Below are 115343 nucleotides of genomic sequence, written 5' to 3' on the forward strand. Positions count from 1 at the left end.
TTTGATTTGTGGGGTAGTTCCGCGCTACCAAATTTTATTTGAATAGATGTTGCTACCCCTTGAAAGTGGAAACTATTTCTTCAGTGATAGTGAAGCTCGGTTGCTTTGCCGCGAAATACCCGGTAAGAAAAAGCGGTATAGGCAAGAATGACTGGTATGACAATCAGCGCACCAACCAAAATGAACTTGAGTGATGCAGTGGCGCTGGCCGCCTGCCAAATATTCAGCTGTCCCGGCACGATATCGGGAAAGAAACTGAAAGCTAAGCCGATAAAGCACATCAAGAAGATGATCACCACCATAGTGAAGGGAAGAGCGCTATGTCTGTCATTACTCTTCGGCATTCTTGCCAGCAGGACATCATTAAAGATAAAGGCCAGGAAGCAAAGGGTGGGGATCAGCAGCACAAACATTACCAGCGGATAGGTAAACCAGCGATCAAAGACGGTTGGATTGACCAAGGGGTTGATTACCGATACCGAGAGAACACCGAGCAGGGTTGCGCGACCGGCCCTGCGTGCCCAACGCACCGAGCGCGCCTGTAGCTCATTTTCGGTTTTTAACACCAGCCAGGCCGAGCCCATATAGCTGTATGCGGCGGTAACACCCAATGCACTGACGGCAGAGAACAGTTGTGCCTGCCAGCCGGGTGTAAAACCCATGACATACTGCCCCAGCATGTAGCCCTGGGAGAGACTGGTGGTGAGGGAGCCCGCTTTGAAAGTTCGGTCCCAGGCGAGTTTGTGTCCTACGGCGGCCTTGGCACGGAAGTCGAATGCCACACCTCGCATGATTAGCCCGACCAACATAATTGCCGCGGGAATATAAAGGTGCATCAATACCAGGTTATGGGCGATTGGAAAGGCGATCAGCAGCAGGCCGACAGCCAGTACCAGCCAGGTTTCATTGGCATCCCAGAAGGGGCCAATTGAGGCGATCATAGTGTCTCGCTGAGGCTCATCCTCTTCGCCCATAGGAAGTAGGATACCGACTCCCAGGTCGTAGCCGTCGAGAATAGCGTACACGAGTACTGCGAGCCCCATCAGGCCAATGAAAATTACGGGCAGCCAATAGGCAGCGGAAGTTGCCCCCTCACTCATTGTGAATCCCCCTTTGTCGACTTCTGGGTTGAATGAGGCAGGTTGGTCAGGCTGCCTCCTGCGAGCGGTTCTTGTGTCTCAAACTCCTCCACTTTGACTGACTTCAAGGCCATTACTTTCAGGGTGTGTATATAGGCGTATAAAAGGATCACGTAGACAATCAGGTAAAGAGTTAACGAGAAGCCGACATGAGAGGGAGGTAGCTGGGTGACTGCGTCAGCGGTTTTTAATACACCTGTAACAAGCCAGGGTTGGCGACCGATCTCTGTTACATACCAGCCGGCAAGTGTCGCTACCCAGCCGGCAAAGGTCATTCCCACCAGGGTTTTCAGTGCCCAACGAGGAAGTTCTTTTCGCCGCCATAACAGGTAGCAGCCGCCCCAGGCCACGGCGAGCATCAACAGGCCTACACCCACCATAATGCGAAAGGCGAAAAATACCGGCGCTACTGGGGGGTGGTCTCCTGGGAATTCATTAATACCTCGTACTTCGCCATCCAGCTCGTGGGTTAGGATCAGGCTGGCCATTTTGGGGATGGCAATCTCGAAGTGATTGGTTTTCTCCTCGCCATCAGGAATTGCGAATAGCAGTAAGGGCGCACCTCTCTCCGTTTCCCATACACCTTCCATAGCTGCCACTTTTTGCGGCTGGTGCTCAAAGGTATTGAGACCATGTAAATCCCCCACAAAAATCTGGATAGGAATGAGAACTGCCGCCAGCACCAGACCGGTTTTCAATGCCAGGCGCGGGGCGCGTTTGGGGTCGCCTTTCAGAATGCGATAGGCAGAGATTCCAGCGACAAAGAAGGCTGCCGTTAATCCCGAAGCCAGCAGCATATGTGTCAGGCGGTAGGGAAAAGAGGCATTGAAAATAATTGCGAGCCAGCTTTCTGGGTAAGCGACACCGTCGCGCATTTCAAAGCCAGAAGGGGTCTGCATCCAGGAGTTAAGAGCGATAATCCAGAAGGCGGAGAGTGTTGTGCCTATGGCTACAACAAATGCCGAGAAGGTGTGAACTTTGCTGGGAACGCGGTTTATGCCAAACAGCATAATACCGAGGAATGTGGCCTCGAGGAAAAAAGCAGTGAGTACTTCATAACCCAGTAATGGCCCTGCGATATTACCGACTTGAGCCATAAAGCCTGGCCAGTTGGTGCCAAACTGGAATGACATGGTAATACCGCTGACAACCCCAAGGGCAAATGTCAGGGCAAAGATCTTCACCCAAAATCGATATGCGCGCATCCAAACAGGATTATTCGTCTGGTCATAGCGGAGCTTGAAAAAGACGATAATCCAGGCGAGAGCGATAGTGATAGTGGGAAATAAAATATGAAAACTGATGTTGGCGGCAAACTGTATTCTGGAGAGGATCAGAGTATCTAGCATGGGTGCCTCTGCTGGTCGGAACTATTTTTAACCAGATAACCGGGTACTCTTCCTGAGTAACCCGGGGGTGCCCGAAAAAACACCAATGCAGAAGTATGGACCTGCCAGTAATTTTTTGAGCGGTTACCGACGCTGGGTCGGCGGCGGTATATCCTTATACCGCTTTTTCTGTAGCCCGCTGGATTTCTCAATCCCCGGGCTGACTACTTCTATGTATTTCTTTTATTGCCGTGGCGTACTTTTAGTCGGAGCTTGACGTTCCCCCTGTAAGTCTGCTTTTGAGTTCCAGCAGCTTGACGATGCCTGAGCCAAGCTTCATCAATTTAAGCAGGTCATCATGCTCCAGTTTGCTCAGTGTATTGGCAAACTCCTCCAGTAACTCCAATAGGCTGTAGACCTCCTGGATCTTTTCCTGGGCCTGGGCTTCCTGCTCATCCTGGGGCTCATTGAGCAACAGCTGGCGCAGTAGGCTCAGGGTTGGGTCTAGTTCCCGTTTTCGGCGCTCTTCAAAGACTGTGCGTGCCAGGTCCCAGATTGAACCGGCTGCGGTGAAGTAATCCTTGCGATCTCCCGGCTGGTGGTGCAGTTCGATCAATCGCCAGGCCTGTAACTCCTTAAGCCCCATACTCACATTGCCACGGCTGATTTTGAGAGCCTGGGCAAGTTGCTCTGCATTGAGGGGCGATGGGTGGATAGTGAGCAACGCAAACATCTGACCGACAGTACGATTAAAGCCCCACCGGCTGCCCATCTCGCCGAAATGCAGTACGAACGCCTGGGCTTGACTGGAAAGTTTCATGGAATTCTTAAGTTTCAGAAATTTCTGAAAATTGTAAATATAAATTGATCTATGTCAATAAGTAATCGGAAATTGTTTGCCTTAGGCGAGCTACAGGGAAGGAAAGGAGACAACTTTAGGAGGGATATTTCGGATAGAGGCTGTTTGGGCTGCTCGCTGAGTACACCACACTCACCTCTGTTTTCAGTGGCCAGTCAGGCTTGCCAGTGCCTCTGGATACCAGTGTTTTGGAACAATGAATCCGCGGCAGACTTCCCCGCTTTTATCCTTTGCCGCAACACATAGAGGACGGTCAACAGGGGCTTTGTCCAAAGCCTTCGGAAGCTCATCAGAGTGACTTTCGCTAGTGAGGTCCGGTTGCAATGGAGCCAGCCAGGTAGGTTTAGGTAAATAAAACCAGCGTAAAGATTGATATTGAGGGAAAGTGCTTAAGTAGAGGTTGAAGCTATCCGGGTCGGCCCACCAGAATTGCATTTGTCGTTTTGATAGCTTCCCTCTGGCTTTAGCAGGGCCCTCCAATGCGTAAAACAAACGTCCGGGTATCAAGGCCCACTGCTGTTCAATTTTTAAATTTAGATCTTGCAGAAGGTGCACTACCTCAGGGCACCGGATTAATGGCAGCTGGTGCTCCGCCATACGCCTCAGCTTGATGTCCAGACGATCCCTGAGCCCAGGGCCAATCCAAAAATGGCCAGGTAGCTGCAGGTAAAATTTCACTGCAACCTCCCAGTGTTCGCAAGTATCACTGGGGAGGTGCCGTACCACAAAGTCCAGTTCACCCAATGTTTTACCAGCGATACGCAGAGGTAAGTTGTGGTGCAGCAGTTGGTAGTCGGGGTGATGTTCAAAGACAAAGGCCCACAGCCTCTCAAAGTACACACCCAATCGGGATGTGGGTTTGCGCTCGCTATAGTGCTGCAGGAATGCCTCGAGTTGCGGTGAAAGTTTCTTGTTGACTTGTGACTGAGCGAAATACTCCAGTAGCCTTTTTCGTCTTTTCTCCGGCAACCATGGCAATGTTGTGGGTAAAAAACTTGATTCAAGTGAGCCAGTAATACCCGGACTCCCCACAGCCCATAGTAAATTGGACCAGTGATCCACTGGTGCACTAGGGAAAATCTGTGACATAAAAAGTGTGACTGCCCTGAAATCAATGCTGGGCAGTGTACCAGAGGCGGCACTCTTCGGTGGACTGTGCTAGGGTTCAATATCGCACAGCGAAACAATAAAAATACGAAATAAAATCTGGTAACTCGAAATAGTGGTTTTACATAGGTGTTTCATGCGTGTCGCTCTATCAAGTGGCCACCTACTAACCGGGTTACCAAAATAATAATAATCTCAGGAGGCTAGTGTGGAATCAGGACCCATGATCTCAATCGGTCTGCCGATTGCGCTGTTTATTATTATGGTCGGAATAGGGATGACCCTGACGGCCAAGGATTTCCATCAGGTAACTGTGAAACCCGCTGGTTTGGTGGTGGGTACTATCACCCAGATTCTCCTGATGCCGATTGTTGCTTTCGCATTGTGCTGGCTTCTTAGCCTGCCCCCTGCGATTGCCGTAGGTCTCGTTATTATCGCGGCATGTCCGGGAGGCACTACCTCAAATCTTTTCACCCTGCTCGCCCGTGGCAATGTAGCCCTGTCTATTGTTCTTACTGTGTCTGCAAGCCTGATCACTATCCTCAGCCTGCCATTTTTCACCAACTATGCACTGCGAACCTACTTCGGTGCTGAACAGGAAATAGTGCTGCCGTTTGCGAAAACTGTCGTGATGTTATCAGTCATCGTATTGCTGCCGGTAGTTATCGGGATGTTGGTGCGAGCCTGGAATCCTCACTTGGCCAGCCGTGCAGAGGGTATTGTCAGCATCTTTGGCGCGTTGGTGTTGCTGATTCTTGTGGTAGGGCTTGTGTGGGGCATGCGCGATCGTATTGATGAGCTGGCGACCCAGGCCGGGCCTTCAGTAGTCCTGTTAAATATTCTGGGTGTTTTGTTGGGTTTAATGGCCAGCCGGCTTTGTGGCTTGCCTAGCCGTGAGGGCTTGGCGGTAGCTACTGAATTAGGTATTAAAAATGGCACTATTGGCCTGATGGTAACCTTGACTCTTCTACACTCCAGTGAAATGTCGGTGCCCTCTGCGGTCTATGGCGTCCTGATGTTCCCATCGGGCATGTTGCTGGCTCTTTATGGCCGCAAGAAAGCCCGGGAGATGGAAGGGGCAGGAGATAAACAGGCTGAAGAAATTGGAGAGGCTGGGTAGAAACTCTGTCAGTCATAGCCTGGCCAACCAATGTTTGCTCGGGCTGTGATTTAATCAAGTTCTTCAATATAGGCATGAAGACGGCTTAAGTCTGGTACTTTGATGTGACCGTAAGAGGACTCGATCAGCCCTTTAGACTCAATATTTTTTAGTACGCGATGAACTCCCTGCCGGGTCATGCCCATGGTGTTGGCAAGTAGTTCACGGGTGAGTCGAAAGCTCACTGCGCCACTAATATCCTTACCGTGATGCATCTGTGCCATAAAGAACAGGCGCCGTGCAACTCTTGCTTCGGTACCCCGCAGGACGTCGTCCTGGATAATCGACATTACTGCCCACAAGCGGAGGCTTACTTGTTCCAATACTATTGGATAAGCCTCTGGATGGCGGCGCATCAAGTTGCGTAATTGTTCGCCTTGAATATCCACAATAGTGCAGTCACTGTGAGCGTTGGCGCCAAATACTCGGGGAGTACCAGGGCAAAATACCGTATCGCCAAACCAGGCTCCGGAATCCAGTATGGCAAGTGTGGCTTCGCGCCCTGAAATATTACTCGAGCAAATACGTACCTGCCCCTCGGCAATAATTGACAGGCGTTCCAGTAAAGAGGCAGGTGGATAAATCATATCCCCAGTGCCGAAGCGCCGTACTTGTGCTCCTTGCGCAAGCTGCTCCATGGCCTCAATTGGCAATCCGGAGAGCAGAGGACAGGCATCTAAAATGGCCGCAATAGTATTCATTCGCCAAGTGTAAACAAATTGACAGTCTTTGCGGTAAGGCTCATCCAGAATCGAGGCTCGAATAAGAAAACAGGAGAGCATCATGCAACTGGAAATCATGCCTTCACTAAAGGGAAAGGTCAGTGAGGAAGAGTGGCAATTACGTGTCGACTTGGCTGCAGCCTACCGGCTAATCGCTCATTACGGCTGGGATGATACGATTTTCACTCATCTTTCCGTGCGTATTCCGGGCCCCGAATCTCACTTTCTGATTAACCCGTTTGGAGTATTTTTCGAGGAAATTACCGCTTCCAGTCTGGTCAAAATCGACTTGGGTGGGGAAAAGGTTGACGACAGCGGTGCGATGGTGAACCCCGCGGGATTCACTATCCACAGTGCCATTCACGAGGCTCGAGAGGATGCTCACTGTGTTATGCATACCCATACTACTGCGGGTGTGGCAGTTTCAGCACATGCCGAAGGGCTGTTGCCGATTTCCCAGCAATCCCTTTTTCCCCTATCGAGCATTGCCTACCATGATTATGAAGGCATTGCCGTGCGTGAAGATGAGAAAGCGCGGTTGGTCTCTGACCTGGGTATGGCGAACTACATGATCCTACGTAATCATGGCCTGTTAACCTGCGCCTCCACCATTGCAGATACCTTCCTCGCCATGTTTATCCTGCAGCGTGCCTGTGAAATACAAATTGCTGCGCTCGCCGGTAATCCTCCTTTGACCCCAGTTCCCCAGGAAATTGTGGATAAGATCGTTAGTGAGGGAGACATGGTTACAGGTAGCCAGGGAGGCTTGCTGGCGTGGCCGGGACTTCTGCGCAAACTGGACAGGGTAAATCCTGGCTATTGTGAATAAGTTGACTAAATATGGCCGCGAATCAGTGAGTTATTCTATTTAAGGTGCGTATCAACAGTTCTTTTATCTATGTTAATGGACCATAGTTCCAAATTTGATACTGTTGAGCATTTTTCATGTACACCTTGATGTATATTATTTTTTATAAGAGGTAACCAGAAGAGTGACATATTTTGGTTACCTTGATGGTCAAAAAAAATAGTTTTCGGTTACATGACATGCTTCAATACTTTTTGAAAAAAAGGCTCAGAAGCCACGATTTAAATAACAACTTAAAGTTGGAGTCTCTGGTTCGCAGTCATCTGTTGAGCCAGCAAACTCTAACCAGTGTTGAAGAAGGGGTAGGAAATAATAAGCCAGATAAAATCGTTGTTTCGTTGACATCCTTCGGTCGACGTATCCATGATGTTTATTTATGTGTGGAAAGTTTATTCCAACAATCCCTCAAGGCTGACGCTATAGCTCTGTGGTTGTCCAGAGAAAATTTTCCCGATGAAAAAGTGCCGGAGATGTTGCTGAAGCAGCAGCAGAGAGGTCTTCAGATTTTTTTTGTTGACGGTGATCTTGGCTCTTATAAAAAATACTTTTACGCATTTAATCAGTTCCCGGATAGTTTAATAATTACTGTAGATGACGATGTCTTATACCCACCGGACATGGTTGATATGCTGTACCAGGCTTATTTACGGGAACCCTCATATATCCATTGTCATCGTGCCCATCAAATCACCCTTGATAAGACTGGAAACCTACTTCCCTATGAGAAATGGAGATTAAAGAGGGAAAGCTGGTGTGGCTTCTCCAATACCAAACCTTCCCATATGGTATTCCCAACCGGGGTTGGAGGAGTGCTTTATCACCCTCATGCTTTGCATAAAGATGCGTTTGATAGTGAGAAATTCCTCAAAATTTGCCCTGATGCGGATGATATTTGGCTAAAGGCGATGAGTATCAGGCAGGGAACTAAGGCAGTCCGTGTGTCGGATCACCGTCACTGGCGGGATCGGTTTTTAACAATACCAGGTGCCCAAGGATCTGGCTTAAAAAATACAAACCTGAAAAGGAAATCTGGCAATGATTGCAAGTTAAAGAAGGTATTTTCTGAATATCAATTGCTAGATAAGCTGCAATAAAAAGCGCTAATAATGAGCCGCTATAATTGGTACTTGCTACCATTTATAGCGGAAACCTAGTTCCAGGCCACCAACAAAGCTATCCCCAAGATTTTCCAGGCTACTTGAATAAAATATTTCTGAGTATATTGAGCAATGATCTCCACACTCTTCATAACTGGCGCCCATACGAAGCTCACCAAACCAGTTGTCCGGTTCCTGATATAGGCGGGTTCCTGAAACAAGCAAGTCTGTTTCCTGGTCGAGATTAAAAATCAAGCTTGGTGTCATATAGAAGCTAAAGCGCTCCAAAGGTAGCGAACCATACATTTTCCGGCTTGATTTGCGCTGGCTTTTTCTTTTCTCGAATGCGGTACCCAGGCGCAATAAAAGACCATTGTTATTGATATCACTCACGAGAACTTCGTAAGTATCCTCGATATCCTCTGCTTCCTCAGAGGTATAAATTAGTTGGGCCAAAGGAGTAATGGAATAGTAATCGTATAATTTGAAGCTCCATCCGCCCTCTATGGATATGGCATAACCGTAGGCTTCGCCACTGTTATGCAGAGTACGTAGATCGTAGGCATCAAAATCGAAGTCAAACCAGTCCAGTTTTAATTGCGTATCCAGATATAAGCCCTGGTAGCTGTACCAGGTTAAGTATGCGCTGACACCATAATTTCTGACATCAATGTCACCATCGCCAAAGAATGAATCCACATCATTTTTAGCATCGCCATAATGCAAGGTCATACTTGCAACTGGCGAACTGCCCAGGACTGAAACATTCAGGGGTAGATCCGCTCCCAGTTGCAATTGAAAATAATTTTGATCCCAGCTGGCCCAGGTGGTGGATTGGCTTGGTGAGGCGCTAATATAACGTGCACTACTACGTATCCACAGGCCTTTGCTATCGATAGCAGTTTCTTCTGAACTACTGTAATCAGTATTAAGAAGATCTTTATAACTGCTACCCACCCAAAAGCGGTTTCCTACACGACTGCGTAAGGGGGTGGGAAGGTTCAGGGAGCGAAGTATCTGTGGTAGGGATTCATATAATACCGCAGTGGGTTGCCAGCGAGTCATTCCACCTTGTGGAAATTTGTTTGAGTCATTTACTACAGAGCGCAGGTACCAGTCACCATCATTGTTACCTGAAACTCCGTTGTGATGAAGGGTATAAGCATAAGCTCCGCCAATAGCTGCTTGCTGGTCATCCTTGGTGACATAATCACCATTTAACACAAAAGCATTGTCCGTAGATGATTCTGATACCGAAATTAGTTTAATGCCGTTACCTTCGGTGCGGGCTCCTTGTCCATCAAGGTTAAAAACTGTAACTGCTGTAGTGCCGCTGGCTTCGCCTTCAATAAACAGGTGGTCACTTCCCGCATTATCACCTTCAAGGATTACATCCATCCATAGGCGGCCATTGCCGCCAATATATTGGCCATAGCTACCATTACTATCTTTTTTTACTGTTAGTTTATTGAATTTTTGATTAACCAGATCGATAGTTCCATCATTGGCAACATTGCCAGTCACGGTATATTCGTCAGTATCAAAAAAAGCTTGCCCTCCCCACTTGACGTGCAATCCCAGAGGGTTGCCATTGCTATCCTGGCCTCCGCCGACGTTGAGGCTGCCGGAAAAAATCATTTTAGAACTACCCCAGATAACAACCCTCTCCCAATTATCTAACTGGGTTCCATCTACGCGATAATCCAGCTTGAAAATCAGAGTATCAATATCACCATCTTCAGCGCTGAGATCATCACCACCATTAAGTATGGCGTCGCCCTCGAAGGAGTAGGAATCTATAACCAGAGTGTCTGAGCCATTGCCACCTCGAATTTCATTACTGAGCCCCTCATCCCAGTGGATATAGTCGTCCCCTTCGCCGGCATCCAGGTAATTAAAAATAAAACCACCATCCAAGGTGATTTTGTCATTTCCATCGCCACCCCAAACATGGAAAGACAACCCGTCCAGAATTTGAATATCATCATCGCCGGCACCGCCGTGAATACCTCCACCGCCAAGATAAGTGCCAACATCACTACTGCGTTCGTTCAAGACAATAGTATCTTCGCCATCGCCACCATCAACCAGGTTGGTCACTATGGCCCCAAGAATATGGATTTCATCGTCACCGGATCCCCCATAGGCATTATTGAGGTTGCCGCCATTTAGATTTAGGGTGTCATTGCCTCCCAAGGCATTAACGTCTGCGTCTTCAGCATCGTTATCTTCATCACAGGTAATTTGATCTGGGCCATCTGAACCGGTATTTCCCGGAGTGCACTCCGCTACAGCAGGATGGATCGATAATAAAGGTAAGAATAATAAGAGGTATGAAATAAGGAATCGAGGTTTAAAGATAATGAGCAGCTGGTTTAATTTATGTTTGATGACCACAATGACTCCGATAAATAATATACGGGGAGCAGACAGCTATTGACTCATGTAGGCTGACTGCTGTGATCCACTGGTAAAATTCAACAGGTGAATCTAATAGCTGCAATTAATGAGGTGTTTTTAAAACTTGGTTCCCACGCCAATATTGATTACCCATGGATCGTAATCAAAGTGGGCGTAAAGTCGATCACTGCCCAGTTCGGTGGGGAAATCCACTGTGGGATCTGTATCAGACATGTAATAAAGCGCTGCAAGATTAATTATTAGTGGATACTGAAACTGGCGAAAATCCAAATTGAAGTCCACCCCGGCCTGTAGCGCCCAGTCCCAAGAGTGCCCCATATTAAATGATCCAGGTGCAACGGCCATGCCTGAATCTATCAGATATTCATTAAACTGGCGGCTGATTGATACTGTATGGTAATTGGTATAGTTAATCCCAGCTCCTACATAGGGACGGGTGAAATAGGAAGGGTCCAAGAAATACCAGTTTGCGAAAGCGAGTGTGCTAGAGGCCTTGAAATCTCCTAACTGGATTTGGTCACGGCCCGGATTGCCTGTGAAGTTATCCAGGGTTACGTCATATGAAGCGTTATTAATATGCATCAGTTCAAAGCCCCAACGATCTGTGGGGCGCCAAACTCCTGAGATCTGCCAGGTTTGCGCGGTGTCCATTTCCCAGGTTGTATTGTAAAGATCCCACTGTTGAAGAACTCGATATTTCAGTGATGTAGCTGCATCATTGGGAGTAACATAGCTGAGCCCGAACCTAACTATAAAGTCACCCCACTCTATGTCACGCCAGTCCTCTTGGGCATGAGAAAAGTTTGCACCAAAGGTCAAAAGAAACGTAATTGCGGTGCAACTTAGTCCCTTAAGTTTCATCACTATGTCCCTCTATAAAAATTCTGTACTTGCGCAGGAAATTTCTTTCTTTTCTGCCGTTGTGATTTTTCCGCCAGGATTTATTTGAGGTTGCCGGCGGGTATCCCAAAAGTAGCAGGATTCGGGCCGGCCGCAGGGGATTTGACGAACTTTAAGGCATGACTTTTAAAGGAAATAGAAAAGCAGGGATCGTACGAATAACAATCTCTTCTGTAGACACCAGTAAATATAAGATTGATTTATTCCTCTACCTCCCTGTTTTGGTTGGGGAAGGTTAATTACTTGGATTGAAGTATTTTGGGGCTTCCAATTTCTTCCGGCACAGTTTCCAGGTTACGGGCATAATCCAGAAACTCCATTGCAGCAGGAGAGAGGGGGCGGGATTTTCGCCGGGCGAGATACCAATGAGTGATAATGGGCAGTTCTTCTACATTCAGCATGGCAAGGCCGGCACGCCCGCCAAAGGCAAGTGTATGCTCGGAGAGAATCGATACGCCGAGACCAGACATCACTGCATGTTTTATGGCTTCATTACTTTCAATTGTCATACGAACATTGAGATCGACCCCCCTTTTTCTCAGGAAGCGCTCAATTGCATGACGTGTACCGGAACCTTCTTCCCGACGCAGGAAAGGACAACTGGCAAACTCCTTCAGGGAGATCTTTTTCCTGTTTGCAAGCGGGTGTTTTTCTGGGGCGATAGCCAACAAGCGGTTGGGTAAAAACTCCACCAGTTCCAAATCGGGATTTTGCGGGGGATGACTGAATACATAAAAATCATCAGCATCCTCCCCAGTATAATCAATGATTTGTTGGCGATTACCTACACGAAAGCGAATATCCAGCTGTGGGTGTTGTTCATAAAACTCCCCAATTAGGTGGGGGATAAAGTACTTGGCTGTGGTGACAACGGCCAGTTGGAGTTTACCGCTTTCCAGGCCCCGGAGTTTCGCCAGTTTCAGCTCCAGGTACTCATAGCTTTTTAGTATCTCTCTGGCACTTTCCACCAATGTCAGGCCTGCTTCGGTGAAGTGGATTTGTTTGCCGACAGAATAGTAGAGGGGTAGCCCCACTGCGGAGGAGAGCTTGGCCAGTTGCATAGACACACTGGGCTGGGTCAGGTGCAGGGTTTTGGCGGCGGTACTAATGCTGCGCTGCTCGAACACGGTGAGGAGGATTTCCAATTGTCGTGCGGTTCCGATGCGGGCGTGGGCTCTGCTGGATGACACAAGGCACCTGTATAGAGGATTGCTGATAGATAACATAATAATTATCTATTTTTATCTATCAATAGTCCTATCGATAATGCGCCCACTTAATAAACAGCGGGGGCCTCTTTGATGCATAAGTCACAACTATATTTTGGCGCGTCTGTTGGATTACTGGTCATGTTTGTTGGCTGGACCCTGACACTGGCCGGTATCGTAGCCGGAGCCCTCATGGCTGTTGGTCTCCTGGTGTTACTTGCCAACGTCGGTTACTGGTTTACCAGTCGAAGCCGCCGGCGAATCAGGGTGGATATCGCCAGACAGGAGCGACAGCCAGTACGATCCCAGCGCCGGAAGTACTGAAAATGCAACTCGATATTGTTGTAGGTTTCTTCCTGCTGGGTGCACTGGCACAGTTGGTTCGCAGTGACCTGCGCCTGCCAACTGGCCTCTACCAAAGCTGTGTGATCTTCCTGTTGCTGGCTATCGGCCTCAAGGGTGGTGCGGCACTCAGTACCTATTCTGCCGCTACCCTGGTACCACAATCACTGGCTGTTCTGGCTTTTGGTGCCTTGCTACCTCTGTTGGCTTTCCCGGTCCTTCACTGGATTGGCAAGTGGTCCCGCCTCGATGCCGCAGCCACAGCTGCCCATTATGGTTCCGTCAGTGTCGCGACTTACGCTGTGGCTGTTGCACTTCTCAATTCACGCGGTATTGAATACGAGGCTTACTTCCCTCTGTTTGTCGCTTTGTTGGAAGTTCCTGCAATTGTGGTGGGCATTCTGCTGGCGAGGCAGTCTGCTAAAGACGCTGGCACCGGCAAGCTGTTTCACGAGCTGACCTGTAACCAGGGCGTTCTCTTGCTTCTTGGCGGTATTGTTATTGGTGCCTGGGCTGGAGAGCGTACTGCATCTGTCATGCCTTTCTTTGGTCAATTATTTCACGGCGTTCTCGCCCTGTTCTTATTGGAGATGGGGCGGGTAGCCGCGGCGCGTCTCCGAGACGTAAAGGGGCAGGGCGCATTCCTGCTCAGCTTCGGCATCTTCATGCCTTTGATGGGTGGCGTTGCGGGGGGAGTTCTCGGCTCCCTGCTCGGTCTGTCTGCCGGAGGCGTCTTCCTGCTAGCGGTGTTGGGCAGCAGTGCTTCCTATATCGCAGTGCCTGCAGCGATGGCCGTAGCTCTGCCCCAGGCTAATGCCAGTGTTTCGATCACCTTGTCTCTGGCAATCACATTTCCTTTTAACGTGCTGGTGGCGATCCCCGTCTATCTGGCCTTCATCCAACACTGGAGTTAACTGCAAGTGAAGTCTCTGCCTTTTGAAAAAGTCACCATCGTAATGGGGTCGCGCTCGGATTGGGCCACCATGTCCAATGCGACCAAGCCTCTTACAGAGCTGGAGGTCCCCTTCGCTACCGCCGTAGTTTCTGCCCACAGAACCCCCCAGCGTTTAGTGGAATTTGCCAGTGAGGCACATAAAAAAGGTACCCAGGTGATTATCGCTGGTGCTGGTGGCTCTGCGCACTTACCGGGCATGATTGCTGCCATGAGCCCGCTGCCGGTGATTGCTGTCCCTGTTGAGAGCCGTTTTATGACTGGTATGGACAGCCTGCTTTCGATTGTACAGATGCCACGGGGTGTTGCCGTTGCCACTCAGGCAGTAGGTGCTTCCGGCGCTTTTAATGCGGGCCTGATGGCAGCACAGATGTTGTCATTGAGCGATGCAGGTCTGCAGCAGCGCCTGATTGCCTGGCGGGAGCAGCAAAGTGAGCAAGTTCCTCTGTCTGTGGAGTAAGGCACTGTGAGTGAGCGCACCAGACATATCGCTATAGTTGGCTGTGGGCAGTTGGCACAGATGATGGCGCAGGAGGGCCAGCCCCTCGGTATCACTTTCAGCTTCCTCGCCGAGGAAGGGGAAAACACCAGCTGTGTCGAAGGGCTTGGAGAGCTGGTCAAGCTTGAAGAGCATGAGAGCGGGGAGGTTTTGTATCAAGCCTTGGGCCGGCCAGAGGTAATTACTGCCGAGCGAGAGCAGGTGGATGTGGCCTTGTTGCGAAAGTTACAGCAGTTTTGCCCGGTTTATCCCGATCCCCATATCTTTGAAAAAGCCCAGCACCGCCTGCGGGAAAAGTTAGCACTGACCGAGAGCGGTCTTCCAGTGGCGTCCTTTGTACCGGCGCTGGGGGCTGATGAATTACGTCGCTCCCTTGGCACCCTGGGCTATCCAGTATTTATTAAAAGCTGTGAAAATGGCTACGATGGGAAAAACCAATGGCGGGTTAAAAACCAGGCGCAACTTGAAGATGCTATCGAAGAAGCTCAGAGCCAAGCTTGCGTGGTGGAAGCAGCGGTGGATTTTTCCTGTGAAGTTTCCCTGGTTGGAGTGCGCTCTGTATCCGGGGAAGTAAAAACCTATCCCCTGACTGAAAACCTTCATCGCCAGGGCACTCTTCTGGTTTCAAAGGCGCCGTTTCATGACTTCCAGCTAATGAGTCAGGCCCAATCCTACCTGGATAAACTGATGCGTGACTGGGACTATGTAGGCGCGCTGACCCTGGAATGTTTCGTGACAACTGAGGGATTGATCGTTAACGAAATAGCGCCGCGGGTCCATAACAGTGGCCACTGGACCCTGGTGGGAGCAGAGACCAGTCAATTTGCCAACCACCTGCGCGCCATTCTCGATATGCCGCTGGGGGATACACAGTGCTCCAGCCCAACTGCCATGATTAATATGCTCGGAGTGAATAAATCACCCTCGCAGAAAAATGAAGGCGTATGGCTTTATGGCAAAAGCCTGAGAGAGGGACGCAAGATGGGGCATGTCATCCTTGTCGATGACTGTTCCCGTCGACTTTCCCGGCGCAGTGATGCAGTTATCGCTGAACTGTATTCTAAGAGCCACTAATTTAGGGACACCTCGAAAGGACTTTCGGTTAACGGAGGTCCCTTTTCGGATTTTTGAAACGGGGGCGGGCTGATGTTCCCCGCCACATAGGGGTACCAACCCGGTAGGCTGCGCGTGCGATCATATGCACGCCCACCGGCACCGTGAGTAGCAGGAACAGGATTGCAGCCACCGCCCGTGCCGTAACCTGGGTATCATGGAACAGGGTGGCCACTCCGGCCAGTAAAAGACCACAGCACAGGGTAGCAGCCTTACCGGAAGTACTCATGCGAGTGTAAAAATCCGGCATGCGCAGTAATCCCAGGGCGGCACTGAACCCAAAAGTACTTCCTACCAGTATCAATGCTGCAATAAAAACCTCATCGAAAACTACCACCACCGCCCCCTTCGTGAATCACGGTTTTCTTGCCACTTTTTTCGATAAAACGCGCGAAGGCCACACTGACCAGAAATGCCACAAGTGCCAGTGCAATAGCCGCATCCAGGTATACAGGCTGTCCTGAAGCAATTGCCAATAGTGCACAGTATGCGACGGCGAGAATATTTAATACATCCAGGGCAACAACTCTATCGGCTAACGTAGGCCCAAAAAATATTCGCAAAAAGCACATTGCCAGGGCCAAAAGTAACATCAGTGAAGAGATGTTAATCGCCCCTACAATAATGGGGGAGTGTATGTCGGCAATAGTAATTGGCATCAGGAAAAGGCCTCCCGTACCCGCTTTTCGAAACCCTGGTGAATTTCCTCGCGAAAAGCTTCCGGATCATCCACAAACATGGTGTGAACCAAAAGTTCAGAGTGGTCTTTGGTAATTTCCAGCACCATGGTTCCCGGAGTTAGCGAGATTAAATTAGTGAGAATAAAAATTTGGTTGCGATCAGTGATTTTCAGGGGGATACGCACGACCATGGGGCGGCTCTTTAGTTTGGGTGAAAATACCTCATAGGCAGCACGCAGGCTGGACAGTATCAGCTCCTGAATGAAAAAAAAGGCCAAGTGGGCGAAGCGCGGCAGGCGATAAAAATACTTACTTCCCCCGGGTAAACTGGGGGATACCCTCAGTGCCAAGTAACCAATTAAAAAACCAAAACAGAAATTCGTCAGTGTCGCATTACCGGTAAGTGCGGACCAGCTGATGGCCAATAACAGATTGAGTAAAAATACGCGCATACTCAGTGGTTTCCTGTGTACTGGGCGGAACCCTCGCCCAAAACCGCATCCAGATATTCCCGGGGTTCCAGAAGCTCATTTGCGGCCCCTAGGGAGTAATCAATAAAAGGCTCTGGAACCAGCCCCAGCCCTAAGGTAATGAATGCTAATAGGGCAACAGGTAGCAGGCGCTGTAACCTCTCAGTACGTGGTATCTCATACAAATTGCTACAGTAGCTTTTGGGGTGGTCCTTCCAGAAAACCTCTGCCCAGATCTTACTCATGGAATATAAGGTTAGAGCGCCGGTAATTAGCGCAACAGCTGCCACAAGGTAAGCCGCCTGCTCCATGCTGGCTTTTAATAACAATAGTTTGGCCCAAAAACCCGACAGGGGAGGAAAGCCGGCAAGACTGAAAGCGGCAATAAAGAAAAAGGTAGAAAGCAGAGGGCTGGCTTGATAAACACCACCGATTTCGCTCAATTCATAGCTGCCTGTAAGGCGCTGGGCGGTACCGCTGATCAGGAACAGGTTAGTTTTGGCAACAATATTATGCACCATGTAAAACACTGATCCGGCCAGTGCCAAGGGGGAGTTGAGAGCCAGCCCAAGCACCAGGAAACCGATCTGGCTAATGATATGGAATGCAAGGATTTTGCGAAATTCATATTGGGCGGCAGCGCCCAGTACGCCGGTTAGCATGGTGAGTAATGCTGCCCCCAAAAGGATATTGTGGGTAAAGCCCAGATCTGTAGGGAAAATCAGGGTAAAGGTTCTTATCAGCGCGTAGACTCCAACTTTCGTAAGCAGCCCGGCAAATACAGCGGTTACTGCCACAGGGGGAGCATGATAAGAAGCTGGCAGCCAGAAAAATAATGGAAAGATAGCTGCTTTGATCCCAAAAGCACTGATAAACAATACCGCCAGGGCAGATACAGCCACCGGATTGTCGACCGTGGCCAGGGATATATGCAGCTGTGCCATATTTAGGGTGCCGGTCAACCCGTAAATCATACCAATGGATGTGAGCATCAGCAGGGTGGACACAAGATTCAGCGCGACATATTTAATACCGCCATCCAGCTGGATACGATCTCCCCCCAAAACCAGCAAGGCAAATGAGGCGATTAGCATCACCTCAAACCAGACATACAAATTAAACAGGTCTCCGGTAATAAAGCTTCCGCAAACGCCTGCCAATAAAAGCTGGAAGAAGCTGTGAAATCCCAGCTTTACCCGTTTTTCATCAATGTCTGAGAGTGAAAATAATGAAACGCAGAGCCCTACAATTGCACTGATTAGCAACATTACTGCACTCAGACGATCAGCTACCAGGGTAATCCCAAAGGGAGCCGCCCAATCCCCCATTTGGGCCGCGCGCGGACCGCCGGTTTCCACCAGTATCATAATGGCGATTGCTATTCCCAGCATCAGCACACAGCCGCAAATAGAAATTGAGCCGCAGAGCAAAGGGCGCCCGCGCGCTGGAAAAGCGGCAAGTGCGGTGAAGATGGGAATCAGGAAGGGCAGGGCGAGTAACCAGCTCAAGGGGATTTTTTCCTCTTGGGCTTCACCGGCTCCGCAATGCGCATGGAGTCCACATCAAGGGTACCCAGCACTTTATAGGCCTGGGCGATTAGTGCCAGGGCAAAGGCCAACAGACCAAAACCGATTACAATGGCAGTCAGGATAAGTGCCTGGGGCAGGGGATTCGCTACAGGCATAGGCGGTACTTCCAGCCCTTTGGGAACCAGGGCCGGAGCCGCGCGGGTTAATCTACCAGTAATAAATATGGCCAGATTGGCGGCGTTACTGATGAGTATTAACCCGAACAGGTAGTGCAGCAGATCCCTGGCCAGCATCAGATAGACTCCGGTGGCAATCAATATGCCAACCACAAGTGCGAGGGGACCCTCCATATTAACCAGCCTCTTCCAGGGCAAAAATCAGGGTGAGTACAGCGCCGAGTACCGCCAGGTAAACGCCAATATCAAAAATTAGTACATTGCTGATGGAGATACCGCCCGAGTTTTTATCGCCGATAAGTTGAAACCATTGTCCCGAGAAAGGCGCTTCTCCTTTAAAAGCTGCGAGCATACCGGACAGTGCCGAAATCAATACGCCACTCATTGCCAGGTTTCCGGGAGGAACCCGCAGTGCTCGCTGGGCCGCTTCCATACCCCAGGCTATGGCAAAGAGTGCAAATGCCGAAGCGGCAATTAACCCGGCAATAAAACCCCCTCCAGGATAATTGTGGCCGCGCAAAAGCATATATACCGAGAAAACCAGAATGAGCGCCACAAGCACTCGGGTTGCTGTTTGCAATATCAGAGAGTTCATTGTGGCCCCCGCCGTAATTGATGGCCCAGCAGCGTTACCGCCGCTACGGCAGCAGTAAATACCACGATGATTTCTCCGAAGGTATCCAGTGCGCGGAAGTCCACCAGGATGACATTGACAATATTACGACCATGGGCCTCGGGTACTGCGGCCTGCTCAAAGAAGTCGCTGGTGGGACTATCGAAGGGTGTTTGTAATACGGCAAGGATACTCAAAGTCACCAACAGGCCGACCATGCCACCCAAAAGGGCATCTCTAGGGCGAAAGCGGATTTTTCTACCGGGGCTGAATACTGGCAGGCGAGGCAGTATTGCGGCAACCAATACCAAATATAGGGTTTCAACCAGGAGCTGGGTAATAGCTACATCCGGAGCACCAAAGAACAGATAGATTAATGCAACTCCGACACCCAGGGCCCCGAGAGCGCATATTGCAATTAATGGTTTGCGTGCTGTACCCGCCATAAAAGCTCCACCCACGGTAAGTAGAAGGGCGGCCCATTCTTTCAGGTTCAGACGCGGCCAGTTGTATTCCAGTGGGAATTGCCCCGATCGTAACAAGGCATAGGAAAGGAATATCGAAACGGTCACAAAAATGACCGTTAAATAACGCCGCATAACCCCGTTTTGCAATATCCGGGTCTGGAAAGCCGCAAAGAACCTCAACAGCTCCAGGGACTTGTCCCACAGTAGATCGGCACTGGTAGGCGCATGTTTGAAATCCCATGCCAGCCAAGCCCGCAGGTGGCGTAAGCCCAGATACATAGTGACCCCAAGACCAAAGGTCAATATGCTCATTAACAGAGGAATATTAATCCCGTGCCAGAGGCGTAAATCGATACTCTCTGGAATACCCAGTACAGCAGTTAATGCAGGTTCAACAAGTCCCCCACCGACGAGATCCGGGGCAAGACCAAAGGTAAGTCCCAGAAAGCTGAGAATTAGTGGACTTATCCATAAGCCAGGCGATGCCTCGTGGACTTTGGGTAGGTTGTGTGGGTATTTTCCCAGAAAGGGTTTTAAAGCAACCATACCAGCCACGGTAACAGTGACGGCATTGGCGAATACTGCGGCAGTGGATACGAGAGCTGGTTCGGATGCCACAGCCAGCGCTCCCTCATATTTTAATTCTTTACCAATAAAGCCAAGAAATGGTGGGAATCCTGCCATAGAAAGTGCTGAGGCCAGTGCGGTAAAAAAAGTGATAGGCATGACACGTCCAAGCCCACCAAGTTTGATCATATTGCGGGTGCCAGTCTGCTTATCAATGATGCCTACCACCATGAACAGTGCAGCCTTATAAAAAGAGTGCACTATTAAAAAGGTGATAGCGGCTGCAACTGCAGCAGAGGCATCGGAACCAAGGAACATAGTCAAGGTACCGAGTGCGATCATGGTGGTGTAGGCCAGGGCAAGTTTCAGGTCGGTCTGGCGCAGAGCTGCCAATGCAGCCACTGCTGCGGTAGCCGCACCGGTACAGGTCAAAATCCACTCCCAGGTTTCTGTCTGTGCCAGAACTGGATGCAGGCGCGCCAATAGATAAATGCCTGCTTTTACCATAGTTGCAGAGTGTAGGTAGGCGCTGACAGGGGTCGGAGCTGCCATCGCATTGGGAAGCCAAAAATGGAAAGGCAGTTGTGCGGATTTGGCAAAAGATCCGATTAATATCAGTATCAGGATTGGCACATATAGTGAACTTGCGCGTACTGTCTCCCCGGAAGCGAGTACCTGCACCATATCGAAACTGCCTGTGAGTGAACCAAGCAGTATAAAGCCGGCCAGTAAACACAGGCCTCCAAGGGTGGTTACCAATAGGGCCTGTAGCGCTGAGCGGCGTGCAATGGCGCTGGTGTTATTAAAGCCAATCAGCAGGTAACTGGCGATAGTGGTGATTTCCCAAAATACAAATAAAGTCATCAGATCACCGGCAAGCACCAGACCCAGCATTCCGATCATAAATAGGTAGAGATACAGATAAAAACGGCGCAGTTGCATATGTCCGCGTAAATAAGATGCGGCATAAATTGTAATAAACACGCCGATGCCACTGATGAGTAGGGCGAAAAGAAAGCTCAGACCATCAATAAAAAATTGCAGTGATACACCGAGGTCAGATACCCAGGTCACGCCAAAACTAATTTCGCGACCGGCAGATATATCTGACATATAGAACAACAGGATCAGTGTCAAAATAGTGGGGGGCACGGGAGAGAGCAGGGAGATAAGTCTCCCCGGTTCGGCTTGCCTGCTATCGCGACTATCCGTGTCGCCAACTGCACCCATCAATTGATCCCCAATTGCCTCGATCTATTTTAGGAGGGAATCGGCCAGAGAGCAGGTAGGGCGATTACTGCGCCTGATTGAAAAAATATATATTGCCGCTGATGATTACTTCGAACTGCCTTATTTCAAGAGCTGACTTTATTTTACTAAATTTTCATTGATGTGGCAGGTCAAACCACAAGGCCGTTATACCATCTATACCGGCATGTAATTGTATATACTCTTTAAACAATCCAAGGCCATCTCCTGCCATCATTTTATGATTGCTATTAAAAGTGGCACTCCCCTCAATCACATGTAAATATCCAGGGCGAATTCGGGTATCCAGAACCACACTTTCTCCGCTCTTCAAGTGAAGTCGATACAAACTGGCATCTTGTTGCATGGTTAGTGAATCATCACGTCCATCTGGGGTAACCAGGGGAGTCAGCTTCTTCGTTTGAATAATTGATTTTTGTTCATACCCAGGCTTGATGCCCTGGCGGTTGGGTTGAATCCAAATTTGCAGGAACTTTAATCTCTGTGATGTTGAGTGATTATATTCTGAGTGGGTGATGCCTGTTCCGGCACTCATTCTTTGCACTTCTCCGGCGGGGACCACAAAACGATTCCCTTCGCTGTCGACATGTTCAATAGCGCCTTCCAAGATATAAGAGATAATCTCCATATCCCTGTGGCCGTGAGTATCAAAACCTGCACCGGGACGGACGGTATCATCATTGATTACCCTCAATGCAGAAAATCCCATATGCATGCGATCGTAGTAGTGTCCGAAGGAGAAAGAATGCTTGCTTTGAAGCCACCCAAAATTGGCAGTTCCTCGTTCCTGCGCCGGTCTAAAATAGTACATAACAAGATCCAAGTACTTGAATAATGGTTTTATTTATTTTATTCAAGTCTGCACCAGAGAAATATTGGATAGATAAGGATTCGCTGTTCTATTAAAGTGAATTTTCCGAAGTGGGCATATATAGTGTCAGCAACCGTAATTCCCCTATAAATTCACGCGCAGCGGGGCCCAGGCTGTCTTGATCTTTAAAATTCAAATAAAAACTGGCTGTGCGGGATGCGCCTTTTTCCAGTGAAAGACGTTTTAACATTCCGTTTTCCAGTAGCGGGGCGGCAATTGGCATGGGTAGCCAGGCATACCCCATTCCCTGACAAATCAGCTCTGTAGATGCACGCAAGCTACTTACTGTCCAGCGCTGTTCAGCGCCAAGCCACCCCGAGTCGACGCTGGTTTGTGTGGCTGAGTCCCGCACAATAATCTGTCGGTAAGATTTTAAATCATCATAGTTTAACTTTCGTTTGAATTGATGCAGAGGATGGTTGATATATGCCACTGCGATAAATTCAATCGTACAGATTTCTTCATTGAGATTGTCGGTCATTGTCATTGGTGATAAACCCAGGTCTACAGCACCTTCCTGTAACAACTCATTAGTGCCAGATAAAATGGTATCGACAATATCAATATTGGTTTGTGGGAATATTCCGGATACTTTTTCGAGAGCCTTAAATACCACTTGCTGGGGGAAGGCACCATCTACAGCGATACGCAGCTCAGATTCCACACCACTGCTAAGAGACTCCGCAATTGCCTCTATACGGGATACTTCATCCAGTAAGTACTTTCCACGGCGCAACATCAGCTGGCCAGCTTCAGTCAATGCAACTCTGCGCCCGGTTACTTCAAAAAGCTTTACACCCAGTGCCGTCTCCAGGTTCCCTACCGCATGGTGAATACTCGATTGGCTTTTATGCACCACTGAAGAGGCCTGGTTGAAACCTCCCGCATCCACCACAGCCTTAAACATACGCCATTGCTCCAGGGTGGTTTTCTGCATGGGTGCCTTCTCCCGTTGATCATTTAACTTGATGCCTATGGCAGGATAAGTTGTCGAAGGGCTACTCTAATGTTCGCCAGAATCGAATGATAGTCAGAATTATAGAAAGATTTGTTCGAAAATTTAGATGGGTGGCGACGACATTGCCCATGATTGAGTAAAAGTGGCCGCAGAGCGGCCGAGGTTGGGGTTAGTCCTGAGGTGGGGCCGGGCTTAAAGATTTATCTTACGGGGAACCTGTTGCGGTCGTGGGGGCTACTGTAATCAATAGCGGGCCCCACCGGTACAACCTGGGTGGGGTTAATCGAAGTATGGCTGAAGTAGTAATGGCGCTTGATATGGTGAAAATCTACAGTTTCGGCTACACCGGGCCATTGATACAGCTCGCGCACATAGTTACGGATATTAGGGAAGTCATCCAAGCGCTGACGGTTGCACTTAAAATGCCCATGATAGACTGCATCAAAGCGTATAAGTGTGGTAAACAAACGCCAGTCTGTTTCAGTGATTTGATCACCGGTAAGATAGCGCTGTTGACTCAGACGTGTTTCCACATGGTCCATTGATTTGAATAATTTGTCGTAGGCTTCCCCATAAGCGGCCTGGGTGGTAGCGAAGCCACAGCGATAAACTCCGTTGTTAATATTCTCGTAGATCTCATGATTAATAACCTCAATTTCATCGCGCTTTTGCCGTGGGAAAAAGTCTGTTTGATCGCCAGTAATCAGATTAAACGCGCTGTTAAACATACGTATGATTTCTGAAGATTCATTGCTGACAATACAGTTCTGCTGTTTGTCCCATAGCACCGGCACAGTTACGCGCCCACTGTAATTGGCTTTGTTGTGGGTGTAGATTTGATACAGGTAATCGAATCTGAATAGGGGGTCGCCACTACTGCCTTCTTCAATATTAAAACTCCAGCCAGAGTTCAGCATATCAGGGCTTACTACCGATACGCCGATATGCCCTTCCAGCTTTTTCAGCTTGCGAAAGATCAGTGTGCGGTGGGCCCAAGGGCAAGCAAGTGATACATAGAGGTGATAACGGCCGGGCTCGGCTTTAAAGCCACCAGTTCCACTGGGCCCTGCGCTACCATCAATGGTTATCCAGTTGCGCAGTTGGGCCGCCTCTCGCTCAAAGGCGCCACCAGACTCGCTGGTGTTATACCATTGGTCCTGCCATTTTCCGCTGATTAAAAGTCCCATTTTGTACCTCTTAAAAGCCTGTAAGAGTGAGTGCAGGCCCCGATTTTCTCGGGGTTTCTGCCGTCTATTTTATGAGGAATTACTGCTTGGCTCCCTGTCTGCGAGCGTCCAGGCTCCATCGTCCAGCACCATTAGCAGCCAGTAACAGGAAGCCCCCGGCCATGGCGATGTTTTTGAAGAACATAATAAATTGCATCTGGTCAGCCAGATTGTTGTGATACAAGGCGGCGGTAATCACACTAAATCCAGCTAGGGCTAATGCAACCAAGCGAACTTGAAAGCCTGCGATCAAGGCAAGGGCGGTACCTACTTCAAACAGTATCACCAGTGGCAGCAGGAATTCAGGCAGGCCGCCGTAGGCCAGGTACTGGGCGCTGCCCTCGTAGTTTTGAATTTTATTAACACCTGCCAGTAAGAAAATCGCAGCCAGGCCTATACGGCCAGCCAAGTCGGTAATAGCAGGAAACATGGAGTTGGTATCTTGAATTGTGCTCAGGGCGGAAGTGGTCATGGTATCGCTCCTCAATCTGTGAGTTCTAAAGTAGTGCCCCAGGGGATGGGCAACCTCTATCGATGGGGAGCAGTTTATCGAGCAGGGACAGGATGAAAATTGCTTAAAACGGGCCGTATGATTCGGGAAAATAGAATGAATGTTGAGTCTATCGGAACGCCGCAACGGGAAGTGCTTGCTCGATCAATTAAAATGAGAGTGGATTACTGAAGAGGCGAGCTACCGCCAGACTGAAAGGAAAGTCCATAACTTATTTCTTTAATGCCCAGACTGGCATAAAAAAGAAACCGTTAAAATCACTCTTTCGGATTCCCGGCACTCCAAATCAGAAGTGGTAACCGATACCGACCGAGAAAACAAACGGATCTATGTCCACATCGACATTGATACGGGAGTAAGTTTCCGCACCTGTATAGAAGCGGATATTTGCATCGGTATCAATATCCAGGTACCAAATAGCGGCATTAAACAGCCAACGGCTATCCTGGCCAAAGGCGATATCTATTCCAACTTCCCCAGCCAGGCCCCAAGAATCATCCAGCTTGAGTCTTGCTCGTGATTCTGCACCGAGTACAGCTTCAAAGTAATTCTGAGCCGCACGATTGATATGCTCACTTAAAAAGTGGGTGTAATTTACTCCGACACCAATGTAAGGCTGCACCCAGGATTCTGTGCATACCGGGTACCATTGCAAGGTGAGGGTAGGAGGCAGATGTTTAATGTCCCCGAGGCGCACCCGTCCGAGAGGTTCGCCAGTCACCGGGTCGGGCAGGCCGCGCACGTCGAGATCATGTTTAAATGGTAATGCTGCCAAAAGCCCCAATCCCCAGTGGTCTGCGAATAACCAAGTGCCCGTAACGCTCACGGAGTAACCGGTATCCACGTAAACCCGTGTATCAGGCAGTATGGTGCCATTTAGGCGCAGATTGTCGGAATCGTCATTGGGATCAACTGCGGCGGCGCCAACACGAACAATAAAGTCTCCTTTTTTATACTCTGCCAAAGCTTGGCTACTAATGAGTAAGGCGGCAAAAAGCGTTATTGCCAACTGAAGCCGTTTCATTTCTTGCTTCCCTGCGCATTTTATCGAAATGGAGTTACGCATTCAGTGTAGTTGGCCGGCAAATGGGCGGTTTGGGTAAGGCGTTCTTTGATGTGATAAGACGTCTTTAGCAGCAATATATAGAGGGTGATCTGTGCCAAACCTTTGTAAGTATTGCTTCAAAAGATAGAGCATATGGAGTTCTTGTATAATCCCACACAAATCATAACTAATTTAACAACTGTAAATAGTAATGGGCCTAAAAAGGCCCATTACATTTTTGAGATAAGCTGATCAGTATTTTTGGTGTTTTCATTTTCTGGGGGTCAGAAATTTCTGATACTGGAATGCAGCCCCCAGCATGCACAGTCCCACCAGCATACAGACCACAATCTTTTGTATCAGGGAAAAGTCCTGCATATCCCACAGCACAATTTTTAGTGCGGCAATGCCGAACAACATGAGTGAGAGCTTCAGTAACTTTTGGGTATCAGGTCTTAGAGTCTGGAACAGTAGCAGTGTTGCATGCACCACCAAGGCAAATGATATGGCTGGCAGCCACATGGTTTCCAGCACTTGCGCCAGCAGCGCAATATAAGCTGGGATGGCTGTAAGGTGCAGCACCCACAGGTTAAACAGCCTGCGGCCAGGCCATACGGCTCTATTGGCGAAAAAGCGTTGATAAACCAACAGTGAAGCGATTCCCAGGGCCACCAGGTTATACACTCCCAACATTGGCGCCTTAGCGGAATTGGCAATGACCGCTGCAACTTGCAACAAGGTAATAAACTCAAACAGGCGCAGACTCAGCATATAAAGGGGGGTCAACTGGTTGCGCAGCGGCGCTAGTTGGGGTTTAAAAATATACAGACCGGCGAAGTACAGCTGGCATAGTAAAAGTGCCAGTGCAAAGTCACGGCTTAGCGCGTAGCTAATAATAAGTAGCGTTGCCGCGAGATAGTAAAAGGCCAATGGAAAGAGTGGCTTAAGTGCCCGATGCAGGGCCAACCGCCAATCCTGGCCGGCTGGCTTCCGCCGCAATCCCTGGCCGATCCACAACAGTGCCGCCATTGATACCAGCCCCAACAGCAACCCACTCAAGGCAAACCCTTGCCAGTTGGCGAACTCCTGCAGAGCACAACTGATTATTGCTACAAAGCTTGCGCCTGCGATCAATATGCGCAGTTCCTGTTTTAATACCTCCAGTTTCAGGTGTGTATAAAGTGCCAGGGCGATAGCGCCAGACAGCCAAACGGCGATGGGGAAGTAGTCGTTGGCCTTATAAAGTACTGTTGGTAGGAAAAATATTGGCACCAGAGCGTAAAACAGCTTGCGCAAATTGAGTGCCAGAGAGAAGCCAGTGGATTGCATATCCAGGTGTTTATACAGAGCTGCAATCATCCACAAGCTAAGGAAGGCCTCTACACTAGCGATCTTTCCGTAAGGTATTTGATCGTAGAAATGCAAGTTACCCACAATCGATGCACTCGCGAGTAGTGGGATAAACAGCAGTAAGTAATGGCTGAGTCCAAACCATTCACTAAATGCTGAACCAGTACGCTTGCCGTGCCAGATTAAAAAGCCCATCGGTAGCAAGGCAAGCAGCCACATACCCTGGGGCCAGAGGATGCCAACAGATAGCAGAAAGCTTGCGGATAAAAACACCACAAAAGCGTTATCTGCGAAAGAGGTTAAATGGTGCTCTCTAGGAGTAATCCGATCTGCGCAGTGCTGCAACAGCCGGGTTAATGCGAAGGCAGCCGCACAGAGCGCCAACCAGTTACCCCAACCAGCATCTGCGCTTAATGACAGCAACATTGGTGCGGGAACAACTCCGCCAGCTACCCAGGTCAGAGCTTGCCACAGCATGGTAACGCCAGCTGCAGATAGGGCGATGTAACCCTCGCTTCTTACACTGATGAAACCAAAACGGGCACCGAGAAAAATCAGCAACAATCCCTCTAGACACCAGACAATCCCCAATAAAGCGGGACTGCACAACGCAAGGATTGCCAAGCCTGCCAGTAATCCACCGTGTAGTAGAGCCATATTCTGTACAACACGGGCGGAAATACTGATGGCGTTGTAGCCAAACAGCCAGCGTGAATAAATGGCCAGAGCCATCCAGGGTAGAAGGTTCAGCAGCCACACAATGCCCAGTGCGTTACTGTTGGGTGCCAGCGACCAGCTGATGTGGATAAACAGCACCAGGTTTGCGGCAATAATAATCAGGCGCCTTCGCTCCAGTCCTTTGGACTCTATCAATTCAGCGCTTAGTCCCCGCAAGGCGTAATGGGCAAAGCCATAAAAGAAGCCGTGCAATATCAACAATGGCCCCCAGTTTGGGACGGCCCCATCCAGGTTTGAGATCGAAAACTCAAACATGCCTGCGCTCAGTACCATAGTGACGATCGCAAGCTGTGGCCAGCGTATCTGCCTGGATAAATGCAGCATCGCCAGGGCGAGTGCCAATAAATAGCTGAGGTAAACAAGTGCGGAAGGATCAAAATGATTCGCCACCAAAGGCATGGTGGCACCGCCCAGCAGGGTCACCATAGACACCACTCGTGTCTCAAATAATAGGGCCAGTAAGTAAGAGAGCCCTGTTGTCGCCACCAACAGGCCGACTCCAACAGGAACAGGCAGCAACTGATAGTAAGGCCCGGCAAAGTACCCACACAGGTAGAGAAGAATCACTCCGAGCGCTATTAATCCAGAGCCGTAGTCCGCCATATGGGGCATACGCCGGCTAAAAGTCACACCGCCAAAAGTGGTTGCCGCCGCAACCAGAAAGCCCAAGATCACCTTACCGGCCGGGCCCAAATAGTTGTTGAAAGAGAACTGCAGCAAGTATGCGAAGCCAAATACCAGTGCCAGTATGCCGGCAGCGGTCATAAAGAATACCGGGGCTTTACCCTGGCGCTGGTAATGGCGATAAAAGTTTGCAAGGGGCTCCCACACGCGATTGAGCGGTTCCAGGGCTGGTGCCAATAGGCTGGCCAGGCCTTCTTGTAACCATGGAGTGGCTACTGATGGTTTACCGGCTCTCTCAGGCGTTGATTTGGATTCAGAAGATTTCGGGGTAGGAGTTGCCGTTGCTGAAGGTATGGTTGATGAATGAGCTTGCTGAATGGTTTGGCGGGGCTTGGAGGGTGTGCCCATAAGCAGGGCCAGTTCGTCTTCTAACTCAGCAGTACTTTCTACCAAGGCTTCTTTGGTTTCTGTATCGTCCCGCCTGAGCTGTGCCTCAAGGGCAGAGAGCCGTCGTTCGAAGGTCTCCAGCCGGCGTTGATTGTCCCGCTCCAGCAGGGCGAGTTCGGCTCGAAGTGAAAGTAATTCACCTTCCATAATTACCCCATTTTTATATGGTTGCTGGGTATTATTGACTTATTATTCAAAGCAATGCTTAGGTTGGGCTGTCCAAGACAAATGGATAAGGAGCACTGTCACTCCTCTTGCTATTTTTTCTGACGATTGAGTGTTTTCAGCCTCTAATCTGACTGCTTCAGGATACCGTGCCAATTCTTTCAAAAGCCAGCTCTGAGATTTTTACTTAGGCTGGTTTTCATACTGGATACGGTAAGGTTTGCAGCTGAAGGTATTTTTACCGGCATTGAGTTCAATAAACTTTTTTGCATCATCAATTTTTCTAGAAAAATAATTATACTTTTTTCTGCTGGCTGTAAAAATTGTATTCGTTTAACCACTGGAAAAGTGGGGATCTTGTCAGGAGGTCTACTGACCAAACCCAGCGACCGGATAGCTATGCAAATGGTTGTTAAATCTTTATCCGGGTTAATTTCGTAGGATCTTATGTAGATTCTGTTTGAAGTCAATCGATTAATAGTATTGCCTTGTTTGAATTGTGCTCGATCTGTCTGCTTATCAACCAAAATTGGCCGGCTATCAGCTTTTAGCGTAATAATGATGGCAGTAGTACCAGTTAGATCATTAATCGAACTATCTTCTTCAGGCGAAAAGTTATCTAAGAGCAAATAACAGGCCGGCCCTTTTCTCTGTCTCTTTTTACTGGGAGGCGTAAAAATTACTGGCTTTCAGTCTATTTTTTGCACCTATACAGCATCCGGTGTCTGCTATAACGAGACTCACTGTGGCTAAAAAGTCTGGTCTCCCTGATGCGCCATATAGATACTGGAACTATTGCAATAAGGCATTGCCGCCTGCGGCGACTTGAAAATTTCATTGATGTCGCTTACGCGCTCTTATTTGTCAACTTCGTTTTATATCTTCCTTCGGGAGAAGATATGGCTTGGATAAAGCTTGAATTTGGCCTTCTGAGTCTTTTAGTGGAGAATTCCCAAGAGATTTTCCGCCTATTTATTGCCGTAGGACTAACGCTCGTACAGTGGAATCTGACGCATAAATTACTTGGGCCCGTTGAGCAGTCCAATAATATCCATACTTCGCTGGTGTTATTGCAGCAGGTGGTCGTATGTTTTTATCTCTATTTTGCGATCAATGACCCTAAATTAGTTAGCATCTCGTCCACCGTTGGCCAGAGTGTATGCCTTGCGCTATCGGGATTTATTGGGCTCGCAGGCTGGCAGTATGCCCGCAAGATGGGCTTCGCTAACACATCCCTTACCAGCAATGAAAAAGATAACGTCTTCAAAAGCGCAACGACTGAACCCTTCGTCGCAGTACTTACTATTGGACTTGCATTCATCAGCCCTGTGGTCTGGTCTTTGGGTTGGCTGGTGATTCCGCTGGTATTAATGGTGATACATAAAAAGATTGGCCGGAAATAAAAATCCGTTAATTTAGTATTCTATGTTCATCCCTCAATAAATTAGGTTAACTTTTGAGACCTACAGATTCCCCATTCCCAACGATTAATTGGCCAGAATCCTCAGAGTTCCAATGTGCATGCTTTCCTAGAGAGTAGGAGGATCTGCTTAGCCTGGTTTTGAGGCCTTTGAAATGTACTTGGCATTCCTGGCTTAGCATGACGAAATCTTTGCGTTTTTCTACTTTATAGCCAGGGGCAGATAATCAGCTTTTAAGACGAATCTGGGGCTTTGAGTCATTTCTTGAGCGATTGGATTAGCTGCACATTTTCACGTCTTACCCCCTGGATTTCTCTTTTATCCGGGGTTCAGGCTTTCTTTTGAATCCTGAGCTGGCTTGGCTTTTGGAGTGTGTTGTATCCAAACCATGGTAAATGTGGACGGCTCTACAGTAAGTATTTGTTAAGAAATTCCTCATTATGGACTGTAATAATTTGCGGCCTACGCCGACTAAGGTTGCAATGCACCCAATTTTACCTTTCCGCTGGGGTGTGCATTTTTATACCGAGGATATGATTAGCATGAAAGTTCTTCACTTATTTCTACGCTCTTTGCTTGTAACTTCCTTCCTTCTTAGCGTGCCCTTCGCATCAGCCGGAGAGCCCTTCTCTGAAGAGCGCTTCAAAGAGCTGCAAGCTGCGAAGCAACCCGTATTGATTGATGTGCGGGCAGACTGGTGCCCTACCTGCAAGAAGCAGGGCATAATTCTTGCGCAGTTCCAGAAAGATAACCCCCAGTGTGGCCTCACAATCCTTAATGTGAATTTCGACAAGCAAAAAGAGTGGGTAAAGCATTTCCGTGCGCCCAGGCAGTCAACCCTGCTGCTCTATCGTGGGGACAAGCAGGTATGGTTCAGTGTTGCTGAAACACGCGCTGATGTTATTCGCCAGAATATCTTTAACTCAGTTAAGGCCTGCGGCGAAAATGCTTGAAGTCAGCGCCATCCCCCTGGCCTTGATTGCGGGCACACTTAGTATTCTCTCCCCCTGTGTTTGGCCACTGGTGCCAATGGTAGTTGGCGCCTCCAGCAGTGCTGGGCGCTGGGGGCCTTATGCGCTCGCCGTAGGGCTCAGCTTGTCATTTGCCCTGGCTGGAACTGTACTCAGTTTCCTGCTGGTCTCTTTAGGGCTGGACCCAGAGCTATTTCGCTATATTGCTGCAATCCTGCTTGTGGCCGTTGCCCTTATTCTACTGATCAAACCCCTTTCCGACTGGGTGACCCTGCGTTTGGCGAAAGTTACCGCAGGGGCGAGCATTACTGGTGATGGCGCCTGGGCCGGACAGTTTGGTATCGGCTTTCTCACAGGAATTATCTGGTTGCCCTGCGTAGGTCCCACGCTAGGTGCAGCAATCGCGCTTGCTTCCATGGGCCAGCAACTAGGCCAGTCATTTATGGTGATGTTTTCTTTTGGGCTTGGTACCGGTGCTGCGCTACTGGTGGCAGGCGGGCTATCACGGAAAATTTATAGCCGCTTATCACCATCAGTTGGCGCTTTTGCTGTTGGTGGCAAAGTAGCACTTGGTGCCATACTTTTGTTGCTTGGGATTATGGTGTTGAGTGGCTTTGATAAAGTCCTGGAAACCTGGGCTTTGAACTGGATGCCCGAGTGGACTTTTAGTTTTTAATAATTATCTCGAAGTAAATCACAATTTAGTCGAGGTATCCAAAGGGATTAATAGTTATTTTAGTGTCTGGAAAAACACTGAAAATTACCTCAGGAATCCAAGAAGTTTTACGAGTAAGTTTAAAGCCCCAGTAACCTTCAATTACTGGGGCTTTTTTTATGTCCTGTTAAGGAACTGTTAAAAATTATGGCTGGTAAGAAGGGTAATCGGTATAGCCTTCATCGGTACCGCCATACATGGTTTCCGGGTCAACCTTATTAAGAGGCCAATCATTGCGAATACGTATGGGAAGGTCCGGGTTGGCAATAAAAGGGCGACCAAAACCAAAGATATCTCCATTACCCGCCTGCAGCACCCGCAAAGCCTTCTCTGGGGAATACTTGCCGGCATACATGATGCGCCCGCCAAAGATATCTCGTACTTCCTGGTAGAAATTCTCAGGTAAATCCGGTGCATTATCCCAATCCGCTTCTGCTAAAGATAGGTAAGCAATTCCCGCCTCGTTCAATAGTTTGATAGCTTCGATATAGGTTGTGTGTGGGTCACTCTCCACCAGGCCAAGATAAACACGGTCCTCATCGGTACTTTCAAACAGCGGAGCAAATCGAACGCCGAGACGATCATTACCTACCTCTGCTGATACCGCTGCAACAATCTCTTTGAGGAAACGCAGTCGGTTCTCCAGGCTACCGCCATACTCGTCATCGCGTTGATTGGTATGCTCAGAAATAAACTGGTTTACAAGATAACCATTGGCACAATGCAGCTCAACACCGTCGAAGCCCGCTTCCAAAGCATTGCGTGCTGCCTGGGCATAGAGCTGCACCAGTTCTTTAACTTCTTCTGTTGTCAGTGCACGAGGCTCACTGGGTTCAGCCAAAGCACCTTGTCCTGGCCCTGTCTCAATAAATACCTTTACCGCATCTGCACGAATTGCAGACGGCGCAACAGGAGCCGTTCCACTCGGTTGTAGTGATGTGTGGGATACACGCCCCACATGCCAAAGCTGGGCAAAAATAATACCGCCTTGATCGTGTACGGCTTTGGTCACTTTTTTCCAGCCTTCGACCTGGTCCTGTGAATAAATTCCGGGGGTCCAGGCATAACCCTGGCCGCGGGGTTCAATTTGCGTGCCCTCTGTAACCATAAAGCCCGCACCAGCTCGCTGAGCGTAGTAGTTGGCCATTAAGTCATTAGCGATGTTACCGGGCTGTGAACTACGCGATCGGGTAAGCGGCGGCAGCACAATGCGGTTTTTCAGGGTGTAAGGGCCCAGGTTGATTTCACTGAACAGTGCTTCGTTTTTCATAACTACTTTCCTGCTAAAAGCTTATTGCAGTGAGGTTTAAAAAAGACCGTAGGGCTTTTCATTAAGACTGATAAAGATATTCTTCTTCTGCGTGTAGGCATCAATCATCGATTTATGGGTTTCACGCCCGATACCTGATTTCTTGTAACCGCCGAACGGTGCATGGGCAGGGAGTTCGTGATAGGTATTCACCCACATGCGGCCTGTGTCCACGGCTCGTGCAACGCGCAGTGCACGGTTGATATCCTGGGTCCATACAGCACCTGCCAAGCCGTAATCGGATTGGTTGGCCATCGCTATAACTTTCTCCTCAGAGGAGAAAGGAATCACTACCACAACTGGGCCAAAGATTTCTTCCTGTGCGACTTTCATAGCGTTGTCGGCATGGGTAATTATTGTAGGTTCAATGTAAAAACCCTTTTCCAATCCCGGTTTTTGTAGCCGCTTACCGCCGGTAAGGATCTTCGCACCTTCTTCTTTGGCAATATCTATGTAGCCAAGAATACGGTTCATTTGCGCTTCACTGATCTGGCTACCCATTTGTGTGTTGGGGTCCATCGGATCGCCGACATTTACAGATTCAAACTTGGCTTTTAATTCAGTGGTAAAACGGTCGAAGATAGTTTCGTGGACAAAAAGGCGGGCACCAGATTCACAGACTTGTCCCTGGTTCAGCAGGATAGACAGGGCTCCGCCCTCCAGGGCTTTTTCCCAGTTTGTGTCGGGGAATACGATATTGGCTGACTTGCCACCCAGCTCCAATGTAGCTGGTACCAATTTATCAGCCGCAGCTTTGGCCACGTTATAGCCGATGCCAGTAGACCCGGTGAAGGCCAGCTTCGCGACTTTAGGGTGATCCAGTAAAGCCTGGCCCGCTTCTGGGCCTACGCCGGTGACAACGTTCACCACACCATCTGGTAATACTTCCTTGAAAATCTTGGTCAGCTCCAGCAGGGTGGATGAAGTCATCTCGGATGGCTTAATCACTACGGTGTTACCGGTTGCGATAGCGGGTGCAATCTTCCAGGCGGCCATCAGCAGAGGGTAGTTCCATGGGATTACCTGACCGACTACACCCATTGGCTCGCTGAATACCAAGCTCATGGTTTGATCATCAATCATCACCGCTTCGTCGCTGTGAGAGCGGATAACCCCTGCAAAGTAGCGAAAGTGGTCTATGGCCAGTGGGATATCAATATTTGAAGTTTCGCGAATTGGCTTGCCGGTTTCCAATGCCTCAAGGTGGGCGAAGAATGCTTTCTTTTCTGAAAGCATGTCTGCAATTTTGAGCAGTGCATCCTGTCGTTCAATAGCGGAAGTAAGTTTCCAGATGGGGAACGCCTTTTCTGCCGCAATGACAGCAGCATCGACATCACTTGAATCGGCCAACGGTATGCGAGTCAGTAATTCGCCTGTAGCAGGATTGAGGCTGTCCATCGTACGCCCCGAGTTGCTATTAACCCATTCACCACCAATAAATAATTTATAAGATTCCTGAGGAGCAAAGCGCTTAGTGGGTCGGCTCATATCTATCTCCAGATAATTAGAAGAGTAACTACTTGGGCTATTAAATAGCCCCAGCCAGATGTGGCTGTGCCTTACGATGGTGGGAATAATAGATAGGCAAAGATACAATTAGAAACAACTACTCTTTGTCCTGGTTACAAATATGAATGGTATAAGTCGGTTAGACCTGAAACAGCTACGTATATTGGAAGCGCTACTGCAAGAGAGAAACCTATCGCGGGTAGCGGAAAAGGTAGGGTTAACTCAGCAAGCAATCAGTGAACAGCTGCGTAAGTTGAGGGAGGTATTTGATGACCGTCTGTTCATTAGGCAAGGTAACGGCATGGTGCCCACTCCTATTGCCGAACAACTGGGCGGCAGGATCAGCAGCATTTTAAAGGATGTAGAGTCACTGCTGACCCCAATAGCTTTTGACCCGGCAACCTATAAGGGGGTTTTTAGCATTAGCGCCACAGACTATGCGATTCAATCGGTACTACCCCAACTACTAGAGGTTGTCCGTAAATCTGCTCCAGAGCTTAAAGTTATTGTTAGGGATTTTGAAACAGATAACCTAAATCAATTAATGGTTGCCGGCGAGATCGATCTAGCGCTCACTTTCCCTGATTTCATCCCGGATGACCTGCCTTACAAACTGTTATTTGAAGAGCAACATGTTTGTATTGCAGGAAAAAAATCTCCTCTAAAGGGCAGGTCATTGACTTTGGCTGACGTAGCCGAGCTTCCACAATTGATTATTTCGCCTTCTCGCCCGAACTTGAGAGGGTCTCACGATGAATGGTTTGCTATGCAAGGACTAAAGCGCAATATCGTAATGTCAGTACCTTGCTTTTCAGCCGCACCAGATATTATTGCTGCCACTGACACAATTGCTTTTTACCCCTCAAGATTATTGCCCAATAAGAAAGTGATTCCTCTCAATTTGGATACACAAACCCCAAAATTTGAAGTCATTGCAGCATGGCACAGCCGATCTAATCACAGCCAGCTCCATATGTGGGTAGTTGATCAGCTTATGAGATTATTTAGGTAGCTATGTAGTTCTTTAATTGAGCTTTAGCAATATTAAAGTTCGTATCATATCGTGATGGAATAGTAAGATGGTTTTTAGGAAACCATCTTATTTTTTTAGAAATAAAAAGAGTGTATTGTCGTAATGCTATTGCCGTAAGAAAAGCTCAGCCACCTCCTTTTTAGCGGCAACAACATAGGTAATCATCAGGTTCTCTTGATTAATATCGGTCAAGTAATCGATATCCCTATGCATTTCCCTCAAAATGGAAAAGTTATCGGTGTCGAGATTGTATGACCACAGCTGGTCGTCTCGATTGATTGAGTAAATCACATTATCTTTGATAACAAATCTCTTTTCGCTACCTTGATCAGTTAGCTTCTCGATAAGCTGGTCTTCCGCGGCGCCAGGTTGCCAGAAGCGATTCATATGGTCCATATAGATCAACCGGCCATCTTTAGCTCTTTGGGCCCAGCTAACTGGTTTTTCATTGATAAACCTGGGCTCAAGGCTATCCAAGTTGACTTCTGCAAATTTTGTAACCCCTTTAATCGTCAAGGATAATAACGCTGAATTATCGATACTGTCCCACTGGAAGAGCTGATCAACAGGCGCATTCAGGGGCAAGCCCTCTACACGGCCATCCAAGAAAATTTTATTGAGCTTGTTATTGGCATTTACCAGAATACTTTCTCCATCGGCAGACCAATGGATACCGTCGATATTGGTATCGATTGGAAACTGAGATACCTGCCGTAAATCACTACCATCAGTCACCCACACCTGGTCTTCACCAGAGCGCCTGGAGGTAAACGCAATCAAGTTGCCATTGGGTTGGAAAATACCGTCATCCTCCCCGGAAATCGACCGTGTGGCGCTTGGGTAAATTGTGCTGACATCTTCTTCTGAAGGTGTGGTGCTAGCTCCAGGCAGGTTTAGCGGTATCAAGGCAATATCACTATCGTATTGCCCTTTAATAACCAGTGCTCTATGTCCACCTGGATGAAAGTCTGGAGAGCTGGCAGACTGGTCCAGAGGTAACTGAATTCTACTGACCTTGCCATCATAGGTGAGAGAGAAGAGTCTTCGCCCTGTACTAAAGATTAGCTCATCCTCTCTCGGTGAAAAGTTAGGGGAAATGGCTCTGTGTTCAGATATCTCATCTGGATAGTCAATCGGATGGCTGGTTAAAAGCGCCCCCTTAGAATCCAGCATATCGATATAAAGCCGGCCATCTTGATGATAGCTGGTGACGGCTATTAAATCGTCATCGATTGAATAATCAAAGTGGGCTAGGTTTCCCTCTTCCAGGTCATAAAGTACCTGACTGCTGTTATCACTCACGGAATATTTGATTAACCGCCAACGATCAGACTCTTTATGCAAAATAGCGAGATCATTGTTATTTAACCATGCCGGATTCTTAATGGCCGAGTTTTTACAGCGCATTAATACACTTGGCTGTTGCGGACTTACTAATGCCTCTTGGAAGTCCAGGCTTACCAGGTTGTAACAGGTATTCTGGGTTAGCGGTATGGTACAGTCTTCTTCTGAAATAAATACCAGTTTTTTGCCATCCGGAGATAATGTATGGCGGCCATAAGTACCCCATTCGGGAGTTAATTCCGTTTCCTGCTGAGTATGTATATTCCTGGCCCAGATTTTATTAACACAGAGCTTATCCAAATAACGATTAAATATAATATATTCACCATCAGGTGAATATGAGGGGCCAAACTCTTTGTGATCCGTAGCCGTTACTGCCTGTAATCGATCAAATATAAGCTGAGCGTTTTGCTTGGGTGAAGAGTAATTAAATCCAACAAATATCAATAATAGCATCCCGATTAGCGCAAATATTGGGAATCTATTTGGTTTAACTGACTGGGTTTGATAATCCGGATTACTTGGTTGTATATCTATTACAGGCTCAGGGGGTGCAGGGGGTGCAGGGGGTGCAGGGGGTGCAGGGGGAGCAGGAGAGAGGGCGTTTTCTTCCGATACTGTCTTATCCTGTGGAATAGAATCACCATCTTGCCAAACAATATCACATTCCAGGCTATAACCTTGTTTGGCATGGGTTCTAATATAAGACTGCTGCTTTCGATCCTCGCCCAAGGCTTTTCTAAGTTGCGCAATACTTCTTTGCAGCGTATTTGGTGTGACTATTGTATCGGGCCAAACTTCAGACAGTAGCTCATCCTGGCTCACTACCTTTCGCTGATGCTTTGCCAAGTGGGTTAAGACAGCAAGGGCTTTTGGGGGGATAGTTTGTGATTGCTCATGTCGGGTGATCTGGTTTCTGGATAAATCAATAAAGAAGTCACCCACCCAATATTGTGAAGCCATTGATGTATCTACCTGAGCAAAATTTGAGCTGAATTTTTGCTATCGATACTAGCATAAACCCTGATCACATCTAAATCGCGCCTTGTAACCTATTGATAAATAAGCACTTTATGCCAGCAGTAGAAAGTCATCGAAAAATCAGGAGCACTTCAGGTGTTTCACTGGCTCCTTGTTTAGATTGAGCGCTTCTCCGATCACATGTAACGGTATAAATACTGATATGAAAAAGCGTTTACTAGTCGCCTTTCTCCTGTTGCTACCTATCGCTGCCCTTGAAGCAGGTGAGCATAAGGCCCTGGAGTTATCCACAATCCAAATAATACCCATTCAGGACTCCAGCAATAATAGAGAATACGAGCTGTTTATTAAGCTGCCTGAAAAATACGAGGAGAGTGATACTAATAAGCATCCGGTTATTTACTATACAGACGCTTTATGGGCAGTTGAAATACTATCGGCTACTACTGAATACGCACTGGAAGATGCCATTTTGGTGGGTATTGGCTGGCAGAAAGATATGCCAGCTGATGAAAATGAATGGTCAAGTCGATATCGGGACTTTAAGCCAGCACTACCCTCAGATAATAAAGATAAAAAAACCTATAAAGGAGAGGCCCATCAGCATCTCGCCTTTATAAGAAATGACGTTATTAAGTATATCGAAAGCAATTACCGCGCGAATCCAGATAACCGTACTTATTTCGGTTACTCATTCGGGGGGCTCTTTGGGGTTTATGCCTTAATAAGCCAACCGGATACTTTTCAAAACTACATTATCGGTAGCCCATCAAGATTGATAGGCACTTATATGGATTCTCGGCTTGAATCAGAGCCTAACAAACCATTGATGGAACTACCCAAGCAAACAAACGTATTTATTGCTTACGGAGAATTAGAGAAGGAACTGGGCGCTACGGTAGAAAGGTTCGTTAGTGAGTTAAAGGACCAAGAATTGGCTAACTTAACTCTGGAGCCGGCAGTTATCGAATCGGCGAATCACACTACAGCATTCCCAAAGACATCAGTTCGCAGTATTTATTGGCTTGCCGATAAGCTGAAACACTAGTCAATAGTATATCGAGTCTTATTAATTAAAAATTAAATTTGGGATCTAAGATGATTATGAAAAAGCTAATCGCAATCGGCTTAATGTATGGCATAAGCGTCACTGCGGGCGCAGGAGATTTGCATGCTCCAGAAATAAATATGGCCGACTATGGTAGTGACCTCACAGGCCTGGAGAGATCAATACCAAAGCTTAAAAAAGCATTTATTGATACAGCTCCAGCGGATAGAAAAGACGGTATTCCTGTTGGTGAGATAGATGTAATCAAGGAGAGTTTGCAACAGCTGGCACTAGAAATAGCTGATAACCAACATACACCTTACGATAGCCTACTAATTGCTCAAAACAACAAACTGGTTTTTGAATCCTACTATTCCCTTGGTCGTGTCAATTTTCCTCACCCACAAGCGTCTGCCACCAAGGCCTATACAGCCCTGGCAATTGGGAGGGCGATACAGTTAGGGTATTTGACCATGGAAGACCTAGACAAGCCTGTCACTTCCTTCCTGAAAGGATTGGATAGGAAGCAGCTTGCTAAAGGCGCAGACCTTGTCACACTAAATCATGCCATGAGCATGCAGTCAGGAATCCGTATTGCAGAGGAAAAACTCGATGCCTTACTAGAAAAACCTGAGCAGTTAACCGGGAAAAAGCTAGCCCAAATCTATCTAAGTTACAGTAAGCCGATCACTTCTGATTCGCAAACTTACTTATATCAAGGCTCAGACCCAATGATTGCAATGCTGGTTCTGGATGCTGTAGTTCCCGGCTCCGCGAGTGACTTTATTAAAGAAGAGCTACTGGAGAAGATGGGGATCGATATCTATCACTGGAAGGAAGCCGTAAGCGGCGTGCCCCAGGCAGGATCAAGAGCCATGATGACATCGCGCAGTATGGTTAAGTGGGGCACTTTGGTACTTAATAAGGGAAAATGGAACGGCCACCAGTTAATACCGGAGGCGTATATTACCAAGGCTACTGGTAAAGTGGCTGTTCCCACAGATGATGAGTTTGACTATACCAACTTTTCATACGGCTACTTCTTCTGGCGAACGCCCCTGAAGGTTGGCAACAAGAAATATGTCGCAAAGTTTGGTTGGGGCGGTGGCGGCCAGTATGTGATCTCTATTGAAGATCTTGATTTGGTGATTGCGATCACCGGCCATAGAGATGATGACAAAACCCTGGGCTTGATAGAACAACGTATTTTGCCGGCTTTTGTATCTTCTGCATTAAGTGGTACAGCTGGCTAAATTGTTACATTTATTGACCTTGCCTAAGCAGTGTTAAAGTTTTCTGTCCAGCATTTAGGACCTTTGGAATAGGGAAGCCCTAAATGCTGGATAGATTGTTCGATTACACAAGGGTTGCGGTAGTTAGCGTTTTTGAAGTAGTAGGGCCAAAGCAAGATTGTTAGGGCTCACCCTACTGGGAGAATCTGCTTTTTATCTCCCATTATTCCGCTCCTGCTGTTTTTTGATTCTTCTATAAATTTCTTCGCGGTGAACCGCCAAGGTCTTGGGAGCGATTATGCCTACCCGCACCTGATTACCTTTAACTTCTAATATTGTGATTGAGACGTTTTCCCCAATCCTGAGGTTCTCGCCTGTACGGCGGTTTAAAATCAACATATTGGTTTCCTAATGAGACGCAAAGCATTGGCAAACCTCCCGCAACGGGAAGGCCAGGAAAGTAATATCGGTTGCGGGCATTAGGAGGGGCGCGAGAACGGTAGGCGTAAAAGAAAAAAAGGCGGGCGCTAGACTCCCAGTGCTTGGGGAATCTCCTCAGGTTACTGAATTTGCAACCTTTTATTGAAGACGAGTGGGTTTCTAGCGTACCATTCATGGAGCCACTTTGATAACTGTTCTATCAATTTGGTTAGCTGGCCCGGGGTGTTGCCGCACCTTGGGTCAGCGCCTTTTACTGTCTCTTACGTCACGCTACCGTTCTCCTTTGGGAATGGGTCTTTTATAAAATTCTTGTTGTTCTTGTTGTTCTTGTTGTTCTTGTTGTTCTTGTTGTTCTTGTTGTCCTTGTTGTCCTTGTTGTTCTTGGGCTGTTGGCTTGTAGAAGCCGGTTTAATCAGTGCCCAAAATGTTGATAAATATCTTTCGATTCTACGCAGCTTTGACGCTGAAGAAAACTGAATAAAATCCAATAAGATTATTTGGGCGCCTATATTTTTTATGAGTTCACTTTGCCGAATGGCAATTGCTTATTGAAAATGGAACCCAAAATAGTGATCCTTTTAATGAGAACTATGAACCATTAATCCTACTGGATTCTTCAATCCATTGCTGGTTAAAGCCTGCTCCTTTGGTATAGCCGATGAAAATATTCATTAGCTTTTCCATGCAGCTATTAAGGTCTATTTCAAAAGCTAATTCTTTGGCAGCCTGGTAATTTTCAGCTGCTTGGTCAGTCATGCCAAAAAAACTTGGTTAACTGCTTTACATCCTCGGCTGAAATAATGTCATTCATCAAAGATGAAACATAAAATTTTCAATAAGTGGAGTTTCAGAGTTTTTAAGATATAAGCAGAAAGGTGTATTTTTCTTTTGGGGACCGTTTTTAATTCAAGTCTTGTTAGGTGGTACGAAGGTATAAATCTATTTTGTAAGGGCGTACTAATAGTGCAATCACAGCAGTGATGAAAATTTAAATGAAGTAATGTTTCGAAAGTAACTAAAAGGATCAGACTTTAGAAAATCTATTAAAGTCAGAAAAGTCACCAGTGAAGATATTTGTCAATTAAAGATAGATATGAAGTGAACCTTATAAAATACTGCGGCTGGCAAATGCCTCGCGAGATGCAATTTGTCAAGACCTTTCACCTATATTGGCAATCTAGGCAGTACTAGAAATATAATAATCGTTTAAATAGGGAACCGAATATGAAGCAGTTTTTCGGAAAAACACTAACAACAATTTTCACACTACTTTTTCTATCAGCCTGTGGTGGAGGTGGAGGTGGAGGTGGAGGTGGAGGTTCGGATACTCCATCCAATAGCGCGCCGGTGCTCATCTCCGCAAGTGAAGTCACCTTTGAGGAAAATAGTTCTGATGTTCTACTTACACTGTCTGCTAGTGACGCCGATGGAGACAGCATTAGTTATAGCTTTATTGGTGGCGAAGATCAGTCTCGCTTTCTAATTGATAATGGTAACCAGTTGCGCTTTGGTTTTGCACCGGATTTCGAGAATCCTGCAGACGCAGATGGAGACAATATCTATCAGGTAACGATTGAGGCCAGCGATGGCAAAGGCGGTCAATCGAGTCAGGCCATTGCAATAACCGTTGTTGATGTTAACGATGGCGCTCCCGAGTTTTCTTCCGCAACAGAAATTTCGGTCGAGGAAGGTGTGAGCGATATTTTTTACATCGCTAGGGCCGAGGATCCAGATAGAGACGATGTTACATATTCACTGAGCGGCGGCACTGATGCTGCATTATTTTCTATTGATTCCGCTAGTGGTGAACTCCGTTTTAACACGGCCCCAGATTTTGAGTCGCCTGCGGATAGCGACGAAGATAACCTCTATCAGCTGTCAATCAGCGCCGCTGATAGCGAAGGGGTTGCAAACCAGCTTTCGCTGCAAGTCATTGTGACTAATCTGTCCTCACCTTCGGCTCGCATCGATTTCCCGACGGGCGGGGCCAATATGGGCGGGAAGCTTTCCAGCCTTGCCCTCACTGCCAGGGTTTTCGATCTTGAAAGTGGTAAAAATACTTCTGAGAAATTGGCTAGCATCGCTATCGATAGCCAGTCACCAACCGTGGACGTAACTTCCCCGTCACTGTGGTATCTCGATACAGAGATTAATAAAGGTCGAGATTCATATAGTCTTTCAGCCCAGTTCGTTACTGGTGAAGCGGTTCAGGATTCACTTTCTGTCAAAAATGAGCTTTTAATTTTTTGGCCAGTCGGTGTGTCCTACGACAACTTATATCGAAGTAGGTATTTCGCCGATACGGCGTTGGATGTGATATTTGAGATAGATAGTGCAGGTGCACGTCGCGTGATTTCTGGTTCATCGGTAGGCTCCGGTCCGGCACTAAACCCAATCGATATGGTACAAAAATTTCCTAATGTGCGTGCCAATCCTGCCGATGACCACTTTGTCGTACTAAATAGCGACGGGAGTATCTATTCTGTACAACGCTCTACCGGTGATCGCACGCAATTGACCACCTGGATTCCTGCAGACCTCACCGCCCTGGCATTGACGGGCTATGGAGGTATAGCTTACGCCACAAGAGCAACAAGAACGCATGGTGAGATTATTGAATTTGACTTGTTAAACGGCGGTTACGCCAAGATATCCAGCTCCGATTCATCATCTCCGAAAGGCACTGGGCCCGACATGGTGTATCCGACGAGTATCGCATTAGATGAGGCGAATGGGCAGCTTTACGTGGGTGATGAAGGGTCCGATTCTATTCTCAAGATAGATATTGCCAGTGGCGATAGAACGACAATAAGCGGGAATGGTATCGGCGGCGGCGAATCCATCACAAGTGTAATGGATTTGATCGTCGATATTGATAATGATCAAATTTATGTTGCTGGCGGTGGCAGGCATAATGTCCTACAAGTGGACATAGCAACCGGTGATCGGTCAATTATAACAAGCCGGACAAAGGGTGAAGGTTTGCGGCTTTATAACCCTTGGTCAATTAGTCGAGGAGCTGACAGCAAAAGCTTACTGGTGTCTGGAATTCACTTTGATCCGGTGATCATGTCTGTGGATACTAGTACCGGTGACCGTACAGAAATTTCCTCCAACCATGTAGGGACGGGACCAAGCTATTCATGGGACGACGTGAGTTATAGCCGTTCAACCGATCGGTTATTCGTGATCTCCCAAAATGATTACGCAGCCGCAGAAATAGATTTGCAAAATGGCAACCGCACCCTCGTGTCTCAGTTTGATCCTGGCGCTTCGCCGCGAGTGGTAGCGTCCACAATCGTTGCAGGTGATTCAGATCGCCACGCTTATATATTCGATGAGAACTCAGACCAATTGGCCAAAGTCGATCTAGAAAGCGGCGAACTGGAAGTAATCTCTGCTTCTGGAATTGGTAAAGGCTCTGCGTTCACCGGTAGCGTAGTGGCCATGGAGCTAGATTCCGCGAACAATCGTATAGTTTTATTACAGGCCTCAGGGCTGATGAGTGTCGACCTTAACAGTGGCGACAGGGAAATTATTTTCGATAATCTCTTCAGTTCTGCGCCCTTATTTGACTCTGTTTCCGGCCTGGCGCTGGATCCCACGAACAACCGCGCTTTCGTCAGCGATTCCGGTACCGGTGGCATCTGGCAAGTAGACCTGACTACTGGTGACAAGAGCACTTTCACCGCCTCGGTGCACGGCGTCAACACAGCACAGTCTCCTACAGACGTTGTCTTGGATACAATCGGCAATCAGCTTCTGGTGAGCACCGAAAGCGGAAATCTGGTTGCCATCGATTTGGATGACCTCTCACAATCAACACTGTCTAGCGGCAAATGGTGCCACAGCGACTGCCGCGGTGACGGTGTTGCAGTGGCTAGCCTCAATTCCATGACCATCGACACGGATGGTCGCCGGCTCTTTGGCTATGCCTATAATGGTGATATACAGGGTGTCGATGGAGTCGTAGTTATCGACTTGCGTTCTGGTCAACGAGCATTAGCTTCTAAATAACGACCTACCGGGTCCCAATTCCAACGGGGCCCGACATCACTTTAGCGAATCTCATCATCCTCTCAAATTAATTTCGATGCTTAATATTGAGGTATTTAATGTTTCCCAGGAAGTTAATATTTTGAATTTTTTTATGTGTTTTGCTAAGCAGAAATCTAGGTTTTATAAAAATTAAAAACTTATTTTTTCTAACTCAGGGTTCAAATAAAGATCATAGTTTCAAGAAAATTTCCAGTCTTGAAGCAGTTAGATATTTTATAATGCTAATTATATTTTTTGGGTTTAATTTTAAGCAATATCAATTTCACCTTCTCACAGCTGCTCAAAGTCTAATTGACGAAGGTGTCCAGCCAAGGTGTTGTACAGCTTTTCTAGTCAGCATTCAGAAATCCACCAGCCAATAAATCCGTACCAGCGGCATCAGTGCCCGGCCTTCCAAATCGAAGTTCTCACAGTGGCTGACGATTAAGTCGACCAGGTCATCGAGATCCCTCAGGGTGAGGGGAAAGGTGGAGCGGTCGGCTTCGTAGCGGGCTTCACGGATGAAGTCGCCGGTGCTGACAAACAGGCCCGAGTCCCCTTCACGCAGCGCGCCGATAAAGCCGCGTATGGCGGGGGCACCCATGGAGCCGTTGCGATGTTTTACTTCGGCTTTAATGCGCGGCTGGGTAAGGCCCAGGCTGCCTGGAGAGGCGATCACATCGACATTGCGATCCGGGCCCTTGGGGGATACCTTGGCCTTAAAGCCCATTGCGCGCAGTATCGCCACCACCAGTTCTTTCATTTCTTCGGGCAGTAATACGGTGATCTTGTCTTTGATTAGTTCGTGGCTCTGGGCCAAGGTTTCGTCTTTGAGCTGTGCGCTATCAGTTTCTGCGGCTTCATCTTCCTGAGGTGTTACCGTGCGGCCCTCAAATATGGTTAAGAAGGCTTCTATGGTTCCCTGGCTTAGGGAGAAGAGGGTGAGGGTGGAGCCGAGGGAGTTTTTGGCTTTTTGTGGCAGAAGATCGCGGCTGACTTTACCGAGCCATTCCACCTTACGCAGGTTGGCGTAGTCACCGATAATATCCGGCTGGTAGAGATATTTCCCTTTATCGACCCCCAACAGGCAGTTACGAGTCTCCGGGTTGTAGCTCACAATATAATCGCCTGCGGCAATCTGATCGCGAAACTTCAGGATCATAGCGAGGGCATTGCCGGTAGCCGCGGGCTTGTCATTACCGTAAATCTTGATGTATTCGTCCCGCAAGCGCTCGGTGCTTGAATACTGGCTTAGGTCTCCCAGCTGTGACCAACCCACTGTGGCAAAGCCTTTCTCGAAGTCTTCACTGTAAATACCAAGGTACGCGACTATTATTCCAGCAAGGGATTTACCTATAACTCTCATGGTGATTACTGTTGGAGGAGCATTGTAGACCAATGAAAAACACCCCCCCTGAATAAGAAAAGTGGAGAAAGGAGCGCGCTAAAAAGCGTGCTGAAGAGCGGTTATCAGGTTCTGAAGATGTGGATAAGATGGGGCTTCTGAGTGGGGGTAAAGATGCAATGCGGGATGATAACCCTGATGGGAATGGGAAGCCGGATTTAAAAGAAGCTAAGAGGTAGGCTTCGAAAATCGTGACTAACCGCCATAATGGATGGAGCGTAGTGGTGTAGTAAATTTGGCCACTACAAGAGCGCCCCTCCCAGAGGCGTCCGGTACACTGGTCTTCGCGGTTGGCCTCTCTCGCAATGGATTCGTTCAGACAGTGCATGAACCAACTGGCATCGGTAAGTCGTGCCTTCCAAATTTTTACTACCTCTGTGAGTTGGGTGAGTTCGGCGTGATCTGGGTTTCATCTCTACAAAAACGCTGTGATAAAGCTGAGCCTTTGCATAATCGATACCAACGAGACACCACTTCTTTTAGATCCCAGTCATCCGCGTGTTGCTGGTGTATAAACAGTGCAATATGGTGTGACGTAGGATGCTTTATCTTCTGTGGGTGTCCCATCACGCCTTTTATGTGCGTTACTTCAATCGGGAGTATCGGTGCTCGGGAACTTTCTGGTGGGGGGCTACAAATCCTGTCTGGTTCAATCTATCGAGAAACAGTATGCCAGGCGGGTGACGGAAATACTGCTGGAACGCCTATGTATGGCTTTACCATAAATGTGGGTATTCCTAACACAATATTGATCTGACCCCACTTACTTAGAAGGCTCCGACAGGCATTGAGCCTGTCGGATGAAAAACGTCCCGCGCCTAGCAAACTGCTAAAAGGGAAATCGAGACTATCAATTGCTAGTCACTCTTTTAGAACCGACGTACATTGCAAATAACCGAAGGCCGATGGAAATTAAGACAAGCATACTTGGCGCTGTATGAGCGGGTATTGCCTTTAATTGGGTGATTTCTCTTTGAAGGGTCATCGTTTGATGTGGATTGGACTGGTGTTTTGGAACCTGAATAACGTTTTTCTTAAGTAATTTATCGAACGATTCGATTTCTCCCGCAAGCATGTCCAGGAGTTCCAATTCGGTCTTGCCGTCCCATGGTAGCTGTTTCCTAAAAGCGTCAACTGCTTTACCAAGCTTTTTCCATTCTTCTGCGAGGAAGGCTTCAAGTGATGAGAGGGTCCTAAGCTTCGAGTTCATGGATTGATTGGCTCGGTAGGCGTTTTGTCCATGAGCGCCGCTCGCCATCATTCCACCAAAGTGCTGTACGTTATGTTTGGCAGTATTCAGGTTCCGGCTTATTAAGCTGAGTTGATCCAAGGTGTGGACCAGAGTCTGATCAAGTCTCGGATCTTTATTCTTAATCGCTGCCAGAGCGGTGTTAACCAGTCGACTCACCTGTACCTTGGTTGCATGTTCGTTGATAGACATATCCTTTTATCCTCGTAAATCCATTGAAGAATGTGTTCTACCTCTCTGATTTGAGATGCACGTGCCACATTCAATTTTTTCCTTGATGAAAACGCGAATTCTAAATTAAATCTGCCGAGTGTCGCGGTCTAATGGAGTACGGGCCATTGCACGGCAGCCGTGGGCGGTCATGGTTTCATTGTCATAGCCCAATGACCTGGGCGCAGCCCTCACACCGTTATCAGACAGTGGACGGCACTGGCCTCGAGCTGATGGGAAAACATATTTGCCATGGCCTGTTAGCGGCTCCAGTTCTTGCAGTAAGGCAATAGCCTGTTCAGCAAGAGGGATAATGTGTGGCTGGCCCATTTTCACTTTTTCGCTGGGCAGCTCTATGTGCTTGGCACCCCAACTGATTTCTGTCCACACAAGTTTTCCCAATTCTCCAGGGGGGCAGAATAGGAGAGGGGGTAGTTTTAGGGCTGCTCTTACTGCTGAAACTTCCATCTAGGATAGTTGTTGTACCTCAGGTATCTTCAGGCTAGGGCCCATATCTGGTGGCTGTTGCAGCCTTCATCGATTGGGCCTGCTTAGCAACTATCAGGCTGACCAGTAATGTGTCAGATTGGTGCTGAGTAGGAGGCCGTGTAGCTTCTCAAACACAATTGAATTCTTGAAAGCCACAGTGTAAACATCGAAAGAATCCATGAAATGTCAATCTTTTCTAATAATTTGGTTTATAGGCTGGCCACTATAAAGACACTTTGCAGTTAATGGTTTCTTACTCGCCAATATCTTCATGCCAAATTTCAGGGTGTTGCTCAATGAATTGATTCATAATGTCAATACATTCAAGGTTATTAAGAACAACCAAGCTTACACCTTCAGATTTGAGTAATGATTCATCACCCTGGAAAGTTTTATTTTCACCGATAATAATATTTTTAATGCCGTATAGGCGAATGGCTCCACTACACATTGAGCAGGGTGACAGAGTCGTATAAAGCGTGCATTTTTGGTAATCGGCAGCGCGCAACCTCCCTGTGTTTTCCAATGCATCCATTTCAGCATGCTTGATCACACTATCCTGTTGGATACGCTGATTGTGGCCCCTGCCGATAATTTCATCATTTAGTACGATTACGCTACCAATGGGGACACCTCCCGCAGCTAAACCCTTACGTGCCTCCTCAATCGCTGCTTGCATAAAAGTTTCATGCCTGGATTTATTCATGGCAACACTCTGTTTAATTTGTTAAGAGTACTTGAAGCATAGGGCATAGCGTATTTTTCTATGCGTTCTTTACACCAAGGTGCCTGATTTTACTGATCAAAAACCGCGCGATCTCAATAATATGAAGTGGCTGGTCGATAAAGTAGGGTAGTTCTGATTAAAGGTTCGTTTGCTTGGGTTCTTTTCCAGGCACATTATTTTTCGCTAGGACTTCGGCGACTTTTGGGGCTTTCGCTCTATAAATCTACAGAAAAATTTCAAATATTATTTCCGTACCTGCCCACTAGAAATCATGGAGTATCCATAAAGCTTTTTGAAGGCAAAGGGTCCAAACGCTGCTGCAAAGTCAGTGGTACATAAATCACAGTATTCAGTATCGTAAGTAGTTCGTGCATCGCTTACTTTTCACTAACAAACTGCGCGCCACTACAGTTTGTCGTGGGGCGTTGACGGTGCGGCGTCCAAAGAAGACTGGAGCGTGTACACACCGTCGCGGGATTCTGGTAACGAATAGGTTGCCCAGGCGTGTAATGGCCACCTGAGCAACCGCGCGATTTACTCCGGTACTGCGATAATTAGGAACGACACGTGCGATTCGCTGTTTTCTTGAGTGTGCTTGCTGTTTCCCGAGTCGCCGTCGCCGATGAGTGCGTGTGGACTGTGCAGTATGACCTGCGAGCCTGACGTGGAATAGGTTTCCGAACCCCCGCCGACTTGCCGGATGTCGTGGTCACTGCTGTCGTAGTGGACGCGATAGCCAGACAAGAACACTGCTGCGTCGCTTATGGGCTGGCCCATCTCGACATACACGTCATCACTCGTGTTTTGGAGGTTTGTCACGTACTTTGCGATCAGAGGGGGGCTATTGCTCAGCTCAATGAGATTGCCATCAATCGATGCGATGGCGTAGTTGTCTGAGTCATCATGCATCAGCGCAGTTGATTGGATCGCCACTTCATTGCCGTTCGGAACCGCGGTGGCATCGAGCTCAATGGTGCGAACATGGTGTGCTTTTGGGGGTTCGCTCGGGTCGTTGTCCTTGTGGTACTCGCACGCCCAGCCTCCAAGGGCTGCGTAGGCTTCTGGTTCATCGAGGGGGATGTATAAGCTGGTCGTGTCGTTGGGGATACCGGTGATGGTTCTCGGTAGGATCACACCGTCTTTAGGGCCGTCGACCACTGCGATGCAGGACAATGTCAATTGGGAGTCTGAGGGGCTTATGCCTTTCTTCTGGCCGAACAAGGTGGCGTCAGGCGTGACGGTGAGGACGGCATTCTTGTTGTGGACCTGGGTGAGCGACAGGCCCAGCGTTTGAGTCTGGTGGTCCGTACCTCCTTCGTACTTGAAGAACCAGTAGGTGGCGGCAACGATGAAGCTCGTCACTTCTGAGCCGTATTTGCTGAAGTCAAACCGGAACCTTCCGCCGTTTTCATCCAGCTGCTGATTGATGTGCATCATCTGAATATTTGGAGGCGCGATTGGGGTGGAATGAAGCTTGATTGGCATATAGGCCCAGTCACCGCCAACCTGGAGATAGGCGGGCGAATTCGTCTTCTTGACCTGGAAGCCGGGAATTGCGATGTCGACACTCCCTTTCTTTGAACTCAAAATTGAGATGATCAATTGAATGACCCAGCCAAGCGGAACGAATGCCCACCAGAAAGGGAGCTTCGCTTTTGTTTTCACCTGAATGTTGAGCACATCGTCGTAGGCGTTGAAGCTTATCGTCGCAGAGAGCTTTAGGGTTTGGTAGACCCACAGGGTCATGGCCCCACGCTTGACTCTGATGTCGGCACTGATAACAAGATCGCCATCGTTGTTGAACGCCGCTTGGAGGTTATTTTCTTTGATTTTGATATGCGCACCCTCAATCACATCCTCGACGTCTGTGTTGAGGTACATTTTCTCGGGGTAGGTATCTGTCACCGTCAGCTGCGATGAGGTCAGTGGCGTTGCTTCAGCAATCGCCGCGGCCACCGAAGTCAAAATGATGTCGTTGGATACGATGAGCGCCGATGTACAGTTGCTAGGGATAGTCTGTGGTAGAAGCGCGTCTATTGGCTGGCGATTCCCACGGCATATTCCAAGTCCGAACAGGTTTGAGTCGGAGTCGCCATCAAAGGCTGTATACATCACCCCGATATCCAGGTTCCCGGCGGGCAGGGGGGTGTGTTGAGCAACCGTGTACTTGATGGGCCAATCAAAACTTGAGATGAGTTGGTCGACTGCTCCTTTCATCGCGTCGGTAATGTCGAGACCCTTGATCGACTTTGAAAGTTGAATATCGTTGAGGTCAAGTTCCATCATGTCCCAGTTGGGCTTCTTGATGGTCACGGTGACTTGCCCATAATGGTTGATGCTGGCGCTGGCTTGCATTTTGTCGAGGTCAAGAACGAGCCGGGCGTGACCGGGGCTTTGGCCCTGCGCATCTTCGATGTTGCTTGTGATACCTGGGAACTTGATGAACCCTGTGATGGGCAGGTCGAGCGTCGCCTTTTGGTCTTCGGGATTAATGAAAGCGGGACAATCAAATGCGAACTCGTAGCGAACCTTGGCGGGGCCCTTGCCGACACTTCCGCTGAAGGACCATTGGCCGGAGTCGCCTTCGAAGAGCTCGTTAATCCAATTGTTGACCGCCCCTTGAGTCGAGGCACTGATCAAGTCCCAACCTTGCGAAAGGTCCGGATCTGGCGAGGATTCAACTTCTTGCAGACCTTGCTGCTCTTCAATTTCTTCTTCAATTAAGTCGCTTGGCTCCTCTCGGTCAACCAGGCCGCGCAGTCCCTGGACCAGCTCGGGGCGTGGATCGCATATCCGCTGAAAAGTCGCAATTGGGTCGAGCACGAACTGACGCGCATTGCCTTCAGATTCACCGAGCCACTCCAGCATGCGAGCTTCATGTTGCAAGAGCTGGCCAAGGATGGGGTCGCGCCGCATTGTGTCTGTTTGAGATGTTGGCGTGAATTCGAAAGAGAGCGAGGTGGAACTATCTAGCTGTGTAGCTTGCTTGCCCAGCAGGCGCTGCAGGTCGTCGGGAGAGAGTGTGAGGGTTGCGTTTTGCTTTTTGAGTCGGCGCTGCAGGTCGTCGGGAGAGAGTGTGAGAGTCTCGTCCATGATGATGCTCCGTTGTCTTCTTTATTAAATTTTTTTGAGAAGGCAAATAGCTGGGAAGCGCCACGCGCCCTCTTTGATACAGCAATTGAATATCTGGCCCACAAGAAAATTGCCACCCGATCTACAGTACTCTCCAAAAGAGCGTCAGCCAACAAGATTGAAGGCAACTACCAGGTGAAACGTTAGTGTTTTTCGGTTAATAGAATTTTTTGCGCCATCGTTGGGATGTTCTATATGGAGCCTGTCAACAAAAAGTTACTCGACTATTACACCAGCAAAGATTTTACCTATAACGCTCACGGTGATTACTGTTGGAGGAGCATTGTGTGACAGCATGAAAAATGTTCCTTAAAGGGCACACTTGAATAGGAAAAGCGGAGGAAGGAGAGGGCTAAAAAACGTGCCAAAGAGCGGTTATCAGGTTCTGAAGAGCCGGACCAGACTGGGCTTTTGAGTGGCGGTAAAAATGCAATGCGGCACGATAATCAAGATGGGAAGCCGGATTTAATAAAAGTTAATCAGTAGGTTATGCAATGGGGGATAGCTGCATTTTGATGAGATTGTTGTCCATTTTGAGGGACTTGCTTAGCCTTAAAAACTGAAGGTTTTCAGGGTGGTGTAAAGGCAATAAAAAAGGCCAACCTTGCGGTTGGCCTTTTTCGATTTGGTGGAGATGGCGGGAGTCGAAAAATAGCTATAACCCATTGATAAACAGAGATTAAATATTTTCTTTTTTTCAAAACCCGTCAATAAACCCGTCCACTAGAGCAAAGTAACCTCAGTTTGGCGCGTAAGTTACCTAGCTCTGTTATGCTCCTGGTTGGCCCAATGTGGCATGCGCCGGCAGGCTTCCCGGAGCCCCTTACTGACGCGAACAAAACCTTCGCTGATGTCAACATTTGTCAACAGGAGGCGCCCACCTTTCTAATACCAGTACCAGCTTGCCCTCCCAGTTTTTTTCCATATGCACCTTGCGAAAGGTGAATACAATTCCTGTAACTAGGGAGTAAGTGGATTCTACTTACGGAAGATTATCGCGAGGAGTATTAAGGCCAACAGAGTATTAATTGATAGTGATGCAATTCCACCCACTATGTAATAGATTGCTACTCCCGCTACGATTGCTAACCCAATAAAGAGGATGGCTTTCACTGTTAGTTTGAGAGAAGCTACTAGCTTGTCAAAAGCTAAATCAATACTATCAGCTGTTTTCGTCCCCCCTTCACTGTTTGCAAACCAGATGCAACCTCTAATAATGCCGTATGCGAGGGCATAACCTATTAAAACGACAGTAAGGCTCAGTATATATATTACTGGTTCGCTAGTCTCAACTAATATACCTACTTTATCCATCAACAGGCTGGGTAATATTGAGCTTAGCTGCTTAGAGAAGCCAAAAGTGATAATTACAGTGTATATCGCCAAAAGTGTTCTAACGAAGTAGTCAAAATACTTCACCACTATTTACCTCTAGAATCATTCCCACAAACGGAGGCCAGCATTGTCTCATATGAGGGCGGTTACAAACTTGGTTTATCTGATTGTGGAAAAACCTTCCCTAGCAGGCATTTCCCCAAAAGGTAATTCGGTAATAGAGGGTCAATCCTTCGGCCAAGGTTACCTAGAGGGGCGAATCTTTTTATGGTTCTGTACCACAGATTCGCCACTTCCTGTCTTCTGCGGCAGCCATCCCTTCTCTTGCGGCCAACTCTCCCCAATGGGCATGGTTAACGCAGATTTTCCAGTCACTATAAGATGAGGTGCTTTTGGGGTATTTGCTCACAGAAGCTGAACTTGATTGCTTAGGGGGAGGGGGTGTCAAGATTATAGCCAGCAAGAAGGCAGCAATTCCTGCCCACCACCATTTCTGATGCTGAGGTTTTGCCCTTTTCACAAGACCATAAATTCCAACTGGCCAAAAAATAATCAACCAAAACCAAGCCCAGCCGGTTTGATACCAAGCTTGCTTCGATTTACCTGCCTTGGAGTGAATTGTCTCAACAGGTGAAGTTTTGACACCACACTTAGAACAAAATTTATCAGAATCTAGTAGCGTGTTGTTGCAAGAAATACACTTCATAGTAGCTAGTGCTTGGTATGCCAAATATAAGATTTACTGGGTTTTGGGGTAATACTCGCTGCTGTACAATTACATCATATTCAGACTGTAGTGGCCTAGCTTGGATTTAGAGAAGCTCCCGATTGACTATTAAGCGTGAAGGGGGCTTAGTTGGGGTTTCTTGATGCTTATAGCTGCTATCACCCTCCTAGATAGCGGGCGGCCCAGAGAAGAGTAAGGGCGAGCTATTAAGCTCCTTTATTTTTTTAGTCCTAAAAAGAGCTGAGATTTCAGGTCTGGCTGGTTGAAGGCCCATATCTGGCAGCTGTTGCAGCCTTCACCGCTTTAGCCCGTGTGCTGGTCCTTAAATTAACTGTGTCATATATCGAGCTGATAGAGAATTTAACTTATCATAATTTTTTGCACTTTCTATTTGCGTAGCTCTTGAGGTGTCTCATTGCAGTAGACTCAGGATTCAATCCGCGTAGTTCGGTTGTTCGAATCTCTCCATCAGGCAGGTACACATGCAAAGTGTCACCATCAACGCTATATTCCGCTGATATTTCTTGCCCATTGAACTTAGTCGATATTTCTTGATTCACATCGGTTTCCTTTCGATATCAGAAAGTGAAACTACACACCGTAGTTACTCACCAAAAGCCCATTGCTGCTCTGTATTCATAGATGAGGTTGTTACTTTTTGATGGTACATAGTTATCCACCCACTGTCTTCCATCGCCAGCTTGGCCTCATATGAAAATGGGGTGCTGAATGTGCAGTGTTGAATCAAGAAAGCGGCTTTTTTCTTAAATATTTTTATTGGTACTATGGTGTGGTAAATATAGATAAGTATTTCAAATACGACACATTGCCGCATAAACATGTGTATCGTAATACCCCCCCTTGCTTCGTTAAGCGTTGGTGAATGTTGTCACCTCTTGACTGCTGCTCTTGCAAAAAGGGTAGGTTCAGGTTGGTTTTGCTCTTGTACTACTGCAATCTACCTCGATGTATATCTCTCGATATACTCCACCCCAGAAAAAGTATGAGGTAGCCATCAAGCCTGTTTCTTCCTTTCTCTCTACTACGACCTTATACAGGGGTATCCTTTCGATAGGGTTGTCATGTACAACATGAGCAAAACCACGGCCGCACTTGAAATCTTCCTCTGACAGACCCGGTGCTTTTTCATATTTCAGCGGCTTGTAGAACATCAACCCGTAAACAATAAAAGGCATTGATGTGGCTATGGCCAAGAAGATGTAGAGCTTTTTCATGCTCTTATTGCCTATTCCCAGACTTGTATTAAACCTACTGCCATTGGTGTGCCAAGCAGGCATCCTATGTCTTTGGATTGCTTATGGGTGCTAGCTTGGCCATACGACTTCCGAAAAACCTTCATTCTAGTCAGAATTACAGATAACTATGATATTTCGGCCAGAAACAGCCACTTGTCTTGCCTGTTGAGGGGGCTTATCTTGCTTGCTCCACTCCATAACTGCCTTTAGCCGCTCTCCCGCGCGTACTGGTCGCAAAACTTGGTTGGGACCTGGTGATTGAGTTCCCCGAGATGAGCCTGTTTAGAAGGACAGGGAGATGTCTCTATGATTATTTATTTTTTCAGTCCTAAAAAGGCTGAGATTTCGGTCTAGGCCACTGGAGCGCGGAGGTATTCTCAGAGGTAAGTAGTACGGTGGTGCAGTATGTGGCGGTCACCCTCCATCGACCCATTGAAAATCTTCACTCTCGCCAAGGTGTAGGTAGTTTGGTCTGAATATATCGATATGTATTAATTGTCCTTTCTTGGCAGCCCCACGGAGTGCCCTGGTCGCAAACCTAACAGTAATCTCTTGGATACATTTGAGTAGGCAGACAGGGATATGCTTTGATGTTCATGTTTTATACATGAAAAGTAAAAGTTTTTTAGGTGGGATTAAGCATTTTTTATAAGTTTACTGTGCATGTAAATGGCCTGATGATTTGAGTGTTGTTGAGTGTAAGCAACTGTCGTAATATCGCCCCTTTTTTTAAGGAAGAGAAATTCTTATTCTAAAGAAATAAACCTAAGTTTGTACACCAAAAAGTGAAGCTTTAGGTTGAAGTGTTTTTTGGGGGATAAATACATATTGAGAAGTTGGAGGGCGCCCTTTTTTATAGGCGTTTTCAATTCTGTTTATGTGTTGAGTTTTATTTTGGTGAGGTTTTGATATGAGAGAAAAATTCTTTGAAGATGAGGGGAGTTTAAGGGTTCTTAAAGAGCTTGGAAATAAACTTCAAAATATGGATGGTTTAGGTGAGTCTTATGAGGGGAGGCGTAATGAAAAAATATATATGATTTTAAATTCAATGATTGAGTCTCCTGGTGAGTGGGATGAGCTATGTGAGTTTACCATTGAAAATATTGGGCACGGCTTTATTGAACATGTGAAGAAGTATAAAGTGAGTAGGGATAGTAAAGATTACATGGATATGCTTTGTGCATATTGCCATGAGTTTTTGGTGGAATTCTATCTTTCTAACAGTCGCAGTAATTCCCGGGTTCTTGAGTCGGCTAGAGCTTTTATCGAAGAAAACCTTGATAGGTTTGAGTCAAATGCAAGAAGCTATATTGAGTCTTCAATGAGGGGGATGCCCATTGAAATTCTAAAAAAAATAACTACTAGTGAGGAGTTGAAGGAGTTTAAAAAATTTAATGCTTTAGTGGAGAAAGCTAAAGGTTTAAAGAGTGAGTGGGATAAAGAGTTAGCTAATAAACAAGCAAGGGTTGATGCTTTAAAGGATGCTTTTGATGAAAGAGATAATGATTATAACTTTGTTGCACTAGACAAAGGATTTAAAAACTTAGCTGTGCAGAAGCTTGAGGAAAAGAAAGAAACAAAAAAATGGCTTGTGCTCTTAGGGGTGTTGATACTGCTGCCCCTTTTCTTGGAGGTTATTTATGTTCTATATCAGGTATCTTTAAATGTTGCTGATTCTCAAGGTGGTGATTCATTAATCACGGATGATAGGTTTAAGAGTATCCGCAATACCCTATTGTTATTAATTGTACCAATGATTCCATTGATGGCTATTTCGGTATATTATTTCCGGATTTTATTGCTTAACTATAAGTCCACAAAGTCCCAGCTATTACAATTAGAATTAAGAAGAGCTTTGTGTCAATTCATTATTTCTTACATGGAGAAGACTAGAGATTTAAAGGACGGGGATAAGGGCTCATTCTCTAAGTTTGAGAGCATAATTTTTTCCGGTATAGTTGCAGATAGCGAAAAAATGCCATCAACTTATGATGGTATGGAGCAGCTTGCCAAGCTAGCTCAGTCCTTTAAGGGGCAAGCAAAGTAACCTCCTTCTCTAGCGTATTCAGGGCCTCCGGGCCCGCTGAGCCGCTTGAGGGGATGTTCCTTAACGGCGCTTAGAGGCCACCTTAGTATTTCTCTCAAGTAGGGTTCTCAATTCTTTCTTCGCTAGAATTCAGTAGGCCGCACCTCGGTCCACGTTAACCCTTGCTCTGTTGGGATGGCCTGATAATGACTATTGAATAGCTTCATTAATTTGCTATCTATTAGTGAATTATTAGTGTATGGATTATGATAAAAAGTAATTTTCTTGCCGCTAGGAGATAGGAGGGCAACGGCACTTATAAATCTCTTTTTCTCTGGCGATAACTTCCCATAAAGCCGGCGAGATTCTTGATAGGTCCCATCTTTTAAGTATCTATACTCAGCCTTTCCGGCAATTGCTGTTTTTATATAATTGGGCAACATGAAATCCATCACCGACCAATCTCGATTATCAAAAATCACAACAATGCAAGGGTAATTAGTAACTCCATACTCCTTGAATTGCTTTGTTGCTTTATTTATATTCTTCCCAACTCTTTCAGAGTTGACTTGATACATTTGTGCATTAGCATCTGCACGAATATTTTTTATAATTTCTTTTTCGTCATCATTATCGTCTAAGCCTTTCACCTCCCAATAAGAGAGTTCCCCGCCCCAGAAAACCTTAAAATCTGGGGATTTCCCCCCATTAGCACTAGATTCTTTAATCTTTTCATGGGATATATTGAGGCTGCTAAAAAGCTCAGAAAGAAGCGCTTCAGAATTATTCATATTTCAACTCCTCTTTCGAATTTATAAGACTGCCCAGTTAATAAGCTTATAGTTAAAATTATAAACTTGAATGTAAACTATGCAGTAGAGCGCCGGCAACTCCAGTGCGAGAGCTTCTAATCGGTGAGCTTCTTAAATAAACTGCTTGTTCTCTAGGCGCTCCAGGTCTTCCCGCTCACAATCGATTAGGTTTGCCCACTCATCGGCAAGGTGGGCGCCAATAACTGCCAGTTCTTGGCTGGTGGTTTTGTCCTCGGATATCTGGCTGATGCTCTGGAAGAGGGTGCGCAGCTTGTTTAGTGATTCCAGACTGAGGTTTGCGATATCGATTGAACGGCCAAGGAAGTCATCGGCTTGGGAGATAGATACAACTGGGGCTTGGTTTGCCATGGTATGGGCTCCTGATATTGGGTGAGCGGCTCCCATGAGGTGCTAATCTCGATTGGGAGGCGGGCTGAATGGGTTAGCACTACCGCTATCAGGAACGGCGGGCACAAGGCCCCCCAAGCAGCCCACCATAAAGGGCTACAGACCAAAAAGGCCCGGGCACAAAAAAACCGCATACAGGGGTAGGCGGCTTCCGGTCGCCTGACAGTTTCGGGGTGCTAATCCCGGTTACGGATTTTGCCGCAACGCCTCCAGTATGCTTTCCCAGTGTAAAGCCTTTCAATGCTGGGCGTCGAATGGTCTGCCAATATTTTACATTGGTATTTGGCTGCCCGATTTTGGGTGGAGTGCTTTGATTATTTAAATTACCCGGTGCTTTCATAACTGGCTAACCACTCCTCATTAGATTGTTCTTGAGGGGATATGGGTATTCCCTTATACCCGCGTTCCCTTATTACCGTATTACCGTGCTTTTTTTCACCCGTACTTTGAGTTGGCTGTATCCCCCGTGGTTGTTGGGCTTGCTGGAATTCCTTGTCCGGGAGTTTTGTCCGGGAGTTGTCCGGAAGTTGTCCGGCACTTGTCCGGGAGTTGTCCGGCAGATTCACCCCCACCATCCCTATCAATTCGGTATTGCTGATTGAAAGGGGGCGGGCATCACTCAGGCGCTCACCATCTGGCGCTTCACCGGTGAAAACTAAACCGGCAAGCTTTCCCATGTAGTCGTGAAAGGCACTTAGGCGCCGAGGCAAAGGTAACCCCGTTGACACCCAAAACCCGTAGAACTTGAAGCGAGTTGTTATCCGGAATTGCCCAGAGGGCAGGGGTGAACCTTTCTTGCCGTGCTTAGTGGTTCTGTTGCGCCGTGTCTCGGCGTTGAATACGGAATAGCGCTCACTACCATCAATCAGGCTGCGGAACTGGAGGGATACACCACCGCGCTTGCTGGGGCCATAGTTCCCCACTGAATAGCCGACATACTCCAGCGGCTCCACACTAGCTAAACGTGATGCTTCGGTGATAAGGGGCCGCTCATGTTCGGAAAGCCACTCAGCAGGCACAGGGTGGCCACTGGCAGGGGTTAAGGTAAGGCGGCCGCTATTGACCGCTATACCGTCACCACGCGCTAGAAGTCGCTGTAGAAGCTCTCTAGCTGGCTCGCCCATTAGTCCTCCAGTAGATTTAAGGACTCAACTAGTTGGCGCTCGCTGTCTGGTAACCAGTAAACGCCATGACTTCCTGCGATACCGTCTCGGTCAACATGCCCCTCCATGCGGCATTTGACGGCTATTCCCCGCTTTCTAAGCTGCGATACGATTTCGGGGCTATTGCTTGCCCCCGTGACTTTATCCAGCTCCTCACGGCAGCATGACCGCTTAACAAGGGTTTTAAGAGCTCGTCTCTGCCTAGCTGTAAGGCGGCGATGTTTACCCGGTGGTAAAAGTGCCAGCTGTTGCTCGTTCGCACCCACTACTCTGATACCAGGGTGGATGCCTTCATCTGCTTCAAATAGTGATTCACTGGTATTATTTAATGGCTTAGTTACTTGGTCGGGGCCGCTCTGTTCTGGGGCGGTTCTGATTGTTTCCATAGCTCCTCCCGTTAGCCCTGAGCTTCTCTAATAAATTTTTGGCGAAGGTCCAGCAAATACTCTCCTTCCCATACAGTTGTTTTTGGTCCTAGCTTAATGCCAGGTTTGACACGTCCATCTGAAACCCACTTCCACCACGTCGAAAGCCCAACGCTATATAAATTCGCGCAGTCCTTTGCTCGATAAAGAGCGTCTCGGTTAATGATGTTTGTGTGCTCGACAGTTCCAGCCATGAGATTTCCTCTCTTTAAAAACGTAAAAACCCGCACTAGGCGGGTTCGATTAATAACTAGATATGAAAGCTGTACCGCTATGTGACTTCTGTTTAAGTGGTGAGTGGTGGCCCTCCTCTGGACTCAAATTTCAGGCATAAAAAAACCCGCTCTAGGCGGGTTTAGTGGTTTAAGTTGCTAATTTTTAAAGCTGAAGACACCAGACTCTGGGCGCGTAATTTACTTATGACATTCTATTTTTCGGGCACAAAAAAACCCGCAATCGGCGGGCTTTGAGAGATTGGGCAGTAAATTTGCGTACTTCCCTCAGCATGGGATTTTTATACAGTTCTGGCACAGAGAAAGTCAAGGGTTTGTGGGCTTTGTTAGATTAATAGGGGTTAATCAAAGACTGCTTACTACTTAAGTGTGAAAAAACCTTTCTTTAATTATGCAGGACGAAGCTATTTTAATTTTGTAAAAAGAGGTTGTGAGAATGTTTGTTTAGGGCTTTTATGCAAAAGTCGGCAACTTACCTGAATTTAGCGACTACTACATTTTCTACTCCTACTTGAGCCCTCAGGTTGTCTAAATAATCCGCCCACTTCTGCATCATTGCCGCTCTCTGCTCTAGGTGTTTTGTACGGTTGTAGGCGCGCCCCAGTGTGTCTTTCACTTCATGAGCTAGCTGGTGTTCTATGTAATCCACACGAAAACCTAGAACCTCATCCAGTAAGGTCCGGGCCATCGCGCGGAAGCCGTGGGCGGTCATGGTTTCATTGTCATAGCCCAGTGACCTGAGCGCAGTCCTCACCCCGGCATCAGACAATGGGCGGCTCTGGCCCCGAGCTGATGGGAAAACATATTTGCCACGGCCTGTTAGCGGCTCCAGTTCTTGCAGTAGCGCTAGAGATTGCTCTGCCAGCGGGATGATATGCGGCTGGCCCATTTTCATTTTTTCGCTGGGCAGCTCTATTTGCTTGGCCTCCCAGTTAATTTCGGCCCACTCCAGTTTGCGCAATTCTCCAGGGCGGCAGAATAGGAGAGGGGATAGTTTGAGGGCGGCCCTCACTACTGGGGTGCCTTGGTATTCCTCCATGGCGGTTAGCAGGCGCCCAACTTCAGTGGGGTCAGTAATAGCTGCCAGATGTTTCTTCTTGGTGGGGGTGAGTGCGCCGGTAAGGTCTGTGGTGGGGTCGCGGTCGGCCCTTCCGGTGGCCACGGCAAAGCGGAATACCTGGCTGGCTACTCGCTTTACCCGGTGGGCAGTCTCCAGGGTTCCCCGGCTCTCAATACGGCGCAGGCACCGCAGCACTTCCGGCGGGCTTATCTCGGAGATAGGACGCTTACCCAAATAGGGCTTTAGGTCACGCTCTAAAGCGAGGGTGGCACGGTCCTTTGATGAGCTGGATAGGTGCGCCATCTTGGCGGCGAACCACTCATCGCTCACGGCGGCGAAGCAGTTGCGATTGGCTTCCAGGGCGGACTCTTTGCGGGCGCGTTTTATATCGCGGGGGTCGACACCTTCGGCAACAAGCTGACGGGCTTCATCACGGAGTTCGCGGGCTCGCTTTAGGCTTACATCGGGGTAGAGCCCAATTGCCATTTCTGGGCGTTTGCCATGCAGGCGGAAACGGAATACCCAGCGCTTGGCCCCGGTCGGGGTCACTTCGATTGCCAGCTCTTTCTCATCGGACTCGATGTACTTCTTGTCGCGGGGCTTGAGGGCGCGGACCTTGGTGTCAGACAGCGGCATAGCTCACCTTCCATGGAATTTGGACGGGTTGGACGGTGGCACTACTATCAACCCGTCCAATAACCCGTCCACTTGAGGCTGGATTTGGACGGGTTAGCTTAGATTAACTGGGATGCTCCAGATAAGCAAAAACCCCGGAAACACTAGGTTTGCGGGGCTTTCGTGGGCTGTCTGAGACAGCGATTTGGTGGAGATGGCGGGAGTCGAACCCGCGTCCGTCAGCACTCTGCCAGAGGCTCTACATGCTTAGCTCCGTCTATTGATTTAACCCATTACAGCCCGGCGGTCAGGACGTATAGGGCGATCCCGAAAGTTGTTTAACCGCTTACCCACGGGTATGGCTTGCGGCGATCCAGTTCTGTATAACAGTCTACAGCGCGATACTGGAACCTTGCTGAAGACTGCTAAGGGACGAACCCTTAGTTAGCGCTTCACAAGCTGCTTACGCAGCGAGTTGGGCACCGTAGTTGTCGTCGTTGGCAACTAATAAAATACAGCTTTGGATTTACGAGATTCGCTGCCATCTCGGCATGCACCCAAGGTTTCGTAACCGGCGTCGAATCCAAGTCATCCCCGATAAGAAACACTCTCGTGTGTCATCTAAGTATACCTCAAACTTGGCCTCAGCAATAAGTTTTTACGTGCTAGATGTTTTGCTGGCTGTTTGGGTGTGTTTTGGTGAGGTGTTAGGAAAGTGGAGGGTAGCCCCGGATGGCTGCGGCCGGGGCAGGTATGAGGAGTGATTACATAATTGACTGGGCGAAGGCTACCAGGATCAACAGTGGGCATACGATGCGCACATACCAGGGCCAGATCTTCCAGAACAGGGTGTGTTCAATATCCTCATGGCCTTTTTTCAGCTCACCCAGTAGCTGGTCACGGCGCCAGATCCAGCCTGCAAAGATACACAGGGCGATACCAAGCAGGGGCTGTCCGTATTCAGTACTGATACTGACTGCCAGTCCAAACAGGGTGTCGAAGTTGTAAATAATGGTGCTGCTGATGGCGAATATGACCAGGCCTACCGCTGGGGTGGCGATACGGCGTGGAATCCCCAGGTTCTCAATCGAGAAAGCCACCGGCACTTCCAGCATAGAGATGGAGGAGGTGAGGGAGGCAATCACCATCAGGGCAAAGAAGGCAATGGCTACGAATACACCAGCTTCGCCCATGGTATCGAACAGTGCTGGCAGTACCTGCAGGATCAGGTTGGGCCCGGCAATCAGGGCGCCGTCAGCGGCGAAGATCTGGGTGCCGGCTTCCTGGGCTACATACATGGCGGGCAGGATCAGCAGGCCGGCGGTGAAGGCGATACCAACATCAATCAGGGTGACCAGGGCACCGAGGCGCGGCAGGCTCTCCTGCTGGCTCAGGTAAGAGCCATAGATCAGCATGGTGCCTACACCCAGAGACAGAGAGAAGAAAGCCTGGCCCATGGCGGAAATCAGCAGCTTCGGGGTGAAGTGACTGAAGTCCGGCATCAGGTACACCTCCAGGCCGGTAAAGGCGCCGGGCTGGGTGAGTACATAGGCGATCAAAAGTAGCAACAGGATGATCAGGGAGGGCATCAGCAGGGTGGACCAGCGCTCGATACCTTTCTCAACACCGCTGGCAATAATCAACATGGTGAGGCCACTGAAAATTGCGGTAAAGATCAGATTGCGCTGGGTACTGTTTTCAGTGAGCCACAGTGCGGCTTCCTGGGCACCAAACAGGGCTGCAAAAGGCTCGGCCAGATGGGCCACCATCCAGCCGGCCACAATGGCGTAGAAGCTAAGAATCAGGGAGGCCACCAGGATACCGCCAAAGCCGGTAAGGCTGCCGAAAAAGCGGCTCACAGGACCAGTGGAGATAGCGCGTAGTGCCTGTACCATATTGCGCCGTGCGTAACGGCCAATGGTGAGTTCGGCCATCAGTGCCGGGTAGGCGAGGGCAAAGGCCAAAAACAGGTAGGCCACCACAAAGGCGGCGCCGCCGTTACTGGCGGCTTTGGTGGGGAAACCCCAAATATTGCCGAGGCCCACGGCGGACCCCGCCGCGGCCATCAAAAAGCCAATATTCGAGCTGAACTGTCCTCGCGGTGCACTCATGATAAATCCCGTAATTATTCTTTTATTTGTCTCTGTGCACTACTTGTGCGTCGCGCGCATCAGGCGTTGCTTTTCGCGGTTCCAATCGCGCTTTTTCTCGGTTTCGCGTTTGTCATGCATAGCCTTACCTTTGGCCAGGCAAACTTCGCATTTGACCAGATGGCCTTTCCAATACAGGGCGGTGGCCACCACGGTGTGTCCCTTTTGCTCCACGGCGGCAATCAGCTTGGATAGCTCGCGTTTGGTGAGCAGCAGGCGACGGGTGCGGTCGGGCTCGGTGACATAGTGGGTGGAGGCACTGGGCAGCGGCTGGATATTGGAACCCAGCAGCCAGGCTTCGCCATTTTTGAAAATGACATAGCTGTCGGTGAGCTGGGCCTTGCCCTCACGACAGCTTTTCACTTCCCAGCCCTGCATCTCAACGCCCGCCTCAAACTTCTCTTCAATGAAGTAGTCGTGACGGGCCTTCTTGTTGAGGGCGATGGTATTGGATGTTTGCGCTTTCTTTTTCTTGGCCATGAAAACTTCTAATGACTAGATAAAACTGTGTCCAAAAAACTTCAGGGCCACGGTGTTGATAAAGATCAACAGCAGTATCAGTGGGATAAAGGTGCCCAGGGAGAAGTTTATGTATTTTTGTGAGAAGGAGCCGGCGAAGGCCGCATCGCCTTCCTGAAGCTCCTTGTCAAAGTTGGCTTTCTTCCACTTGTAGATCACGAACAGACATACCAGCAGGCCGTTCAGGGGCAGGATGGTGTCGTAGAAAATGATCTCCACTAAATCGAAGAAGGACTTGTTGACGCCGGCCAACTGTACAAATTCAGTAAGCCAGTTGACCATGCCAAAGGAAACGGCGCAAGCGATGGCCAGTACAAACTGTATTCCGGCGACAACGTAAATGGCCTTTTGACGCTCCATATTGCGCTCGTCGCGCAGGGTGGCAATGGGCACTTCAATAATGGAAACCAGGGAAGTGATTGCTGCTACCAGAACCAGGAAGAAGAAGATCGCAGCTACGGCACTTGCGCCGAAATAGCCGATGCTGTCCTGCAGGGCGAGGAAGATCTTCGGCAGGAACAGGAAGATCATGCCTGCGGAAGACTCGCTCAATTCAGAGGGATCAATCTGCGGGTTAAAGTGGAAGATGCTCGGCAGGATCAGCAGGCCTGCAGTAAATGCAACCAGGGTGTCAGTAATGGCTACCGCACGGGAAGAGCCGGGGATGGAGTCCCGCTTTTTCATATAAGAGCCGTAGGTAATCATGATGCCCATACCCAGAGACAGCGAGAAGAAAGCCTGGGCCATGGCTTTACTCACCACGTTGCCGTCGATCTTGCTGAAATCCGGTACCAGGTAGTACTTCACTCCAAGGATGGCGTTATCCAGGGTCAATACAAAAATTACCAGGCCCAGCAGCATAACGAACAGCATCGGCATCAGGGTTTTTGCCGCGCGCTCAATACCGTCTTTAACCCCCATAGCGAGAATGGCATTGATGATCAGCATCAGTACCACCAGGTAAATAAATACCTGAGGGGTGTTAATAAAGTGAATAAAGAAATCTGGTGTTGCCAGTGTGGCCAGGTTGCCGGTGACGGTTTCAATTAAGTAACCGAGTACCCACACGGTAACCACTAAATAGAAAACCGCGATCATAAAAGGTGTAGCGAGGGCCAGCCATCCGGGAATACGCCACAGGTTTGAGCCATTGGAGAGTTGGCGGTAGGCGCCGACAGGGTCTTTGTCGGAGCGGCGCCCTATAGCAAGTTCGGCCATCATAACCGGCAGGCAGATCAGGAAAACGAAGAGAGCGTAAACCAGCAGGAAGGCACCCCCCCCGCTCTTGGTGGCCGCCACTGGAAATGCCACCAAATTACCAATTCCAACTGCGGAACCCGCAGCGGCCAGGATAAAGCCCAGCCTTGACCCAAAATGCTCTCTCACGGCGGTCATAGTACTCTCGCTATTATTTTTTATCGGATACAGCTTTCGTTTTTGTTATTCCAGCGAGACTGGGGGTGTCCCGATGGCAAAAAACGCGATTGTTACAGGAATTGTCTTGCTTGAGTAGCGCTGGCTGGCAAAATTAGCGGCCAGACGACGATCCTGGGCGATTGTGCCCGAAGGACTGGCTTAGGCAGCAGGAATGACTGAAATTGAACGCAGCGCGTTGGTGATGTACAGCGCAGAACAAATGTTTGACCTGGTCAATGATGTGGCCAGTTACCCGCAGTTTTTACCGGGGTGTCGCGGGGCGGAAGTTTTGCATAGCGATGAACAGACATTGGAGGCGCGGCTGGAATTGTCGCGCGCGGGTATACGCCAGAGCTTTGTTACCCGCAATAAACTGGATCGACCCCAAAGCATGACCCTGACACTGGTGGATGGTCCCTTTGAATCATTTACCGGCCAGTGGCAATTTTCCCCGCTTTCTGAAAATGCCTGCAAGGTGACTTTCACCCTGGCATTTTCCCTGAAAAGCCGTTTGATCGCCGCCGCTGCCGGCAAGCTTTTCAGTGATCTGGCCAACCAGATGGTGGCAGTAATGTGTGAGCGTGCCGAAGTGATTTACGGGAAACCCCAATGACAGAAGAAAAGATGATTTCGGTGGAGGTGGTTTATGCACTGCCTCACGAGCAACGCCTGATGCGCCTATTGGTAAAGCAGGGAACTACCGCGCGGGAAGCTTTGATTCGCTCGGGAATTCCAGATGAGTATCCGGAGGTAGATCCGGACAGCGCCAAGATGGGGATATTTGCCCAGCCCCTCGGCAGTAAGGGGCTACCGCCTGCGGAAAGCTATGAATTGCAGCCAGGGGACAGGGTAGAGGTATATCGGCCGCTCATTGCAGATCCGAAAGAGGCGCGCAAGCAGCGCGCCGAGAAGGCCAAGCGTCTGGCTGAGAAAAAGAAGGATGCGGAGGGGTCCTGAACTCAGGGCCAGCCCGCCGGCTTCCAGTCACCGCTGGTAGAAACCAGTGAGTCCTCATCAAAATAAACGCTAAAGCGCTTCTGGGTATACTGGCCCTTCTTATCGCGTATGCGATTGACGTAGTCCCAGCGGTTGGGGTTGTAGGTGTCTTCCAGAAGCGGTGTGCCCAGAACAAACTGCACTTGGCGGCGGGTCATGCCCGGCTTGAGTTGGTCCACCATTTCCTGGGTGATGATATTACCCTGTTGAATTTCGATGCGGTGTACGCCGGGAAACTTAACCAGTGTGCAGGCACCTAATAAGGCGCATAGACTGGCGATGGCGATAAATCTCAGGCTAGACGGCATTCATTGCTCCATTATGATGTTCTTTCACACGGCACCTCTCGCACAAATTTTATACGGTTAACCGAAATAGGCTCCGTGAGAGGAGGAAAGTTCCCCCGCTTGCGCGATTTGCCCCTGTCGAAGTGATCGGGGTTCCGCTAACTCCGTAGGGCATGGGATAATACCCGAAGAGTTGGTTCGCTGACAGACGGAACTCTGAGGTCTTATACGGGTATAGATCTCTGCAGCGGGCTGTTACAAGTAAAGACAATCCATAAAATCCTGTCGGGAAAAATTTATTCATGTCGAACGAAAACCAGGAATTGCGCAAAGCGGGCCTCAAGGTCACTCTGCCGCGGGTTAAGATTCTACAGTTGCTGGAGAGCACCAGTGAGCAGCATCTGAGTGCAGAAGATGTCTACAAGCTACTGTTGGAAGCGGGTGAGGATGTCGGCCTGGCTACTGTTTACCGGGTTTTGACCCAGTTTGAGAGCGCTGGCCTGGTTGTGCGCCACAATTTTGATGGAGGCCACTCTGTATTTGAGCTGGATCGCGGTGATCACCACGATCATATGGTGTGTACCGATACCGGTAAGGTAATCGAATTCCACAATGAGGAAATCGAAGAGCTGCAGCGCCAGATCGCCGAAGAGCACGGCTATGAGCTAACAGGCCACAGTCTGGTGCTTTATGTGAAAGCGAAAGAAAAGTAGATTATTTCAGGTGCGGCCTTCGCCGCACCCATTCCCTTGCCTGCTTATTGCTGTGGCTGGCAGGGCGGCGTGTAGAGTTCCGGGAATTTGCCGATCTTGTCCGCATAAAACTCCCTCAACTTGGCCAATTCGGCTTCCAGGTTTTCCCCTAATTGGGCAATCGGGCCAATACCCACTTCTTTCTTAGAGAAATTGATAAAGCCCAATACCAGTGGCACCTTGGCGCTGCGCGCAATATGGTAAAAGCCAGACTTCCAGCGCTCGGCTACGGCGCGTGTCCCTTCGGGTGGGATAGCGATGACCAGTTCTTTGCGCAGTTTGAACTGGCGAACAGTGGCATCCACCAGGTTATTGGCTTTGCTGCGATCTACGGCGATACCGCCAAACCAGCGCATAGGTCCGCCGAGGGGAAACTTGAACAGTTTGTCCTTGCCCATCCACTGCGGAGTCATCTTCAGTTTGAGCGCGGCGAGAATAAAGTAGTAGCCGTCCCAGTTGGTGGTGTGGGGAGCCCCAATCAATACGTACTTTTTCAGCTTAAGTGACTGCTGGTCGCCATTAACGCGCCAGCCGTGCAATTTCAGGAGCAGTTTGGCTACCTGGCGCAGCAGGGGCGTGACAATGGGGGTGTTAAAAATCGTTCTCTGCATAAACTCGGCCGATACTACTCAAACAAAGTTAAACAAGCGGCTGAGTATATGGTGACTTCTGCCGCCATACCCAGTCATATTTGGTCAATTTGTCCTAAAACGGCATATCTCACCGGCAAGCAGGCTATTTTGCCCGATTGTATGGCGGTTCTTTATTGATCTGCGGGATTTCATTGCTCAACAGCCGGATTTTGGATGCCCCTGTCTGTCTGTGCGGTCAGGCTGTTCTGGGGTGGCAGCCAAACAGGTAAGTAGAACCTGCTTGGCTCAGCCTTGCATTAGTGGGTCCTGGAGAGCATTTCCTCGGCATGGGCCAGGGATTGGGTGCTGGGAGCACCGCCGAGCATTCGTGCGATTTCCTCGCGGCGCTCGCCGTTTAGCAGTTCGCGCAGAGCCACAAAGGCCCGCTCACCGTCACTGTGTTTTTCTACCAGGTACTGGCGATGGGCCCTGGCTGCCACCTGTGCCAGGTGGGTAACGCAGATTACCTGGCCTGTGCGGCCATTGCGGGTCTCACCCAGCTGGCGTAGCAGGCGCCCCACAACATCACCTGTGGCACCGCCGATGCCCACATCCACTTCATCGAAGACCAGTGTGGGGGTGCGTGAAGTCTGTGCTGTTACCACTTGGATCGCGAGGCTGACTCGCGAAAGTTCACCGCCGGAGGCAATTTTACCCAGTGCCCGAGGGGGCTGGCCGGGATTGGTGGAGATCAGGATTTCCACCTCCTCGAGCCCATGGCTGCAGGGCTTGTCCAGGGTTTGCAGGGCCAGTTCGACCTTTGCATGGGGCATGGCCAGATCGCCCAGTTGTTGATTCACTGCGTGGGCAAGCGCTGTGGCAGCCTTTGCCCGCAGTTTGCTCAACTTGCCTGCAGTTTTGCGGAATTGCTGCTCCAGTTTTTCACATTCCGCTGCGAGTCGCTCCAGGGCGTCTGCGGAGCCTATATCGTCCAGTTCTTCTTGCAGCTGTTGCTGCAGGGATGGCAGTTCTTTGGGTTGTACACGGTGTTTGCGCGCTGCCTGGTAAATAGCGCTGAGGCGTTCCTCCACTTCTGACAGGCGTTCGGGGTCCATTTCAAAGCGGTCGATATGCCGAGATAGAGTGCCGGCAGCCTCATCCACCTGGATGCGAGCGCTGTCGAGCATTTGCGCCACTTCCACCAGTGCCGGTGCCTGCTCGGGCATGGCCGATAGCAGCTGCAGGGCGCGGTGAATTTGCTCGGCGATATCGCCTTCGCCGCCGGACAGAAGGGCGGCCAACTGGTAGCTGCCGCTTAGGATTTCACCGGCATTGGCCAACTGGCGCTGCTCACTCTCCAGGGCTTCCACTTCTCCCTCACTCAAGTCCAGTTGCTCAAGCTCTTTGAGCTGGTACTGCAACAGGTGGCGCCGTGCCTCGGCCTCTTCAACACTGTTGGCCAGGGTGCGGTAGCGGTGGTATTGGTCTTGCCAGGTCTTGTAGCGGCTGCGGGTTTCAGCAGCCAGCTCCTGGGCTTGGGCAAACTCGTCCAGCAGGCGACGGTGAGTGTCCTTTTTCAGTAAAGATTGATGTTCGTGCTGGCTGTGAATGTCGATCAGCTGCTCACCCAGGGCGCGCAATTGCAGCAGGGTAACCGGTTGGCCATTGATATAGGCCCGCGAGCGTCCGTCTGCGCCGATAGTGCGGCGCAGGATAACTTCCTGTCCTGCATCCAACTCCTGGGATTTGAGCCATGGGCCCGCTGCTGGGTGCTCGGAGATATCAAAAGTGGCACAAATATCGGCGCGATTGGCCCCAGTGCGCACCAGTTCGGCACTGCCGCGACCACCCAGGGCGAGCCCCAATGCGTCCAGAGTGATGGATTTGCCCGCGCCGGTCTCGCCGGTGAGGGTGCTGGTACCGGGACCGAACTCCAACTCCAGTTGGTCCACCAGGGTGAATTGGCTGATAGACAAGTGCAGCAACATATAGAGATCGCTTCTGTGTCCTTTTATATGGATGGGTATGAATGCCCAATTAGTGGTTATTTATACAGTATTCACCTTGGGTAAGCTATAGCGTCAAGCGCAGATTCCCCTGTCACTGTGCGCTAGCGCAAAAAACCACTTGAACTGTACGGGGATGGCCCCATATAGCCACCAGAGCCCGCGGGACGGGCCCCAACTCATTACTGACAGAGTCGACGCGACGGAGAAAGCAGTGGCCAGAGAGCGCAGCGAAGAAGATCAGATCACAGAGGGAGTGCAGCCGGAAGCGCTGGCGGACGAGCACAGAACAGCTACAGACGAGGCGGTTTCCGCGGAGATAGAAGACCCCTCCACAGCGGAGCGCCAGCAGGCTGAAGAGGCTTTGCACGAAGAAGCCGAAAGTGCCGATGCGCTGCACGATGAAATTATCAAGCTGCAGGAACAGTTGGTTGTGCAGAAGGATATCGCCCTGCGCGCCCAGGCGGAGGAGCAGAATGCCCGCCGCCGCGCCCAGCAGGATATCGATCGTGCACGCAAGTTTGCTGTAGAGAAATTGTTGCAGGATTTGTTACCGGTTGTGGACAACCTGGAACGGGCACTTTCCACCATCGATAACGCTGATGAATCCAATAAGGCATTGGTGGAAGGTATTGAGCTTACCCACAAGTCTTTCGTCGATACCCTGACGAAAAATTCTGTGGAAGTAGTTGATCCGGCTGGCGAGCCGTTTGATCCGGAATTGCACCAGGCAATGACCCAGGTACCCAACGGGGAGGTGGAGCCGAATACGGTTCTAGAGGTGTTTCAAAAAGGCTATCGCCTCAACGGTCGTTTGGTTCGCCCGGCCATGGTTGTGGTTAGTAAGGCCCCGTAACGGCAAATGAGTGGAACGGCCTTGAATTTCACTGGCCGGCACCAATATAGCTGACATCAGGAATTATTCGCGCGTTGCATACAGAACAGAGCTGGCGGCGCGCATCAAATGAGGATTTTACAGATGGGAAAAATTATCGGCATCGACCTGGGTACCACTAACAGCTGTGTAGCGGTACTGGATGGTGACAAGGCGCGTGTAATCGAGAACGCCGAAGGTGATCGTACTACGCCTTCTATTGTTGCCTTCACTGACGACAACGAAATTCTGGTGGGCCAGTCCGCCAAGCGTCAGGCGGTGACCAATCCCCAGAATACTCTGTTTGCGGTTAAGCGTCTGATCGGCCGCAAGTTTAAAGACGACGTTGTACAGAAAGATATCAAGATGGTCCCCTATACCATCACCGAAGCTGACAATGGCGACGCTTGGGTAGAAGTGAAAGGCGATAAAAAAGCTCCGCCGCAGATTTCTGCCGAAGTCCTGAAGAAAATGAAAAAAACCGCGGAAGATTTCCTCGGCGAGAAAGTAGAAGCTGCGGTAATTACCGTACCTGCTTACTTTAATGACTCCCAGCGCCAGGCAACCAAAGATGCCGGCCGTATCGCGGGCCTGGACGTTAAGCGCATCATTAACGAGCCGACTGCGGCAGCCCTGGCCTATGGCTTGGACAAGCAGGGTGGCGATCGCACTGTAGCGGTATACGACCTGGGTGGTGGTACCTTCGATATCTCCATTATCGAAATTGCAGACGTCGACGGTGAGAAGCAGTTCGAAGTACTGTCCACCAACGGTGACACCTTCCTCGGCGGTGAAGACTTTGACCTGCGCCTGATCGACTACCTCGCGGAAGAGTTCAAGAAAGACCAGGGTATCGACCTGAAAGGCGACCCCCTGGCCATGCAACGCCTGAAAGAAGCTGCGGAAAAAGCCAAGATCGAGCTGTCCTCCAGCCAGCAGACCGAAGTGAACCTGCCGTACATCACTGCAGATGCCACCGGTCCCAAGCACCTGGTGGTTAAGCTGACTCGCGCCAAGCTGGAAAGCCTGGTAGAAGACCTGGTAGCCCGTTCCCTGGAGCCGGTAAAAATCGCTCTGCAAGATGCGGATCTGTCCGCTTCAGGCGTAGACGAAGTGATCCTGGTTGGTGGCCAGACCCGCATGCCGCTGGTACAGCAGAAAGTCACCGATTTCTTCGGCAAAGAGCCGCGTAAAGACGTTAACCCTGACGAAGCTGTTGCTATGGGTGCTGCCATCCAGGGCGCCGTACTGTCTGGAGACGTAAAGGACGTACTGCTGCTGGACGTAACGCCACTGACCCTGGGTATCGAAACCATGGGTGGCGTTGCAACTCCGCTGATCGACAAAAACACCACTATCCCCACCAAGAAGTCCCAGGTTTTCTCCACTGCGGAAGACAACCAGACTGCGGTAACCATTCACGTGGTACAGGGTGAGCGCAAGCAGGCTTCCCAGAACAAATCCCTGGGTCGTTTTGACCTGGCTGATATTCCGCCGTCCCCCCGCGGTGTACCCCAGATCGAAGTGACCTTCGATATCGATGCCAACGGTATCCTGCACGTACACGCGAAAGACAAGGCGACTGGTAAAGAGCAGTCCATCGTGATCAAGGCTTCCTCCGGTCTCTCCGAGGACGAGATCGATAAGATGGTTCAGGACGCTGAGGCGAATGCCGAAGCGGACAAGCAGTTTGAGGAGCTGGTGCAAACCCGCAATACCCTCGACGGTCTGATCTCTGCTACCAAGAAGACCCTGGAAGAAGCCGGTGACAAAGCCACCGCTGAAGAGAAGTCTGCAATCGAAGCAGCTATCACTGAAGCGGAAGAGGCGGTGAAAGGCAATGACAAGGCTGCTATGGAAGCTGCCACCACCAAGCTGACCGAAGCTTCTGGTCCGGTTGCACAGAAGATGTACGCTGAGCAGGCCCAGGCCGCTGAAGGTGCCGCTGGTGCAGACGCTCAGCAGGGTGAGCAGCAGCAATCTTCCGCTGGCGACGATGCTGTTGACGCCGAGTTCGAAGAAGTAAAGGACGACAAAAAAGAAGGTAAGTAAGCGTTCGCTTGCATTTCCGGCACCAGCTTATACAGTGGCTGCCGGAAAACTTCAGGGGCGCGGTGCCTTCTTGATAGGCCCCGCGCCCTGTGTTGTTTCAGATAACTGCCAAAAGTGATGTTTCTTAATTTTGGCAGTGCTCCGCAACGCGGAGCTTGGTTAGGGACAGAGAAGTAGAAAGAGTTTGGCCGTTCTTGATGCCGGACCAGAGAACATAGTTTTATGTCGAAACGCGATTATTACGAAGTCCTGGGCGTCGAGCGCGGCGCTTCAGATGCAGAGCTGAAGAAAGCTTACCGCCGGGTGGCGATGAAGTTCCACCCGGACCGCAATCCTGATGACAAGGAATCGGAAAACAAATTCAAGGAAGCTAATGAAGCTTACGAGATCCTGTCGGACTCAGAGAAGCGCGCTGCCTATGACCAATTTGGCCACGCTGGTGTAGAGGGCCAGATGGGTGGTGGTGGCGCCGGCGGTTTCGGTGGCTTCTCCGATATCTTCGGCGACGTGTTCGGCGATATTTTCGGTGGTGGCGGCGGTGGCCGTCGCGGTGGCCCGGCGCGGGGTTCCGACTTGCGCTACGATCTTGAGCTGGACCTCGAGGACGCGGTGCGCGGCACCACAGTCAAGATTCGGGTGCCGACCCTGGCTTCCTGTGATACCTGCCACGGCTCTGGTGCCAAGCCTGGCTCTTCGCCGCAAACCTGTGGCACCTGTGGTGGTGCTGGCCAGGTGCGGATGCAGCAGGGTTTCTTCTCTGTACAGCAAACCTGCCCCAATTGTCGCGGTCGTGGCACTATCATTTCCGATCCCTGTGGCAGCTGCCACGGTCGTGGCCGCGTAGAAGAAACCAAAACCCTATCTGTGAAGGTTCCCCCCGGTGTGGATACCGGTGATCGTATCCGCCTGTCCGGAGAGGGTGAAGCAGGCCCCGATGGTGGTCCCTCCGGTGATCTCTATGTACAAGTGGTGGTAAAAGAGCACGAACTGTTCCAGCGTGATGGCAAGAACCTCTACTGCGAAGTGCCGATCAGTTTTGCCGCCGCTGCATTGGGCGGTGAGCTGGAGGTACCAACCCTGGATGGCAAGGTGAAGCTGAAGATCCCGGCAGAGAGCCAGACAGGCAAACTGTTCCGCCTGCGTGGCAAAGGCGTTACTCCAGTACGCGGCGGCGCTACCGGTGATTTGCTGTGTCGGGTTGTAGTGGAAACTCCAGTTAACCTATCCGGCAAACAGAAAGAATTGCTGCAGGAATTTGCCAATACCCTGAGCGAAAAGAAAAATGCACCGCGTCAGACCGGTTGGTTTGAAGGTGTGAAGAACTTCTTTGGGGATATGAAGCTTTAATCTTCCACTTGGCTCCCTCAGTTGCTAGAGCTGGCTGAGTGAGCACTGGAATGACCCAGTAATATCTTTACTGGGTCAGCGCTCCTGGGCTGCCCGGACCCGTAACCTGTTAGCAAATTCACGCAGGAATTCGTGCTGAATTCTGCCCGCCTCCTTTAGTTGTTTCTGATTTAATTTTCCCTTTAATTCCTTCAGCGTTTGAGCGCTGATGGCAGCCATTTGTGCGCCGATCTCTCCACGTTGTTTGGGGGTTAAATCAATTTTTTTGTCGCTCAACAAGCTATAGGCTTCCAATACTGCCTTTTTTTCCGCAAAACTCTCCTGCAGGATGGGCAAGACGACTTTTTCCTGTTCAGGGGTGAGCTGCAGACGCAGCGTCACCCAATCTGTTATGTCATCGTATTTCTCCCAAAAATCCGCATTGGCACCTTGTTGCTGGGCTGAGCCCGGCATGCTGCCAAAAGCCAGGGTCAGGGAAATAACCACCACAAGTAGATGCGGCAGGTGGTTAGATCGGATCATAAGTCGCATATTGGCGCTCCATTTATCCCATCACATAAAGACTAGCAGCGGTGGTCAAGAGCGTTTTGGCAGCAAACTCTCTCTTGGGAATAAAGATTACCATTGATATTTCCATGGTGTGTTAGCTGCCTGGTAGCAGCTTTTATTGTCTGCACTCTTCTTCATTTAAAGGGGGTCTATTTCGCTATGCGCCACTGAGGGTGCAGGGTAGAATCCCAGGCCTTAAGGGTGCACACAGGAGCGGTGGGAATGGCAGTAAAGATAGCGGTTACAGGATTTGGCGGACGTATGGGGCGGGCGCTGGCAGAGGCGCTACAGCTTGCGAATAATGCCGAATTAAGCGCCGCAATTGTACGCCCGGGTTCCAGCCTGGTGGGAGCTGATGCCGGCGAAGTCGCAGGGCTCGGGCGTAATGGTATCGCCGTTGTGGATAGCCTGGAAAAGGCTGGCTTCGATGTGTTGATTGACTTTACTGCGCCGCAGGCAACTGTGGATAACTCTGCCTATTGTGCTGCCCATGGGCGTCCCATTGTCATTGGCACTACCGGTTTTGATGCGGAGCAGAAAAAACAGGTGCTGGCCAATACGGAGAAGGTGCCTCTATGCCTGGCCAGTAACTTTTCCACCGGTGTAAATCTGTGTTTCAAGTTGTTGGAGACCGCTGCGCGGGTAATGGGGGAGGATGCGGACATAGAAATTGTTGAAGCGCATCACCGCCACAAAGTGGATGCGCCCTCGGGCACTGCGTTGAGTATGGGAGAGGTAGTCGCCGAGACCCTGGGCCGCGACCTGGAAAAAGTGGCGATCTATGGGCGCGAGGGCCAGACTGGCGCCCGTGAGCGCGATACGATCGGCTTCGCCACCGTGCGTGGTGGTGACGTAGTTGGGGAGCACTCTGTGATGTTCCTGGCTGAAGGGGAGCGGGTTGAGATCAGTCACCGCGCAAGCAGCCGACTCTCTTTTGCCCGTGGCGCGGTTCGGGCTGCTTTGTGGCTGGCTGGTGATGGCAGTGTGCGCGCACCTGGACACTATGATATGCGCGATGTGTTGGGGCTGAACTAATCTCACCTTGAACCGATATTTTTGGTGCCTGCAGGGGCGCCGCGAGATGATTTTCTAATTTTCATTTGCCCGCCATTTTTGTGGGCGAAGCTATTAAAGGCCGCTGGGTTTTCACCCTGTCGACCACCCTGTAATCCCTTTTGAGGAACTGCTATTGGAAAAGAAGCTGATTGTCGGCAGTGAGGAGTGGTGCGGATTTCCTGCACTTGGCATTCCGGCGATTAAGGCGCGAGTGGATTCTGGAGCGAAAACTTCCTGTCTGCACGCTTATAACATCCATACCTTTAAGCGCGACGGTGAACCCTGGGTAAGTTTTGAGGCTCACCCATTGCAGCACCAGCGTCGCCCCTCTGTGCGTTGTGAGGCTCGCCTGCTGGATAAACGCCTGGTGCGGAGCTCCTCAGGTGAAAGTGAGAAGCGCCCGGTCATTCGCACATCCATGTCTGTGGGGGGCAGTGTCTGGGATATCGAGTTGACCCTGACTAATCGCGACAGTATGGGGTATCGCATGTTGCTTGGTCGGGAGGCCATGCTGGGGCGTATGTTGGTGGACCCCTCAGAGAGTTTTTGCCTGGGTGAGATTCCCCAAAGCCAGTTGGATGAATTCTACCGGGATGAACACCATATTGCGGGTACTGGCCTGCGTATCGGTGTACTGGCATCCAATCCGGATCTCTACAGTAACCGACGCATTATGGAAGCCGGTGCCGAGCGGGGGCATCGCATGAGCTTTCTTGATATCCGCCAGTGCTACATGAAGCTCGACCCGAGTGAGCCAGAGGTGCACTATCGGGACGGGCGAATTCTCAATAACCTGGATGCCGTGATTCCGCGTATCCGCCCAAGCCAGACGTTCTATGGTTGCGCCCTGACGCGTCATTTTGAAAGCCTGGATGTGTTTGCCCTGAATGGCTCTGCAGCGATCAGCCAGTCTAGGGATAAGCTATTTTCCCTTCAGCTGTTACAGCAGAGCGGTCTGAGTATTCCTACCTCCGGTTTTGCCAACTCCCCGGTGGATACCAATGAGCTGATTGAAATGGTGGGTGGCGCACCTTTGGTTGTGAAGCTGCTGGAGGGTACCCAGGGGCGCGGCGTGGTGCTGGCAGAAACCCGCAAAGCGGGGGAGTCGGTGATCAACGCGTTCAAGTCCCTGAAGGCGAATTTATTGGTGCAGGAGTTTATCCGCGAAGCGCAAGGTAAGGATCTGCGCTTATTTGTCATTGATGGTCGCGTGGTGGCTTCAATTCAGCGGGAGGCGGCACCTGGGGAGTTTCGTGCCAATATTCATCAGGGTGGGACTGCTTCGGTAGTGAAAGTCACCCAGGAGGAGAAGCGCCTGGCGATTAAGGCTGCCAAAGTATTGGGGCTCAAGGTGGCCGGGGTGGATATTATTCGCTCGAGTAAGGGGCCGTTGTTGCTGGAAGTGAACTCCTCTCCTGGTCTTGAAGGGATTGAGAGTGCCACGCGTAAGGATGTGGCTGGCGCCATGATTATGTCTATTGAGAAGGCGCTCAAATGGCGCCCGGCGGTAACAGGCGATGGCAGTGGAGGCAGTCCGCAGGTGGTGTAGTTGTCGCTGGAGCGGGAATGGCGCCGACACTGGCAGGCCCGGTAGACTAACCTTCAGGGGTGGCCGGGCTTTTTGCAGGCGCGCAACCAGAGCCCCGGTGTAGGTCCCAAACCGTGGGCCTCCGCCGATTAAAACCGTTTTGGGGCGATAATTGTATGGCCCCGGACGGCGCAACCCCAGGGCTTTAACGATCGTGAAAATTCCCAGCTGTCGCACCCTCTCCTGTCTTTCTCTACTTCTAATCTTACTTGCTGCGCCAGTAGTGCAGGCGGCAGTGAACCTTTCCGATACCCCTTTGGGGAGAAGGGTGATGGTGGATTACATTCTGCACTTCGCTTACAACCTGCAGTGGCCGGTCAACGCTTTTGCCAATCAGCGCGCGCCTTTCAGGGTATGCTTGATGGGAGGCGATTCTTTAGGTGAACCCCTGGCGGAGCGTTTTAAGAACCAGCGTATCGACGGTCGTCGGGTGGAGCTGGAAAAGATTGACCTGAAAGAGATGCTGCAGGCGCGCAAGTGCCAGATCGTAGTACTCGGTGCCATGGAGCGTGCCAGCTTACTCAAGGCCCTGGTGGCTGTAGAGTACTTCCCGGTTCTCACTATCAGTGATGCCCAGCGCTTTGCTGCAACTGGCGGTATGATTGAGTTTGCCGATAGCGGTGGTGAAGTAGCCCTGCGCATGAACAAGACCATGCTGGAAAAGGCTGAGCTGAAAATGGGAAACAGCTTGTTCCGCCTGGGGCAGAAACCAGAGTAAAGAAGAGCGCCCCGCCAGGCTTGGCGTATTTTTGCACTAGCGTCCAGAGGTAAATTCGCGTAGAATCTGCGCCCGAATTTGGGCCGGTGCCGCGAAGCTTGATCGCGCAGCGCGAGCCCACTAAAAAGCCGGTGGCAAGCATCGGCCAATTTGTGAGAGCCGCGCGTGAAAAGATTTTTAAAGCGAGATGAAGCTGCGATGTTTCATCTCGCTTTTTTATGCGCGTGCCAGTCAGGAGCCGCGTGCTCCAAAGCCCACAAACCCCGCCCGGAAGCAGTTCTGAAGATTGGAGTTCAACTTGACTAAAGCTGTCCCTACGTCGGAGGCCTTCATGCCCCACAACTTTATGCAGAGTACAACTCCCGCGCTGCTGGTGCTCGCTGATGGTAGTGTCTTCGAAGGACGCGCAATCGGTGCCCACGGCAGTTCTGTTGGCGAGGTCGTGTTCAACACATCCATGACCGGTTATCAGGAGATCCTCACCGATCCTTCCTACGCCCGCCAGATTGTGACTCTGACCTACCCACACATCGGCAACACTGGCACCAACCAGGAAGACGAAGAGTGCGCTGATATCTGGGCTGCCGGCCTGGTAATCCGCGACCTGCCGCTGCTGGCCAGCAGCTTCCGCAACGAGCAGTCCCTGGAAGACTACCTGCGCGAGCGCAATATCGTTGGTATCGCCGATATCGACACCCGTCGCCTGACCCGCCTGCTGCGCGACAAGGGTGCACAGAGCGGTTGCATCGTTGCCGGTGATAATATCGACCGCGAAGAAGCCCTGGCCAAGGCCGAGGAATTTGCAGGTCTGAAAGGGATGGACCTGGCCAAGGTAGTGAGCACCAAGGAAGCCTACCCCTTCAATGAAGGCACCTGGGAGCTGGGCGAAGGCCACAAGGCCGCGCCGGAACAGCCCTTCAAAGTGGTGGCTTACGACTTTGGTGTGAAGCGCAATATCCTGCGCATGCTGGTGGATCGCGGCTGCGATATCACCGTAGTACCGGCGGAGACCCCGGCCTCTGAAGTGCTAGCGATGAATCCCAGCGGTGTATTCCTGTCCAATGGCCCCGGTGACCCCGAGCCCTGTGAATACGCGATTACCGCTATCCGCGAAATCCTCGACGCGGGCATTCCCACTTACGGTATCTGCCTGGGCCACCAGCTGCTGGGCCTGGCGGTGGGCGGTAAAACGGCCAAGATGAAGTTCGGTCACCATGGCGGCAACCATCCGGTACAGGACCTGAACAGCACCAAGGTGATGATCACTGCACAGAACCACGGTTTCGAAGTGGACGCCGACAGCCTGCCGGACAATGTGGAAGTTACCCACAAGTCCCTGTTCGATGGCACCTTGCAGGGTATTCACCTGAAGGACAAGCCGGCCTTCAGCTTCCAGGGCCACCCGGAAGCGAGCCCGGGCCCTCACGATGTGGCACCGTTGTTCGACCACTTTATCGATTTGATGAAAGAGCGCGCCTAAGGGTGCAGCCCGCCCAGGGTAGGGCAAACAACCGCCGCTTTTGCGGCGGTTATAAGGAGACTCTGAATAACGCCGTAATACCTCTGCGGGTCCTTGAAGGCTGCAGATGTTAGGCGCAGCTCGCCGCGAATGGCCGTAGCCCTTTGCAAGAGCTGCAACGCAGCAGCTGTGGCCTTCAAGGCCCGCCCTTCGGGGCTTGCATAGCGATTCACACTCCGCGTTGCGACTTCTTGAAAGGTCTAGACATTCCTGCGAAGCCGCGCCTTGATTGTGAACCGCTCTGCAAGCCAGAGGCATTACGGAGTTGTTTAGAGTCTCCTTACAAGACACGAATGAAATTTAGCGCAGCCGGCCTTAGCCGGTAGTAGAACGGAAGAAAGATGCCAAAACGCACAGATATCCAAAGCATTCTGATTATCGGCGCAGGCCCCATCGTGATCGGCCAGGCGTGCGAATTTGACTACTCCGGTGCCCAGGCCTGTAAGGCGCTGCGCGAAGAGGGTTACCGGGTGATCCTGGTGAACTCCAACCCGGCCACCATCATGACCGACCCGGCCATGGCCGATGCCACCTACATCGAGCCGGTGGAATGGCGCACCGTAGCCAAGATTATCGAGCAGGAACGCCCCGACGCCATCCTGCCCACTATGGGCGGCCAGACAGCATTGAACTGCGCACTGGACCTGGACAAGCACGGTGTCCTGAAGGAATTCAATGTCGAGCTGATTGGTGCGGACAAAGACGCTATCGAGAAAGCGGAAGACCGCGACCTGTTCGACAAGGCGATGAAGGCGATCGGCCTGGAAACTCCGCGCGCCAAGATCGTCCACTCCATGGAAGAGGCGAAGAAGGTACCGGAAGAGTTCGGCTTCCCGGTGATTATCCGTCCGTCCTTCACCATGGGGGGCTCCGGTGGCGGTGTGGCCTACAACTGGCCGGAGTTTGAAGAGATCTGTAAGCGCGGTCTCGACCTCTCCCCCACCAATGAACTGCTGATCGACGAATCCCTGCTCGGCTGGAAAGAGTACGAGATGGAAGTGGTTCGCGATAAGAACGACAACTGCATCATCGTATGTTCCATCGAGAACTTCGATCCGATGGGTGTACATACCGGTGATTCCATCACTGTTGCCCCGGCGCAGACGCTGACCGACAAGGAATACCAGCTGATGCGCAACGCCTCCATCGCGGTACTGCGCGAGATCGGTGTTGAGACCGGCGGCTCCAACGTACAGTTCGGCGTCTGCCCGAAGACTGGCCGCGTGGTGGTGATCGAGATGAACCCCCGCGTTTCCCGCTCCTCCGCACTGGCCTCCAAGGCCACCGGCTTCCCGATCGCCAAGGTCGCGGCCAAGCTGGCAGTGGGTTACACCCTGGATGAACTGCAAAACGATATCACCGGCGGTGCTACCCCGGCGTCCTTCGAGCCGTCCATCGACTACGTTGTCACCAAGATTCCGCGTTTCACCTTTGAGAAATTTGGTGAGGCCGATGCGCGCCTGACCACCCAGATGAAGTCTGTGGGTGAAGTAATGGCGATCGGTCGCACTTTCCAGGAGTCCATGCAGAAAGCCCTGCGCGGCCTGGAAGTGGGCAGCTTCGGTCTGGAAAGCAAGATTGACCCGGGCAAAGACGGCGCTGAGAGCCGTCTGCGCAGCGAACTTTCCGTACCCGGTGCCGAGCGTATCTGGTATGTGGGCGATGCCTTCCGCATGGGCATGAGCGTCGGCGAAGTTTACGATCTGTCCGGTATCGATCCCTGGTTCCTGGTGCAGATCGAAGAGCTGATCAAAATTGAAGAGCCGCTCAAGTCACTGCCTACCTCAGCGTTGACTGCTGAGCATATGCGTTTCCTCAAGCGTAAGGGTTTCTCCGATCGCCGCCTCGCCGACTTACTGGGGGTGAGCCAAAAGAGTGTGCGCGAATTCCGCCACAAGTTGGGCGTATTCCCGTCTTATAAGCGTGTGGACACCTGTGCAGCTGAGTTCAGTACTTCCACTGCTTATATGTACTCCACCTACGATGAGGAGTGTGAAGCAGAGCCGTCCGACAAGAAGAAAATTATGGTACTCGGCGGTGGCCCCAACCGTATTGGTCAGGGTATCGAGTTCGACTACTGCTGTGTACACGCCGCTCTGGCGATGCGCGAAGACGGTTACGAGACCATCATGGTCAACTGTAACCCGGAGACCGTTTCCACTGACTACGACACTTCCGACCGCCTCTACTTCGAGCCGGTAACCCTGGAAGACGTGCTGGAAATCGTTGCCAAAGAAAAGCCGGAAGGCGTAATCGTACAGTTCGGCGGTCAGACTCCGCTGAACCTGGCGCGCTACCTGGCCAACGAAGGTGTGCCGATTATTGGTACCACTCCAGAGCAGATCGATCGCGCCGAAGACCGCGAGCGTTTCCAGCAGATGATTATGCGTCTCGGCCTCAAACAGCCAAAGAACGCTATCGTGCGCTCCGTCTCCGAAGCCATCCAGGCCGCGAAAGACGTGGGCTACCCGCTGGTTGTGCGCCCGTCTTACGTACTGGGCGGCCGCGCCATGGAGATCGTCTACAAAGAAGACGAGCTGCTCACTTACATGAAAGAAGCGGTACAGGTTTCCGACGAAGCGCCGGTACTGCTGGACCACTTCCTCAACGCCGCCATTGAGGTGGATATCGATGCGGTATCCGATGGCCAGGATGTTGTAATCGGCGCCATCATGCAGCACATCGAACAGTGTGGCGTTCACTCCGGTGACTCCGCCTGCTCCCTGCCACCTTACAGCCTGCCGTCGGATGTGCAGGATCGTATGCGCGAGGAAGTGAAAGCCATGGCTCGCGAACTGGGCGTGGTTGGCCTGATGAACACCCAGCTGGCCTACCAGGACGGCGAGATCTACGTGATCGAGGTGAACCCGCGCGCTTCCCGAACTGTGCCTTTCGTTTCCAAGTGCATCGGCACTTCACTGGCGAAAGTGGCCGCGCGCTGTCAGGCGGGTATCAGCCTGAAAGAGCAGGGCTTTACTGAAGAGATCGTTCCGGACTACTACTCCGTCAAAGAGTCTGTATTCCCCTTCAATAAGTTCCCCAAAGTGGACCCGATTCTTGGCCCAGAGATGAAGTCTACCGGCGAAGTGATGGGCGTAGGCGCCACCTTCGCGGAAGCCTTCGACAAGGGCCTGGTTGCCGCTGGCGATCGCCTGCCGGAGTCCGGCCGCGTATTTATCTCTGTGCGTGACTTCGACAAGGCCGATGCAGTGGGCGTTGCCCGCGATCTGGTGGAGCTGGGCTTCGAGGTGATTGCCAGCCGTGGCACCGCCAAGGTCTTGCAAGAAAACGATATTCCCGTTACAACCGTCAACAAGATGAGTGAAGGTCGCCCGCATATCGTCGATATGATTAAAAACGACGAGATTGCACTGGTGGTAAACACCACCGAAGGTCGCCAGGCGATTCGCGACTCTGCGGATATCCGTCGCAGTGCCGAGAACCATCAGGTGTGTTACACCACCACCCTGGCGGCCGCTCAGGCCATGGCGATGGCCATGCGCCAGGAGCAGCCGTTGCAGGTTCGCCGCCTGCAGGATTTGCACCAGCGTGTGGTAAAGCTGTCCTAAGCATTCACAACAATTCGTAAGTTCCGACCGGGCCTTGTGGTAACACAGGGCCCGGTTTCGTAGTAACTATAATGGAGGTCCCACATTGAACCGGGTACCAATGACCGTTGAAGGCGCAGATGCGCTGCGTTCAGAATTGGATAATCTGAAAAAAGTCGAACGCCCCGCTGTTGTACAGGCTATTGCCGAGGCGCGAGAACACGGTGATTTGAAGGAAAATGCCGAGTACCACGCGGCGAGGGAGAAGCAGGGCTTTGTTGAAGGGCGTATCCAGGAAATTGAAGCCAAGCTCTCCCATGCACAAGTGATCGATGTAAAGTCGATTGAGCCCAGCGACAAGGTAATTTTCGGTACTACAGTAACGATTATTCACCTGGATAATGATCAGGAAGTAACCTACAAGATTGTTGGTGACGATGAGGCTGATGTGAAGAAACACAAAATCTCAGTAAATTCACCGATTGCCCGTGCCCTGATTGGCAAGGAAGTGGGAGACGTGGTTGTGGTGCATACTCCCTCTGGCGCAGTGGAGTATGAGATTGATACGGTAGAGCACCTGTAATAAGGTCCCTCACCACAAAAAAGGGCGGCCATAGGCCGCCCTTTTTCTTTCTGATAGTTTCCTATTGTAAAACAACGCTCTTGTTTGCATGGCCTACCTGAAGAACCAGTGCAGTTTCACAGTGGCCGAGCTGGCCGACCAAGCTTTCATTGTATCCGCCGACCTGGACTGCTAACGCCTTATGCTTACTACCGATCTGGCCTAGATAGACGTCGTTGCCATATCCAATCTGCTTGGCATTGGCGTAGTTATAGTAACCGGCCTGGGAGATATCCGCCTCGTTGTAGAAGCCTTTCTGATCAATGGAGGCATCGTTATGCTCCCCATAAGCTTGGCGAATATCGGCATCATTTTTATATCCGTACTGCTCTATATTTGCATAGCTTTTATCAGCGTATTGATCGACGTCCGCGTCATTCCTCCAGCCTTTTTGACGAGTTTTGGCATCATTATGATCGCCATGTTGATCAATTTCGGCATCATTTTTATAGCCACGCTGCTTGATGCTTGCGTAGTTATAATCACCCGGCTGGTTGATATGTGCGTCGTTCATCCAGCCTTTTTGCTTAACATGAGCATCGTTGTGATTACCGCTCTGGTGTACGTCGGCATCGTTCATACCACCATGACCCTGATAGATATGGACGTAGTTCCCTTCGCCGGTTTGTATAACATCGGTGTCAGCATGGTCGCCTTTTTGTTTGATAATTACCTCGCCATTGTAGCTACCCAGCTGGGTTATGGATGCCTTGCCATAGTCGCCACTCTGCTTAATTTTGGCAACATTGTACCCACCAAAAGTTTGAAGCGTTTTAGCGTCATTACCGTTACCTTCCTGGTAATGGTAAGACTTACTATGGTGCTCGTTAACCTGCAGGGTTACTGAAGTATTGTGGTCCCCTACCTGCTTGGAAGTGGCATGGTTATCGTGCCCAAAAATTTGGGTTATGTTGGAGAAGTTACCGTCACCATATTGGTATTGTATGGCTTCGCTGTCATGCTCTTCGCCTTGTGAAGCGACAGCGGCATTGTGATCACCATATTGTACTTGTTTTACGTAATTGTCATGGCTTCCAGCGCCAACCTGAAAAGAATTTACCGTGTTACCGTTTCCATATTGCAGTTGCTCGGTAACATTATCTGCCGCAAAAGCGGTACCGCTGATAGCGAGAGTAATTGCGGCAGCGATAGGGGTCAAAGATTTCATGAGTGTCTCCATTACTACATAAAAATGAGCATCACGATTGGGGTCAGCGTTCAAGTGCTGATAGGGATGGCACGTCATCCTGTGCCGAGGTTTTTACAGCGAAAGCACTAGCCCGGCAGAGTCAGCGCAACTGTAAATCGGGAATACGGCCAGCAATAGGAGGTGGCCGCATGAAATAGCGTATCGATGGAAAATCGAGGTGAGGGGAAAACAAATACATGATAATTGGCATCCTTGATACTGCTTAGGAGTCCAAATGTTCGTTCCGTCCTCTTCAGTCTTGTAGCTGCAGTGAGATGCGGCTATAGGAGAGAAGTTCTAATTCTCTAGGAATAAAGTTTTATTTGTAGAAATAGAGAGAGGAAAAATAGTGATTTTGGCGACGCTGTCAGGTGATTCAATATGGCTACCTAAAATCTGCGCAGATAAGGGGAGGCGTAATGGAGTCAAAGTGCGACAGATAGCTATCGAAAAATTAAAGTTTACTGAGTGAATGGCAAGGATGATTTAGTTTTCGGATAAAAAATTTTTACTATGTGACCTGCTTGTGATTACTTGTATCCAATTTCGATGACGTTTGCAGTTATTCTACGGTTTAGTAGGTCTGGGATAATGGAAATTAAGTGTGGCTATATGGGGGTAGCTCCCCAAAAAAATAGCTGGGAGTTAAATGGTAAGGGAAATTAAATTATTGCCCGGAAATTAACTCCAAAAAATAAGAATGGCTGAGGAGCTAATTAATCTCCTCAGCATGAAATATCTGGATTACTGATGCACTATGGCGGTATTACCTGTGCCCACCTGGGTAATATTTGCTGACTCAGAAAACCCAGACTGGATCACCGTTGCGTTATTCAATCCACCGGACTGGTTCACTATCACCATATGTCCGCCACCAAGTCCGCCACCACCTGACTGCATAATAGTGGCATGGTTCATAAATCCATCCTGATTAACATAAGCGCTGTTGTACCAGGAAACCTGGACAATCGTAGTCAGGTTGCTTTCACCATTTTGAACTATATCAGCTTCGTTATACATATCAGCCTGTTCAATTTCAGCAGTGTGGGACATACCCGCTTGATGAATATTGGCGTAGTGACCACTGCCTTCCTGGCTGATTAAGGCTTCGTGATAGGAACCTTCCTGCAGTATATAAGCCTCGGAGTTAAAGCTTGCATATTGGCCAATCAGAGCGCCATGAATATCGCCAATTTGCTCAATAACTGAAACATTATCACTACCAAGGTGCTGGTGGATTTCCGCCTCATTGCCCATTCCATTCTGGCGAATCATAGCCTCATTATTTTGTGCCGAAATCTGGTAAGTACTGGCTCGATTGTCCATTCCTGATTGATAGATCAGTACATTGTTTCCGATGCCACCCATCTGCAGGCTGTACATGTCATTCAGGGTACCTTCCTGAATTTGGTAAATGGTGCTGTCAGCCTCATTGGTTTGTATGGCTTCAGCGCTATGATGGTTGCCACTTTGATTAACTTCAATATGGTTGTCGATAGCGCCTATGTCCGTCTGGTCGGCCGTGGCGGAATTGTTATTGCCACTCTGTTCAATTGTTGAGGTGTTATCTGAAGCGCTTACGATACCACTGGCTGACAACAAAATTGCCAGGGGCAGAACGGTAACCTTCCTCACTGTGTACTCCTGCGTATTACCGTGTACTCGAGTCCATTCATATCCATTTACACGAAGATGGCCTCTTTCAAGTGAAGCCATCGCCGGGGCCTACAAAATTTCCTTACAGGAAACTTTAGCTGAAGTGAGCGTAAAAAAAATGCCTTGGCAGATATGTCTTTTCAATTGATGTGTATTTCTAAATCTATTTTTCTTGGCACCTAATTGAATGCGAATTATCGTATTGTCGTTTAGTTTGCTTGGGTGATGTATTGGATTTTAATAGTGCCAGCTGATGCTTTTTTCTTATACTTAAACCAGTTGATGGTACTTGTTGGTATGGTATTTACCTTTGGTTGTGCATCTACATATCCAGAGATGCTGGATTTCAATATTACTTGGAAGATGCAGCTATGAAACCGTAATACATAAAAGAATCTAATTTTGTGGCGTGGAGAGGTAGTAAAGATTCAAATGTCTAGTGTTTCCAGAGATCGGAATTGAAGTGCTGGGAAAGCTAACCTGTTGTCAGGTTGGCTTTCCCAAGTTTGAACTACTGAACAACAACAGCCATATTGCCATCCCCAATTTGGTTTTCTATGGAAACATTACCATCACTTAGCTGGGTAACAGAGAGCATATTTGCATTGCCGACCTGAGTTGCAATAGAGCTATTGAAGCTACCAATCTGCAATACATTTGTGACATTTCCTGTTCCTACACCTTGCAAAATGAAGGAGTCGTTTGAGCTGCCAGGCTGAGTGACTGTTGCAAAGTTAAAGCTACTAAATTGCTCGGTTAGTGCCCAGTTATCGTCACCAGTTTGACTGTGTATAGCAACTTGGTTATCACCAACTTGCCAAAGCTCACTGTAGTTGTCACTTCCCTGTTGAGTGATATTAAACTGGTTGAAGGTGCCAACCTGGGTTGATAGTGATGTAGCGTTTGTTGCCAATACCTGGTTGTGTACTACACCATTGGATGTGCCAGATTGGATTGCATTAATAGAGCTTAAGCTACTGTTACTCTGTAATAGAGTGCCACTGTTGGTGCCATTTTGTGTGAGAGTGGCAGTATTCGCAAAGCCACCAGTTTGTGTGATATTGGCAACGTTAATTGTGCCAATCTGGGTAGCATTGGCCACGTTACCGGTGCCCGATGTTTGAGCAACTGTGGCAATATTGGTTACTCCAAATTGGGCGACAGTAGCCGCATCTCCGGTACCCATTACCTGGAAAACATTGGCTTGGTTTGTGGTGCCATCTTGCACAACAGTAGCCACGTCAGCCAGGTTCATGATTTGGAATACAAAAGCATTATTATTAAAGCCACTCTGTGTTGCTACGCCAACAGTTAGTGCGTTAGAAACTTGATCAATCTGGGCTGTCTGCATATCTCCAGACTGGATAATAACCGCGGCACCGCCAGTATTGAAATCCTGATCGGTTACCGCATTGTGATTATTCAGAATCTGGGTAATGGTGGCCGTGGTGCCCAGTGTATTACCTTCCTGGTAAGATTCGGCGTTATTATTATCCCCGGTTTGGGTTTGTGTAATCACCCCTAAGCCATTGCCGTTTGTTTGCTCTGCATAAACTGTATTGTTATTTCCCACTTGGGTCTGGAAAATAAAGTTATTGTTAACGGTTGGATCACTTTGATCGGCAGTAGCTGAGTTTCCTGCCCCATTCTGGAAAAGTACGGCAGTGTTGTTTGCAGCGACGGCTCCGGTACTGGCGATTGCAAGAAAAATACTTGCCGCTAAGGGTGTGTACTTGTTCATCGGTACTCCTAGAGAGATATCTTGATCAGCTTGAGAAGCTTTTTAATGTGGAAAAATTGATAAAACAGCATCATCCGGTACTGCAAAGTACTTTCACACTGTAAAAAATTTCTGGGTATTTCCAGGTGGCAGTTTTGCAATCAATATTTGAAGACAGAACTTCAATTTTTGACATTCAGGAAATCAACCTTGCGATACCTCATGAACAGCATCTTGATGCTGAGTAGAGTTTTGATGAGGAGCGGTTCTACGGCTATAGGACAGAAGTCTTGAAAACCTGGGAATAAAGTGGGCTTTTTTATAAGTTAACGATACTTATGCCATACAGTAAATAAATCTGTGACACCATGGGATTAGATATTAAGGTTTTTCAGCCTCCTCTACTATTTCCAGGAGCTTTTAGCTTCGCAAATTTCGTTGAGAAAAAAGTAATCGTACCTCGAGGTTATAAAAGCAAAGAGAAATCAGGGTTTAAAAAAAGGCGGTCATTTAATGACCGCCACAAGCTTCTCTCTCTCTAAGGAACTACTGTGTAATTACACCGACATTACCAATGCCAACCTGGGTGGCGAATGCAGTTTCGTTAAATCCGATCTGAGTGGTGAAGTGGCTATTGAGCAGTCCCACTTGAGTTGTTACTGCATCATGGCCCAAACCTATCTGAGTTTTGGTGGCAATATTCAAGAGGCCCACTTGGTTTGACTGTGCGTCATTGAATGCGCCCAATTGAGTATGTAGAGCAAAATTCAGGGCACCAGCTTGCAGGATGCCAGAATCATTGAAGAAACCGGTTTGGATAGCTGTAGCGCTGTTTAATGCGCCGAGCTGGTTTGAGGTAGTGGTGTTAAAGGCACCAACCTGGGAATGGAATGCGCTGTTCAGGACACCGGTTTGAGTAACTGCAGCAGTATTGAAGGCACCCAGTGGTTGTACTACCAGAGCCAGGTTGAGCAGACCGTTTTGAGTTACGGTGGCAACATCAAAGAAGCTGATAGTTTGCAAAGTGCTGGCAAAGTTTACAAATCCATTTTGGTTGATATTTGCCACACTGCCGATGGAAGGGGCCGTCTGTGTGGTTGTACCAACGTTTGCAGCACCTACTTGGGTAATATTTGCAGTAGTTAGTGTGGAACCAATTTGGAAGGAGGTGGCCGCATTAAAGGCACCAGCCTGGGTATGATTGATGGTGCTCAAACTATTTCCCGCAGATTGTAATGCAGTGGATAGATTAAGCAGGCCAACCTGGGTCTGGGTAATGGTATTGTTATCTACCCCTGGGCCAACCTGAGTTGCAGTGGCCAGGTTTCCAACTCCAAACTGGCTTTGAACAGCTGTGTTGTTCGCTGCGAAAGCACCGGCAGTTGCGGTGAGGGCAATTGCTGCGGCGATTGGGGCTAACTTCTTCATGGTAAAACCTCTAACTTCCTAGTACGAGTGATTTGACATCCATTTTCAAAAGGTTTGGTCGGTATTCCTACTGCACTATTATGCCGACGTTACCAGTACCGACCTGAGTGGCAACAGCGGTTTCGTTAAGTCCAAATTGAGTGATGGTATGCAAGTTGGCGGTGCCAACCTGATTGACAATTGCATCGTGCCCAAACCCGGCTTGGGTGATGGTGGAAATGTTGATAGTGCCTAGCTGATTGGTGAATGCATCGTTAAAAAAGCCAGTTTGGGCATGAAGGGATACGTTGCCGAAACCAGTCTGTAGTGTGAAAGAATCACTGCCCAAGCCAGCCTGGAAAACGGTAGCAACATTGAGGGTGCCCACTTGTGTGGATGTTGATGTGTGGAGTGCACCTGTTTGAATGTGTGTGGCGATGTTAACATCACCCACTTGATTGGCAATGGCAGTATTTAAGCTGCTGAGTGTCTGGGTAACAGTCGCAACATTAAAGTCGCCAGCTTGATTAATTGAAGCAAGATCCAGTGAACTGGCAGTTTGAGTAACCACGCCAGTGTTAAAATCACCGACCTGGTTAATAAGTGCTGTAGATGCAAATGACGAGGCGGCTTGTGTGGTTATACCACTGTTACCGCTACCAACCTGGGTAATAGAAGCGGTGTTCAGGAGTCCGCCAGATTGAGTGGATGTAGCAGTGTTCAGGGCGCCAGTTTGGAGATGGTTGATAGTATTGAGGTCACTGCCAAGAGTTTGTAGAGCAGTTGATGTATTGACAGTGCCAGCTTGAGTCTGAATTACCAGGTTATTGTCAACACCTGGGCCGACTTGAGTGGAAGTCGCGATATTGCCAACGCCTCCCTGATTCTGGATTGTGGTGTTACTTGCTGCAAGTGCGCCACTGCTTATGGCAATGGCGACCACTGCTGCGATAGGGGTTAACGTCTTCATGAGATACTCCTTTTCTTCCGACGCTATATAAACCAGCGAAATTTACGCTGAATTACTTCCGTACCTTTTCAGGTAAGGGTAATTACGGCAATACGGTTTTATCCCGCAGGGGAATTTAAAACACTATTGATCCGTGACTGAATACTGCTACCAGCGACTGATCGTTCCCTGTCGCTAGATAAATTTCATTAAGATGGCGGTACTGCTCTAATGCCAGGTTGAAAATTCAAGTGTCTCCCAGGTACAACATTCGGGACCTTGGTAAAGAAGGGCCGGTTTGGCCCAGAGAAGATGATCTCTATATAACAACCTAATGCCTGCATGACGTAATGTCCGAGAGGTGTAAACAACAAGTGATCGGATATGTTTAGAGTTTTGCCCTAATCCTGCGAGACGGCTATAGGAGGTAACTCTCTAAAAACTAGGAAAATAGTTCGAATCGTTAGATGGTAAATTTATGGAACTTTCTATTTCGGCAAAATATGCGACTGGCCAGATATACAGGGTTTGTTGAGTTGAATGTACTATATCGATAGCAGAGTTGAAATCAGTGCAGGATTAATCATTATTAACTTAGGTGAAATGCGCCGAAAGCAATTTTTAATGAGAGACAGACCTTGGTGGTGATAGAAAACCAATAAAAAATAGTGCCAGTAGAGAATTGATCAAATACCAGTTTTAATCGTATTGGCTGATATAGGTGGTCGTCGCAGTGCCTGTTACTGTGACAGACGTGTGTAATCCATGGCCACTTTGGTAGATATTGACCTTATGCAAGATGCCAATTTCTTGTACATGGGCACTGTTTTGCGTACCGAATTGGGAAATCCCGGCAGAATTTCCCATGCCGTACTGCTCGATATCAATTAGGTTCTCGTAGCCTACCTGGATCAGGCCACTTAAGTTTTGATCTCCTATCTGTCTTGATAGAATAACATTGTCTTCGCCAGCCTGGGTGACAGAGAGATTATTTCGATTGCCATCCTGATGAGCAGATGTGTAGTTGGTTCGCCCTGACTGTCGTACGTTGATATGGTTTACACCGCCTTCCTGGTTAATGACGGTGAGATTGGAAACAGAAATAAGGTTGGCGGCGCTCAGTTCACTGGAGATCGCCAGCTCATTGCTGGAATCCAGGTCTGTGGCGCTGCAAACCCCTGAAAAGAGAAAGAGGGCAGCGGTAAGGCTCAGGGGGAGGTGGTGCTTGTTAATACTTGGCATGGTTGCTTCAGCCTTTTAAGCTCGTCCTGTCTCAAGTGGATTCATCACATAATCACCGTGCTGTCATTCAGGTAATATTGCAGTACGGGGTTGTTGATATCATCGGGGTTCGCCAGTGCCCATGAATTGTGAATAATTCCCTCACTGATCAGATGAATTACCGCAGATTCCATTGCTGAAAGCATAGCAAGTTGTGCGGGTTCGTTGTATGTCACTCCGGCTTCCATTTCCAGTAGGCGCCGGAATCTTACAAAGCGAAATACATCGGCACTGATTGCTTTTGAGTAAACGGTTTTCGAGGTCAATACCGAATGCAATATTCGGCCTGAGCGGATATCGATAGCACGCAGATTCACGGAGACCTGATCAATACGGTATTGCTCATCAGCTCCGATACCAAAGTAGCGGGCTCCTGCGCCACCAGTTTGAATATTCTGGTCGTAGGCGACAATTCCCCCTTCCAATAAGACATTGGCGGCAATTAAGGTAGGTAGAGGGACACTGTTGTTTGCAGGGGCATCCGGCTTGCTGAGACCAGCGCGAATAATTTTTCTTTCAGTGAGTAGGTTTTGCAATCCCTCGCGTTCAAGCGCAATAAACCATCCTGATTCATTCAGCACATCCATCAACATGGCGGCACCGCCCTGGGTGACAGCGGTAGAGAAGCTGCTGTTTGGGGCAGGCTTGTATTGTCCCGTTTGGTCCCGAAAACTGTATACCGCTGCCAGAATTTTACCCTTTGGTTCTGGCAGGTTAAGTAAATCCCTGTAGGTGTTCATACGCGGTGTGAGCATGGCCTCAGTACGACCTGGGCCAAAAATGGCATCACCAAGACTTTTAAATGCGGAGCAGCCGCTTAGTGTTAATATGAACGCCAGGGCGGGCAAAACTATGGCTTTTTTTATTGCATTACGCATTGCCAGTTTTCCTTCGGAGTTGGGTACTATGCTAATTAGTCGGGTTGAGCCCGCTTACAACGATTTCGCTTTTATCTCCAGTACTCCGGTCAGTGATCAACACGGTCAGTACACCGTCGTTGTCAACGATCTGCACGATAAAGTCATCAGTTATTAGTTCACCGCTATTGCCATCGCCCACATCAGTAAGCAACTGGTTTAAAAGCCGTGTTTCGAGGGAGTCAGTAAAACGATCCAGAGCGCTGGGCTGCTCATACAGACTGTCTGGCTTGTCGGGGTCATCATGGCTGTCCTGTGCTTGCGCATTTTGTAGCAGGTAGGTGCCATTTAATGGGTTGCCACCAAAGTTGGGGTTTACTGGTTCGTAAATTAATTCTGTGGCATAGCCACTGCTGGACAGGAACATAATCACAGGCAGGGCAGCAGGAACTATCAAATATCTGATTTGCATTAGAATTCATCCTTTCCCAAATCAAAATTATCTGTGAACGCACTGCTTACGCGATCTTGTAGTACCGCTTGGTGAATATACTGTGCTGCCTCATCGGCCAGCCGGTGTATATTGTTGGTGCTTGGGGTGATAAAGCGCCGAAAAACTATTTTGTCGTTATAGGTTACCCAAATCAGGTTGCCCCACCGTGCGGAGGGGCGCTCGTAAACTGTTAAGTTGTAAGTTGAATCTGGATAGTTCAGATTTCTGTATTCACTCAGATAACGCGCAAAATCATGCCCGGTTCGCGTTATTGTTCGATCAATATTAAACCCGCTGATTTCATCCTCTAGTTTGCCTGAGTCGGTGTCTGCAGGAGGGACGGTTGTGTCATCCTGAGCATAGGCAATTGACATACAGAGAAAAAATATCAGCAGGCTTAGCCTCATATTTTCTCTTCCTGGAGATTGAGTTTTGCCCAATTACTGGCTTGCAGGCGATTCTTTACGCCGATTTTTCGGAATATGTTATACATGTGGTTTTTTACAGTGTGTTCACTCAAGTGAAGTTTGGTGGCAATCACACTGTTGGGTTCACCCGTAGTCAGTTGTCCTAGAATTTCCTGTTCTCTGCGTGTTAGAGGAAGAGGATTTGGGGTACTGCCATGCTGCCTGCTTTCACAGCTGTGAATAGCAGTACTTAATCTCTGAATTAAATTTTCCTGGCTGGTATTACTGTCACAGAGGAGGTAGAAACCACTTTGGCGCAGTTTTTCCAAGATATGTAAAGGTAAGTCCACTGGAAAGTTAATAAGGATAGCTTTTGGATGACTGATCTTTTTCAGGTCGGAAAGAAATTCTTTGGATGTGGCGGCAATACCTATTTGCCAACAGTCAACAATTATTGCCTCATAGTGCTGCAGGCAATGGCGCTGTTTTCCTATGCTCGCCTTTTCCCATGGGAGCGGAATAGACTGAGAAAAAAGTGAAAATAAAAGATCGCCCTGAAGGCCGGAATTGCTGAAAAAAAGAACCGGCATATACCTCGTACCTCTCCTTGATACAGATAGATCTTTCCCAAATTTGAGTTTGAGATCCTCTATCAACTCCTGTTACATAAGTTTCCTGATTGGCTTTTGATGCCTCTTTTGAAGGCATCCCTGCTTACGCATATTCCCTTTTTGTACTTAGGGAAAATGACTCACCCAGTGAGAATTTAGTTTGGAGTGTAGACGTGGGGTGGGACGGCTTGGAAAAATAGATGCCTTATTTTCAGTTATAAAAAAACCACATTAAGAAAATGTCGCAGTTATTTTTTATTGGTGGAACTATCTGTGAAAATTGTTCTCATGTATCCCTGAGTGTCATTTTCCCAAAAACACTTCTCCCTGGTCGTGATTTTTTGCTGTGTCATTTGCGTCTTTAGCTTCTCAGTCCTACCTCTTTTTATTCTGAATGCTTCGCTTTATTGGTGCTTAATATTTGGAGAATTTCCTGAGTCATTTTTTATCTGGGAATACTGCCTGGTTAGTGAATATTTGAGGAGGACTCTTTCCCGAGAATTTGTCGGCATTGTAATTTGAGAAGGTGTGGCGTGCGAATAAACACTATTGGGTAATTCAATACATTAATGCTGCAAATGCTATTTCGATGCCGGTTTATCTTGTTGAAATAGATACCCTGGTACCATTTTGTCTGGATTTATCTCTGATAGGGTGATGTCGTCTTATAGCAATATAAACTGTGACATTTTGGGCGATTGTGTGACTGCTAGCTGATAGGATGGGCAATTGAATTGTCGCTAGGGAGCTAACATCGTGAGTCCATTAATCAATAGTTTGCCGCTGTGGCTTTGGCTCCTATTCGGCCTTTTCGCAATGTTCCTTGCCAGGAGGCCGGTACATAGGGCTATATATGCTCTGGCGCGCTTTAGTTATCGTTCCCTGCGCCTTGCGGCTGGTGCATTGGGCACCGCAGAGCAGACTCTCCTTGAGCGCAATCGAGAAGTTTTGCTGGCAGCTGGCAGGGCGACGGCAGAGCGTCATATCGAAAGGGAATTTGAGCGTATAGAAGGGGCAATGAAGAGAGAGTTGGCGCAATATCCAACACTTCACCGTCGTTTGTGCGAGCAGCTGACATCTATCGATGAAGACTATGTACGCAGTGCTGAAGTGCCTCCTGAACCCTCCAACTGGGCTCGTGCTATTCGCTCCGTATCAGAAATTCCCGCCCAGGATGATTCTGTTGTGGCAGACGTGCTGGAAACGATTAATCACTCCATGCGAAAGGCGGAATCCAAGGCTCTGGAGTCTTATCGGGAATCTACTCGTGAGCGACATCAGTTACTGAAACGAATGATGCCCAGTTGGCGTGCAATGCTAATCACACTGGGGAGAATCAATAAAAATGTAGAGTCGGTCATTCGGCGTACTAAAGCCCTGGACTTACACATGGAGCGCTATGAGGAAATTTTGCAGGAAAGTGATCGTAGTGTGCGCTTTCTGTCAGCCTCTTCCATGGGCCGATTTTTAATTGCTTCCATGGCTTTAATGGTGGCGGTGGCTGGTATTTCTGTTAATTTTCAGTTAATCGCGCGCCCGGTAGCAGAAATATTGGGTGGTAATAGTTTTCTCGGTAGTTTTGTTGTTACAGATATTGTCGCCTACGTACTTATCTTTTTACAGGTGAGCCTTGGAATCATGGTGATGGAATGCTTGCAAGTCACACGGATGTTTCCGGCGATCAATACCTTGTCAGATAATATCCGGCGTCGTTTGAACTGGGCTGCTTTGGCACTGTTGCTACTTTTTTCTATGGTAGAGGCCTGCTTGGCATTTACGCGTGAATTACTTTTACAGTATGACCAGCTGCTGGCTGCCAGTGCAGGTGAGGCTTTGCCGATGATGGCGGGAATGGGGACTTATTGGCCTGTTTCTCTGACGCAGATGGGGCTTGGTTTTATCCTTCCTTTAATTCTGGCTTTTACTGCAATTCCATTGGAGCAATTTATCTCCTCTGCGCGTACTGTAATAGGCACCTGCCTGGTGCTCAGTTTACGTCTGCTTTGTGGTGGGCTGCGCCTTTTGGCCACTTCAGTAATGCATACTGGCATACTGTTAAATCGTTTTTATGATTTGGTGATTTTTTTTCCTTTGTGGTTACAGGGTGTATTGCTTCACTACTGGAAAGAGAGAGCTAATAAGGGCAGTGGCGGGAAAGAGAATACTACGGAAAATAATGAGAGAGCTGGAGAAGAGCTAATGGCCGAGCCAGCTGTCAATGGTTGAAATTCTACGTGGTATAAGGACTTTTATTGGATTTTGTGTATTGACTGTGTCTGCAAGCGGTGTTTGGTATGCCAGGGCAACTGTTTCTTTGTCGCGTATAAATGGTATTGATTCATGTCTATGTTGTTGATCTTTGCTGGTCTGTTGATCGTGCTGATGATTTACGCCAGATCAAGACCTGCGAAAAAATCGGCATTGCGGCTTACACATACACGTAACCCTATGGTGATTTCCCATGGTAATGATTGCAGCAACGGTCTGTATCCCGGTAATACCTCGTTGTATTTACAAAAAATGGTGGAGCTGGGTGTCGATGGTATCGAAGTGGACCTCTGGCTTACCGCCGATGGCCATCTGGTTTTATTACATGATCCTGAGTTGAAAGACTCTTCAGATGGCAGTGGTTCTGTTGAGGATATGACCCTTGCCCAGTTGCGCGAGTTAAATATTGCTTATCATTGGAGCCCGGATGGAGAGAACTATCCCTATCGTGAGAATCCTCTGACAATTATTACTATTGAAGAGGCATTGGAGGAAGTGGGTGATACTCCTCTGATTCTGGAGTTAAAAAGCGCTAAATACGCTGCCGCAGAGGTTTTGAGCGAGGTATTACAGACGAAGGAAAAGCATGGGCAGGTGATTGTTTCTTCCTTTCATCATGGAGTTGTTCGTGCGTTCAGGCGTCTCAGTCCGGATGTTGCTACAGGCGCAGTGACCTGGGAAGCGGCACTATTGTATTTTGCTCAATTGATTCGAGCGGAAGGCCTGCTGGCCCCTCACTATCAGACAATGCAGTTGCCAATGTTCCACTTTGGATTGGATGTGGTAACTGCGGGTACTATGCGCGCGGCACACAAACTCAACCTGCATGTTTCTGTGTGGACAGCAAACGGGCGGGCCGATCTACAACGCTACATCGACCTGGGCGTGGATGGTATTGTTACCGACCGCCCTGATATATTAATGGCCATGTTGTCCTGTCAGGAAGCAAAGGGCGAGCCTAAGCAGCTAGAGCAGGCGTCCTGAATTGAGTAATATCACTGTAGCAATATGACAATAAAAACAGAGAAATATTCATGAAGCAGATTGCAGCTATTGCGGTGCTGTTAGCGTCTCTAATCAGCACCCCGCTATTGGCCGAAGACCGCTTTGCCAAGATCGAAATTAGCAGTGAGCCGGTGGCAGGTAATGTATATATGCTCCAGGGGGCTGGTGGCAATATCGCAGTACTGGTCGGAGAGGACGGCACCTTTATGGTGGATGACCAATATGCACCACTCACTGCAAAAATACAGAAAGCGGTGGCGGGTTTGGCAGATCAGCCGCTGCGCTTTGTGATCAATACCCATTGGCACGGCGATCATACCGGCGGCAATGAAAACCTGGGTAAAAGTGGTGCCCTGATCGTTGCCCATGAGAATGTGCGCAAACGTGTGAGTACCGAACAGTTTATAGAGGCTTTTAAGCGTAAGGTTGAGCCCTCACCGCCAGCAGCACTACCGGTAATCACCTTTACCGATGCCACCACTTTTCACTGGAATGGTGATGAGGTTAAGGTACAGCATGTCGGCCCAGCCCATACCGATGGTGATTCTATTGTGCATTTCGCCAAAGCCGATGTGATTCATATGGGCGATATCTATTTCAATGGCACTTATCCATTTATCGATCTTTCTTCTGGTGGTTCGGTGAATGGCATGATTGAAGCTATGGACACCGCATTGGCGCTTTCTGGTAAAAACACAAAAATCATTCCCGGACATGGTCCTCTGAGTAATCCTGCGGAGTTAAAAGTGCAACGGGATATGCTGGAGACCCTGAGGGATCGCATTCAGAAATTGGTCGATAGTGGTCAAAGTCGCGATCAAGTCATTGCTGCCAAGCCCACCAAGGATTTCGATGATCAGTATGGACAGGGTTTTATGACCCCGGATATTTGGACCGGTATTGTGTATGACTCTCTGGCTGCAAAATCCAAGAAGTCTTAATCGTATGTTGATGGTGGCGATTAAAAGCTGCTGAATGAAAAAAGGCCTGGATGTAAATATCCGGGCCTTTTTTCTTTTGGTTTTTACTTGAGTCTTTTTATTAGGGTGTCAGCGATTATCAGGATACCTGCGGCTCAGCACCATTTAACTCCGTTGGAATTTCTACCTCAGTCTCTGTTTTTTCCTCTCGCACCCGGAACCAGGCGGCATACAGGGCTGGCAGGAAGATCAGGGTCAAGGCGGTAGCTACGATCAACCCCCCCATAATGGCAACAGCCATGGGGCCGAAGAAGTCACTGCGCGACAGTGGGATCATCGCTAATACCGCAGTCAGGGCGGTTAAAACGATTGGGCGGAAACGCCGCACAGTGGACTCAATAATTGCCTCCCAGGCACTCAAGCCCTGGCTGATATCCTGCTGTATCTGATCCACCAGAATGACGGAGTTGCGCATAATCATACCGGCCAGGGCAATGGTGCCTAGCATGGCGACAAAACCGAAGGGTTTGCCGAACAGCAGCAGGAACAAGGTAACCCCGATCAGTCCCAAAGGCGCGGTGAGGAAGACCATCGTAGACAGGGACATGCTGCGCAGCTGCAGCATCAGCAGGGTAAATACCACCAACACAAACAGCGGCATACCGGCATTCACTGATTTTTGTCCGCGCTCGGATTCCTCCACACTGCCACCAATTTCCAGCAGGTAGCCCGGTGGCAATTGCTCACGAATATTCTGCAGGCGCGGCCATACTTCATTTACAACATTAGCGGGCAGTTCTTCACCATAAATGTCTGCGCGCACTGTGACCGTGGGCAGGCGATCGCGGTGCCAGATAATCCCTTCCTCGAAGCCGTACTCCAGGGTGGCAATCTGGTTGAGGGGGACACTGCGGCCGCTGTCGGTTTGCACCGCCAGATTGCCCAGTTGGCTGAGAGCGTAGCGTTCTTGCTCATCGCCGCGCACTCGTACGTCAATCAGTTCGTTGTCTTCGCGGTATTGGCTAACGGTAATACCGGTGAGTGAGCTTTGCAGGGCACGGGAAAGCGAGGCGCTGTTCACACCCATGGTGCGTGCGCGGTCCTGATCGATATTCAGATTGACGGTTTTACTGGGCTCCTCCCAGTCCAGATGTACGTTGGTAACCTTGGAATTTTCCCGCACACGCTCGGCAACCTGGCGGGCCAGGCTGCGCACTTCACCAATATGTTCACCGGAAATACGAAACTGCACCGGATAGCCAACCGGTGGTCCATTTTCCAGGCGGGATACCCGGCTGCGCAGGGTGGGGAATTCCTCCGCCATGGTTTCGATCAGCCAGCTGCGAACCTGCTCGCGCTCCTCAACACTGCGGGTCATCACTACAAACTGGGCAAAGCTGGCTGCAGGAAGTTGCTGGTTCAGTGGCAGGTAGAAACGCGGCGAACCGGTGCCCACATACACCACATAGTTTTCCACCAGGTCATTTTTATCCAGCAGGGTTTCCAGCCGCTTGGCCTGGAACTCGGTGGATTTCAGTGAGGCACCTTCGGCCAGCTTGAGATCTACTAACAGTTCCAAGCGCCCGGAAGAGGGGAAGAACTGTTGTGGCACCAGGCGGAACAAGGCCAGGGAACCGATAAAGATCGCCAGGGTTGCCACTATGACAGTTTTGCGGTGGCGCAGGCACCAAGTGATCAGGCGGCGGAAGCGTTGATAGAAGGGCTTCTGGTAGGGGTCCTGAACCTCACCGCTGTGATCATGGCGAGCTAAATTGGGCAGCAGGTAATGTCCCAGGTAAGGCACGAATACTACTGCGGCAATCCAGGAAACAACCAGGGAAAGCGTGACTACCTGGAAGATCGAGCGGGTGTATTCCCCAGTGCCGGATTCGGCCGTGGCGATGGGTAGGAAACCGGCGGCGGTGATTAAGGTACCGGTGAGCATGGGGAAGGCGGTACTGGTCCAGGCGAAGCCGGCCGCTTTTAGTCGGCTGAGCCCCTGTTCCATTTTGATGGCCATCATTTCCACGGCGATAATGGCATCGTCCACCATCAGGCCAAGGGCGAGTACCAGGGCGCCCAGGGAAATCTTGTGCAGGCCAATATTGAAGTAATTCATTAATGCGAAAGTCATGGCCAGCACCAATGGTATCGATAGCGCTACTATCAAGCCGGGGCGGGTACCGAGGGAGAAGAAGCTCACTAATAGGACGATGCCCAGCGCCTCTGCCAATACCTGCAGGAACTCACCCACACCGCGTTTTACAGCCGCAGGCTGGTCGGACACCTTACGCAATTGCATGCCGATCGGCAGGTCTTCCTGCAGCTCGGCAAAAGTAGTGTCCAACTGTTTGCCCAGCTTGAGGATATCACCGCCTTCTTTCATGGATACGGCCAAGCCGATGGCGTCTTCGCCCATAAAGCGCATGCGCGGTTGTGCAGGATCGCTGAAACCGCGGTGTACTTCGGCAATATCACCCAGCCTCTGGGTGCGCCCACCGGCGGTGATGGGGAAGCGGCGAATTTCATCGACCGAGTGAAACTGGCCGCTCACGCGAATACGCACACGGTCGCTCACTGTATCTACAAAGCCGGCATCAGCGACCTGGTTTTGCGATTGCAGTGCGCTTTGCACTGCGGTGAGGGGAATACCCAGGGAGGCGAGCTTGGTGTTGGAAATTTCCACCCAGATTTTTTCGTCCTGCAGACCCAGTAATTCCACCTTGCCCACATTCTTGACCCGCTGCAGTGCCAACTGCAGGCGCTCGGCATAGTCTTTCATCAGGGCGTAATCGAAGCCGCTGCCGGTCAGTGCGTAGATATTGCCGAAAGTGGTGCCGAATTCGTCGTTAAAAAATGGGCCCTGGATATCCGGTGGCAGGGTGTGGCGGATATCACTGACCTTTTTGCGTACCTGGTACCAGAGATCGGGAATATCCCGCGAATGCATATCGTCGCGGGCGACAAACAGCACCTGGGATTGGCCGGGGCGGGAGAAAGAGGAGATGCGTTGGTAGTCGCCAGTCTCCAGTAGTTTTTTCTCTACCCGCTCGGTAATTTGACGGGATACCTCTTCGGCACTGGCGCCGGGCCAAAGGGTATTGATCACCATTACCTTGAAGGTGAAGGGCGGGTCTTCACTTTGCCCAAGTTGCGTGTAAGAGGCCGCGCCAAGCAGCCCCAGTACGATCATGGCGTAGAGTACCAGCGGGCGATTTTTCAGTGCCCATTCGGAAAGGTTAAAACCCATGGCAATTTCTCTGTGTTGAAGTACGGCCCTATCGAGCAAGCCGTATTTCGGCAAATTCGTAGCAGCGCCTTTTACTGCGCGCTCGGTCAGATTCTTTTCTGAGTGCGGCCGCCACTCAGTCCTGGCGCGCGAGGGCCCGGTCTGGATCGATTGGGCGGTTCATGCGATCCACTGGGCGAACCTGTTGTCCTTCCAGTAGAAGGTGAGTGCCGGCGGCAACGACCCAATCATCGGCGCGCAGGCCGGAGAAAACTGGTACAAACTCCTGGCCATAGGGCCCCACAGTGATTTCGGTTTTATGCAGGATTTGCTGCTCGCGGTTCAGTACCCATACGAAGGCTTTGCCTTCATCGGCGCTCACTGCTGACATGGGGACCTGTAAAACATCGGTAGCTGCTGCTTTGGGAACGAAGATCCTGGCGCTCTGGCCTATTTCAATGCCGGTGGTTTTATCGGTAAAAGCCACGCGTGCTTCAAAGGTGCGGGATACTGGATCTGCGGCGGGGGATAGCTCACGCACCAGGGCGGGAAAGGATTTACCTGGTTGCGACCAAAGTTCCACGGTCAGTGGCTGGCCGACGCGGAAATGACCAATTGCCTGCTCCGGCAAATCGATGCGCACCTCGCGTTCACCGTCGGCGGCCAGCTCGAAAACCCCCTGGCCAGCGGCGACAACCTGGCCTGCTTCAGCCATACGGCGGGCGATCACTCCGCTCTCAGGCGCCTTCAGTTCTGCGTAAGTGGCTTGGTTGCGCGCTACATCCAGTTGCGCCCTGGCCTGTTGCAGACGCGCATCGCTGGCTTCGAAGCGGGTTTCCACCGCATCGAACTGTGAGTGGCTGACCAGCTGGCGTTCCAATAGTTTACGGTGACGCTCTAACTCGCTGCTCGCCAAGCGCTGGTCGGCTTCGGCAGAGGTGAGGTGTGCGCGCGCAGAATCCAGCTGCAGGAGCAGGTCCTCGGTATCCAGTTCGGCCAATGCCTGCCCCTGCTCAACGCGGTCGCCCACATTAACCAGGCGCCGCTGCAATTTGCCACTGATGCGGAAGGCTAAGGCGGGTTCGAAGCGGGCGCGTACCTCGCCGGGATATACATCCATCTGTGCGCTGGCCACCTGGGGTTGGACCATTACTGCTGGGCGGGGTTTTTCTTGCTGTTCGGTGGGCTCCGATGGCGCGCAGGCGGACAACAGCAGGCTGAATGACAGCGCGGTGAAGAGTAGCGGTCGGTACATAGGGGCTCCCTTCCTCGGCGGCGAGGCGACAAGGTAAGTCCAGAAGTGGACGAGTCATGGCCGGGCGGCCGGTAATGTTATACTGGCCAGTATAGTAAATTTATTAAACTGGTGAGTCCAGTATATGGAGTGCTATGTCTGAACAGTCTCAGGCGGCTGCCCAGCGCGGGCGTCCCAAGGATCTGGCCAAACGCCAGGCAATTCTCGATGCAGCCAAGGAGCTGTTTCTGACCAAAGGTTTTGCCGCAACCAGTGTGGATGCGGTGGCCTCTGCTGCGGGTGTATCGAAACTGACGGTGTACAGCCACTTCTCTGATAAAGAGACGCTGTTCAGTGCTGCGATCACTTCCCGCTGCGAGATGATGATGCCCCTGCCTATTTTCGACCTGGAGGAGGGGGATTCGGTGGCAGAAGTACTGGAGCGCATTGGCCAGGCCTTCCTGAGCATGGTGGACAGCGAAGATAGCATTCGCTTGTTACGGCTTTTGTGCGCACTGGCCGCGCAGGAATCAAAACTGGCACAGCTGTTTTTCGATGCGGGTCCTCAGCGAATTCTGAAGGATATTGAGCAGTTGCTGCGCCGTGCTACCGAGATGGGTAAGTTGAGGGTGGAGGACCCGGCCGAGGCCGCTGAGGACTTTATGGGTATATTGCTGGGTTGCCGGCATATGCGTGTATTGATCGGCTGCTGTGAGGTGCAGGCAGAGGAGGAGCGACGCGAGCGGGTGCGCAAGGCGGTGGCACTGTTTATGCGCGGTTACCGTTGATTTCTAATATTGGTCGGTGCGGCCCGCCATCATCGGGCAGCGGCTGATATCTCTATTTATTTCCAGCCAGTCCGGTTTATTTTGGTAGTAGACGTAGCGTTCTGGCTGAATAAATACCGGGTCGTCGAAGGCGCCTCCGGCAATACCGCGATACCTAGGCAGAAATTCCAGGGTCCAGGTAACGGCACTGCCACAGCTGATGCAGAACTGGCACTCTATCCAGCGATTCGCATCGGATATTAACTGGTGACTTTTCAACTTGCCTCGGATGAACTCTACGTTGGCCTTGTCAAAATACACCGACACGCCGATTAGACTGCCGGTACGTTTTCGGCACCAGCTACAGGAACAGAGGCTCACTCGGTGAGGAGTGCCAGCGGCGCGAAAATGCACGGCGTCACAGGCACAGCCACCCTCGTGAATTTCCCCCATCCCTAAAATCTCACTGATCAGGTTTTAATCCGGTAGCCGGTGCGGAAAATCCACCAGATAGTTGTCAGGCAAAGGAGAAGAAAAAGAAGGATCATTCCCACGCTGAGGCCCAGGTTTACATCGGCAACCCCATAAAACGCCCAGCGGAAACTGCTGATCAGGTAGACCACCGGGTTAAACAGGGTAATTTTCTGCCAGATTTCCGGCAGCATACTAATGGAGTAAAAAGCTCCACCCAGAAAAGTCAGGGGGGTAATAATCATTAGCGGAATAATTTGCAGTTTCTGGAAATCATCCGCCCAGATACCGATGATAAAACCAAACAGGCTGAAAGTGACCGCAGTCAGCACCAGGAATACGATCATCCAGAAGGGGTGGACAATTTCGTAGTCCACAAAAAAGCGTGCAGTGAGCAGGATCAAGAGCCCGAGAATAATTGATTTGGATGCTGCAGCTCCCACATAGCCGGCTACAACCTCGAAAGCCGATACTGGTGCGGATAGCACTTCGTAAATGGTGCCTGAGAACTTCGGAAAGAAAATACCAAAAGAGGCATTGGAAATACTCTCGCTTAACAGTGCCAGCATAATCAGGCCAGGGATAATAAAGGCTCCATAGCTAACACCGTCAATGTCCCCCATACGCGAGCCGATGGCCGCGCCAAACACAATAAAATAGAGGGAGGTGGAGAGTACCGGCGAGGCGATACTCTGCATCAGAGTACGCCATGTGCGCGCCATTTCAAACTTGTAAATCGCCGCGATTCCGTACCAGTTCATTCCTGGGTCTCCTTGCTTAGCTGTTCCTCTCGTTCCCTGCGCGCACCGTGCACCAGGTTGACAAAGATTTCCTCCAGGGAACTCTCTCTGGTATGTAGATCGCGAAAATCGATACTGGCTGCATTGAGGCGGCGCAAAAACTCCGCAATGCCAGTGTCTTCGCTTTTGACATCGAAACGGTATACCAGTTGGCTGCCATCTCCGCTTAGGCTTAGAGGCAAGTCGGCAAGGGCATCGGGAATTCTCTGTAATGGCTCGGGCAGGTTGAGGCTGAGTTCCTTCTCACCCATTTTCTGCATCAGGGTTTTTTTCTCCTCCACTAATACCAGTTCACCATGATTGATGACGCCGACGCGATCGGCCATCTCCTCGGCCTCCTCGATATAGTGTGTAGTCAGGATAATGGTGACGCCTGAATCCTTTAGTCCGCGTACCATCTCCCACATATCCTGGCGCAACTCTACGTCTACACCTGCGGTGGGTTCATCCAGGAATAAGACATTCGGCGCATGGGAAAGCGCTTTAGCAATCATCAGGCGGCGCTTCATGCCACCAGACAGGGTAATAATTTTATTGTCCTTTTTTTCCCATAAAGACAATTGCCGCAGAATCTTTTCCAGATAGGCGGGATTCGGGGATTTTCCGAACAGGCCACGACTGAATTTCACAGCAGCCCATACGGTTTCAAAGGCATCGGTGGAAATTTCCTGCGGCACCAAACCGATCTCATTGCGGGCCTTGCGGTAGTCTGACTGAATGTCAAACCCGTTGACGCGAATACTGCCTTGACTGGCGTTGACGATGCCACACACAATGCTGATCAGGGTGGTTTTGCCAGCTCCATTGGGGCCAAGCAAGGCAAAGATTTCCCCACGCTGAATTTCCAGGTCGACATTATTTAGGGCGGTAAATCCTCCAGCATAGGTTTTGCCGAGGCCCTGGATCGAAATAATAGGTTTCACTTTCTCTCCTTGCCAAAGTTACGGTTACTTCTTTGGCGTTGCGTTGTCGGGCGGGTCTACATCCTACCGCAATTTAATTTCAGTGGATGTTTTTGTTTTAAGCCAGTGGGTTATCAGGGCTATAACTGCCAGTAACAATAGCCCTAGAGCCACTGTAGAGAAGGCACTTGCAAGACCAAAGTGATTAACCCATGGCTGACTGAGAAAAGGAGATAAAAATTGCCCAATAAATACACTGGCGGTCAGCGCTCCCGAAATGCGCCCGCGCATATTTTCTGTAGCTGACTCCAACCCTGTAGAAAAAATATGTGGTATGAGTGTTCCCATACCACTACCGTAGATTGCCATGGCGATAATGATTCCAGAGAAAGATTCTGCTATGGAAATCAACCCCATGCCGGTGGCCATAACGGTAAAACTGAAGGCGAAAATTCCAAATTTGCCAAAAATTTTGTGTGCACGTGGGAACAGAGTCAGCGAAGCGAGAGCGCCCATTAGATTACCCGCAGCAATGGCTACTCCGGCTTGACTGGGAGAGCTGGCACCGATCTCTTGCAGCAGGAAAGGCAGCTGTGTTGGGATCAGGAAAAAAGCCAGGCTGTTCAGCATGGCAGCACCGAGCAAGGCGGAGAATCCCAGCCAGTAGATTTTTTTTTCTGCAATGCTTTTTGATTTTTTGAGTGTATAGCTGCGTTTGGGTTCAGGAAGGTAGATCAGCACCGCGGGAATCAACAGCAGCGCAACCCCGTAAATGGCAAAAGGGCCACGCCAATGCAGATCTGCGAGTAATCCCCCGGCCAGTAGACAGACAACTCCCCCGAGGCTGATAAAAGCGCCTTGCTGCCCCATGTAAACCTGCCTCTCTCTGGGGGTGAAATAATCTCCTACCAAGGCAGTGACAGAGGTCATTGTGCCGGCTACGGCCACCCCCAGAAGAATGCGGCTGGCGAGAATTCCTTCCAGACTGTTTTGCAATAAAGCGGAAGTCCCGGCAAAGCCATACAGACCTACCGCCAATAGCAGTAGTCTGCGCCTTCCGTAGCGGTCTGAGATAATCCCGGCCAGAGGTGCAAATATGGCGATCATCAGGGCGGGCAAACTCAAAACCAGCCGGCTCAGCAGCGCACTATCTGGGTGTTGGGAAAAATAGTTTTCCAGGGCCGGCAGGGATGGCGCCACAGTAGCGCCGGACATAATTGTGAGTGCTGCGAGGCACAATAACGTCAGCCGCTGGGGTGTGGGAACCGTAAAATTACCAGGTACTGCACTCGCAGCAACAGTTTTCATGACTGGCCCCCGACCTTGCAGGCATTCAACCCGATCCCGGTATTGGCAGCCGATGGACTTTCTTGCTGCTTGGTTTCTTTGACCAGGCTGATGCTCAGGCTCTGTGCTGCCACCATCAGTTGAAAGAAGCCCGGTGCTGACTGTGTCTGGAGAGTCGGATTCGGTTGTTTACGATTCCAGTTCATCACTTTCCTTCCTTTACTTGCATTGGATCGCGGCGCAGTGTAAAACCTCAAGTAATATTGAGGTCAATGGTTTTGGGAGGCCTTTAGGTGACTAAGGCGAAAAATGACAAAGCTGCTATCCAACCGGGGCAAAGTATCCGGCGTGAGTTGACTGTTGGAGAGGTGGCAGAGCGCTGTGATGTAGCGGTAAGCGCTCTGCACTTTTATGAGAGTAAGGGGCTGATTAGCAGTTGGCGCACCAGTGGTAACCAACGGCGCTACTCCCGCGATGTATTGCGGCGTGTGGCCATTATCAAGGTGGCACAGAGTACCGGTATCCCACTGGCCGAAATCCGTCAGGCGTTGGCAACCCTTCCGAATGGACGCACGCCGACAGCTAAAGATTGGGCCAAGCTCTCGGCAGGCTGGCGTGAGGACCTCGACCAGCGTATTCGCCAGCTGACCCAGCTGCGCGATCGGTTGGAAGGTTGTATAGGCTGTGGGTGCCTTTCTATGGATAACTGCCCGTTACGCAACCCAGGGGACCAGGCGGCAGAGCAGGGTAGAGGTGCTCTCTATCTGAGTGAAGATTAGAGTTCTGAAATTTAAAAGGCGATTTGTGCCCGGTAGTAAATTTACCGGGCACAAACCTTGTCAGTTGAAGATTTTTTGGTAGAAATCCAGGGCGCCCTGCCAGGAATCCATTGCCGCTTCCTGGTTATACGCGAGTGGTAGGCCGAACTTCTCGCCTCGCTCAGTTGCGGCGGGATTGGTAAATCCGTGCAGTACACCTGGATAACTCACCAGTGTCAGCTTGGCTCCCGCTTCTTGCATCTCTTCAACAAAAGCACCGACCTGTTGGGGCGGAATCATGGCATCGGCACCGCCGGTATAGACCTGTATTTCGGCCTGGATCTTGCCTTTTTTCGCGACAACATCGCTGGTCAGGGCACCGTGAAAGCTGACGGCACCACGCAACTCGAGGCCGAGGCGTGCCATAGCTAATACCACGCCGCCACCAAAACAATATCCCTGTGCAGCAATGCGATTGGGATCAACACCGGCGTGTTGTTGTAATAGCGAAAGTGCTGTACGAAAACGCGCTTCCAGAACCACGGGGCTTTTGAGGGCCTCATCATGGAATTTCTGCGCCTCGGCAGGGTCATCGGTTTGTTTGCCGGTACCGAACATGTCCACTGCAAAAGCGTAGTATCCAAGTTCGGCCAGCCGGTCTGCCTGTTCCCTCACAAAGGCATTATGTCCCCACCACTCATGTACCAGAATGACTCCGGGGCGCTTTTCGTTAATACCGCTGTCCCACGCGAGGTAACCGGTAAAGGAATCACCATTTACCGTATAATCTATGACTTCATTTTCCATAATCTCAGGGCCTGAATTGTGAGAAAATTGTAAGCTTACTTGATAAAAATGTCTGAATCTCAAAGTTTCTATGGGAGATAATTGATTAAATAATTTTGCCAATCAACGCCTTCAATTTAGTAATGTTGACTTCAAGATTATTAAAATATACTGAAAAACCCATATCCTCGGTATCATAGTTTTTCTCTACAGATGAGGATTGAATGTTATTTTATTGCAAAAATTGTTGAGTGGTACCAGGATAAAAAGGATCTGCAAGAAGGTAAATTGCATATTCCAGCACCCAGAGTAGCCGCACTTTTTAGGCCAAGTGGTTGATTCACTGGCACAAAATCAATCAGACATACACAAGTGTAGAGCTGATAGAGGCCAAAATTATCTACTTGGCGTCCAATTGCACAGTCCTATCGTTTGTTGAACTTAAACATTATATTTAGTTACGTCATCTGCAAAGCAATAAAATCATTTCATTTAATACTGAATTTGGATGCTATTCTTAAATAGTGAGTTCAGAGACGGGCTTCTAGCAGAAATTAAGCAAGAAAAATTGCTAGAAGCGCTAACTAAATTATATAAGGTTGTCAATGGCGATATATAATGAAAGCATTTTTTGATATGCATAGTTTTGGTCGGCCAAAATTTTTTAAATAACCCTGCACTAAATTAGTGGGGTTAAAGGCAAAAATAGAAGAGTTCTATAAATTGGTGAGCCCGGATTGTCCAGTTAGGAGCTGTGTATACAAGAGATAGAGCGCACAAAGGATCAGAAGTCCCCCCATAATACCGTTAAATACTTTTACCCGGTGTTCGGTGCCTAGTAGTAATCGAGCTCTATCTCCTGCCAGAGCCCAGATTGCCAAAGATGTATAGCATACGAGGAAGTAGATTAGTACAAAGGTCATTAAACTGGAGTGGCTTTCTGCACTCGAGAATAGTGCAACTCCAGATATGCAGGCTACCCACGCTTTAGGGTTAAGCCATTGCAACAAAAATCCTTCATGGAATCTCGGTTTAGTCTGCTCTGCAATATCAATAGTTGCATCAGAAGCCGTTGCTATCTTATAACCGATATATATCACATAAGCCGAACCCAGTATGGCCAGATATCGTAAAAACTGGGGATAAACAGCCAGTAATTGATAAAAACCGAAGCCAATGGCTGCCAATAAGAGGGTAAATCCTATTGTTGCTCCTGAAACAAATGGCATTGTCCGGCCAAAACCATAATTGACGCCGGAAGAAATAATTACCATGTTGACTGGCCCCGGCGTGATCGACATGGCCAGAGAAAATCCGAACATAGCTAAAAGTAAAGACATATAGCTTCCCTGTTGATAATTATTGATATCCGTCAGTAAAAGCCTTTTTGGGGCTGCATGCAAGTTGATTGAAAACAGCTTTTTCATAAATGGTCAAAGTGAGTTAAATCATTTTTTTCTATAGGAAAGAATTCCATATTGAAATGATGGGCTTTAATTTGGCCTTTCGGGATGCGTAATAAAGATATAATCCTCTAATCGTCCCAAGTATATTAAGCCATAGATGTGAACACTCTTATTAATGCTCAGGGCGCCATCAATTATTGAATAGGAGGCTCAATATTTCCATTCGCCAGCGTGCACTATTGTATGTGGTCTTTGTGTGATAATCATATTTTGTGTTGCGATACTAACTCAGGATTTTGGTATATCAATAGCTGGCTAGAATAATTGCCGCTCCCTAAATGACTTTTTTTCAAAAAAATGTAGTTATACTGCTTTTAATGAGCTTGATAGGTGGTTTGTGATTAAAATGTCGGGATACTCCAGGGGCTTTTCTTTAATGCTGCTATTCCATCCGTGAAAGCTGCTAAAAAATCTTCATTGGCTGAGTAATCAGCCATCTCAGGTTTTTTACATTTCTGTTCTTCGGGACTGGAAAATTATCAAGCTGTTTCGGGGTTCCCTAAGTGGTTGGCGGGCCCTTAAGCTCTATAACATTGTGCTCGGGATCTGAAATATAGATTGATGGCCCCATGCCTTCGGCTCCGTAGCGCTGCTCTACTGGGGAGGCTTCGACATTATTTTCACTCATGTATTTGTGAATTTCCCTTGGGTTAAAAGGATCAACACGCAAGCAGAAGTGATGCATATTACGTCCCTCTTTTCCTGGGGCTGAGCCTCCCGCTAAACCAATGGAGTGGTCTACCGGAACCAGGTCAATCAGGCAGTTGCCGGCTCGCATCTGGTAAAGCCCGAGGTCTTCATTTTCCCGCTCCATCTTGCAGCCGAGGATTCCTTCATAAAAATCGCGCATAGCGCTTAGTGATTTTACGCGTAAAACCACGTGATCAATATGGTCGATTTTGAACATGGAAACCCCGTGTGCTTGATTGAAAAGCTTCGCTATGACGCGCTAGATATATCGGCCTTAATTGTAGAGGGAATAAAGTTGATATTAACTTGAGAGGGCCCTTGCAACGCCATAATAGAGGCCTTTCTGCTCTAAATCGGCAGGTCAGCCTCTAAAGGAAATAATTTCATCCACAGATAGTTATTGTCTTGGGGATATTGCGGGGATGAATTGGACCCTTCTGTTAATTCAAAAGGACTTCCTAGGCGCCAGCTGCGTAGTTTTCTTTAAGTTCTTTGTGCTTATTTTTGGCAGACTTAACCACTTCGGTCTCCATCGTAGCGGCTACTGCCTGTCCGGAAACACCACTTTCCCGCGCTGTGCGGATCAGGGCAGATATTTCCGGTTTACAAGAACCGCAGCGGGTTCCACACCCGAGTGCATGACCTAGCGCTTCTACGGAGTGGATGCCATTTCCAATTGCTTGCTCGATCTGCGGCCGGGAAATCTGCATACAGGTGCAGACCATACGCACACCGGCTGGGATAGGGTGTAGCAGTTGAGCTGGAATTTGGGGCATATCGAGTTGCAAATAGCGCTCTAGAGTCCGTCGATCCGGTAGGTTGTGCCAGTCGTTATTAGCAATAATCAGTAGTTGGAATTCATCGTTATAGGCCAGCCAGCGCTGACTCTTTAACGTCTCGACCTGTTGCCAGTGAATATCGGGGATATCTTGCAATAGCATTGCACCTAACTTGCGGCCATCCAGGGGATGGCACAGAGCCAGCTCAAAGCGATAACCACCATCACAAGGCACTCTGTACCAGTGCAGGAGGTTGCTGTCGTTATGTGTTTGTAACCACTGCCATAGACTTTTGGCTACTGGATCAGGGCAGATCAGGGTGGCATAACTGTGGCATTCGAGGGGCTGTAGTTGAACTGGTACCTGTTTGAACTCGGGTTGGCCTGATAGGGGATCTACAACTGCTTCGGTAAGGGCGCTGACTTTGGACTCCTGCGCAAGAGTTTGGCTCCAGTGGATGGGCGCAAATAACTCTCCATGTTTTTGTGCGGCATTTAGCGCTGCGCGTCCGCACATTCTGCCCTGCGCACTGCGCAGCTCTACCAGGGCTCCCTCGTCAACACCGTATTCCCTGGCATCTCTCGGATTGATCTGAACCTCAGCAATTTCGCTGTGGTCGAGCAGCTTGCGTGAGCGGCCGGTGCGGGTCATGGTATGCCACTGGTCACGTATGCGTCCGCTATTGAGCCACAATGGGTAGGCCTTATTAATTTGCTGCTGGGGAGAGCGGGGTGTGATAGGAATAAAATTAGCGCGTCCGCTTTCGGTAAAAAATCTTCCATCTCCAAACAAGCGTGCACTGCCGTTGGGGTTTGCAGTATTGACCGGCCACTGCACCGGTTGTAGCTTGTCGTAGTCACTGCGTTGGATATTCCCAAAGAGGGAAATATCAAAGGCTCGGCTACCGTTATTTTCAAAGCCGGATAATTGAGCGTGCTCGCGGAAAATATCTGCGGGATGTGAATAGCTGAATTGATCCTCGAATCCCAGACGACCTGCCAAGTCACAAATGGCCTGCCAGTCATGCCGAGCCTCTCCGCTTGGTTCCTGGAAGGGCCTTTGCCGGGAGATACGCCGTTCTGCATTGGTAACCGTGCCATTTTTCTCTCCCCAGCTAGTAGCTGGTAACAGTACATCGGCACACCGTGCGGTATCTGTATCGGCAATACAATCGGAAACAACTACCAGCCGACACTTGCGCAGCGCTTCTGCCACTCGGTCTGCCTCTGGCATGCTCACTGCAGGATTGGTGGCCATAATCCAGATGGCCTTAATCTGCCCACTTTCCACTGCGCGGAACATATCTACTGCTTTTAATCCGGGAGTCAGTGCGACCTGCGGAGCGCACCAGAAACGGCCTACCCGATCAATGGCATCCATATCGAATTCCATATGGGCAGCGAGCATATTCGCAAGGCCACCCACTTCACGCCCCCCCATGGCATTGGGTTGTCCCGTGATTGAGAAAGGGCCCGTTCCCGTTTTTCCAATGCGCCCTGTAGCCAGGTGACAATTGATGATAGCGTTGTTTTTATCGCTACCACTGCTGGATTGGTTGATACCCTGGGAATAAAAGCTGATTGTTTTTTCTGTTTCGGCAAACAGCTGAAAGAATGCCTGTAATTTTTCTGTAGATATTCCACAGGCCAGCGCGGTTTGTTGAAGAGACCAGTGCTGAGCTGCGACGAGGGTATCCTCAAAGCCCTGAGTGTGTTGCTGAATATATTGATGATCAAGTTGATTGTGCTGTGCGAGGAAATTAAGCAAGCCGTTAAACAGGGATGCATCACTGCCTGGAATAATAGCGAGGTGTAGGTCGGCCATTTCACTGGTAGCACTCGCACGAGGGTCTATGACGACCAGTTTTGCACTGCCTGCCTGCATGCGCTGGAAAAGGATTGGATGGGTCCAGGCGGCATTGGAGCCAATTAATATAATAAGGTCTGCGTGTTCCAGGTCACCGTAGCAGCAAGGTACGGCGTCTGCTCCAAATGCACGTTTATACCCGACAACTGCTGAGGACATGCACAGACGTGAATTGGTATCGATATTAGCGCTGCCAATAAATCCCTTCATCAGTTTATTGGCAACATAGTAATCTTCGGT

Annotated in this window: 101 protein-coding genes, 1 other RNA gene and 1 pseudogene (1 of these 103 cut by a window edge); 33 read left to right on the top strand and 70 right to left on the bottom strand. The window is 49.5% G+C overall.

The genetic code is table 11. The features are described from left to right. Nucleotides 1–80: 80 nt before the first annotated feature. The 4 genes from G367_RS0118010 to G367_RS25315 form a co-directional block, all read right to left on the bottom strand. Nucleotides 81–1100, bottom strand: a complete 1020-nt coding sequence (locus G367_RS0118010; protein ID WP_020414560.1) for a cytochrome d ubiquinol oxidase subunit II — start codon at nucleotides 1098–1100, stop codon at nucleotides 81–83. Beyond that, on the bottom strand, nucleotides 1097–2488 hold the full coding sequence (locus G367_RS0118015) for a cytochrome ubiquinol oxidase subunit I (protein ID WP_020414561.1): 1392 nt from the start codon (nucleotides 2486–2488) through the stop codon (nucleotides 1097–1099). Before G367_RS0118015 ends, G367_RS0118010 begins: the two co-directional genes overlap by 4 nt. A 241-nt stretch (nucleotides 2489–2729) precedes the next feature. Then, complete coding sequence (locus tag G367_RS0118020; RefSeq protein WP_020414562.1) at nucleotides 2730–3287, bottom strand: GbsR/MarR family transcriptional regulator; 558 nt, start codon at nucleotides 3285–3287, stop codon at nucleotides 2730–2732. A gap of 183 nt (nucleotides 3288–3470) precedes the next feature. Then, nucleotides 3471–4415, bottom strand: a complete 945-nt coding sequence (locus G367_RS25315; RefSeq protein WP_020414563.1) for a DUF1853 family protein — start codon at nucleotides 4413–4415, stop codon at nucleotides 3471–3473. 226 nt (nucleotides 4416–4641) lie between these two features. Here G367_RS25315 and G367_RS0118030 point away from each other — a divergent pair, with 226 nt between their 5' ends. Continuing rightward, entirely contained in the window at nucleotides 4642–5553 is a 912-nt protein-coding gene (locus G367_RS0118030; protein WP_026305232.1) for a bile acid:sodium symporter family protein, read from the top strand. Nucleotides 5554–5603: 50 nt separating this feature from the next. On the opposite strand, the gene G367_RS0118035 is transcribed toward G367_RS0118030, so the two are convergent. Further along, nucleotides 5604–6392, bottom strand: a complete 789-nt coding sequence (locus G367_RS0118035; protein WP_211214950.1) for a Crp/Fnr family transcriptional regulator — start codon at nucleotides 6390–6392, stop codon at nucleotides 5604–5606. Between G367_RS0118035 and G367_RS0118040 the strand changes: the two genes are divergently transcribed. Together G367_RS0118040 and G367_RS0118045 are read left to right on the top strand one after the other, a co-directional pair. After that, entirely contained in the window at nucleotides 6376–7143 is a 768-nt protein-coding gene (locus G367_RS0118040) for a class II aldolase/adducin family protein (protein ID WP_020414566.1), read from the top strand. The genes G367_RS0118035 and G367_RS0118040 overlap by 17 nt on opposite strands. Before the next feature lie 185 nt (nucleotides 7144–7328). Beyond that, nucleotides 7329–8276 (top strand): glycosyltransferase family 2 protein, encoded by a 948-nt coding sequence (locus tag G367_RS0118045; RefSeq protein ID WP_020414567.1) that lies wholly within the window; start codon nucleotides 7329–7331, stop codon nucleotides 8274–8276. A 36-nt stretch (nucleotides 8277–8312) separates the two neighbouring features. Here G367_RS0118045 and G367_RS0118050 read toward each other — a convergent pair whose 3' ends face one another. The 3 genes from G367_RS0118050 to G367_RS0118060 form a co-directional block, all read right to left on the bottom strand. Next, nucleotides 8313–10676 (bottom strand): autotransporter family protein, encoded by a 2364-nt coding sequence (locus G367_RS0118050; RefSeq protein ID WP_026305236.1) that lies wholly within the window; start codon nucleotides 10674–10676, stop codon nucleotides 8313–8315. 120 nt (nucleotides 10677–10796) lie between these two features. Beyond that, nucleotides 10797–11561, bottom strand: a complete 765-nt coding sequence (locus tag G367_RS0118055) for an OmpW/AlkL family protein (protein ID WP_020414568.1) — start codon at nucleotides 11559–11561, stop codon at nucleotides 10797–10799. Between the two features lie 278 nt (nucleotides 11562–11839). Next, entirely contained in the window at nucleotides 11840–12790 is a 951-nt protein-coding gene (locus G367_RS0118060) for a LysR family transcriptional regulator (protein WP_040629047.1), read from the bottom strand. 111 nt (nucleotides 12791–12901) lie between these two features. Between G367_RS0118060 and G367_RS0118065 the strand changes: the two genes are divergently transcribed. The 4 genes from G367_RS0118065 to G367_RS0118080 are packed head-to-tail and all read left to right on the top strand — an operon-like array spanning nucleotide 12902 to nucleotide 15675. After that, a complete protein-coding gene (locus G367_RS0118065) occupies nucleotides 12902–13132 on the top strand; it encodes a hypothetical protein (protein ID WP_020414570.1) in 231 nt (76 codons plus the stop codon). A 2-nt stretch (nucleotides 13133–13134) separates the two neighbouring features. Further along, nucleotides 13135–14064, top strand: coding sequence for a sodium-dependent bicarbonate transport family permease (locus G367_RS0118070; protein WP_020414571.1), 930 nt, complete (start codon nucleotides 13135–13137; stop codon nucleotides 14062–14064). Nucleotides 14065–14070: 6 nt separating this feature from the next. Next, nucleotides 14071–14562, top strand: a complete 492-nt coding sequence (purE, locus tag G367_RS0118075) for a 5-(carboxyamino)imidazole ribonucleotide mutase (protein ID WP_020414572.1) — start codon at nucleotides 14071–14073, stop codon at nucleotides 14560–14562. Nucleotides 14563–14568: 6 nt separating this feature from the next. Next, nucleotides 14569–15675 carry a 5-(carboxyamino)imidazole ribonucleotide synthase gene (locus G367_RS0118080; RefSeq protein ID WP_020414573.1) on the top strand — a complete coding sequence of 369 codons (1107 nt, stop codon included), beginning with the start codon at nucleotides 14569–14571 and terminating at the stop codon, nucleotides 15673–15675. A gap of 28 nt (nucleotides 15676–15703) precedes the next feature. On the opposite strand, the gene mnhG is transcribed toward G367_RS0118080, so the two are convergent. The 14 genes from mnhG to G367_RS26860 form a co-directional block, all read right to left on the bottom strand. Next, nucleotides 15704–16051 (bottom strand): monovalent cation/H(+) antiporter subunit G, encoded by a 348-nt coding sequence (gene mnhG / locus G367_RS0118085; RefSeq protein WP_020414574.1) that lies wholly within the window; start codon nucleotides 16049–16051, stop codon nucleotides 15704–15706. Continuing rightward, nucleotides 16035–16373, bottom strand: a complete 339-nt coding sequence (locus G367_RS0118090; RefSeq protein ID WP_020414575.1) for a cation:proton antiporter — start codon at nucleotides 16371–16373, stop codon at nucleotides 16035–16037. The genes mnhG and G367_RS0118090 overlap by 17 nt, the downstream gene beginning before the upstream one ends. Next, a complete protein-coding gene (locus tag G367_RS0118095; protein WP_020414576.1) occupies nucleotides 16373–16846 on the bottom strand; it encodes a Na+/H+ antiporter subunit E in 474 nt (157 codons plus the stop codon). The genes G367_RS0118090 and G367_RS0118095 overlap by 1 nt, the downstream gene beginning before the upstream one ends. Before the next feature lie 2 nt (nucleotides 16847–16848). Beyond that, nucleotides 16849–18372, bottom strand: a complete 1524-nt coding sequence (locus tag G367_RS0118100) for a Na+/H+ antiporter subunit D (protein WP_020414577.1) — start codon at nucleotides 18370–18372, stop codon at nucleotides 16849–16851. Further along, nucleotides 18369–18743 carry a Na+/H+ antiporter subunit C gene (locus tag G367_RS0118105; protein ID WP_020414578.1) on the bottom strand — a complete coding sequence of 125 codons (375 nt, stop codon included), beginning with the start codon at nucleotides 18741–18743 and terminating at the stop codon, nucleotides 18369–18371. The genes G367_RS0118100 and G367_RS0118105 overlap by 4 nt, the downstream gene beginning before the upstream one ends. A 1-nt stretch (nucleotide 18744) precedes the next feature. Next, nucleotides 18745–19164, bottom strand: coding sequence for a Na+/H+ antiporter subunit B (locus G367_RS0118110; protein WP_020414579.1), 420 nt, complete (start codon nucleotides 19162–19164; stop codon nucleotides 18745–18747). Continuing rightward, nucleotides 19161–21446, bottom strand: coding sequence for a hydrogen gas-evolving membrane-bound hydrogenase subunit E (gene mbhE, locus G367_RS0118115; RefSeq protein WP_020414580.1), 2286 nt, complete (start codon nucleotides 21444–21446; stop codon nucleotides 19161–19163). The genes G367_RS0118110 and mbhE overlap by 4 nt, the downstream gene beginning before the upstream one ends. Before the next feature lie 154 nt (nucleotides 21447–21600). Then, nucleotides 21601–22296 (bottom strand): pirin family protein, encoded by a 696-nt coding sequence (locus G367_RS0118120; protein WP_026305238.1) that lies wholly within the window; start codon nucleotides 22294–22296, stop codon nucleotides 21601–21603. A 91-nt stretch (nucleotides 22297–22387) separates the two neighbouring features. Next, nucleotides 22388–23293 carry a LysR family transcriptional regulator gene (locus tag G367_RS0118125; protein ID WP_020414582.1) on the bottom strand — a complete coding sequence of 302 codons (906 nt, stop codon included), beginning with the start codon at nucleotides 23291–23293 and terminating at the stop codon, nucleotides 22388–22390. A 221-nt stretch (nucleotides 23294–23514) separates the two neighbouring features. After that, complete coding sequence (locus tag G367_RS0118130) at nucleotides 23515–24501, bottom strand: glutathione S-transferase family protein (RefSeq protein ID WP_020414583.1); 987 nt, start codon at nucleotides 24499–24501, stop codon at nucleotides 23515–23517. 79 nt (nucleotides 24502–24580) lie between these two features. Further along, nucleotides 24581–25012, bottom strand: coding sequence for a DoxX family protein (locus G367_RS0118135; RefSeq protein WP_020414584.1), 432 nt, complete (start codon nucleotides 25010–25012; stop codon nucleotides 24581–24583). A gap of 325 nt (nucleotides 25013–25337) precedes the next feature. Further along, complete coding sequence (locus G367_RS0118140; RefSeq protein ID WP_020414585.1) at nucleotides 25338–26075, bottom strand: OmpW/AlkL family protein; 738 nt, start codon at nucleotides 26073–26075, stop codon at nucleotides 25338–25340. A gap of 291 nt (nucleotides 26076–26366) precedes the next feature. After that, nucleotides 26367–29402 carry a DUF2339 domain-containing protein gene (locus G367_RS0118145; RefSeq protein ID WP_020414586.1) on the bottom strand — a complete coding sequence of 1012 codons (3036 nt, stop codon included), beginning with the start codon at nucleotides 29400–29402 and terminating at the stop codon, nucleotides 26367–26369. Between the two features lie 179 nt (nucleotides 29403–29581). Continuing rightward, on the bottom strand, nucleotides 29582–30049 hold the full coding sequence (locus G367_RS26860; protein WP_020414587.1) for a hypothetical protein: 468 nt from the start codon (nucleotides 30047–30049) through the stop codon (nucleotides 29582–29584). Between the two features lie 141 nt (nucleotides 30050–30190). Here G367_RS26860 and G367_RS0118155 point away from each other — a divergent pair, with 141 nt between their 5' ends. From G367_RS0118155 to G367_RS0118165, 3 genes are all read left to right on the top strand, one after another. Beyond that, the gene (locus G367_RS0118155; protein ID WP_157533614.1) at nucleotides 30191–30823 is read left to right on the top strand and encodes a hypothetical protein; all 633 of its coding nucleotides are present in this window, start codon (nucleotides 30191–30193) and stop codon (nucleotides 30821–30823) included. Nucleotides 30824–31383: 560 nt separating this feature from the next. Further along, entirely contained in the window at nucleotides 31384–31794 is a 411-nt protein-coding gene (locus tag G367_RS24220) for a thioredoxin family protein (RefSeq protein ID WP_040629156.1), read from the top strand. Next, nucleotides 31787–32488: a cytochrome c biogenesis CcdA family protein gene (locus tag G367_RS0118165; RefSeq protein WP_020414590.1), complete on the top strand. Its 702-nt coding sequence runs from the start codon at nucleotides 31787–31789 to the stop codon at nucleotides 32486–32488. Before G367_RS24220 ends, G367_RS0118165 begins: the two co-directional genes overlap by 8 nt. Nucleotides 32489–32672: 184 nt before the next feature. On the opposite strand, the gene G367_RS0118170 is transcribed toward G367_RS0118165, so the two are convergent. Together G367_RS0118170 and G367_RS0118175 are read right to left on the bottom strand one after the other, a co-directional pair. Then, complete coding sequence (locus tag G367_RS0118170; protein WP_020414591.1) at nucleotides 32673–33797, bottom strand: alkene reductase; 1125 nt, start codon at nucleotides 33795–33797, stop codon at nucleotides 32673–32675. A gap of 36 nt (nucleotides 33798–33833) precedes the next feature. Further along, complete coding sequence (locus G367_RS0118175) at nucleotides 33834–35324, bottom strand: aldehyde dehydrogenase family protein (protein ID WP_020414592.1); 1491 nt, start codon at nucleotides 35322–35324, stop codon at nucleotides 33834–33836. Between the two features lie 142 nt (nucleotides 35325–35466). On the opposite strand from G367_RS0118175, the gene G367_RS0118180 reads away from it, so the two are divergent. Continuing rightward, complete coding sequence (locus tag G367_RS0118180; protein ID WP_020414593.1) at nucleotides 35467–36357, top strand: LysR family transcriptional regulator; 891 nt, start codon at nucleotides 35467–35469, stop codon at nucleotides 36355–36357. Between the two features lie 126 nt (nucleotides 36358–36483). Here the strand turns inward: G367_RS0118180 and G367_RS0118185 are convergent, their stop codons facing one another. After that, nucleotides 36484–38685 carry a winged helix-turn-helix domain-containing protein gene (locus G367_RS0118185; RefSeq protein ID WP_020414594.1) on the bottom strand — a complete coding sequence of 734 codons (2202 nt, stop codon included), beginning with the start codon at nucleotides 38683–38685 and terminating at the stop codon, nucleotides 36484–36486. 220 nt (nucleotides 38686–38905) lie between these two features. Between G367_RS0118185 and G367_RS0118190 the strand changes: the two genes are divergently transcribed. Together G367_RS0118190 and G367_RS0118195 are read left to right on the top strand one after the other, a co-directional pair. Beyond that, nucleotides 38906–39751 carry an alpha/beta hydrolase gene (locus G367_RS0118190; RefSeq protein ID WP_020414595.1) on the top strand — a complete coding sequence of 282 codons (846 nt, stop codon included), beginning with the start codon at nucleotides 38906–38908 and terminating at the stop codon, nucleotides 39749–39751. A 56-nt stretch (nucleotides 39752–39807) separates the two neighbouring features. Further along, nucleotides 39808–41004: a serine hydrolase domain-containing protein gene (locus G367_RS0118195; protein WP_169337137.1), complete on the top strand. Its 1197-nt coding sequence runs from the start codon at nucleotides 39808–39810 to the stop codon at nucleotides 41002–41004. Between the two features lie 192 nt (nucleotides 41005–41196). Here the strand turns inward: G367_RS0118195 and csrA are convergent, their stop codons facing one another. Together csrA and G367_RS26230 are read right to left on the bottom strand one after the other, a co-directional pair. Beyond that, nucleotides 41197–41382 (bottom strand): carbon storage regulator CsrA, encoded by a 186-nt coding sequence (gene csrA, locus G367_RS0118200; RefSeq protein WP_020414597.1) that lies wholly within the window; start codon nucleotides 41380–41382, stop codon nucleotides 41197–41199. A gap of 630 nt (nucleotides 41383–42012) precedes the next feature. Further along, nucleotides 42013–42180, bottom strand: a complete 168-nt coding sequence (locus tag G367_RS26230; protein WP_020414599.1) for a hypothetical protein — start codon at nucleotides 42178–42180, stop codon at nucleotides 42013–42015. A 468-nt stretch (nucleotides 42181–42648) separates the two neighbouring features. Here G367_RS26230 and G367_RS0118215 point away from each other — a divergent pair, with 468 nt between their 5' ends. Beyond that, on the top strand, nucleotides 42649–45441 hold the full coding sequence (locus G367_RS0118215; protein WP_020414600.1) for an Ig-like domain-containing protein: 2793 nt from the start codon (nucleotides 42649–42651) through the stop codon (nucleotides 45439–45441). A 382-nt stretch (nucleotides 45442–45823) separates the two neighbouring features. Here the strand turns inward: G367_RS0118215 and G367_RS0118220 are convergent, their stop codons facing one another. From G367_RS0118220 to G367_RS0118270, 8 genes are all read right to left on the bottom strand, one after another. Beyond that, nucleotides 45824–46828, bottom strand: coding sequence for a restriction endonuclease (locus G367_RS0118220; protein ID WP_020414601.1), 1005 nt, complete (start codon nucleotides 46826–46828; stop codon nucleotides 45824–45826). An 889-nt stretch (nucleotides 46829–47717) separates the two neighbouring features. Next, on the bottom strand, nucleotides 47718–48308 hold the full coding sequence (locus tag G367_RS0118225) for a hypothetical protein (protein ID WP_020414602.1): 591 nt from the start codon (nucleotides 48306–48308) through the stop codon (nucleotides 47718–47720). A 105-nt stretch (nucleotides 48309–48413) separates the two neighbouring features. After that, nucleotides 48414–48794, bottom strand: coding sequence for a tyrosine-type recombinase/integrase (locus G367_RS0118230; protein WP_083922776.1), 381 nt, complete (start codon nucleotides 48792–48794; stop codon nucleotides 48414–48416). Between the two features lie 274 nt (nucleotides 48795–49068). Continuing rightward, on the bottom strand, nucleotides 49069–49521 hold the full coding sequence (locus G367_RS0118235) for a nucleoside deaminase (protein WP_020414604.1): 453 nt from the start codon (nucleotides 49519–49521) through the stop codon (nucleotides 49069–49071). A gap of 555 nt (nucleotides 49522–50076) precedes the next feature. Continuing rightward, nucleotides 50077–52635, bottom strand: a complete 2559-nt coding sequence (locus G367_RS0118240) for a hypothetical protein (protein ID WP_020414605.1) — start codon at nucleotides 52633–52635, stop codon at nucleotides 50077–50079. Between the two features lie 1017 nt (nucleotides 52636–53652). Next, a complete protein-coding gene (locus G367_RS0118255; RefSeq protein WP_157533615.1) occupies nucleotides 53653–54093 on the bottom strand; it encodes a hypothetical protein in 441 nt (146 codons plus the stop codon). Between the two features lie 181 nt (nucleotides 54094–54274). Then, a complete protein-coding gene (locus tag G367_RS0118260) occupies nucleotides 54275–54715 on the bottom strand; it encodes a zinc ribbon domain-containing protein (RefSeq protein ID WP_020414609.1) in 441 nt (146 codons plus the stop codon). A 947-nt stretch (nucleotides 54716–55662) separates the two neighbouring features. Further along, entirely contained in the window at nucleotides 55663–55971 is a 309-nt protein-coding gene (locus tag G367_RS0118270; RefSeq protein ID WP_020414611.1) for a hypothetical protein, read from the bottom strand. 931 nt (nucleotides 55972–56902) lie between these two features. Between G367_RS0118270 and G367_RS25320 the strand changes: the two genes are divergently transcribed. After that, nucleotides 56903–58039, top strand: a complete 1137-nt coding sequence (locus G367_RS25320) for a hypothetical protein (protein WP_020414612.1) — start codon at nucleotides 56903–56905, stop codon at nucleotides 58037–58039. A gap of 122 nt (nucleotides 58040–58161) precedes the next feature. Here the strand turns inward: G367_RS25320 and G367_RS0118280 are convergent, their stop codons facing one another. The 9 genes from G367_RS0118280 to G367_RS0118325 form a co-directional block, all read right to left on the bottom strand. Beyond that, on the bottom strand, nucleotides 58162–58809 hold the full coding sequence (locus G367_RS0118280) for an uL11 family ribosomal protein (RefSeq protein ID WP_020414613.1): 648 nt from the start codon (nucleotides 58807–58809) through the stop codon (nucleotides 58162–58164). Nucleotides 58810–58941: 132 nt separating this feature from the next. Next, entirely contained in the window at nucleotides 58942–59199 is a 258-nt protein-coding gene (locus G367_RS0118285; protein WP_020414614.1) for a hypothetical protein, read from the bottom strand. A gap of 362 nt (nucleotides 59200–59561) precedes the next feature. Further along, entirely contained in the window at nucleotides 59562–60362 is an 801-nt protein-coding gene (locus tag G367_RS0118295) for a hypothetical protein (protein ID WP_020414616.1), read from the bottom strand. Continuing rightward, nucleotides 60362–60787: a hypothetical protein gene (locus G367_RS25325; RefSeq protein ID WP_020414617.1), complete on the bottom strand. Its 426-nt coding sequence runs from the start codon at nucleotides 60785–60787 to the stop codon at nucleotides 60362–60364. The genes G367_RS0118295 and G367_RS25325 overlap by 1 nt, the downstream gene beginning before the upstream one ends. Before the next feature lie 744 nt (nucleotides 60788–61531). Continuing rightward, nucleotides 61532–62755, bottom strand: coding sequence for a tyrosine-type recombinase/integrase (locus G367_RS0118310; RefSeq protein WP_020414619.1), 1224 nt, complete (start codon nucleotides 62753–62755; stop codon nucleotides 61532–61534). A gap of 185 nt (nucleotides 62756–62940) precedes the next feature. Beyond that, nucleotides 62941–63330, bottom strand: a transfer-messenger RNA (tmRNA) gene (gene ssrA, locus G367_RS25755). A gap of 168 nt (nucleotides 63331–63498) precedes the next feature. Further along, complete coding sequence (locus G367_RS0118315; RefSeq protein WP_020414620.1) at nucleotides 63499–64845, bottom strand: sodium-dependent transporter; 1347 nt, start codon at nucleotides 64843–64845, stop codon at nucleotides 63499–63501. 39 nt (nucleotides 64846–64884) lie between these two features. Continuing rightward, nucleotides 64885–65364 (bottom strand): SsrA-binding protein SmpB, encoded by a 480-nt coding sequence (gene smpB, locus G367_RS0118320; protein ID WP_020414621.1) that lies wholly within the window; start codon nucleotides 65362–65364, stop codon nucleotides 64885–64887. 15 nt (nucleotides 65365–65379) lie between these two features. Continuing rightward, nucleotides 65380–66798: a sodium-dependent transporter gene (locus G367_RS0118325; RefSeq protein WP_020414622.1), complete on the bottom strand. Its 1419-nt coding sequence runs from the start codon at nucleotides 66796–66798 to the stop codon at nucleotides 65380–65382. Nucleotides 66799–66991: 193 nt separating this feature from the next. On the opposite strand from G367_RS0118325, the gene G367_RS0118330 reads away from it, so the two are divergent. Together G367_RS0118330 and G367_RS0118335 are read left to right on the top strand one after the other, a co-directional pair. Next, nucleotides 66992–67432 (top strand): type II toxin-antitoxin system RatA family toxin, encoded by a 441-nt coding sequence (locus tag G367_RS0118330; RefSeq protein WP_020414623.1) that lies wholly within the window; start codon nucleotides 66992–66994, stop codon nucleotides 67430–67432. Next, nucleotides 67429–67776 carry an RnfH family protein gene (locus G367_RS0118335; RefSeq protein WP_020414624.1) on the top strand — a complete coding sequence of 116 codons (348 nt, stop codon included), beginning with the start codon at nucleotides 67429–67431 and terminating at the stop codon, nucleotides 67774–67776. Before G367_RS0118330 ends, G367_RS0118335 begins: the two co-directional genes overlap by 4 nt. A 2-nt stretch (nucleotides 67777–67778) precedes the next feature. Here the strand turns inward: G367_RS0118335 and G367_RS0118340 are convergent, their stop codons facing one another. After that, the gene (locus G367_RS0118340) at nucleotides 67779–68123 is read right to left on the bottom strand and encodes an outer membrane protein assembly factor BamE (RefSeq protein ID WP_020414625.1); all 345 of its coding nucleotides are present in this window, start codon (nucleotides 68121–68123) and stop codon (nucleotides 67779–67781) included. A gap of 281 nt (nucleotides 68124–68404) precedes the next feature. On the opposite strand from G367_RS0118340, the gene fur reads away from it, so the two are divergent. Continuing rightward, a complete protein-coding gene (gene fur, locus G367_RS0118345; RefSeq protein ID WP_020414626.1) occupies nucleotides 68405–68815 on the top strand; it encodes a ferric iron uptake transcriptional regulator in 411 nt (136 codons plus the stop codon). Between the two features lie 44 nt (nucleotides 68816–68859). Here fur and G367_RS0118350 read toward each other — a convergent pair whose 3' ends face one another. Together G367_RS0118350 and recN are read right to left on the bottom strand one after the other, a co-directional pair. Beyond that, a complete protein-coding gene (locus tag G367_RS0118350; RefSeq protein ID WP_020414627.1) occupies nucleotides 68860–69465 on the bottom strand; it encodes a 1-acyl-sn-glycerol-3-phosphate acyltransferase in 606 nt (201 codons plus the stop codon). Between the two features lie 278 nt (nucleotides 69466–69743). Further along, nucleotides 69744–71414: a DNA repair protein RecN gene (gene recN, locus G367_RS0118355; protein ID WP_020414628.1), complete on the bottom strand. Its 1671-nt coding sequence runs from the start codon at nucleotides 71412–71414 to the stop codon at nucleotides 69744–69746. 232 nt (nucleotides 71415–71646) lie between these two features. On the opposite strand from recN, the gene grpE reads away from it, so the two are divergent. From grpE to dnaJ, 3 genes are all read left to right on the top strand, one after another. Beyond that, nucleotides 71647–72288, top strand: a complete 642-nt coding sequence (gene grpE / locus G367_RS0118360) for a nucleotide exchange factor GrpE (RefSeq protein ID WP_020414629.1) — start codon at nucleotides 71647–71649, stop codon at nucleotides 72286–72288. Nucleotides 72289–72411: 123 nt separating this feature from the next. Continuing rightward, nucleotides 72412–74358, top strand: coding sequence for a molecular chaperone DnaK (gene dnaK, locus G367_RS0118365; RefSeq protein WP_026305240.1), 1947 nt, complete (start codon nucleotides 72412–72414; stop codon nucleotides 74356–74358). Nucleotides 74359–74580: 222 nt separating this feature from the next. Continuing rightward, complete coding sequence (gene dnaJ, locus G367_RS0118370; RefSeq protein WP_020414631.1) at nucleotides 74581–75705, top strand: molecular chaperone DnaJ; 1125 nt, start codon at nucleotides 74581–74583, stop codon at nucleotides 75703–75705. A gap of 75 nt (nucleotides 75706–75780) precedes the next feature. On the opposite strand, the gene G367_RS0118375 is transcribed toward dnaJ, so the two are convergent. Next, complete coding sequence (locus G367_RS0118375) at nucleotides 75781–76236, bottom strand: hypothetical protein (protein ID WP_020414632.1); 456 nt, start codon at nucleotides 76234–76236, stop codon at nucleotides 75781–75783. Between the two features lie 240 nt (nucleotides 76237–76476). Between G367_RS0118375 and dapB the strand changes: the two genes are divergently transcribed. From dapB to carA, 5 genes and pseudogenes are all read left to right on the top strand, one after another. Then, nucleotides 76477–77289: a 4-hydroxy-tetrahydrodipicolinate reductase gene (gene dapB, locus G367_RS0118380; protein ID WP_020414633.1), complete on the top strand. Its 813-nt coding sequence runs from the start codon at nucleotides 76477–76479 to the stop codon at nucleotides 77287–77289. Nucleotides 77290–77443: 154 nt separating this feature from the next. After that, a pseudogene (locus G367_RS26865) lies at nucleotides 77444–77845 on the top strand (ATP-dependent zinc protease family protein); the annotation flags it as partial. 84 nt (nucleotides 77846–77929) lie between these two features. Continuing rightward, nucleotides 77930–78859, top strand: coding sequence for a 30S ribosomal protein S6--L-glutamate ligase (gene rimK / locus G367_RS24240; protein ID WP_245556720.1), 930 nt, complete (start codon nucleotides 77930–77932; stop codon nucleotides 78857–78859). Between the two features lie 193 nt (nucleotides 78860–79052). Further along, nucleotides 79053–79616 carry a YfiR family protein gene (locus G367_RS24245; RefSeq protein WP_245556715.1) on the top strand — a complete coding sequence of 188 codons (564 nt, stop codon included), beginning with the start codon at nucleotides 79053–79055 and terminating at the stop codon, nucleotides 79614–79616. A gap of 331 nt (nucleotides 79617–79947) precedes the next feature. Next, complete coding sequence (gene carA, locus G367_RS0118395; RefSeq protein ID WP_020414636.1) at nucleotides 79948–81096, top strand: glutamine-hydrolyzing carbamoyl-phosphate synthase small subunit; 1149 nt, start codon at nucleotides 79948–79950, stop codon at nucleotides 81094–81096. Here carA and G367_RS0118400 read toward each other — a convergent pair. Further along, entirely contained in the window at nucleotides 81093–81308 is a 216-nt protein-coding gene (locus G367_RS0118400) for a hypothetical protein (RefSeq protein WP_020414637.1), read from the bottom strand. The two genes, carA and G367_RS0118400, sit on opposite strands and share 4 nt — an antisense overlap. A 168-nt stretch (nucleotides 81309–81476) precedes the next feature. On the opposite strand from G367_RS0118400, the gene carB reads away from it, so the two are divergent. Both carB and greA read left to right on the top strand, forming a co-directional pair. Beyond that, nucleotides 81477–84704, top strand: a complete 3228-nt coding sequence (carB, locus tag G367_RS0118405; RefSeq protein WP_020414638.1) for a carbamoyl-phosphate synthase large subunit — start codon at nucleotides 81477–81479, stop codon at nucleotides 84702–84704. A gap of 85 nt (nucleotides 84705–84789) precedes the next feature. Next, entirely contained in the window at nucleotides 84790–85266 is a 477-nt protein-coding gene (gene greA / locus G367_RS0118410; protein WP_026305241.1) for a transcription elongation factor GreA, read from the top strand. 61 nt (nucleotides 85267–85327) lie between these two features. Here greA and G367_RS0118415 read toward each other — a convergent pair whose 3' ends face one another. The 10 genes from G367_RS0118415 to G367_RS0118465 all read right to left on the bottom strand — a co-directional run bounded on the left by G367_RS0118415 (nucleotide 85328) and on the right by G367_RS0118465 (nucleotide 95920). Beyond that, a complete protein-coding gene (locus G367_RS0118415; protein ID WP_020414640.1) occupies nucleotides 85328–86473 on the bottom strand; it encodes a hypothetical protein in 1146 nt (381 codons plus the stop codon). A 765-nt stretch (nucleotides 86474–87238) separates the two neighbouring features. Then, entirely contained in the window at nucleotides 87239–88129 is an 891-nt protein-coding gene (locus tag G367_RS0118420) for a hypothetical protein (RefSeq protein ID WP_020414641.1), read from the bottom strand. Nucleotides 88130–88661: 532 nt separating this feature from the next. Further along, nucleotides 88662–89891: a hypothetical protein gene (locus tag G367_RS0118430; RefSeq protein ID WP_020414643.1), complete on the bottom strand. Its 1230-nt coding sequence runs from the start codon at nucleotides 89889–89891 to the stop codon at nucleotides 88662–88664. A 525-nt stretch (nucleotides 89892–90416) separates the two neighbouring features. Beyond that, nucleotides 90417–91298: a hypothetical protein gene (locus tag G367_RS0118435; protein ID WP_026305242.1), complete on the bottom strand. Its 882-nt coding sequence runs from the start codon at nucleotides 91296–91298 to the stop codon at nucleotides 90417–90419. A 67-nt stretch (nucleotides 91299–91365) separates the two neighbouring features. Next, a complete protein-coding gene (locus tag G367_RS0118440) occupies nucleotides 91366–92247 on the bottom strand; it encodes a hypothetical protein (RefSeq protein WP_026305243.1) in 882 nt (293 codons plus the stop codon). Between the two features lie 678 nt (nucleotides 92248–92925). After that, on the bottom strand, nucleotides 92926–93468 hold the full coding sequence (locus tag G367_RS25330) for a hypothetical protein (protein WP_020414644.1): 543 nt from the start codon (nucleotides 93466–93468) through the stop codon (nucleotides 92926–92928). A gap of 44 nt (nucleotides 93469–93512) precedes the next feature. Continuing rightward, on the bottom strand, nucleotides 93513–94385 hold the full coding sequence (locus tag G367_RS0118450; protein WP_020414645.1) for a CsgG/HfaB family protein: 873 nt from the start codon (nucleotides 94383–94385) through the stop codon (nucleotides 93513–93515). A 31-nt stretch (nucleotides 94386–94416) separates the two neighbouring features. Then, entirely contained in the window at nucleotides 94417–94836 is a 420-nt protein-coding gene (locus G367_RS0118455) for a curli assembly protein CsgF (protein WP_020414646.1), read from the bottom strand. Further along, nucleotides 94836–95264: a CsgE family curli-type amyloid fiber assembly protein gene (locus G367_RS0118460; RefSeq protein WP_020414647.1), complete on the bottom strand. Its 429-nt coding sequence runs from the start codon at nucleotides 95262–95264 to the stop codon at nucleotides 94836–94838. The genes G367_RS0118455 and G367_RS0118460 overlap by 1 nt, the downstream gene beginning before the upstream one ends. Further along, complete coding sequence (locus G367_RS0118465) at nucleotides 95261–95920, bottom strand: helix-turn-helix transcriptional regulator (RefSeq protein WP_245556716.1); 660 nt, start codon at nucleotides 95918–95920, stop codon at nucleotides 95261–95263. Before G367_RS0118465 ends, G367_RS0118460 begins: the two co-directional genes overlap by 4 nt. A 711-nt stretch (nucleotides 95921–96631) precedes the next feature. Between G367_RS0118465 and G367_RS0118470 the strand changes: the two genes are divergently transcribed. The 3 genes from G367_RS0118470 to G367_RS0118480 all read left to right on the top strand — a co-directional run bounded on the left by G367_RS0118470 (nucleotide 96632) and on the right by G367_RS0118480 (nucleotide 100089). Then, nucleotides 96632–98101 carry a hypothetical protein gene (locus G367_RS0118470; RefSeq protein WP_020414649.1) on the top strand — a complete coding sequence of 490 codons (1470 nt, stop codon included), beginning with the start codon at nucleotides 96632–96634 and terminating at the stop codon, nucleotides 98099–98101. Between the two features lie 114 nt (nucleotides 98102–98215). Further along, complete coding sequence (locus G367_RS0118475; protein WP_020414650.1) at nucleotides 98216–99127, top strand: glycerophosphodiester phosphodiesterase family protein; 912 nt, start codon at nucleotides 98216–98218, stop codon at nucleotides 99125–99127. 50 nt (nucleotides 99128–99177) lie between these two features. Then, nucleotides 99178–100089, top strand: a complete 912-nt coding sequence (locus G367_RS0118480; RefSeq protein WP_020414651.1) for an MBL fold metallo-hydrolase — start codon at nucleotides 99178–99180, stop codon at nucleotides 100087–100089. Between the two features lie 118 nt (nucleotides 100090–100207). Here G367_RS0118480 and G367_RS0118485 read toward each other — a convergent pair whose 3' ends face one another. Next, entirely contained in the window at nucleotides 100208–103318 is a 3111-nt protein-coding gene (locus G367_RS0118485; protein ID WP_020414652.1) for an efflux RND transporter permease subunit, read from the bottom strand. A gap of 115 nt (nucleotides 103319–103433) precedes the next feature. Continuing rightward, nucleotides 103434–104552 (bottom strand): efflux RND transporter periplasmic adaptor subunit, encoded by a 1119-nt coding sequence (locus tag G367_RS0118490; protein ID WP_020414653.1) that lies wholly within the window; start codon nucleotides 104550–104552, stop codon nucleotides 103434–103436. A 134-nt stretch (nucleotides 104553–104686) separates the two neighbouring features. Here G367_RS0118490 and G367_RS0118495 point away from each other — a divergent pair, with 134 nt between their 5' ends. Beyond that, complete coding sequence (locus G367_RS0118495) at nucleotides 104687–105319, top strand: TetR/AcrR family transcriptional regulator (protein ID WP_020414654.1); 633 nt, start codon at nucleotides 104687–104689, stop codon at nucleotides 105317–105319. A gap of 3 nt (nucleotides 105320–105322) precedes the next feature. Here the strand turns inward: G367_RS0118495 and G367_RS24255 are convergent, their stop codons facing one another. The 5 genes from G367_RS24255 to G367_RS0118520 form a co-directional block, all read right to left on the bottom strand. Continuing rightward, nucleotides 105323–105751: a GFA family protein gene (locus G367_RS24255; protein ID WP_020414655.1), complete on the bottom strand. Its 429-nt coding sequence runs from the start codon at nucleotides 105749–105751 to the stop codon at nucleotides 105323–105325. A gap of 17 nt (nucleotides 105752–105768) precedes the next feature. Next, nucleotides 105769–106530, bottom strand: coding sequence for an ABC transporter permease (locus G367_RS0118505; RefSeq protein WP_020414656.1), 762 nt, complete (start codon nucleotides 106528–106530; stop codon nucleotides 105769–105771). After that, nucleotides 106527–107492 carry an ABC transporter ATP-binding protein gene (locus tag G367_RS0118510; RefSeq protein ID WP_020414657.1) on the bottom strand — a complete coding sequence of 322 codons (966 nt, stop codon included), beginning with the start codon at nucleotides 107490–107492 and terminating at the stop codon, nucleotides 106527–106529. The genes G367_RS0118505 and G367_RS0118510 overlap by 4 nt, the downstream gene beginning before the upstream one ends. 63 nt (nucleotides 107493–107555) lie before the next feature. Further along, nucleotides 107556–108779, bottom strand: a complete 1224-nt coding sequence (locus G367_RS0118515; protein WP_020414658.1) for an MFS transporter — start codon at nucleotides 108777–108779, stop codon at nucleotides 107556–107558. After that, nucleotides 108776–108964, bottom strand: coding sequence for a hypothetical protein (locus tag G367_RS0118520; RefSeq protein WP_020414659.1), 189 nt, complete (start codon nucleotides 108962–108964; stop codon nucleotides 108776–108778). Before G367_RS0118520 ends, G367_RS0118515 begins: the two co-directional genes overlap by 4 nt. Nucleotides 108965–109051: 87 nt before the next feature. On the opposite strand from G367_RS0118520, the gene soxR reads away from it, so the two are divergent. Next, nucleotides 109052–109537 carry a redox-sensitive transcriptional activator SoxR gene (soxR, locus tag G367_RS0118525; protein WP_020414660.1) on the top strand — a complete coding sequence of 162 codons (486 nt, stop codon included), beginning with the start codon at nucleotides 109052–109054 and terminating at the stop codon, nucleotides 109535–109537. A 60-nt stretch (nucleotides 109538–109597) separates the two neighbouring features. On the opposite strand, the gene G367_RS0118530 is transcribed toward soxR, so the two are convergent. The 4 genes from G367_RS0118530 to G367_RS0118550 form a co-directional block, all read right to left on the bottom strand. Further along, nucleotides 109598–110323: a dienelactone hydrolase family protein gene (locus G367_RS0118530; protein ID WP_020414661.1), complete on the bottom strand. Its 726-nt coding sequence runs from the start codon at nucleotides 110321–110323 to the stop codon at nucleotides 109598–109600. Nucleotides 110324–111018: 695 nt separating this feature from the next. Continuing rightward, nucleotides 111019–111729 carry a LysE family translocator gene (locus G367_RS0118540; protein WP_020414663.1) on the bottom strand — a complete coding sequence of 237 codons (711 nt, stop codon included), beginning with the start codon at nucleotides 111727–111729 and terminating at the stop codon, nucleotides 111019–111021. 538 nt (nucleotides 111730–112267) lie between these two features. Next, entirely contained in the window at nucleotides 112268–112675 is a 408-nt protein-coding gene (locus G367_RS0118545) for a VOC family protein (protein WP_020414664.1), read from the bottom strand. Nucleotides 112676–112916: 241 nt separating this feature from the next. Next, nucleotides 112917–115343, bottom strand: partial view of a nitrate reductase gene (locus G367_RS0118550; RefSeq protein WP_020414665.1) — the 3' portion only. The gene runs 342 nt beyond the window's last position; 2427 of the gene's 2769 nt are visible here — the last part of the coding sequence; its start codon lies off the right edge, out of view; it ends in the stop codon at nucleotides 112917–112919.

The organism is Microbulbifer variabilis ATCC 700307 (assembly GCF_000380565.1).
In the GTDB taxonomy this organism is placed as follows: domain Bacteria; phylum Pseudomonadota; class Gammaproteobacteria; order Pseudomonadales; family Cellvibrionaceae; genus Microbulbifer; species Microbulbifer variabilis.

What these genes read in the sequence shown, in the direction of transcription:
- G367_RS0118010 (WP_020414560.1), bottom strand. Translation starts at nt 1,100, where the DNA reads ATGAGTGAGGGGGCAACTTCCGCTGCCTATTGGCTGCCCGTAATTTTC.
- G367_RS0118015 (WP_020414561.1), bottom strand. Translation starts at nt 2,488, where the DNA reads ATGCTAGATACTCTGATCCTCTCCAGAATACAGTTTGCCGCCAACATC.
- G367_RS0118020 (WP_020414562.1), bottom strand. Translation starts at nt 3,287, where the DNA reads ATGAAACTTTCCAGTCAAGCCCAGGCGTTCGTACTGCATTTCGGCGAG.
- G367_RS25315 (WP_020414563.1), bottom strand. Translation starts at nt 4,415, where the DNA reads ATGTCACAGATTTTCCCTAGTGCACCAGTGGATCACTGGTCCAATTTA.
- G367_RS0118040 (WP_020414566.1), top strand. Translation starts at nt 6,376, where the DNA reads ATGCAACTGGAAATCATGCCTTCACTAAAGGGAAAGGTCAGTGAGGAA.
- G367_RS0118035 (WP_211214950.1), bottom strand. Translation starts at nt 6,392, where the DNA reads ATGATTTCCAGTTGCATGATGCTCTCCTGTTTTCTTATTCGAGCCTCG.
- G367_RS0118045 (WP_020414567.1), top strand. Translation starts at nt 7,329, where the DNA reads ATGGTCAAAAAAAATAGTTTTCGGTTACATGACATGCTTCAATACTTT.
- G367_RS0118055 (WP_020414568.1), bottom strand. Translation starts at nt 11,561, where the DNA reads ATGAAACTTAAGGGACTAAGTTGCACCGCAATTACGTTTCTTTTGACC.
- G367_RS0118065 (WP_020414570.1), top strand. Translation starts at nt 12,902, where the DNA reads ATGCATAAGTCACAACTATATTTTGGCGCGTCTGTTGGATTACTGGTC.
- G367_RS0118070 (WP_020414571.1), top strand. Translation starts at nt 13,135, where the DNA reads ATGCAACTCGATATTGTTGTAGGTTTCTTCCTGCTGGGTGCACTGGCA.
- G367_RS0118090 (WP_020414575.1), bottom strand. Translation starts at nt 16,373, where the DNA reads ATGCCAATTACTATTGCCGACATACACTCCCCCATTATTGTAGGGGCG.
- G367_RS0118095 (WP_020414576.1), bottom strand. Translation starts at nt 16,846, where the DNA reads ATGCGCGTATTTTTACTCAATCTGTTATTGGCCATCAGCTGGTCCGCA.
- G367_RS0118105 (WP_020414578.1), bottom strand. Translation starts at nt 18,743, where the DNA reads ATGGAGGGTCCCCTCGCACTTGTGGTTGGCATATTGATTGCCACCGGA.
- G367_RS0118110 (WP_020414579.1), bottom strand. Translation starts at nt 19,164, where the DNA reads ATGAACTCTCTGATATTGCAAACAGCAACCCGAGTGCTTGTGGCGCTC.
- mbhE (WP_020414580.1), bottom strand. Translation starts at nt 21,446, where the DNA reads ATGGGTGCAGTTGGCGACACGGATAGTCGCGATAGCAGGCAAGCCGAA.
- G367_RS0118120 (WP_026305238.1), bottom strand. Translation starts at nt 22,296, where the DNA reads ATGTACTATTTTAGACCGGCGCAGGAACGAGGAACTGCCAATTTTGGG.
- G367_RS0118125 (WP_020414582.1), bottom strand. Translation starts at nt 23,293, where the DNA reads ATGCAGAAAACCACCCTGGAGCAATGGCGTATGTTTAAGGCTGTGGTG.
- G367_RS0118130 (WP_020414583.1), bottom strand. Translation starts at nt 24,501, where the DNA reads ATGGGACTTTTAATCAGCGGAAAATGGCAGGACCAATGGTATAACACC.
- G367_RS0118135 (WP_020414584.1), bottom strand. Translation starts at nt 25,012, where the DNA reads ATGACCACTTCCGCCCTGAGCACAATTCAAGATACCAACTCCATGTTT.
- G367_RS0118140 (WP_020414585.1), bottom strand. Translation starts at nt 26,075, where the DNA reads ATGAAACGGCTTCAGTTGGCAATAACGCTTTTTGCCGCCTTACTCATT.
- G367_RS0118145 (WP_020414586.1), bottom strand. Translation starts at nt 29,402, where the DNA reads ATGGAAGGTGAATTACTTTCACTTCGAGCCGAACTCGCCCTGCTGGAG.
- G367_RS0118155 (WP_157533614.1), top strand. Translation starts at nt 30,191, where the DNA reads ATGCGCCATATAGATACTGGAACTATTGCAATAAGGCATTGCCGCCTG.
- G367_RS24220 (WP_040629156.1), top strand. Translation starts at nt 31,384, where the DNA reads ATGAAAGTTCTTCACTTATTTCTACGCTCTTTGCTTGTAACTTCCTTC.
- G367_RS0118165 (WP_020414590.1), top strand. Translation starts at nt 31,787, where the DNA reads ATGCTTGAAGTCAGCGCCATCCCCCTGGCCTTGATTGCGGGCACACTT.
- G367_RS0118170 (WP_020414591.1), bottom strand. Translation starts at nt 33,797, where the DNA reads ATGAAAAACGAAGCACTGTTCAGTGAAATCAACCTGGGCCCTTACACC.
- G367_RS0118175 (WP_020414592.1), bottom strand. Translation starts at nt 35,324, where the DNA reads ATGAGCCGACCCACTAAGCGCTTTGCTCCTCAGGAATCTTATAAATTA.
- G367_RS0118180 (WP_020414593.1), top strand. Translation starts at nt 35,467, where the DNA reads ATGAATGGTATAAGTCGGTTAGACCTGAAACAGCTACGTATATTGGAA.
- G367_RS0118185 (WP_020414594.1), bottom strand. Translation starts at nt 38,685, where the DNA reads ATGGCTTCACAATATTGGGTGGGTGACTTCTTTATTGATTTATCCAGA.
- G367_RS0118190 (WP_020414595.1), top strand. Translation starts at nt 38,906, where the DNA reads ATGAAAAAGCGTTTACTAGTCGCCTTTCTCCTGTTGCTACCTATCGCT.
- G367_RS0118195 (WP_169337137.1), top strand. Translation starts at nt 39,808, where the DNA reads ATGAAAAAGCTAATCGCAATCGGCTTAATGTATGGCATAAGCGTCACT.
- csrA (WP_020414597.1), bottom strand. Translation starts at nt 41,382, where the DNA reads ATGTTGATTTTAAACCGCCGTACAGGCGAGAACCTCAGGATTGGGGAA.
- G367_RS26230 (WP_020414599.1), bottom strand. Translation starts at nt 42,180, where the DNA reads ATGACTGACCAAGCAGCTGAAAATTACCAGGCTGCCAAAGAATTAGCT.
- G367_RS0118215 (WP_020414600.1), top strand. Translation starts at nt 42,649, where the DNA reads ATGAAGCAGTTTTTCGGAAAAACACTAACAACAATTTTCACACTACTT.
- G367_RS0118220 (WP_020414601.1), bottom strand. Translation starts at nt 46,828, where the DNA reads ATGAGAGTTATAGGTAAATCCCTTGCTGGAATAATAGTCGCGTACCTT.
- G367_RS0118225 (WP_020414602.1), bottom strand. Translation starts at nt 48,308, where the DNA reads ATGTCTATCAACGAACATGCAACCAAGGTACAGGTGAGTCGACTGGTT.
- G367_RS0118230 (WP_083922776.1), bottom strand. Translation starts at nt 48,794, where the DNA reads ATGGAAGTTTCAGCAGTAAGAGCAGCCCTAAAACTACCCCCTCTCCTA.
- G367_RS0118235 (WP_020414604.1), bottom strand. Translation starts at nt 49,521, where the DNA reads ATGAATAAATCCAGGCATGAAACTTTTATGCAAGCAGCGATTGAGGAG.
- G367_RS0118240 (WP_020414605.1), bottom strand. Translation starts at nt 52,635, where the DNA reads ATGGACGAGACTCTCACACTCTCTCCCGACGACCTGCAGCGCCGACTC.
- G367_RS0118260 (WP_020414609.1), bottom strand. Translation starts at nt 54,715, where the DNA reads ATGAAGTGTATTTCTTGCAACAACACGCTACTAGATTCTGATAAATTT.
- G367_RS0118270 (WP_020414611.1), bottom strand. Translation starts at nt 55,971, where the DNA reads ATGAAAAAGCTCTACATCTTCTTGGCCATAGCCACATCAATGCCTTTT.
- G367_RS25320 (WP_020414612.1), top strand. Translation starts at nt 56,903, where the DNA reads ATGAGAGAAAAATTCTTTGAAGATGAGGGGAGTTTAAGGGTTCTTAAA.
- G367_RS0118280 (WP_020414613.1), bottom strand. Translation starts at nt 58,809, where the DNA reads ATGAATAATTCTGAAGCGCTTCTTTCTGAGCTTTTTAGCAGCCTCAAT.
- G367_RS0118285 (WP_020414614.1), bottom strand. Translation starts at nt 59,199, where the DNA reads ATGGCAAACCAAGCCCCAGTTGTATCTATCTCCCAAGCCGATGACTTC.
- G367_RS0118295 (WP_020414616.1), bottom strand. Translation starts at nt 60,362, where the DNA reads ATGGGCGAGCCAGCTAGAGAGCTTCTACAGCGACTTCTAGCGCGTGGT.
- G367_RS25325 (WP_020414617.1), bottom strand. Translation starts at nt 60,787, where the DNA reads ATGGAAACAATCAGAACCGCCCCAGAACAGAGCGGCCCCGACCAAGTA.
- G367_RS0118310 (WP_020414619.1), bottom strand. Translation starts at nt 62,755, where the DNA reads ATGCCGCTGTCTGACACCAAGGTCCGCGCCCTCAAGCCCCGCGACAAG.
- G367_RS0118315 (WP_020414620.1), bottom strand. Translation starts at nt 64,845, where the DNA reads ATGAGTGCACCGCGAGGACAGTTCAGCTCGAATATTGGCTTTTTGATG.
- smpB (WP_020414621.1), bottom strand. Translation starts at nt 65,364, where the DNA reads ATGGCCAAGAAAAAGAAAGCGCAAACATCCAATACCATCGCCCTCAAC.
- G367_RS0118325 (WP_020414622.1), bottom strand. Translation starts at nt 66,798, where the DNA reads ATGACCGCCGTGAGAGAGCATTTTGGGTCAAGGCTGGGCTTTATCCTG.
- G367_RS0118330 (WP_020414623.1), top strand. Translation starts at nt 66,992, where the DNA reads ATGACTGAAATTGAACGCAGCGCGTTGGTGATGTACAGCGCAGAACAA.
- G367_RS0118335 (WP_020414624.1), top strand. Translation starts at nt 67,429, where the DNA reads ATGACAGAAGAAAAGATGATTTCGGTGGAGGTGGTTTATGCACTGCCT.
- G367_RS0118340 (WP_020414625.1), bottom strand. Translation starts at nt 68,123, where the DNA reads ATGCCGTCTAGCCTGAGATTTATCGCCATCGCCAGTCTATGCGCCTTA.
- fur (WP_020414626.1), top strand. Translation starts at nt 68,405, where the DNA reads ATGTCGAACGAAAACCAGGAATTGCGCAAAGCGGGCCTCAAGGTCACT.
- G367_RS0118350 (WP_020414627.1), bottom strand. Translation starts at nt 69,465, where the DNA reads ATGCAGAGAACGATTTTTAACACCCCCATTGTCACGCCCCTGCTGCGC.
- recN (WP_020414628.1), bottom strand. Translation starts at nt 71,414, where the DNA reads ATGTTGCTGCACTTGTCTATCAGCCAATTCACCCTGGTGGACCAACTG.
- dnaK (WP_026305240.1), top strand. Translation starts at nt 72,412, where the DNA reads ATGGGAAAAATTATCGGCATCGACCTGGGTACCACTAACAGCTGTGTA.
- dnaJ (WP_020414631.1), top strand. Translation starts at nt 74,581, where the DNA reads ATGTCGAAACGCGATTATTACGAAGTCCTGGGCGTCGAGCGCGGCGCT.
- G367_RS0118375 (WP_020414632.1), bottom strand. Translation starts at nt 76,236, where the DNA reads ATGCGACTTATGATCCGATCTAACCACCTGCCGCATCTACTTGTGGTG.
- dapB (WP_020414633.1), top strand. Translation starts at nt 76,477, where the DNA reads ATGGCAGTAAAGATAGCGGTTACAGGATTTGGCGGACGTATGGGGCGG.
- carA (WP_020414636.1), top strand. Translation starts at nt 79,948, where the DNA reads ATGCCCCACAACTTTATGCAGAGTACAACTCCCGCGCTGCTGGTGCTC.
- carB (WP_020414638.1), top strand. Translation starts at nt 81,477, where the DNA reads ATGCCAAAACGCACAGATATCCAAAGCATTCTGATTATCGGCGCAGGC.
- G367_RS0118415 (WP_020414640.1), bottom strand. Translation starts at nt 86,473, where the DNA reads ATGAAATCTTTGACCCCTATCGCTGCCGCAATTACTCTCGCTATCAGC.
- G367_RS0118430 (WP_020414643.1), bottom strand. Translation starts at nt 89,891, where the DNA reads ATGAACAAGTACACACCCTTAGCGGCAAGTATTTTTCTTGCAATCGCC.
- G367_RS0118435 (WP_026305242.1), bottom strand. Translation starts at nt 91,298, where the DNA reads ATGAAGAAGTTAGCCCCAATCGCCGCAGCAATTGCCCTCACCGCAACT.
- G367_RS0118440 (WP_026305243.1), bottom strand. Translation starts at nt 92,247, where the DNA reads ATGAAGACGTTAACCCCTATCGCAGCAGTGGTCGCCATTGCCATAAGC.
- G367_RS25330 (WP_020414644.1), bottom strand. Translation starts at nt 93,468, where the DNA reads ATGCCAAGTATTAACAAGCACCACCTCCCCCTGAGCCTTACCGCTGCC.
- G367_RS0118450 (WP_020414645.1), bottom strand. Translation starts at nt 94,385, where the DNA reads ATGCGTAATGCAATAAAAAAAGCCATAGTTTTGCCCGCCCTGGCGTTC.
- G367_RS0118455 (WP_020414646.1), bottom strand. Translation starts at nt 94,836, where the DNA reads ATGCAAATCAGATATTTGATAGTTCCTGCTGCCCTGCCTGTGATTATG.
- G367_RS0118460 (WP_020414647.1), bottom strand. Translation starts at nt 95,264, where the DNA reads ATGAGGCTAAGCCTGCTGATATTTTTTCTCTGTATGTCAATTGCCTAT.
- G367_RS0118475 (WP_020414650.1), top strand. Translation starts at nt 98,216, where the DNA reads ATGTCTATGTTGTTGATCTTTGCTGGTCTGTTGATCGTGCTGATGATT.
- G367_RS0118480 (WP_020414651.1), top strand. Translation starts at nt 99,178, where the DNA reads ATGAAGCAGATTGCAGCTATTGCGGTGCTGTTAGCGTCTCTAATCAGC.
- G367_RS0118485 (WP_020414652.1), bottom strand. Translation starts at nt 103,318, where the DNA reads ATGGGTTTTAACCTTTCCGAATGGGCACTGAAAAATCGCCCGCTGGTA.
- G367_RS0118490 (WP_020414653.1), bottom strand. Translation starts at nt 104,552, where the DNA reads ATGTACCGACCGCTACTCTTCACCGCGCTGTCATTCAGCCTGCTGTTG.
- G367_RS0118495 (WP_020414654.1), top strand. Translation starts at nt 104,687, where the DNA reads ATGTCTGAACAGTCTCAGGCGGCTGCCCAGCGCGGGCGTCCCAAGGAT.
- G367_RS24255 (WP_020414655.1), bottom strand. Translation starts at nt 105,751, where the DNA reads ATGGGGGAAATTCACGAGGGTGGCTGTGCCTGTGACGCCGTGCATTTT.
- G367_RS0118505 (WP_020414656.1), bottom strand. Translation starts at nt 106,530, where the DNA reads ATGAACTGGTACGGAATCGCGGCGATTTACAAGTTTGAAATGGCGCGC.
- G367_RS0118515 (WP_020414658.1), bottom strand. Translation starts at nt 108,779, where the DNA reads ATGAAAACTGTTGCTGCGAGTGCAGTACCTGGTAATTTTACGGTTCCC.
- G367_RS0118520 (WP_020414659.1), bottom strand. Translation starts at nt 108,964, where the DNA reads ATGAACTGGAATCGTAAACAACCGAATCCGACTCTCCAGACACAGTCA.
- G367_RS0118530 (WP_020414661.1), bottom strand. Translation starts at nt 110,323, where the DNA reads ATGGAAAATGAAGTCATAGATTATACGGTAAATGGTGATTCCTTTACC.
- G367_RS0118540 (WP_020414663.1), bottom strand. Translation starts at nt 111,729, where the DNA reads ATGAAAAAGCTGTTTTCAATCAACTTGCATGCAGCCCCAAAAAGGCTT.
- G367_RS0118545 (WP_020414664.1), bottom strand. Translation starts at nt 112,675, where the DNA reads ATGTTCAAAATCGACCATATTGATCACGTGGTTTTACGCGTAAAATCA.